Genomic DNA, 113001 nt, shown 5'->3' with positions numbered 1-113001 from the left:
GGGATGATCGGCCTGCTGGAAGTCTCGACCAAATACGACGCCAGCAAAGGCGCGAGTTTCGAGACGTACGCGGGCATCCGCATCCGCGGCGCCATGCTCGATGAAGTGCGCAAGGGTGACTGGGCGCCACGCTCGGTCCACCGCAATACCCGCATGGTCAGCGACGCCATCCGCTCGATTGAAGCGAAAACCGGCCGTGACGCTAAAGATCACGAAGTTGCGGCCGAACTCCAATTGAGTCTCGACGATTATTACGGGATTTTGAACGACACCCTGGGCAGCCGGTTATTCAGTTTCGACGATCTGTTGCAGGACGGCGAACACGAAGGGCTGCACGAGGATGGCGCGAGTGCTCATCTCGAGCCGTCACGCGATCTGGAGGATGAACGCTTCCAGGCAGCGCTGGCGGACGCGATTGCCAATTTGCCGGAGCGCGAGCGACTGGTGTTGGCGCTGTACTACGACGAAGAGTTGAATCTCAAGGAAATCGGTGAGGTCCTGGGGGTCAGCGAATCTCGGGTCAGCCAGTTACATAGCCAGTGCGCGGCCCGTTTAAGGGGGCGTTTGGGAGAGTGGCGAGCGCGCTGAAGGCAGTGTGGGGGCACTGCGACGTGGCTGGTGGGGTGATGAACCGCGCCGGTCTCGCTTCGTTGTACTCCAGACAGTCATCGAGTGCTTTGCCAGATTGATTGAAATGGCGCGTCCAGGTGCTGGGCGCGTTTTAGTCTGCTTGGAGGTCGAATTGGACAAGAACATGAAAATCCTCATCGTTGATGACTTCTCAACGATGCGGCGGATCATAAAAAACCTGTTGCGTGACCTTGGGTTCACCAACACGGTCGAGGCCGACGATGGCACTACCGCCATTCCGGTCCTCAACAGCGGGAGCATCGACTTTCTGGTGACCGACTGGAACATGCCTGGCATGACCGGTATCGATCTGCTGCGTCACGTGCGTGCCGATGAAAAGCTCAAGCACCTGCCGGTGTTGATGGTGACCGCTGAAGCCAAGCGCGAGCAGATCATCGAAGCGGCCCAGGCCGGTGTAAACGGCTATGTGGTCAAACCCTTCACGGCCCAGGCGTTGAAAGAAAAAATCGAGAAGATTTTCGAACGCATCGGTTGAACTGCGCCACGGGGGAGCTATGGGGCATAACGAATCTTCGCAGGGCGATTTTGAATCGACCCTGAAAAAACACGCCGTCGAACTGGTCGCGAGCCTTGAAAAGGGCAGGTTTGGCGATGCTGTGCAATTGATCCATGAGCTCAACCAGACCCGTGACCGCGGCCTGTATCAGGAAGTGGGCAAGCTCACGCGCGAGCTGCATAGCGCGATCGTCAATTTTCAGATTGACCCGCACATGCCGCAAGCCGAAGAGGTGTCACAGATCACCGACGCCACCGAGCGTCTGGGTTATGTGGTCAAGCTGACCGAGGCCGCAGCCAACCGCACCATGGACCTGGTGGAAAACGCCACGCCGCTGGTCAACAGCCTGGCTGACGAAGCCCAGGCCTTGAGCACGGATTGGGGGCGGTTCATGCGTCGCGAAGTCGGGGCTGAAGAGTTCCGCGAACTGGCCCGGCGAGTCGACGGGTTCCTGACGCGCAGCAGCACAGACAACCGTGCCGTGTCGGGAAACCTCAACGATATTCTGCTGGCCCAGGATTATCAGGACCTCACAGGTCAAGTCATCAAGCGTGTGACCCAACTCGTCACCGAAGTCGAGAGCAACCTGCTCAAGCTCGTGCTCATGGCCAGTCAGGTTGACCGTTTTGCGGGCATCGAGCATGACCGTGAAGCAATGCTTGCAGAAAAAGATCCACAAAAACATCTCTCTCAGGGTGAAGGTCCGCAGATTCATGCCGATAAAAGAGAAGACGTTGTGTCCGGTCAGGACGATGTGGACGATTTGTTATCCAGCCTTGGATTCTAGAGTTTCAGGAATTTCAGGTTTTTTGGGTTTTTAGACCTGTAGGAGCACACCATTAATGAGCTTCGGCGCCGATGAAGAGATCCTTCAGGATTTCCTGGTTGAGGCCGGCGAGATTCTAGAGCAACTGTCCGAACAGCTGGTCGAGCTGGAAAGCCGACCGGATGATGCGGATCTGCTCAATGCAATTTTTCGCGGTTTTCACACTGTAAAAGGGGGCGCCGGCTTCCTCCAGCTCAACGAGCTGGTGGAGTGCTGCCACATCGCCGAGAACGTGTTCGACATCCTGCGCAAGGGCGAACGTCGCGTTGACTCGGAATTGATGGACGTGGTTCTCGAAGCACTGGACGCGGTGAACAGCATGTTCAGCGAAGTCCGCGAGCGTGGCCCGATCACGGCTGCCACGCCAGAATTACTCGCGGCACTGGCCCGTCTGGCCGAGCCGCAATCGGCTGACGAGGCAGCGCCAGCACCCGTCGCCGAAGTGGTTGAAGAACCTGCCGCTCAAAGCGAGTCAGGCGACATCACCGACAATGAATTCGAACAACTGCTGGACTCGCTGAACGCCGTCAAGGCCCAGGCCGAGGCGCCGGCGGCTGCTCCAGCGCCCGCCGCCGATACTGCGGCCAGCGACGAAATCACCGACGCCGAGTTCGAGTCGTTGCTCGACCAGTTGCACGGTAAAGGCCAGTTCGCCGTTGATGCGGTGGCACCGGCGGCCCCTGCCGCGCCGCAGGCTCCGAAAGCCGCGGGCGACAGTTCCGACATCACCGACGACGAATTCGAAGCACTGCTCGACCAACTGCACGGCAAGGGCAATTTTGCCGTGGATGCGCTGGAATCGGCCATCGCTTCGGTGCCGACGCCTGCTGCGCCAACCGCTGCGGCGGCCGGCAGTGACTTGATTACCGATCACGAATTCGAATCGCTGCTCGACGAATTGCACGGCAAGGGCAAGTTCACTGAAGTGGGCGCCACGGCTGGCACGGCAACCGGCGCGAGCGCCTCGGTTGCGGCGCCTGTCGCCAAGGCTGCGGCACCGAAGCCGGTGGCCAAGGCTCCTGAACCGAAGGCCGAAGCCGCGAAGCCGGCACCTGCCGCCGCTGCACCGGCTCCGGCCCGTGCCCCGGCCGCACCGCCCGCGGAAAAACCGGCCAGCGAAGCCGAGACCACTGTGCGGGTCGACACCGCGCGTCTCGACGAAATCATGAACATGGTTGGCGAACTGGTGCTGGTGCGTAACCGCCTGGTCCGCCTGGGTGCCAACAGCGCCGACGAAGCCATGTCCAAAGCCGTGTCCAACCTCGACGTGGTCACGGCCGATCTGCAAACCGCGGTCATGAAGACCCGGATGCAACCGATCAAGAAAGTCTTCGGGCGCTTCCCGCGCCTGGTTCGCGACCTGGCGCGCCAGCTCAAGAAAGAGATCAACCTGGAGCTGGTCGGCGAAGAGACCGACCTCGACAAGAACCTCGTCGAGGCCTTGGCCGACCCGTTGGTCCACTTGGTGCGCAACGCGGTCGACCACGGCATCGAGTCGCCGGAAGAACGCGAAGCCTCGGGCAAGGCCCGTGGCGGCAAGGTCATTCTCGCCGCGGAACAGGAAGGCGATCACATCCTGTTGTCGATCTCCGATGATGGCAAGGGCATGGACCCGAACGTGTTGCGTTCGATCGCGGTAAAACGCGGCGTGATGGACAAGGACGCGGCCGATCGACTGAGCGATACCGAGTGCTACAACCTGATTTTCGCCCCGGGTTTCTCGACCAAGACCGAGATATCCGACGTGTCGGGTCGTGGCGTGGGCATGGACGTGGTGAAAACCAAGATTTCCCAGCTCAACGGTTCGATCAATATTTTCTCGGCCAAGGGCCAGGGGTCGAAGATCGTCATCAAGGTGCCGTTGACCCTGGCGATCATGCCGACGCTGATGGTCATGCTCGGCAACCAGGCGTTCGCCTTTCCGCTGGTGAACGTCAACGAGATCTTCCACCTCGACCTGTCGACCACCAACGTGGTGGACGGCCAGGAAGTGGTGATCGTGCGGGACAAGGCGCTGCCGTTGTTCTACCTCAAGCGCTGGCTGGTCAGCTCCGCCGCTCACGAAGAGCAGCGCGAAGGCCATGTGGTGATCCTTTCGGTGGGCACCCAGCGGATCGGCTTCGTCGTCGATCAACTGGTGGGCCAGGAAGAAGTGGTCATCAAGCCATTGGGCAAAATGCTCCAGGGAACCCCGGGCATGTCCGGCGCCACCATCACCGGTGACGGCCGCATTGCGCTGATTCTCGATGTTCCAAGCATGCTCAAGCGTTACGCCACAAAGCGTATTTGAATCCGGGGCAGCGGCGCGATGACGCGCCGCTGCACCTAATGGAGTGTTTATGGCAGTCAAAGTCCTGGTGGTGGACGATTCGGGGTTTTTCCGCCGCCGCGTCTCGGAAATTCTTTCAGCGGATTCGAATATCCAGGTCGTCGGTACCGCGACCAACGGAAAAGAGGCGATCGATCAGGCGCTGGCTCTCAAGCCGGACGTGATCACCATGGACTACGAGATGCCAATGATGGACGGCATCACGGCGGTGCGGCACATCATGCAGCGCTGCCCGACCCCGGTCTTGATGTTTTCCTCGCTGACCCACGAAGGCGCCCGGGTTACCCTCGATGCGCTGGACGCCGGCGCGGTGGATTTCCTGCCGAAGAATTTCGAAGACATCTCGCGCAACCCCGAGAAGGTCAAGCAACTGCTGTGCGAAAAGATTCTGAGCATTTCGCGCAGCAACCGTCGTGTCAGCGCCTACAGTGCACCGGCTCCGGTGGCCGCACCTGCTCCGACGCCTACGCCTTCCACAAGCAGTTACGGCAGCAGCGCACCTGTGCGTCCGGCACCGGCTCCGATTCCGGTGCGTACCCATGCGCCCACGCAGTCATCACCGGCGCCAAAACGCAAAGCCTACAAACTGGTGGCCATCGGTACGTCTACCGGCGGCCCGGTTGCCTTGCAGCGGGTGCTGACCCAATTGCCGGCCAACTTCCCGGCGCCGATCGTGCTGATCCAGCACATGCCCGCTGCGTTCACCAAGGCGTTCGCCGAGCGTCTGGACAAACTCTGCCGCATCAGCGTCAAGGAAGCCGAGGACGGCGATATCCTGCGTCCTGGCCTGGCCCTGCTCGCACCGGGCGGCAAGCAAATGATGATCGACGGCCGTGGGGCGGTGAAAATCCTCCCGGGCGACGAGCGTTTGAATTACAAACCGTGCGTCGATATCACCTTCGGTTCGGCGGCCAAGTCCTACGGTGACAAAGTTCTGGCGGTGGTGTTGACCGGCATGGGCGCCGATGGTCGCGAGGGCGCGCGCCTGCTCAAGCAGGGCGGCAGTTCGATCTGGGCGCAGGATGAAGCCAGCTGCGTGATCTACGGCATGCCGATGGCCATCGTCAAAGCCGAACTCGCTGACGCGGTGTACAGCCTGGACGACATTGGCCGGCACATCGTCGAGGCGTGTATCTGATGGATGTTCTCAGCCTTATCGGCATCATCATGGCGTTCGTCGCCATCATCGGCGGCAACTACCTCGAAGGCGGCCATCTGGGTGCGCTGGCCAACGGCCCCGCAGCCTTGATCGTACTCGGCGGGACCATTGGTGCGGCATTGCTGCAATCGCCAATGAGCGCCTTCAAGCGCGCGATGCAGATTCTCGCGTGGATTCTGTTTCCGCCGCGTGTCGACCTGGCAGGCGGCGTAGATCGTGTCGTCAACTGGAGCCTGACCGCACGCAAGGAAGGCTTGCTCGGTCTGGAAGGGGTGGCCGACGCCGAACCCGACAACTACTCGCGCAAAGGCCTGCAATTGCTGGTGGATGGCGCCGAACCGGAAGCGATCCGCAGCATTCTGGAAGTGGATTTCTACACTCAGGAAAGCCGCGACATCGAAGCGGCCAAAGTCTTCGAAAGCATGGGCGGTTATGCGCCGACCATCGGCATCATCGGTGCAGTAATGGGCCTGATCCATGTGATGGGCAACCTTGCTGACCCGTCGCAATTGGGCAGCGGCATCGCCGTAGCGTTCGTCGCCACCATTTATGGCGTAGCCAGCGCCAACCTGGTGCTGTTGCCGATTGCCGCCAAACTCAAATCCATCGCGTTGCGCCAATCGCGTTATCGCGAAATGTTGTTGGAAGGGATTCTGTCGATCGCCGAAGGTGAAAACCCACGCTCCATTGAGTTGAAGCTGCAAGGCTTCATGGATTAAGGGACTAACCTAATGGCTCGTCGTCGGCATCAGGAAGAACACGTTAACCACGAGCGCTGGCTCGTGTCCTACGCGGATTTCATCACGCTGCTGTTCGCTTTTTTCGTGGTGATGTATTCGATCTCGTCGATCAACGAAGGCAAGTACAAGATCATCTCCGAGGCGCTGATCGGTGTTTTCACCGACAGCGACCGCGCGCTCAAGCCGATTCCGATCGGTGAGGAGCGACCAAAGACCGTGACCCCGGCCAAGCCGTTGGTCAAAGACAGCGAGCAAGTCGACGCCGGCGTCGCCGGTAGCAGCGATCCGCTGAAGAGCATCGCCGACGACATCAGTGCGGCGTTCGGTGATCTGATCCAGTCCAACCAGATGACCGTGCGTGGCAACGAGTTGTGGGTGGAGATCGAGCTCAACTCCAGCCTGTTGTTCGGCAGTGGCGACGCCATGCCCAGTGACATCGCTTTCAACATCATCGATAAGGTCGCGGCGATCCTGAAACCCTTCGACAACCCGATTCATGTCGAAGGCTTCACCGACGATCAGCCTATTCGTACCGCGCAGTACCCGACCAACTGGGAACTGTCGTCGGCCCGCTCAGCCAGCATTGTGCGCATGCTGGCGATGCAGGGTGTGAATCCCGGTCGATTGGCATCGGTGGGCTATGGCGAATTCCAGCCGGTCGCCAACAACGCCACGGCAGAAGGCCGGGCACGTAATCGGCGCGTGGTGCTGGTGGTGTCGCGCAACCTCGATGTACGCCGCAGCCTGACTGGCACTGGAACTGCCAATGCGCAACCGGATGCCGCGTTGAAGCGTGCTGGCACACAAACTGCACCGACCCCGGTCAAGTCGCCGGTACGAGAGAGCGCCGTCAATTCTCCGTCACCCGCATTAACACGTTGAGCTATTTCTCGGTCGATTCATTGGGCCGGGAGGAACAATCCGAATGAGAGTCTGGGCAGTCGCCAATCAAAAGGGTGGTGTCGGTAAAACCACTTCATCCATCGCTTTAGCCGGTTTGCTGGCCGAGGCGGGCAAGCGCGTGGTTGTGGTCGACCTCGACCCCCACGGCTCGATGACCAGCTATTTCGGTTACGACCCCGACAGCCTGGAACATAGCAACTACGACCTGTTCCTGCACAAGGGCAACGTGCCCCAGGGCTTGCCGGGGCAGCTGCTGCTGTCGACCAGCGACCCGCGCATTTCCCTGCTGCCTTCGAGCACCGCGCTGGCGACCCTCGAGCGTCAGTCGCCGGGGCAGAGTGGGCTGGGACTGGTGATCGCCAAGAGCCTGGCGCAGTTGTGGCAAGACTTCGATTACGCGGTGATCGACAGCCCGCCGCTGCTCGGTGTGCTGATGGTCAATGCCTTGGCGGCGAGCCAGCAGCTGGTGATCCCGGTGCAGACCGAACACCTGGCGGTCAAAGGCCTGGAGCGCATGGTCAACACGTTGGCGATGATCAACCGATCCCGCAAACAGGCGTTGCCGTTCACCATCGTGCCGACACTGTTCGACCGCCGCACCCAGGCCTCCCTGGGCACGCTGCGGGTCCTGCGCGATAAATTTCCAGAGGAAATCTGGCAAGGCTACATCCCGGTGGACACCCGCCTGCGCGATGCCAGCCGGGCCGGGCTGACGCCTTCGCAATTCGACGGCAAGAGTCGCGGCGTCCTGGCTTACCGCGCCTTGCTCAAGCATCTGCTGGCGGCACAACTTGTTCCGCAGGTGGCGTGAGATGAGTCTTGACCGGCCATTGAAACTCACGTCGCGTCCGCAATTGGCGCTGCAGTCGTATCTGGACAACCTTCTGCAAGAGGTGACCGAGGAACTGTTGGCTCCGCTTGACCCGCTTCCTGAGGTGGTCGAAGACGAAGCGGCACTCGATGAGTTCCAGGCCGCGGTGCTTGAAGAGCAGGCTCGTGACGCCCGGCAGGCTGGTTTTACTGCCGAGCCGGTCGCCAAAGCGGCCGTGCCGATGGAAGTGCCTGCACGTCCGGCAATTGCTGTGATCGAAGCACCCACGTCGATGCTGCCGTCGGTATCGACCATCGCGCCATTGCTGCAAACACTGGCGGCGCCCGTCGCCGAAGTACAGCAAGTGCCGGAACCGAAGGTTGCCGAGGTGCAGCCAACGCTGGTGGCGCCGGTGGTCGAAGTTCATCTGCCGCCCGCCAACACACCGCCACCGCTGGAAACCGACGATCGTCCTTCCTGGGCTGCCGAGCCGTTCGAATGCCTGTTGTTCGATGTCGCCGGCTTGACCCTGGCGGTGCCGCTGGTGTGCCTGGGTTCGATTTATTCCCTGGCCGGTCATGAACTGACGCCGTTGTTCGGGCAGCCGGAGTGGTTCCTCGGGATCCTGCCGAGCCAGGCTGGCAATCTGAAAGTGCTGGATACCGCTCGCTGGGTCATGCCCGACCGTTATCGCGACGATTTCAAGCAGGGCCTGCAATACGTCATTTCGGTTCAGGGTTACGAATGGGGGCTGGCGGTGCATCAAGTCAGTCGTTCGTTGCGCCTGGACCCGAACGAAATCAAGTGGCGCAGTCACCGTGGCCAGCGGCCATGGCTGGCCGGCACGGTGATTGAACACATGTGTGCGTTGCTCGACGTTTCCGCGCTGGCCGAGTTGATCGCCAGCGGCGGCGCAAAGCATATGGGCGGCAGTAAACCGCCGCATAAAACTACATAACAGAACAACACCGCCAGGGCGGTTTCTTGAGGGGTCAGGGTATGAATGACAAGGCAACGGCGGCAAAAGGTTCCGAAGATCCGATCCTGCAATGGGTCACCTTCAAGCTGGATAACGAGACCTACGGCATCAACGTGATGCGCGTTCAGGAAGTCCTGCGCTACACCGAAATCGCCCCGGTCCCGGGTGCGCCGAGCTACGTGCTGGGCATCATCAACCTGCGCGGTAATGTGGTCACCGTGATCGACACCCGCCAGCGCTTCGGCCTGATGAATGCCGAAATCAGCGACAACACCCGTATCGTCATCATCGAAGCCGACAAGCAGGTTGTCGGGATCATGGTCGACAGCGTGGCCGAAGTGGTTTACCTGCGTCAGTCGGAAATCGAAACCGCGCCAAACGTCGGTAACGAAGAATCCGCCAAGTTCATTCAAGGCGTGTGCAACAAGAACAACGAACTGCTGATCCTGGTCGAACTGGACAAGATGATGAGCGAAGAAGAATGGTCGGAACTGGAGAGTATCTGATTGATTCTTGAGGTTGCGGTCATTGTCCTGTTCCTGTTCTGGGCAGGCACGCTGGCGATGTTCCTGGCGTACATTCGCGCTCAGAAGCAGATCGCCGCACAACAGGCCCAGAGTGATGCGCAGCGGGATCAGCGCATCAAGGACCTGGGCAAGCGCGTTGACGACTATCAGAATGGCAACGTGCGCATGGGTGAAGACCTGCATGAGCTACGTGCGATCGTCGCGCCATTGCCGGACAAACTCGTTCAGCTGGAACAGCGCGACCCCACCAGCCTGTCGTTCGCCCAGGCGGCGCGACTGGTCGGGATGGGCGCGAGCGTCGACGAACTGACCCAGTCCTGCGGCTTGACCCAGGCTGAGGCGGAGTTGATGAGCAAGTTGCATAGGAACTGATCAGGTCGTTAGGGCCTGAAATCGCCATCGCGGGCAAGCCCGCTCCCACAGGGTTTGAGTGGTGGTCACAAACTTTGTGTGCACCATCAATCATTGTGGGAGCGGGCTTGCCCGCGATGGCGTCCTTGAATCCTCAGTAATCATCCCCGCGTTCGGTGATGTCCTTCTCGACCATGACCGCACCCGGATCCTGCCCCGCCGGAAACTTGTCTTTCAAATTCCACGCAAAGGCGATGATCTCGGCAATCTTGCGATACAACTCATCCGGAATGCTATCGCCCAATTCCATTCGCGCCAGCAACCTCACCAGCTCGGCGTTTTTGCAGATCGGCACTTTGTAATCTCGTTGCTGGGCGGTCCTAGGACAAGGACCACGCCGTCCTACGACCCCAGGCTACAAGTTTTACGGAATGCGCCGACTTGTGACAATTGTTTGCCGTCAGTACCGTGCAGCACAGTGCAAACACGGACGATTCCTGTGCGACCAATCATCGTTATCGACGACCCGACTTCTAGCGGAGGGAGGGTGCTTGAAGGATCACCCTCGACTTTTATCAATGGTCTCGCGGTTGCGAGACTCGGCGATCGGGTGTCCTGCCCTCACGGGGAGTGTTCCATCGTCAGTGGTGACGAAACGCTGCTGGTCGATGACAGAGCGGTGGCCCGCGACGGTGATCTGGTTTCCTGTGGTGCGCGGTTGGTTGCTACACAAAAGGACACCGGCGTTCTCTAAGGATTAGGGATGGCAATCCGTACGAGTATCTACGATCGAATCTCCGAGCGGCGTTTGGCCGCGCAGGAGCAGCAACGTCTGGCAGGCATGGTATTTCCCGAGGGCAAATTCGCCTCCGCCAGCGTCGACATTATCCGGGCCTGGGTCTGGCTTCCTTGTGGCTCATATGACGCGCCGTTGCCAGCGAGTGAGCTGGCGGGGCTGCATGCCGACGTCATTCAAGACCCACGCCTGCTTGATACGCGGGGACTTAGTCGGCCTGTCCGCCGTTTAGCCACCCCGGCCACAGGATGGCCGGAAGCCGAGGCGCTCGGTCGCTCCAGCGAAATCCTCAAGGCAGCTCTGAACACATGGGCGCCGGCATTTCGGCATTCAATCGACTGGCGCAACACTCAGGTTGTGTTGTTCGTTCCGGGTGCAGTCCGCGCCATGGACTGGCTTGATCGAGCCCTGAGCCTTTGGCCGACTGAGCTATTGCCGCATCGTGGTTTTGACCTGCAGACACAATCTGCGGCGCAGTGGTTGCCCGAGGTTCTGGCTCACAGTGCGGGAGCGCAATACCTGTTGTGCCTAAGCCTGGACACGTGGGCCTGCGAGGAACAGATAACGTTGTGTCCGCCTGAGGAGATGGCTGGCGAAGCGGTTAGTGCGGTGCTGCTGCGCCGCCAATCGGCGCAGACAGATCCGAGGTCCCACAGCCCCCTGAAGCTGTTTGCGCCGATCGAACTGGATCATCTTGCTCGCACTTCACGGGCTCGCCCCGATACGCAAATTTTCGAAAGGTTGATGACAGCGCTGTGTGAGGTTACGGCCATTAATCTTGCGCGAGTAAGCGTGCTGATCTCAGGTGGCGCGCTCGATCGCCAGCGGCTCATCCAGCTCAACGAGTATGCCCGGGACTTTTTGCCCGGGTTGGATCTTGACCGACAGATCTGCCTCAGCCCCCTTGGCGCTCGATTCGGGCCGGTGACCGAGCAATGGGTACAAATCGGCCTCGCCTGGCTGACCGCCCGCGCTGAACCTGGCTGCGCCGTCTGGATATTGGACTTTACCTCGGCCAACCAGACCCAAGGCTGGCTGATCGGCTGAAGCATCAAGGACTCATGACAAAGGGAGTTTGAACGGTGAATTCAATCAGTGACACCGCGATGTCCTCGTTCGGCCATCCGCTGAGCCAGGCCGAGCGCTTGTTGCAACTGACAACACCCCAAGGGCAAGAGCTGTTCGCGCTGCGAGCCCATGGTCAGGAGCGGATGGGTCGAGTGCCGCGTTACACGGTCGACGTGATCAATCAGGCTGCAGCATTCGACCCGGAGCTACTCATTGGTCAGGCGGTGCAACTGGGCATCAAGCTGGACGACGGTAGCTACAGCCCCAGGCATGGCTGGGTGGAAAGCGTGCGTTACCTGGGAAGCGACGGCGGGCTGGACGACTGGCAACTGGTCTTCGCTCCCTGGTTCAGCCTGTTGGAATACCGTGTGGATTGCCGGATCTGGCAGGAAATGAGCCTTCCCGACATCTTTGCCCAAGTGTTCCAGCACTATAGCCAGGCGAGGGGAGCGTACCGCTTCGAACTGTCACGGGAATATCCACTGCTGTCCTACGTCACCCAGTTCAACGAGACCGATGCCCATTTCGTGCAGCGTTGGTGTGAGCAAGAAGGTTTGTTCTGGTATGTGCAACATGAGGTGGACAGTCACTGCATTGTTTTCACTGACAGTCTCATGTTCCTGCCGACCCTCACCCCGGCGACCCTGCGGTTCCACACGCAACAGGCGGCCGACCTGCAAGACAGCATCACTCAATGGAGCCCCGGTGCCCGATTGCTCAATGGTGCAGTGCAAGCAAGCAGCAATGACTATTTCTGTCATGCCCGATCACAGGTCACGCGAACCGTGGCGCTGCCTGCTGCATCGGCGCCACCGGATCTCGAGCGTTATCAATACCGGGGGCAATATGCCTGGCAGAATCCCGACCGTGGCGATTGGCTCAGCCGTGTGCAGATTGAACAGGACGAATCGGCTGCCAGACGCATACAGGGACAAGGCGGCGTGCGCCAGATGCAACCCGGTCATGGATTCGAACTGGCCCAACATCCGTTGTATGAACTCAAGACGATCAAGGAGCGCCAATTCCTGATCATCGCGGTGGAGTTCTTCGCCCAGAGCAACCTGCCAGTCGGCATGCAGCGAATCAGCCCGCCCGGCAGCCTGAATGCGCTTTTCGAATCCGAGCAGCGCCAGTCGATGTACGCAGTGAAAAGCGAAGGCTTCTACCTGAACCGCTTTGAGACTCAGCGTCTGGACATCGCTTATCGCAGCCCGTTCGCTCATGCCAAACCGGCCAGTCCCGGCCCGCAGACCGCAGTCGTAGTGGCCCCGAGCGGCCGCGAAGTCTTTACCGACAGCCTTAATCGGATCTGCGTACGCTTCCATTGGGACCGCCTGGTAAAGGATGGCGAACTGGGCTCATGTTGGCTGCGCATGATGCAGGCCAGCAGCGGCCAGGAGTGGGGGAGTGTGAATGTGCCCCGCTCTGGTGAGGAAGTTGTGATCACCTTCCTCGACAACGACATCGACCGGCCACTGGTGATGGGGCAAGTCTACGGCGGGCATAAGCCCGCCTGGCACTCAAGCGGTTTGATGAGTGGTTATAAAAGCCGGGAAATCCAGGGGCGCGGCTACAACCAGTGGGTGATGGACGACTCCACCGGCCAGGTTCGTACCCAGATCCACAGCAGTCATGGACACAGCCAGCTGAACCTCGGCTACCTGATAGATCAACAGGGCAATCAGCGCGGCGGCTTGCGCGGCACCGGTTTTGAGTTACGTACGGATGCCTATGGTGCCTTGCGCGCACAGCAAGGGCTGTATCTGAGCACATGGCCGCGCAACAACGCGCAAGGCGGCCAGGTCGATGTTCGAGAAGCCCGGCTGCAACTGACGAATGCTCAAGAGCGCGTAAGGGCATTGTCCGAGGCCGCTCAGCAGCACAATGCCCTGCCGATGCAGGGGGGCGTCGACAGCCTTGAGCAACTGACCGCCGACACTCAGCTTAACTATGGCAGCGATGACAACAGCGTCTCCAGCGCCAAGCGGCAAACGCGCAACGCGGGTGATACCGATGCAGCGATCAGCAGTGGCGGCCGGGGCCAGACCCCCGGTTACCACAAACCGTTGCTGATCGCTTCGGCCCCGGCCGACATCGCCACTGCGACGCCGCAAAATACCCACCTGCACAGCGGCAAGCAGTTGACTCTCTCAACGGGTGAGGACATCAACCTCGCCAGCGGCAAGTCATTGCTGGCCAGCGTTGCTGAAGGTATCAGCCTGTTTGCCCAGGCCGCGGGCGCCAAATTGTTTGCGGCCAAAGGCAAGATCGAAATCCAGGCGCAGAGCGATTGCATCGAACTCACCGCCAGGGACAGCGTGCGCATTACGTCGACCGCACGCACCGTCGAGATCGCCGCGCAGGAGGAAATCCTGCTCACCAGCGGCGGCGCCTACATCCGTATCAAAGACGGCAATATCGAAATCCATGCGCCCGGCACCGTTGATGTAAAGGGTGTGAAGAAAACGTTCAGTGGCCCGGCGCAACTCAATCGCGATAACCCGGCGTGGCCCACAGCCTCGCTCAGGCAAACGCTCACATTGATGGTGGGGCAAAGCAGTGTCGCAGGTTATCAGCCCTGGGCAGGCATGCCTTACAAGGTGTTCGCCGATGGCGCGCCGGCTGGAAACGGTGTCATGGATGCCAGTGGCCAAATCGCCGTTGACCACCATGCCACCACCAGCCGTTACCGCATCGAGCTGGCTAACGGGGTCAAGTACAACGTGCCGGTGGCCGGCGACTACACGGATGATCCGGACAACGCCGAGCGGGCGAATCAGGGTTTTCAACGCCATTCGAGCCAGCCACATCCCGAGATCACGCCCCCGGATGACGCCAGTCAGTTCCGCCAGGCTTACACCCAACTTAACTCGCCGAAGCCGGAGGCTTGAAGATGACCACCCCCACGATCACTGTCCCGGTCGCCACCAGCAAAACCATGTCATGTCAGCTCAACCTGCCGTGGTTCGTGCAGAACACCGAATACCATCCGGTGCCCGCGACATTCGAACCTCTGGTCAACGGCGAGCGTGCGTTCGGTGCGGTGTATGACGCCATCCTGGCGGCCAAAAGCAGCGTGGAAATCATCTGCTGGGGCTTTCAGCCTTCGATGTATTTCAAGCGGGGCGACACCAGTTCGCTGTGCATTGGAGATCTGCTGATCAAGAAAGCCAACGAAGGTGTTCAAGTCCGGATCCTGTGCTGGTACGACACGTTGCGCGTGGCCCAGACTTCGGAGAATTCGACCCCGGGTGACAATGTTTCCAATTGGTTCGGCAAGTTCAGGCAAAACCGAAACGACGCGCAAATCGAGTATGACAAGTTGTGGTATCGGCAGATCCGGCTTGCCTACACCGGCGCTGAAACCGGTCCGATCGAGCTGGGACAACGCTTCTTCCGCATGCTGATGTGGGGCAATGAGCCCTCGTTGAGCATCAAGAACATCGAGTTCGTTACCCGCGACTTCGGCTTGCTTGACCGGGCAGAGATTGCCTGGCGGCTGGCCATGAAATCGATGGATGAGGATCGCAGTACCCGCAACAAAGTCATGAGTTCGGTGGCGATGTTTGCCGAACCGACCCATCACCAGAAAATGGTCCTGGTGGATTATGAAAAACCGCAGGTCGCGGTGGGTTTTGTCATGGGGCATAACACGCTGGATGCCTACTGGGACAACGACCAGCACGGCTACGAGCGACTGCACCCACAGTTCGGACGCAATGGCGAAACGCCCAGGCAGGATATTTCCAGCCGGGTGACCGGCCCGGTGCTTGAGCACCTGAATCACAATTTTTGTGTGGCCTGGAAAAAAGAAACCCGCATCGACCTGCTGGCTTCTCGTCAACACATCGCCCCGCAACTTCATGTACGACCAGGGCATGGCACCGCCGTCATGGCCCAGATCCTCAGGACGCAAAGCCAGGACAACAAGCGAGACATCGAGAAGCTGTATTTGAAAGCCGTCAACAACACGACCCGATTCATCTACATCGAGAACCAATACTTTCGCTGGCCACCCCTGGCGGAAAAAATCAAAAGCGTTGCGCAAGCCCTCATCGACGGCGGGCGCGATCTCGAAACATATGGGCCGCTCTATCTCTTCGTCGTCACCAACTCCACCCAGGAGGCCATGGGGGACGGCTCGGTCAATACGTTCCGCATGTTGAAGCAATTGGGGCGTCCGGAACTGATGCCGGGGGTGGCCAGAGCCGAACGTCGTGACCAATTGTTGGCCGACATTGAGCAAGCCAAACAAGCAGAACGTTTGGCCACGGTGAACAAAGGGGTTTTTGAAAGAATATACGGCACTGACCCTGAGGCGTCGGCGGCGCGCTATTTCGAAACGCTGAAAACCAACCTGGCGCAGGCACGGGCCAAGGTTGAAACGCTTGAAAAAAGACTTCCAGGCCTTGATCGGGAAATTATTTCACCGTCCGAAATTCCCGGGTTGAAAGTGCATATCTGTACGTTGGTGGCGCCAGACTCACCGCCCGGACAGTGGATGGATGTGTATGTGCACAGCAAGTTGATGATTGTCGACGATGTTTTCACCACCCTCGGCTCAGCGAACATCAATACCCGCAGTATGCAGGTAGACAGTGAGTTGAATATTTGCATTGAGGATCCTGCGGTTACGAAGCCGTTGCGGGAGCATTTGTTTGGGGTGCATACGGGGGGTGAAGCGTTTGGATCTGATATGGATGGGATGTTCAAAAGGTGGAATGAGATTCTTGTAGAAAATAACGCCCGAAGAGTGGAGGGACTGCAAAGAAAAATGGCAATGGATTTAAAATCTCCAGTTGCGTCGTTAGTTGAATTTTTGCAAGAGAGTCCTGAAAGAAAGAATTGGGACTGAGCGATGAAGAAAGTAATTATTGTTTTATTTTTTTGTTTTTTTATGTTGGCGTGTTCGAAAAAGGAAGAAAGGATGCTCGAACCTTCGCAAATAGACTTTGCCTACGGTAAATTGGTGTTTAAGTGTGTGTATGAACGCGATTCCTTGCCGGAATTGAACAAGGACGCGGACGTCCTCTATCGGTATGGCCTTTACTTGGAAAAACGTAAAGGACAGAAGGATTACAACGACATCGCCCGCTATTATCGTATCGCGGCTGCACATGATCATTACAAAGCCGCGACTAATCTGCAATATCTGCTGTCAACCGGACAGACCCATTCTCCCGACTCAAGCAAAGAGACCATTGATCTAGCTGAGTACTATGTGGCCAAAGGCATTCCTGGGTCCTATTACGACATGGCGCATTACCTGGAGTTAGGTTATGGCGTCAAACAAGATGTTGCTGCTTCCAGAGCTTACTTTCGGAGGGCTGCCGACTTGGGAAGTCCAGACGCTCAGTATTACATAGGCCGGCTTCTATCTTACGTTCCCAATACGGCTGATATCATGATGGCAATGTACAAGTGTGCGATGGAACAAGGGCATCGATTAGCAGGAAGAAGTTATTCAAGTTATACGAAAGTAATCGGAAAGTATCAAGAAGCTCTGCACGGTTATCATGCGGCAACCCGAAATGGCGACGATCTGAGTGCGTATAGCCTCGCTAATGCATTCAAAGGACCACCTGTGTCTAATGAACTAAGCTATTTGGCATTACATCGAGATGACGAACGCGTCGATCGATACAATAAAATCAGCGACTTCCTGACACGCCACGAACACCTCGGAGCAAAAATCCCCGACCTGGATGACATCGTCCCACTCCCCCCTGCAACCCTTCCCGAGTGGGATGGCACCTTCCAATGGAAACGAGAGCGTGACTCGGCGGTGCCCGTCATTCCTTCCGCAGAGCTGATCGAGAAACTCAGCGCAGAGAAAGGCCTCGACCCTGCCACCGGCCTGCCACTGCCAAAACTCAGCGAGGCCACCTGAGCATTACCGTGTGGATTTGTAAGTGGGCAGTTTGGGAAGTGAATGGATGATAGCGAAGGTACTCAATGAAACGTGATGACATGCGGCGAAACTTGATAAGTAATCGGCTTGGGGTGGGTAGGCTGTTACTGGCGTTTGTCAGCTACTTGCTGATCACGGCCTGCTCAGAAAAAGACGAGCCAATGCCTGAATCTGCGTCGGCGGACTTCGCTTACAGTAGTCTGGAATTCAAGTGCGTTCACGAAAGCGATTCGTTACCGGTATTGGATCAGGACGCGGACATTCTCTATCGGTATGGTATTTACCTGGAAAAACGTAAAGGGCAAAAGGATTACACTGAGATCGCCCGCTATTATCGTCTCGCAGCTGCACACGACCATTACAAAGCTGCGACAAATTTGCAATACCTCCTGTCAACTGGGCAAGCAAGTTCTCCTGGCGCAAGTAAGGAAGTTATCGATCTGGCTGAATATTATGTCGCCAAAGGCATCCCCGGGGCGTACTACGACATGGCGCATTACCTTGAGTTGGGTTATGGCGTTAAACAGGATGTTGCCGCGTCTAGAGCGTATTTTCGGCAGGCAGCCGATTTGGGGAATCCGCACGCCCAATACTACATAGGTAGACTTTTATCTTATGTGCCCAATATGGCAGATGTTATGTTGAAAATGTACAAGTGTGCTATGGAACAAGATAGTGCCCTAGCGGCAAGATACTACGCAGTTTACTCGAACGGCTCGGAGCTATACCAAGAGGCCCTGCGCGCACATCAAACAGCTATCCGAAATGGCAACGTCACTAGCGCACATAGTCTTGAAAATGCTTTTAAAGGACCACCGCCATCTGATGAACTTTACTATATGGCATTAGAACAAGATGACGAACGCGTCGATCGATACGGTAAAATTATGTTTTTTTTGAGTCGCCACGAACACCTCGGAGCAAAAATCCCCGACCTGGATGACATCGTCCCACTCCCCCCTGCAACCCTTCCCGAGTGGGATGGCACCTTCCAATGGAAACGAGAGCGTGACTCGGCGGTTCCCGTCATTCCCTCCGCAGAGCTGATCGAGAAACTGAGCACAGAGAAAGGCCTCGATCCTGCCACCGGCCTGCCACTGCCAAAACCCACCGGGAGCCTTAATTGACCATGGCCCGGCACTGGCTGCCCGCGAATGGGCATTCTGAATAAACGCGGCGCCCTTGCGTCCATCGCGAGCAGGCTCGCTCTTACAGTCGTTCGGTGTCGTTCACAAAATCCGCTGCCGCCACGGATCACTGTGGGAGCCAGCCTGCTGGCGATGGCGTCCTTGAATTCTTAGTAGTCCTCCCCGCGTTCGGTAATGTCCTTCTCGACCATGACCGCATCCGGATCCTGCCCCGCCGGAAACTTGCCTTTGAGATTCCAGGCAAAGGCGATGATCTCGGCAATCGTGCGATACAGCGCTTCCGGAATACTGTCGCCGAGCTCCATCCGCGCCAGCAGTCTCACCAGTTCGGCGTTTTCGTAGATCGGCACTTCATAGTCGCGGGCGATCCGCAGGATTTCTTCCGCCAGTTCTTCGTCACCCTTGGCTGTGAGGGTCGGGGCGTGGCTGCCGTCGTATTTGAGGGCGATGGCCTGGCGTGGGGCGTTGGGAATGTTCATGCGTTTTCGTCGACCCAGCGTTGTTCGAGGCGGGTTTGTGGGCCTTGGGGCGGTTTGCCGTGGTGGCAATCGAGATCGCCGACGTTCAGGCCGCAATCGAGCATGCGCGCGCGCAATGTCGCCAGATTGCTTTCGATGAGGCTGGCGGTGTACGGCCGTTCGGCCCACAGCTGGCTGGACAGGCTGCCCTTGATCAACTGCGCCTGAACCTGAATCGGCCCCAGCGGCTCCATGTCGAAGGCCAGATCGACCCGCCACAATTGTTGTTTCGGCTCGCGTTCGTCGCGGCGTTCCTGAGGTTGATCGCTATCCGGTGCGTCTTCGCGCTGGAACTTGATCTGCAAGGGCACGATGTCCTGCAGATTGCGCATTGGCACTTCCAGCTGCCAGGTGCTCATCAGTCGTCCGTCGTTGGTCACTCCGGTTTGCTCCAGGCTCGATAACTGATGGCTTTGCAGGCGTGAAACCGCTGCCGCGGCGAGGCGCAGCAGGTGTTCGAGATCGTCTTCGCCGTCCGCGCTCTGCAACATCCGTTCGGGCAGTGGAAAACTGGTGGGCGACGGCTTGGCACTGACCTGTCCGAGCATGCCCAACGCGTTGCGTACGAAACTCGGCATCGCCTGGGCCAGGGTGTTGGCGGCGATGATTGCACCGAGATTGGTACTGGCCGGCAGCCCCGGCGTCAGTTGCGCGATCAGCTTGAGCAGGTCGCCTTTCATGTCGGGTGCCAGCGCCGGGTTCTGGCCGGTCAGCAGTTTCGATTCGAGGAACGCACCGCTACCGGCGAGCGCCAGCGCCAAGCCTTTTGGTGTACTCAGTTGGTGAACGTCCGGCAGTCCGGCCAGCAGCTTGTCTACCGCAGCACGCACGTCACTGGAGGTCTGGTTCGAAGGCGGCAGGTTTTGCAGGAGCTTGAGCAAGCCATCTAGAGAACCTTGACGGCTGGTCTGGCTGACCAGTTGCTGGGTCACCGCCAACTGTTCCTGACGGCTGCTCAGCGGTACGAATTTCAGCGTATGCGTGTCCTGCACCTGCGCGCTGAGCAAGGTGCCGATGCGCAAGGGTTGCGGGCTGTCGACACTCAGGGTGCTGCCGCTCAATGCGGTGTTGAGCAGGCTGACCATCGAGCGAAACACCGTCGGTTGGCCGGGCACTTGAGGCAACACCTGGGAGGTCAGCACTTTGCCCTGCAACAGCGTACCGACTGGCAGTTGCGCGGTGTCGATGCGGGTGAGCGTGGCGACGCTGGAAGCAATGGCTTGTTGAACGGTGATCGCCAGATTGCCCGCCGACGGCTGCGTCACGGCGACGCTGGTGCCCTGGGCCAGCGGTTGATTACTGGTGGCCTGGACCGTGGTCTGGCGGCCGCTTTCGAGGGTGACCTTGAGCAATAGCTGGAACGTCTGGTCCGCCTGCTTGAGCGACAGCACTTCAGCCTTGGCGGTCTGGCCCGCCGTGATCAGACCTTCGATGGGCGTCAGCAGCTTGAGCAACTCGCCGCTTACTACCTGTGGGCGCGCAGAAGTCGGGGTGATCTGCGGCAGCGGGAGGATGTTCATTTCGCCTGTCATACGCGGTCACAACCTTGGGAAAATGCACTCTTTAGAGTAGGAGCTGGCATGTATAATGCCGCGCAGTTGTATACAGAGTGCCGGAAACATTGCAATTATTTGATCCAGCTCGTTAGTTCGGGCCGCCATTACCTTTATCCTGCATCTCTTTAACGGCCGCGCCAGAGCCGACTTGAACCGTATAAGGCCCGTGAACCCTTGACCAGTCCTGTCCTGCAAACCGTTGCCCTTGCCTGTGAGCGAGACCTTCGGCTGCTCTTCGAAAATCTCGATTTGCGACTGGCCAGTGGCGAAATGGTACAGATCAGCGGCCCCAACGGCAGCGGCAAGACGAGTCTGTTGCGTCTGTTATCAGGCCTGATGCAGCCGACGGCCGGTGAGGTTCTGCTCAACGGCCAGCCGTTGAACGAGCAACGCACCGAGCTGGCGCGCAATCTGTTGTGGATCGGCCATGCCGCCGGGATCAAGGACTTGCTGACGCCGGAAGAGAACCTGAGTTGGCTCTGTGCCCTGCATCAACCCGCTTCCCATGAAGCGATCCGGGACGCTTTGGCCGCAGGCGGGCTGCGCGGTTTCGAAGATGTGCCTTGTCACACATTGTCCGCCGGCCAGCAACGCCGCGTTGCCTTGGCGCGTTTGTATCTGGAGAGCCCGCCGCTGTGGATTCTCGACGAACCATTCACGGCCCTCGACAAGCAAGGCGTGGCGCAACTCGAAGAGCACCTGGCTGCGCACTGCGAACGCGGTGGGATGGTGGTGTTGACCACTCACCATACGCTGAGCCGCATGCCGGCCGGTTATCGCGACATCGATCTGGGGAAATGGGCCGTATGAGTGTTTTCGGCCTGTTGGTGGCCCGTGAGGCCCGTCTATTGTTCCGCCGTCCTGCTGAACTGGCCAACCCGTTGGTGTTCTTCGCGATTGTGGTTTCGTTGTTCCCGCTGGCGGTCGGTCCCGAGTCTCAATTGTTGCAAACCTTGTCTCCGGGGTTGGTCTGGGTGGCCGCGCTTTTATCGGTCCTGCTCTCGCTGGACGGGCTTTTCCGCAGTGATTTCGAAGACGGATCCCTTGAACAGTGGGTCCTTTCGCCGCACCCCCTGGCTCTTCTGGTTTTGGCCAAGGTGCTGGCACACTGGGCGTTTTCCGGCCTGGCACTGGTTTTGCTCGCACCCTTGCTGGCGTTGATGCTCGGTTTGCCTGCCGCCTGTCTGCCGGTGTTGCTGCTTTCTTTGTTGCTCGGTACACCGGTGCTGAGCCTGCTCGGAGCGGTGGGCGCAGCGCTGACGGTGGGTTTGAAGCGCGGCGGCCTGTTGCTGGCGCTGCTGATTCTGCCGTTGTACATCCCGGTGTTGATCCTTGGCAGTGGCGCCTTGCAGGCCGCCTTGCAAGGCATGCCGGCGACCGGTTATCTGCTGTGGCTGGGTAGCCTGACCGCCCTGGTGATAACCCTGACACCTTTTGCAATAGCTGCTGGCCTGAAGATCAGCGTCGGCGAATAATAACGAGGTCTGGTCATTTTTTGATCACTTCTTTTGAAGAAAGACAGGCCCTGGCTCTTCACAGTAAAGAGCAACCGTGACGGAAACACTATGAACTGGACGTGGTTTCACAAGCTCGGCTCGCCCAAATGGTTTTACGGCATCAGTGGCAAAATGCTGCCATGGCTGAGTGTCGCGGCGTTGCTGCTGATCGGCGTTGGCGTGGTCTGGGGCCTGGCGTTCGCGCCGCCGGACTACCAGCAGGGCAACAGCTTCCGCATCATTTATATCCACGTTCCGGCCGCCATGCTGGCGCAGTCCATCTACGTGATGCTGGCGGTGTGCGGCGTCGTCGGGCTGGTGTGGAAGATGAAACTGGCCGACGTCGCCCTGCAATGCGCAGCGCCCATCGGTGCCTGGATGACTGCCGTGGCGCTGGTCACCGGGGCGATCTGGGGCAAACCGACCTGGGGCTCGTGGTGGGTCTGGGATGCACGACTTACGTCGATGCTTATCCTGCTTTTCCTGTACTTCGGTCTCATTGCGCTGGGCAACGCCATCAGCAATCGTGACAGTGCGGCCAAGGCCTGCGCGGTGCTGGCGATTGTCGGCGTGATCAATATCCCGATCATCAAATACTCGGTGGAGTGGTGGAACACCCTGCACCAGGGCGCGACTTTCACCCTCACCGAAAAACCGGCGATGCCCGCCGAGATGTGGCTGCCATTGCTGCTGACGGCGCTGGGTTTCTACTGCTTCTTCGGCGCGGTATTGCTACTGCGCATGCGCCTTGAAGTGCTCAAGCGCGAAGCACGGGCCAGTTGGGTGAAAGCCGAAGTGCAAAGCAGCCTGGAGGTCGCTCGATGAGTTTTGCGTCATTCGGCGATTTCCTCGCCATGGGCCATCACGGCCTGTATGTCTGGTCGGCCTATGGCATTTGCCTGGCAGTGCTGGCCCTCAACGTGGCGGCGCCGATCCTGGCCCGCAAGCGGTATCTGCAACAAGAGGCGCGTCGTCTGCGCCGGGAGAACGGCAAGTGAATCCCCTGCGTAAAAAGCGTCTGATCATCATTCTGGCGATTCTGGTCGGCGTCGGCGCTGCCGTCGGCCTGGCCCTGAGTGCCCTGCAGCAGAACATCAATCTGTTTTACACACCGACCCAGATCGCCAACGGCGAAGCCCCCCAAGACACGCGCATCCGCGCGGGCGGCATGGTCGAGGCCGGTTCCTTGCAGCGTTCCGGCGACTCGCTGGATGTAAAGTTCGTCGTCACCGACTTCAACAAATCCGTGACCATCGCTTATCGCGGCATCCTCCCGGACCTGTTCCGCGAAGGGCAGGGCATCGTTGCCCTGGGCAAACTCAATGCCGATGGCGTAGTGGTGGCCGATGAAGTGCTGGCCAAGCACGATGAAAAGTACATGCCGCCGGAAGTGACCAAGGCGTTGAAAGACAGCGGTCAATCGGCTCCAACGCCCGCGAAGGAGGGTTGATCCATGACATCCGGCATCTTCATTCCCGAGCTTGGTCATTTGGCCATGATCCTGGCCCTGTGTTTCGCTCTGGTTCAAGCCGTGGTGCCGTTGATCGGTGCCTGGCGCGGTGACCGTTTCTGGATGAGCCTGGCCCAGCCAGCCGCGTGGGGGCAGTTCGCGTTCTTGCTGTTCGCCTTCGGTTGCCTGACCTACGCCTTCATGGTCGACGACTTCTCCGTGGCTTATGTGGCCAATAACTCCAACAGTGCGTTGCCGTGGTATTACAAGTTCAGCGCGGTGTGGGGCGCCCACGAAGGTTCATTGCTGTTGTGGGCCTTGATCCTCGGCGGCTGGACCTTCGCCGTCTCAGTGTTCTCCCGGCAGTTGCCGCAAGTCATGCTGGCCCGCGTCCTGGCGGTGATGGGCATGATCAGTACCGGTTTCCTGCTGTTCCTGATTCTCACGTCGAACCCGTTCAAGCGCATCCTGCCGCAAGTGCCCGGCGATGGCGCCGACCTTAACCCGTTGCTGCAAGACATCGGCCTGATCGTGCACCCGCCGATGCTGTACATGGGCTATGTCGGTTTCTCCGTGGCCTTCGCTTTCGCCATCGCCGCGTTGATGGGCGGGCGACTCGACGCGGCGTGGGCGCGTTGGTCGCGTCCGTGGACCATTGTCGCCTGGGCTTTCCTTGGCATCGGTATCACCCTCGGTTCGTGGTGGGCTTACTACGAACTCGGCTGGGGCGGCTGGTGGTTCTGGGATCCGGTGGAAAACGCCTCGTTCATGCCCTGGCTGGTGGGCACGGCGCTGATTCACTCGCTGGCGGTCACCGAGAAACGCGGCGTGTTCAAGAGCTGGACCGTGCTGCTGGCGATTGCTGCGTTTTCGTTGAGCCTGTTGGGCACTTTCCTCGTGCGTTCCGGTGTGTTGACCTCGGTTCACGCCTTCGCCTCCGACCCGGAACGCGGCGTGTTCATCCTGATCTTCCTGCTGTTTGTGGTCGGCGGTTCGCTGACCCTGTTCGCCTTGCGCGCACCGGTGGTCAAGAGTCAGGTCGGTTTCAACCTGTGGTCCCGGGAAACCTTGCTGCTGGGTAACAACCTGGTGCTGGTGGTGGCGGCGTCGATGATCCTGCTCGGCACGCTGTACCCGTTGATTCTCGATGCCATGACCGGCGCCAAGCTGTCGGTCGGCCCGCCGTACTTCAACGCGCTGTTCATTCCATTGATGGCGTTGCTGATGCTGGTGATGGCGGTCGGCGTGATCGTGCGTTGGAAAGACACCCCGGTGAAATGGCTGGTCAGCATGCTGACCCCGGTGCTGCTCGGCAGTGCCGCGCTGGCGGTGGTGGCCGGCGTTGCCTACGGTGATTTCAATTGGGCAGTGCTGGCGACCTTCATGCTCGCCGCCTGGGTGTTGCTGGCCGGCGTGCGTGACATCTTCGACAAGACGCGCCACAAAGGCCTGATCAAAGGCCTGCCAACCCTGACCCGCAGCTATTGGGGCATGCAGGTGGCGCACCTGGGGATTGCCGTGTGTGCGCTGGGTGTGGTGTTGTCGAGCCAGAACAGTGCCGAACGCGACCTGCGCCTGGCGCCGGGTGAATCCATGGACCTGGGCGGTTACCAGTTCGTGTTCGAAGGCGCCAAGCACTTTGAGGGTCCGAACTTCACGTCCGACAAGGGCACCGTACGGGTGATCCGCGATGGCAAGGAAATCAGCGTGCTGCATCCGGAAAAACGCCTCTACACCGTGCAGAACTCGGTAATGACCGAAGCCGGGATCGACGCCGGTTTCACCCGTGACCTTTACGTCGCACTGGGCGAGCCGCTGGGCGATGGCGCCTGGGCGGTGCGCGTGCACGTCAAACCGTTCGTGCGCTGGATCTGGTTCGGTGGCTTGCTCACGGGCCTGGGCGGGTTGCTGGCGGCGCTGGATCGGCGTTATCGCGTCAAGGTCAAAAGCCGCGTGCGTGAAGCACTGGGCATGTCGGGAGCCACTGCATGAAGCGTTGGTTAATGTTGTTGCCGCTGGCGATTTTTCTGCTGGTGGCGGTGTTCCTCTATCGCGGTTTGTACCTGGACCCGGCCGAGCTGCCTTCGGCCATGATTGGCAAGCCGTTCCCGGAGTTTTCCCTGCCAGCGGTGCAGGGCGATAAAACCCTGACCCGCGCCGACATTCTCGGTAAGCCGGCGCTGGTCAACGTCTGGGGCACCTGGTGCATTTCCTGCCGGGTCGAGCACCCGGTGCTGAACAAACTGGCCGAGAAGGGCGTGGTGATCTACGGCATCAACTACAAGGACGTCAACGCCGATGCCTTGAAGTGGCTGGCGGAATTCCACAACCCGTACCAACTGGACATCCGCGACGACGCCGGCACCCTGGGCCTGAACCTCGGTGTTTACGGCGCTCCGGAAACCTTCTTCATCGACGCCAAGGGCATCATCCGCGACAAGTTCGTCGGCGTGATCGACGAGCAAGTCTGGCGTGAAAAACTGGCGGCCAAGTATCAGGCGCTGGTCGACGAGGCCAAGCCATGAAGCGTTGGATCGCCGCCGTTGTCCTGGGCCTGAGCATGGCCGGTGTGGCCCATGCCGCCATCGACACCTACGAGTTCGCCAAGGAAGGCGACCGCGAGCGTTTTCGCGAACTGACCAAGGAGTTGCGTTGCCCCAAGTGCCAGAACCAGGACATTGCCGATTCCAACGCACCGATCGCCGCTGACTTGCGCAAAGAAATTTTCCGCATGCTTGGCGAGGGCAAGGACAACCAGCAGATCATCGACTTCATGGTCGATCGCTACGGTGATTTCGTCCGTTACAAACCCGCCCTCAACGCCAAGACCGCCTTGCTCTGGTTCGGCCCTGCCGGCCTGCTGCTGGGTGGTTTGGTGATCATCGCGGTGATTGTCCGCCGTCGTCGTGTGCAACGCGCCGATGCCCCGGGCTCGCTTTCTGCCGAGGAGCGCAAGCGCCTCGATCAACTGTTGGATAAAAACCAAGAATGATTGATTTCTGGCTCGCTGCAGGTCTGCTCCTACTGGTGGCCCTGAGTTTTCTGCTGATCCCCATTCTGCGCAGTCGTCGCGCCCAGCTCGAAGAGGATCGTACCGCCCTGAACGTGGCGCTGTATCAGGAGCGCGTGGCTGAGTTGCAGACTCAGCAGGAAGAGGGCGTACTCGACGCCGCGCAAATGGCTGCCGGCCGCGCCGAAGCAGCCCGTGAATTACTCGCCGACACCGAGGGCGTTGCCGCGCCGCGTGTCTCGCGTCTGGGCAAACCGGCACCGCTGTTGGCGGCGATCCTGGTCCCCGTGCTGGGCTTGGCTTTGTACCTGCATTTCGGTGCCAGCGACAAAGTCGAGTTGACCCGGGAATTCTCCCAGGCACCGAAGTCGATGGAAGAAATGACCCAGCGTCTGGAGCGTGCAGTCGCGGCACAGCCAGACTCTGCTGAGGCGCTGTATTTCCTTGGCCGTACGTATATGACTCAGGATCGTCCGGCCGATGCAGCGAAAATTTTCGAGCGCACTGTGAACCTGGCCGGACGTCAGCCCGAATTGTTGGGGCAGTGGGCGCAGGCCTTGTACTTCGCGGATGGCAAGCAGTGGTCGGACAAGATCCAGGCGTTGACTGACGAAGCGTTGAAAGCCGATCCGAAAGAAGTCACCAGTCTCGGATTGTTGGGCATCGCGGCGTTCGAAGGCGAGCGTTACCAGCAAGCGGTCGATTACTGGAATCGCCTGCTGGAGCAATTGCCTGCGGACGATAAATCGCGGATCGCGCTGCAAGGCGGAATTACCCGCGCCACCGAGAAACTGGTCGCCAGCGGTGGTCAGGTGGCCAAGGCGCCAGCGGCCAAGGCATCGGCATTGCTCAAGGTCAGTGTCGATCTGGCTCCGGAGCTCAAGGCCAAGGTGCAGCCCGGTGACAGCGTGTTCATCTTCGCCCGCGCCACTTCCGGCCCACCCGCGCCATTGGCAGCCAAGCGCCTGACCGTGGCCGACCTGCCGGCAACCGTCGAACTGGGCGATGCCGACGCAATGATGCCGCAGTTGAAACTGTCGAACTTCCCTGAAGTCCAACTGGTTGCGCGCATCTCCCGCGCCGGCCAACCAACGGCTGGCGAGTGGATCGGTCGCAGCCAGCCACTGTCCAGCAGCACGACAGCGCCGCAAAAACTGACCATCGACAGCCCGGACAAATAACAGGAATGCAAACATGACCGCCATCGCTCGAATTACCCTGCTCAGCGTTGTTTTAGGGCTGAGCGCTTGTGCGGTTCAACGGCCTCCGATGGAGCAGCCGGCGCCGTCACGGATTCCGCCGTCGCAGCCAAGTACCAAGCCTGCACCGACTACCGTGCCGAGCAAACCGACGACGCCGGCCAAGCCAGCCAAACCGTTGCCTCGCACTTCCGCCAGTTTCGCGCCGCCGCCCGGGGGCAACAGTCACTGGGATCCCAAGCTTGGGGTTTATGTGCTGGATGATCAGCCCAATACCTTTTATCGCCAGCGGACCTATTACCGTTGGGATAATGGCTGGAGCCGTTCGATCAGTCCGAAAGGGCCTTGGGAGGAAACGGATATCCAAGGGGTGCCGGGTGGTTTGGGCCGGCAGTTCGGGCAATGATGCAAAAGGCGACCGTCGAGGTCGCCTTTTTTATGGCCGTTGAAACCGTTGCGCCATCGTCGAACAATGCACGGTCAGGACCGTTTGCCAGTGGCCTTACCAATAAACGACCAATGCCGAGGGTATGTTGATGTCAGGCAGGTTGATCTATCTCATCGGACCTTCCGGTTCGGGCAAGGACAGCCTGTTGGATGCTGCGCGCGCGCGGCTGGCCGAACGTGGCTGCCGCATCGTTCGACGCGTGATCACACGTTCGGCCGAAGCGCTGGGTGAAGCGGCGCTGGGCGTCAGCACGCAGCAGTTCGCCGAGATGGAAGCACAGGGTGCGTTTGCCTTGAGCTGGCATGCCAATGGCCTCTCGTATGGCATCCCGCGGGAAATCGACGATTGGCTGGCCGCTGGCAATGACGTGCTGGTCAACGGCTCGCGCGGGCACTTGCAGAACGCTCGCGCGCGTTATCCGAACATGCACGTGGTGCTGCTGACCGTGGACCAAACCGTGTTGCGTGCACGTTTGTTGGCCCGAGGGCGCGAATCCGTGGCGGAAATCGATGCGCGACTGGCGCGCAATGCCCGTTTCAACAAGCGTGTCCTTGCCGACAACGACCCGACCTTGCGGATACTCGACAATTCCGGAGCCTTGGAAAATACAGTGACGCGCTTGCTTGAATGCATTGATGAGCAATCCGCATGGGCATGATGCTGGCGGCCGGGTCTACCTCGGTTGAATTTCGGTAAAAGCTTCGCCCCGTCATCGATGGGCACTGGCCTGTGTCATCAACAATCCCTGCACATATTCCACAAACGCCCGCGCCTTGGCGCTGGCCATTCTGCCGGTGGGGAACACGGCCCACAGGTCCTGATTGGGCAAGGTCCATTCGTGCATGACTTCACGGACCGCACCGCTGGCCAGCTCCGGCGCGAACATCCACTGCGACGCCATGGTCAGCCCTTGATGGGACAGTACGGCCGCACGCAATCCTTCTGCGGCGCTGATGCGCAGGCGGCCATTGATGATCACCGATTGCTCCTCTCCAGCCCTTTTGAACAGCCAGTTGGCGCTGCCGCCCAGGGTGTAGACGATTGCCTGATGATTGCACAGGTCTGATGGACAAGTGGGTTCAGGGTGTTTTTCGAAGTACGCCGGTGTACCCAGCACGACGCGCCGACATTCGGCGATCTTGCGCGCGGTGAGCCCCGAGTCGCTCAAGGTGCCCATTCGCAGAGCGACATCAACGCCTTCTTCCACCAGATTGACGTTGCGATCATCGAGCATCAGGTCAATGTTCAGTTCCGGGTTCTGCTCAAGAAATGGCCCAAGGTACGGCACGATATGTATTCGGCCGAACGTCACCGCAGTGCAGGCACGCAGATTGCCAGTCAGTCCGCGGGCCGCACCGCGGGCGGCGGCCTCTGCCTCATCGGCTTCTTCGAGGGCGCGTTTGGCCCGCTCGAAGAATGCCAGCCCGGCCTCGGTGGGCGCCAGGCCCCGGGTGGAACGCAACAACAGTCGCACCGCCAGCCGCGATTCGAGTTGCGCGATGATTTTCGACACGGCGGGCTGACCGATATTCAGGCGTCTGGCCGCTGCGGAAAACGACCCGGTTTCCACCACGTAGACAAAGGTTTCCATTGCGCCCAGGCGATCCATCGGTAGTCCTTTTAGAGATTCAATGCACAAGCGAACCTGCTGGCGATAGTCGCCTATCGGTCAGGCCCTGGTCATTGAGTGTAATCGGGGCAGGCTTTGGCGTAACCGGCCACGCCGCTTTCTGCCGGAAAGGAAGAAGCGTCGGATAACACACTTTGTAAAACAGCCGAGCGTCGCGTCTGGCGTTTTTGTGCTTGAGTAAAGATAACTCTAGGGTTACTTTTGATTGGGCCGAAGCAAGGAGGCGGGTGGTGTAGAGCAGGCTATTGATCAAGGAAATGATGGAGGCGGGTTGGACACTGGATCGGGTCACTGGCAGTCATCACATCTTCACTCACCGTTTCAACCCATACACGATTCCCGTTCCCCATCCGAAAAAGGCTTTACCCCTGGGAACGGTCAAGAGCATCAGGAGGCGAGCCGGGCTGTTTTGCCCGCCAGCCAGTTACACAGGAGATCCATAATGCAATATCCAATCTGTATCGAATGGGGCGACGAGAACACTGCCATCGGTATTCAGATCCCCGATATTCCCGGAGCGGTCACGGCCGGGGATACCTTTGAAGATGCTTACAACGCTGCTGTTGAAATTGCCCACATCATGCTGCAGGAAATAGCCGCAGACGGAGAAACGATTCCGATGCCGACTTCGGCGGCGATGCATCGTGCCAATCCGGAATTCGCCGACATGGGCTGGGGCATGCTGGAACTGGACATCTCGCCTTACATGGGCAAAACCGAGAAGGTCAATGTCACCTTGCCCGGCTATGTGATCCAGCGTATCGACCGCTATGTGCGTGAGCACAATGTCAAAAGCCGCTCGTCATTTCTGGCGGATGCGGCGCTGGAGAAGCTGGTTCGGCAATAAGTATTTTCAACTGCACGGCAATCGAGAGCAGGCTCGCTCCCTCAGTGTTCACCCATGACTTGTGGGCGCGAGCCTGCTCTGGATGTTCTGAAACTAAGCCGTCGCCAACGCGACTTTCTGCGAAACACACAGAAACCGCGCCAGCGCCAACAACGCAAACGCACTGCCGACAATCACAATCCACAACCAGCCTCCGTGTTCGTACACCGGGCTGGCCACCGAAGAGCCGAATGCGCCGCCGATGAAGATGCTGGTCATGTACAACGCATTCAGGCGACTGCGGCTTTTTGCATCGAGGGCGTAGACCGCGCGCTGGCCGAGGACCATGTTCATCTGTACGCAGAAATCCAGCAGCACCCCGGTCACGGCGAGGCCGATGACGCTGTAGATCGGGTGGATGAACGCGGGCAAAAAGCTCAGGCTGGCGAACAGCAACGCCAACAGCGAAGCAATGCGAGTATGCCCGGCGTCGGCGAGACGACCAGCGATGGGCGCGGCGATGGCGCCGATGGCTCCAACCAGGGCGAAGATCGCGATCTGGCTTTGCGACAGTCCATGGTTGCGCGCCAGTTCCAGCGGCACGGCAGTCCAGAACAGGCTGAACGTGGCGAACATGCAACCCTGATAAAACGCTCGTTGACGCAACACCGGCTGCCGACGCAACAGCGTCCACAACGAACCCAGCAGTTGGCCGTAGGACGCGCTGTGATTAGGCTGGCGCTTGGGAATGGTCACCGCCAGGACAATGCTGATCGCGGCCATCAAGATCGCCGCGATCACGAACATCGCTCGCCAGCCGAAATGGTCGGCGACGACACTGGAAACCGGTCGGGCCAGCAAAATCCCCAGCAACAAACCACCCATGATCCCGCCGACCACGCGCCCGCGAGACTCTTCCGGCGCCAGATGCGCGGCCAGTGGAATCAGGATCTGTACCGATACCGAACTGAACCCCACCAGCAGCGAAATCAGCAAAAACACGTTCGGCTGATCGGTGAACGCCGCGCCCAGCAGGCTGGCAATCGCTATCAGTGTGGTGATGATCATCAGCCGGCGATTTTCCAGGAGATCGCCCAAGGGCACCAGGAAAAACAGGCCCAACGCATAGCCGATCTGGGTCAGCGAAACGATCAGGCTGGCCATGGTGTTGGTCAGGCCGATGTCTGGAGCAATCAGGCCGATGATCGGTTGGGCATAGTAGATGTTGGCGACAATGGCGCCGCAACAGAAGGCGAACAGCAGCACCATGCCTCGGGTCATTGTCGCGGTGCCGTGAGGCACCTGGGTCGCGGGTTTCATAATGTGTCTCTTAGTACAGAGGGGATGCGCGCAGGGTAAGGGCCTGGCCGAAACGGCGGAAGAGGGATTGCAGTGATAGTAGTCATTCCATTGCGGAATGAGAGACGGGCTTGCGTTCTATAAAAGGCAAAAAGGCGACCTGCCCGGGTCGCCTTTTTTTGGGGCCCGAACTCAAGGTTTACGGAGCATAAATCTGGTCGAAAACACCGCCATCATTGAAGTGGGTTTTCTGCACGGTGCGCCAGTCACCGAAGGTCTTTTCCACCGACAGGAAGTCGACTTTCGGGAAGCGGTCGGTGTATTTGGCCAGCACGGCCGGGTCGCGCGGACGCAGGTAGTTGGCCGCTGCGATTTCCTGGCCTTGCGGCGACCACAGGTATTTCAGGTATTCCTCGGCAGCGGCGCGGGTGCCTTTCTTGTCGACGGTTTTGTCGACCACGGACACCGGTGGCTCGGCTTCAGCGGAGACGCTTGGGTAGATCACTTCGAACTGGTCGCGGCCGAATTCGCGGGCGATCATTTCCGCTTCGTTTTCAAAGGTCACCAGCACGTCGCCGATCTGGTTGGTCATGAACGTCGTCGTAGCGGCGCGGCCACCGGTGTCCAGTACAGGCGCTTGCTTGAACAGCTTGCCGACGAAGTCTTTGGCCTTGTTTTCGTCGCCGCCGTTTTTCAGCACATAGCCCCACGCCGACAGGTAGGTGTAGCGACCGTTACCGGAAGTTTTCGGGTTCGGCACGATGACTTGCACGCCATCCTTGAGCAAGTCCGGCCAGTCTTTCAGGGCTTTCGGGTTGCCCTTGCGCACGATGAACACCGTGGCTGAAGTGAACGGTGCACTGTTGTTCGGCAGGCGGGTGACCCAGTTGTCCGGCACCAGTTTGCCGTTGTCCGCCAGGGCGTTGATGTCGGTGGCCATGTTCATGGTGATCACGTCAGCCGGCAAACCATCGATGACTGAGCGCGCCTGTTTGCTGGAACCGCCGAACGACATTTGCAGAGTGATGTTTTCGTTGTGCTCGGCTTGCCAGTGCTTCTGGAACGCAGTGTTGTAGTCCTTGTAGAAATCGCGCATCACGTCGTAGGAAACGTTGAGCAGGGTCGGTGCAGCCTGAACCACGCTAGACAGGGCCAGGCCAGCCGCCAGGAATGAAGCGCCAAAGAGTTTTTTCACTGCGAATTCCTTGTTCTATTAAAAATGAGAGGCAATTTGCCAGCGACTATAGCCGGGCTCGCATAGGCCTTTAAAGATTAAAAAGCACTTTGCTTATTCCATTTTTTTGAACAGCGCGTTGCCACAACGGGAGCAGAAGGCGGCACCGTGTTCGTGGCTGTTTTTCCGGCACACCGGGCAATCATGTTGCAGCTGTTCGCCGCGCATGGCGTTGGCCAATTCGGCGGTGAAAATCCCGGTGGGCACGGCAATGATCGAGTAACCGGTGATCATCACCAGCGACGAAACCACCTGGCCCAGCGGGGTTTTCGGCACGATGTCACCGAACCCCACGGTGGTCAGGGTCACAATCGCCCAATAGATGCCTTTGGGAATGCTGGTAAAGCCATGTTCCGGACCTTCGATCACGTACATCAGCGTGCCGAACACCGTCACCAGTGTGCAGACACTGACCAGAAACACCACGATCTTCTGCTTGCTGCCACGCAACGCCGACATCAAGTAGTTGGCTTGCTTGAGGTAAGGACTGAGCTTGAGCACGCGGAAGATCCGCAGCATCCGAATGATCCGGATGATCAGCAGGTACTGCGCATCGGCGTAATACAGCGCGAGGATCCCGGGCACGATCGCCAGCAGATCCACCAGCCCGTAAAAACTGAAGGCATAGCGCAAAGGCTTGGGTGAGCAGTACAGGCGCAGGATGTATTCGCCGAGGAAAATGACCGTAAAACCCCACTCGATATAGGCAAGTACATCGGCGTAGTTTTTGTGAATGCTGTCGATGCTGTCGAGCATCACGACCACCAGGCTGGCGAGGATGATCAACAGCAGAATGCCGTCGAAACGCCGGCCGGCCTTGGTGTCGCTCTGGAAAATCATGACGTAAAGGTCTTCACGCCAATTTTTGCTGCTGTTCATGGAAAACGCCTGACTCGATGATCAGCGCAGCCTAGGTTGATTCTCCTCCAGAGTGCAAGGCGTATGGGGGACAGTGGCCTTGGCAAATATTTGCGCAACACTGCCAACCAGCCAGCAGGCAAGGATGAATGGCGCGGTCAGCGTCGGCATGCCGGCGGCGGCAAACATCGGTGTCAGCAGCAGCGCCAGTCCGATGCCGACCAGCGGCAGCCACGGGTGCTGGCGTTGCGAGCTGAGGGCGAGGGCGGCGAGTACGGCGTTGTATCCACCGAGGCCGAGCAACGCATTGTAGAAATCATGATTCAACATGCTCCAGCCCATGCCCGCGACAGAGGCCAGCAATGCCCAACAGAACGCACGGCGATCAGCGATCAGCAATCCGGCTGCAATCATCGCACCTGCCAGCGGATGACCGAGGAACATCACCTGGCCAATGCCTTTGAGCGGTGCGGCCAGCATGTTCAGCGGGCTGACTTCGATCAAGTGCGCTGTTGTCGACGGTGTCGCGAAACACAGCAGCAGCCAGCCCAGCACGACGAAGGGCGTGGTGTAGGCGGGCAGGTACTGGCTGAGTCGCACGCGCTTGATCCACTGTTGCGTGATCATTGCGCTCAGGCCTCCAGCGGCCAGAATCAGCGGCGGCATCAGCGCCGACCAAGGGAAATACAGGCTCAGCAGCAGACCGAGCAGCACGCCGTTGTAGCTGAACAACCCGGCCTGGCGATCAGCCTTGGCATAGTTGCGGCGTTGCGCGGTGAGCAAACCGGCGACGCCGCCAAGCATTGCTCCGCCAAGCAGGGCCGGGGCGGTGAACAGGATGGCTGAAAGAATCAGCAAACCGCACAGCGGATTGCGCTGGAGGAAAATCTGGCTGAAGCCGTTGAGCAAGGCTTCGGCCCAGTCGGGGCAGTGGGTATTGAAGTGATTGGCAGGCATGATGAAGTCTAGGGCAGTGGGAAAAACCAAGGTCTTGCACGAACTTTGTGGCGAGGGAGCTCGCTCCCGCTGGGCTGCGAAGCAGCCCAACTCGCTCAATGCGGTTTCTCTGTGGAACCCGTCATCAAAGCGACGACTGCTGCGCAGCCGAGCGGGAGCGAGCTCCCGCGCCACAGGCGTTGATCTTTAAATCAATGTTTCGATGCGCAAGGAGTTAGTCGACCCCGGCTGCCCAAACGGCACACCCGCAGTGATCAACAACGTGTCGCCGCGCTGCGCCATTCCTTGGGCCTGGGCGATCTCCAGCGCTGTGGAGCAGACTTCATCGACCTGACGCAGGCGATCGTTGACTACCGAGTGCACACCCCAGGCCACGGTCAGGCGACGAGCGGTTTGCAGGTTCGGTGTCAGGTTGAGGATCGGCACGGTCGGCCGTTCACGCGCAGCGCGCAAACTCGAAGTGCCCGACTCGCTGTAATTCACCAATACCGCCACCGGCAATACGTTGCTGATCCGGCGGATCGCGCAACTGATGGCATCGGAAACCGTGGCCTCGGCTTTCGGGCGGCTGACGTCGAGTTGTGCCTGATAGTCAGGGCCGTTTTCCACTTGGCGGATGATCTTGCTCATCATCTGCACGGCTTCGAGCGGGTATTCGCCAGACGCCGTTTCCGCCGACAGCATCACCGCGTCCGCACCTTCGGCTACGGCGTTGGCCACGTCGGTAACCTCGGCGCGGGTCGGGGCCGGTGAGAAGCGCATCGACTCCAGCATTTGCGTGGCCACCACCACCGGTTTACCGAGTTCGCGGCAGGTGCTGATGATGTTTTTCTGGATCTGCGGCACGCTTTCCGCCGGGACTTCCACGCCCAGGTCGCCGCGCGCGACCATGATCGCGTCGCTCAACTCGGCGATTTCCCGCAGTTGTTCAACCGCCGAAGGTTTCTCGATCTTGGCCATCAGGAACGCTTTATCGCCGATCAGTGTACGGGCTTCGCGGATGTCGTCCGGGCGCTGTACGAACGACAGCGCCACCCAGTCCACACCCAACTCCAGGCCGAAACTCAGATCGCGACGATCCTTGGCGGTCAGCGGACTCAGGTCGAGCACTGCTTGCGGCACGTTCACCCCTTTGCGATCCGACAGTTCGCCGCCATTGAGCACCGTGGTGTCGATGGCGTCGGCGTACTTGGTGACCACCCGCAGGCGCAGCTTGCCGTCGTCCAGCAGCAGGTCCATGCCCGGCTCCAGCGCCGCAATGATCTCCGGATGTGGCAGGTTGACCCGGCGCTCATCGCCTGGCGTGGTATCCAGGTCCAGGCGCAGGGCCTGGCCGCGCACCAGTTGCACCTTGCCCTCGGCGAACTTGCCGACCCGCAGTTTCGGGCCTTGCAGGTCCATCAGGATCCCCAGCGGGTAATTCAACTGGCGCTCGACCTCGCGGATCCACTGGTAGCGCTGGGCATGGTCGGCGTGATCGCCGTGGCTGAAGTTCAGGCGGAAGATGTTGACCCCCGCCAGCACCAACTCGCGGATGTCGTCGATACCGTCGATGGCCGGGCCGAGGGTGGCGAGGATTTTGACCTTTTTATCAGGCGTCATGATGTTGGGCTCTCGAGGATCAGGATGGCGCGGAAGTCGTTGACATTGGTACGGGTCGGCTCGGTGACGATCAATGCGTCGAGCGCCTCGAAGTAGCCATAGCCATTGTTGTTGTCCAACTCGTCGCTGGCGCTCAAGCCAAGGGCGGCGGCGCGGGCGTAGCTGTCGGGGGTCATGATGGCGCCGGCGTTGTCTTCGGAACCATCGATGCCATCGGTGTCACCGGCCAGCGCGTAGACGCCGGGCAGGCCTTTGAGGCTGTCGGTCAGGCTGAGCAGGAACTCGGCGTTGCGTCCGCCACGGCCGTTGCCGCGCACGGTGACGGTGGTTTCGCCGCCGGAAAGAATCACGCAGGGCGCCGCCAGCGGTTGGCCGTGCAGGACGATCTGCCGGGCGATGCCGGCGTGGACCTTCGCCACGTCTCGGGATTCACCTTCCAGGTCGCCGAGGATCAGCGGGCTGAAGCCGGCCTGACGGCATTTCACGGCCGCCGCTTCCAGTGACTGCTGCGGGCGGGCGATCAACTGGAAATGGCTGCGGGCCAGGCTCGGATCGCCAGGCTTGACCGTTTCCGACTCCGGACTTTGCAGCCAGGTGCGCACCGAGGCCGGTACTTCGATGTGGTAGCGCTTGAGGATCGCCAGCGCTTCGGCGGACGTACTCGGGTCGGCCACGGTAGGGCCGGAGGCGATGACCGTGGCGAGGTCGCCCGGCACATCGGAAATCGCGTAGGTATAAACAGTGGCCGGCCAGCAGGCTTTGCCCAGCCGTCCACCTTTGATCGCCGAGAGGTGCTTGCGCACGCAGTTCATCTCGCCAATGGTTGCGCCGGATTTGAGCAGGGCTTTGTTGATCGATTGCTTGTCGGCCAGGGTGATGCCCTCGGCCGGCAGTGCCAGAAGGGCTGAGCCGCCACCGGAGAGCAGGAAGATCACCCGGTCGGTTTCCGTCAGGTTGCTGACCAGTTCGAATACGCGCTTGGCCACGGCTTGACCGGCCGCGTCAGGCACGGGGTGTGCGGCTTCGACCACTTCGATTTTTTCGCAGGGGGCGCCGTGACCGTAACGGGTCACCACCAGACCGGAGACTTCACCCTGCCAGCAGCGTTCGACCACCTGGGCCATGGCGGCTGCGGCTTTACCGGCACCGATGACGATCACTCGACCACTGCGGTCGGCAGGCAAATGAGCTTCGAGGACTTGCTGCGGATGCGCCGCGTCGATGGCTGTGGCAAACAGCTCGCGCAGCAGTTGTTGCGGATCGACCGACATGGCGGGCTCCCAATCTTATTGTTCTTGGTTAATGCTGATGATCGTTCCCACGCTCTGCGTGGGAATGCCTCAATGGACGCTCTGCGTCCGCTTTGGGACGCAGAGCGTCCCGGGCTGCATTCCCACGCAGAGCGTGGGAACGAGCGGCGGGGCAGGATTAGTTCTTATCGCGAATCGAGAAATTCGCCATGTGTTCCAGGCCCTTGATCAGCGCCGAGTGGTCCCAGTTGCTGCCACCGATGGCCGCGCAGGTGCTGAACACTTGCTGGGCGTTGGCGGTGTTCGGCAGATTGATGTTCAGTTCCTTGGCACCTTGCAGGGCCAGGTTCAGGTCCTTCTGGTGCAGGCTGATGCGGAAGCCTGGATCAAAGGTGCCCTTGATCATGCGCTCGCCGTGCACTTCGAGGATCTTCGACGAAGCGAAACCGCCCATCAGTGCTTCACGCACCTTGGCTGGGTCGGCACCGTTCTTCGCCGCGAACAGCAGGGCTTCGGCCACTGCCTGGATGTTCAGCGCAACGATGATCTGGTTCGCCACTTTCGCGGTCTGACCGTCGCCGTTACCACCAACCAGGGTGATGTTCTTGCCCATTGCCTGGAACAGCGGCAAGGCGCGTTCGAAGGCATCGGCATCGCCGCCGACCATGATGCTCAGGGTCGCAGCCTTGGCGCCAACTTCACCGCCGGACACCGGGGCGTCGAGGTATTGCGCGCCTTTCTCGTTGATCTTGGCCGCGAAAGCCTTGGTGGCGGTCGGCGAAATCGAGCTCATGTCGATCACGACTTTGCCTTTGCCGATACCCGCGGCAATGCCGTCGGCGCGGAACAGCACGTCATCGACCTGCGGGGTATCCGGCACCATGACGATGATGAATTCAGCTTCCTGGGCGACTTCTTTCGGGTTCGCCAGGGCAACGGCGCCAGCAGCGACCAGATCGGCAGGCGCGGCGTCGTGGTGTGCCGACAGGAACAGGCTGTGACCGGCTTTCTGCAGGTTCGCCGCCATTGGGTGGCCCATGATGCCGGTGCCGATAAATCCGATTTTAGCCATGAAAAAATCCTCTTGTTTTTGTGTAGCCAAATAATGTGCCGAACACACTTTGTGGCGAGGGAGCTTGCTCCCGCTCGGCTGCGAAGCAGTCGTAGATCCTGAGAACCGGTTCTGCCCGAATCACCATAGTGAATGGCTGTTGGGGGCGCTTCGCACCCCAGCGGGAGCAAGCTCCCTCGCCACAGAGGCCCGGTTTAAACTCAGATCGCGTTATGGGTTTTCAACCAGCCGAGGCCGGCTTCAGTGGTGGTCAGCGGCTTGTATTCGCAGCCGACCCAACCCTGGTAACCGATGCGGTCCAGGTGTTCGAACAGGAAGCGGTAGTTGATCTCACCGGTGCCTGGTTCGTTGCGCCCCGGGTTGTCCGCGAGCTGTACATGGTTGATCTCGCCCAGATGCGATTGCAGGGTGCGGGCCAGGTCGCCTTCCATGATTTGCATGTGGTAGATGTCGTATTGCAGGAACAGGTTGGCGCTGCCGACCTGCTCGCGAATCGACAGGGCTTGCGCGGTGTTGTTCAGGTAGAAGCCCGGGATGTCGCGGGTGTTGATCGCTTCCATCACCAGTTTGATGCCCGCCGCTTGCAGCTTGTCGGCGGCGTACTTGAGGTTGGCGACGAAGGTCTTCTCTACAGTGGCATCGTCCACGCCTTGCGGACGAATGCCGGCCAGGCAGTTGACCTGGGAGTTGCCCAGCACTTGCGCGTAAGCGATGGCCAGGTCGACTCCGGCGCGGAATTCTTCAACCCGGTCCGGCAGGCACGCGATGCCGCGTTCGCCCTTGGCCCAGTCACCGGCCGGCAGATTGAACAGCACTTGGGTCAGACCGTTGGCGTCGAGCCTGGCCTTGATTTCGGCCGAGCTGAAGTCGTACGGGAACAGGTATTCGACACCACTGAAACCGGCCTTGGCGGCGGCGTCGAAACGGGCAAGGAAATCCTGTTCGGTGAACAGCATGGACAGGTTGGCTGCGAAACGCGGCATGGTGGTCTCCCGTTTTAGGTTCTCGTTCCCACGCTCTGCGTGGGAATGCCTCAATGGACGCTCTGCGTCCGCTTTGGGACGCAGAGCGTCCCGGGCTGCATTCCCACGCAGAGCGTGGGAACGATCATTCAGAGCGGTCAGCAGTTAATCAAGCAACGAAATCGCCGTTGGCGCATCGTTGCCGACCAGCGCCAGGTCTTCGAATTCGTTGACGGCGTTGATCTCGGTGCCCATGGAAATGTTGGTCACGCGTTCCAGAATAATCTCAACGATGACGGGCACCTTGAACTCTTCGATCAGTTCCTGAGCCTTGCGCAGGGCAGGCTGGATCTGAGCCGGTTCGAACACACGCAGTGCCTTGCAACCGAGGCCTTCGGCAACCGCGACGTGGTCGACACCGTAACCGTTGAGTTCCGGCGCGTTGAGGTTATCGAAGGACAGCTGCACGCAGTAATCCATGTCGAAACCGCGCTGTGCCTGACGAATCAGACCCAGGTACGAGTTGTTTACCACAACATGAATGTACGGCAGCTTGAACTGCGCGCCCACTGCCAATTCTTCGATCATGAACTGGAAGTCATAGTCCCCCGACAGGGCCACGACTTTACGGTTCGGATCAGCCTTGACCACACCCAGCGCTGCCGGAATGGTCCAGCCGAGCGGGCCGGCCTGACCGCAGTTGATCCAGTGACGCGGTTTGTAGACGTGCAGGAACTGCGCGCCGGCAATCTGCGACAGACCGATGGTGCTGACGTAGCAAGTGTCTTTGCCGAACACCTGGTTCATCTCTTCGTAAACGCGCTGCGGCTTGACCGGCACGTTGTCGAAGTGAGTCTTGCGTTGCAGGCTGGCCTTGCGCTGCTGGCAATCCTGCAGCCAGGCACTGCGGTTCTTCAGTTTGCCGGCGGCTTGCCATTCGCGAGCGACTTCGATGAACACGGTCAGCGCGGCGGCAGCGTCGGAAACGATGCCCAGGTCCGGGGTGAACACGCGGCCGATCTGCGTGCCTTCGATGTCGACGTGAATGAACTTGCGGCCTTCGGTATAGACATCGACCGAACCGGTATGACGGTTGGCCCAGCGGTTACCAATGCCCAGGACTACGTCGGATTTCAGCATCGTTGCGTTTCCGTAACGGTGCGAGGTTTGAAGGCCGACCATGCCGACCATCAGTGGGTGATCGTCCGGGATCGTACCCCAGCCCATCAGGGTCGGGATGACCGGGATACCGGTCAGCTCGGCGAATTCCACCAGCAGGTCACTGGCGTCGGCATTGATGATCCCGCCACCGGCTACCAGCAATGGGCGTTCGGCCTGATCCAGCAAGGCCAGAGCCTTCTCGACCTGGACGCGACTGGCGGTCGGCTTGGCCAGCGGCAGTGGCTGGTAAGCGTCGATGTCGAATTCGATTTCAGCCATCTGCACGTCGAACGGCAGGTCGATCAGCACAGGACCAGGGCGGCCGGAGCGCATTTCATAAAAGGCTTTCTGGAACGCGTAGGGCACCTGGCCCGGTTCGAGAACGGTGGTTGCCCATTTGGTCACTGGCTTGACGATGCTGGTGATGTCGACAGCCTGGAAGTCTTCCTTGTGCATACGGGCGCGGGGTGCTTGCCCGGTGATGCAGAGGATTGGAATCGAGTCGGCCGAGGCGCTGTAGAGCCCGGTGACCATGTCGGTGCCGGCAGGGCCGGAAGTACCGATGCACACGCCGATGTTGCCGGCCTTGGTGCGGGTGTAACCCTCGGCCATGTGCGAGGCGCCTTCAACGTGGCGAGCGAGTACGTGATCGATGCCGCCGACCTTTTGCAGGGCGGAGTACAGCGGGTTGATGGCAGCACCCGGGATGCCAAAAGCGGTATCAACCCCTTCACGGCGCATCACCAGAACGGCGGCTTCGATTGCTCTCATTTTGCTCATGGTTTTGTGCCTCTTTACGTTTTGTAATTGTATACAAGTGGCTTTGCGCAGAGTGTATTCACGGCGGACGGCGCAGGTCAATCCATTTTCTCAAGCGCTCGTTTCATTCGTCGGAAGCCCGTTCTACTGTGGCTTTTCGTCGCATGTGGCGCTTTTCGATAATTATTGTATACAAAAAAATAATTCATTGTGTTCTATTTGTGGCATCGGACTGCGGCACAACGGCGCAGTCCCACGGCTTTCCGAAAAACAAAATGAGGACGGCACCATGAGCGCTTTAACCTTGAAAGTCGCAGTCAACCTGGTCAACGAGGCCATCACCGCAGGGCGTGCAATCTGCGCAGCGCCCTTGACCATCGCCGTGCTGGACGCAGGCGGACACCTGATCACCCTGCAACGCGAAGACGGCGCCAGCCTGCTGCGCCCGCAGGTCGCCATCGGCAAAGCCTGGGGCGCTATCGCCCTGGGCAAGGGCTCACGCCTGTTGGCACTGGACGCGCAACAGCGCCCGGCCTTCATCGCCGCGTTGAACAGCCTGGGCCAGGGCAGTGTGGTGCCGGCACCCGGAGGTGTGCTGATTCGGAATCAGGACGGGAACGTGCTTGGGGCGGTAGGCATCAGCGGGGATCTGTCGGATGTGGATGAGCAGTGTGCGATCACTGCGATCGAGGCGTTGGGGTTGAGGGCGGATGCGGGGGTTGTGGCTTGATCTTTGGCGACTGAACCAGCGTCATCGCTGGCAAGCCAGCTCCCACAAGGATTGGGGTGTTCACATATTTTGCGGACACCATCAGACCTGTGGGAGCTGGCTTGCCAGCGATTGCAATCTGCCAGACACCCCCAGCTAAAAGTGTGTGTTACCGCTCAGAGTTTCCCGGTCTAGCCTTTTCATGAGTTCATCATGAGAGAGGCAACGGAATGCCTGATTTCCCCGCATCAAACCGTCTGCGAACAGGCCGCTATGCCGAGCCCAGTCGAATCTATTTGCTGACGACCAACACGCTGGATCGAGAGCCGATTTTTACTGACTTCTTTTTGGGCAGATTGGTGGTTCATCAATTTCGCCGGGCACAGAATCTGGGATTGGCAAAATCACTGGCCTGGGTGGTCATGCCAGACCATTTTCATTGGCTGGTCGAACTGGAAAACTCCTCACTGCGCAGACTAATGCGCGAGACAAAGTCGCTTGTTACTCGAGAGGTGAATTTTTTCAGTAACAGGAACGGGCCGCTTTGGCAGCAGGGCTTTCACGACCGTGCGTTAAGGCGGGAAGATGATCTGGTGAAGATGGCGCGCTATGTAGTGGCCAACCCCTTGCGGGCTGGTCTGGTCGAGAGAATTGGTGATTACCCGCTGTGGGACGCCGTCTGGGTTTGAGTCAATATCGAGTCGCCTTCATCGCTGGCAAGCCAGCTCCCACAGCGAAGTGTGTCGTTCACAAGATTGGGTGCAACACAAAAACCTGTGGGAGCTGGCTTGCCAGCGATGGGCCACCACGGACTATCAATCCGGCTCACACCCCTTCAACACCAACCGAATAATCGTCTGCGCAGCCGCTTCGTAATCCTCTTCGTCGAGCTTGGCCTTGCCGGTGATGGCGGTGATTTGCCAGTCGAAGTCGGCGTAGGTCTGGGTCGCAGCCCAGATACTGAACATCAGGTGGTTGGGGTCGATCGGGGCGATCTGGCCGCGGTCGATCCAGCTCTGGATGCACTCGATGTTGTGCTTGGCCTGGCTGTTGAGCTGTTCCACCAGGTCGGTGCTCAGGTGCGGTGCGCCGTGCATGATTTCGCTGGCAAACACCTTGGAGGCGAAAGGCAGGTCGCGGGAGATGCGGATTTTCGAGCGAATGTAGCCGCTCAGCACTTCGCTGGGCACGCCGTCGGGGTTGAATGGCGTCGAGGCTTGAAGGATCGGTTCGATGATACTTTCCAGGACCTCGCGGTAGAGGTTTTCCTTGGATTTGAAGTAGTAGTAGACGTTGGGCTTGGGCAATCCCGCCTTGGCTGCGATATCGCTGGTTTTGGTCGCTGCGAAGCCCTTGTCGGCAAATTCTTCACTGGCGGCACGCAGGATCAGTTGTTTGTTGCGCTCGCGGATGGTGCTCATAAACCAGGGGGTTCCTTGCCTGTTCTGGCGGTTGCGCATGGTAGCACCGGCGTTCGGCGGCGCTCAAGAATGCACCATGCGGCGCTCGGCCACGCTATGCTGCACCGCATTTACTGAAGAAGGAAACCGATTCATGGCAGGAAGCAGTTTGCTGTTGCTGATCGACGACATTGCTGCGGTGCTGGATGACGTGGCCCTGATGACCAAAATGGCCGCCAAGAAGACGGCCGGCGTGCTGGGTGATGATCTGGCGCTCAATGCCCAGCAGGTCAGCGGTGTGCGTGCCGAACGGGAAATTCCGGTGGTGTGGGCGGTAGCCAAGGGCTCGTTCATCAACAAGCTGATTCTGGTGCCGTCGGCAATTGCCATCAGCGCGTTCATCCCATGGCTGGTCACGCCATTGTTGATGGTCGGTGGCGCTTATCTGTGTTTCGAAGGCTTCGAGAAACTTGCGCACAAGTTCTTGCACAGCAAAGCCGAAGATCAGGCTGAACATGCTGAACTGGTCGAGGCGGTAGCGGACCCGGCGGTGGACCTGGTGGCGTTCGAGAAGGACAAGATCAAAGGCGCCATTCGTACCGATTTCATCCTTTCCGCAGAAATCATTGCCATTACCCTTGGCGTTGTCGCTGACTCGGCGCTGACCCAGCAAATCGTCGTGCTCTCGGGCATCGCCATTGTCATGACTGTCGGCGTATACGGGCTGGTGGCCGGCATCGTCAAGCTCGATGATCTAGGCCTGTGGCTGACACAGAAACCCGGCCAAGTGGCCAAAAACATCGGCGGCGGGATTCTACGCGCGGCGCCGTACATGATGAAAAGCCTGTCGGTGATCGGCACGGCGGCGATGTTCCTGGTGGGTGGCGGCATCCTGACCCACGGCGTGCCGGTGGTGCATCACTGGATCGAAAGTGTCAGCGCAGCGGCGGGCGGTGCCGGGTTTATCGTGCCAACGTTGCTCAATGCGGTCGCGGGAATTGTGGCTGGGGCGGTGGTGTTGCTTGGGGTGATGGCTATCAGCAAAATCTGGAAAGTTGCGAGAGGCTGAAAATAACGCAGCCTGCGATAGATCCTACAGGCTGCGATCTTGGCGATGTATGCCGCGCAAAATGAAAAAGGCCCTTCGACTGGAATCGAATGGCCTTTTTTGTTGCCGCCGAATTACTCGGCTATCTGCAGTTTGCGCGACTCGGTGTACACGTAACGCACCTTCTCGTACTCGAACGGCGAGTTCAGCTGGCCATAGCGGAAGCTGGTCTGATAGCGCTTGTCGACGCCACGCAGGACCCAGACTTCCGGATGGTTGGAGCTGACTTCGGCAACGTTGAGGAAGTTGATTGCGTTCTCGGCGCTGTAATCGACCAACAAGCCGCCAGTGTCACGCAGGTTCGACGGGCCAAGTATCGGCAGTACGAAGTAGGCGCCGCCCGGAACACCATAGAAGCCCAGCGTCTGGCCGAAGTCCTCGCTCTGGCGTGGCAGGCCCATGGCGGTGGCCGGGTCCCACAGGCCGGCGATACCAATGGTGGTGTTGAGCAGCAGCCGACCGGTGATCTCCATGGAGCGCTGGCCCTTGAACTGCAACAGGCTGTTCAACAGGTTTGGCACGTCGCCCAGGTTATTGAAGAAGTTGCTGACGCCGGTACGCAAAAAGCTCGGCGTGATGTAGCGATAGCCATCGACCACCGGCAGGAACACCCATTGGTCGAACCGGTAGTTGAAGTGGTAAACGCGACGGTTCCATTCTTCCAGCGGGTCATAGACGTTCAGTGCGCTGAGCGTCGAACGTTCGAACTCACGCTGATCCAGCCCCGGGTTGAATTTGAGTTTGCTCAACGGCTCCTTGAAACCGTCACTGTCGACAACGACTGGAGCATTGGCTTTGCTGTTGTCGGCATTGGCAACGCCTGCACAGAGTAACGCAGCGATAAGCAGGAGATATTTAGCCACGGAAGAACTCCAGCATGGCGTCGCTGTTGACGCGGTAGTTAAGGTTGCCGCAATGGCCGCCCAGCGGGTAAACGGTCAAGCGATCGCCGAACGTCTGGCGCAGGAACCCGAGGTCACCCGGGCCGAGGATCACGTCGTCAGCGTTGTGCATGACGGCAATTTTCGGGCTGTCGCGCAGGTAATCCTTCAGTGCGTACAAGCTCACCTGGTCGATCAGTTGCAGCAGGCTGCCACCGTCGGTGCGCGCACGCCACATCGGGATCACCTGTTCAGTGATGTAGCAGTCGAAATCACACTGCAATGCACGCTTGAGGTACGGGGTGAGACTGGTGCCTTCTGTAATCGGTGTTTTCGGGGGAGTGATCAGGCCGCGGCGGTTGATCAGGTCCGAGGTAAAGGCGATATCGGCCGCCGAGAAGCGGAACGAGGTACCGATCAGCATGGCCATCTGTTCGTTGGTGAGGTGCTGCTTGGACTGCTGGAAGTCGTAGAGCAGGGCATCGTTGAGGTCGATGTAGCCCTTTTGTTGGAAGTAGCGGGTCAACTTGTTCAGTACCAGCTCATAGAAGGTAGTGGTGTTGTTGATGCCCTTGACCTCGGTCTGTACCAGTTTGTCGAGATTGGTGATCGAGGTGTAGAGGTTGACCGGCGGGTTGAGCAGCAGCACCTTCTTGAAATTGAAGCTGCGGCGGGTTTCGTCCAGATGCGCGACGAAGGCTGCATCCAATGCGCCGAGGCTGTAACCGGTCAGGTAGAAATCGGTTACCGGTACGTTAGGGTTCTGCGCCCGCACGGATTGCATCACCCGGTACATGTCTTCGGCATCTTCCTTGGTGATGCCCGGGGTCGCGAAGCGGGACGCGGCGCTCATGAAGTCGAAACTGGTGGGCGACGACAATTGCACCACGTGGTAACCGGCTTTGTAGTAGAGCTTTTTCAGGTATTCGTTGAGGCTGCTGTCGTAGCGCGCGCCCGTGCCGGCGATCAGGAAAATCAGCGGTGCCGCTTTATCCTGGGTGGCGATGCGATAGGTGAGTTTCTTCACTGCCCAAAAATTGTCCGGCAGTTCGAACGCACGCTCAGGGCGCAAGGTGATGCTGCGATCCGACTGATTGATGTCGTCGTCAAGCGGCAGTTCGGGACGCAAATCCGGTGGCGTCGTGGCAATGGTTGCCTCGAACGGGTTAGTCAGGGGATAGCCATAACTGGCGGCGTCGATGTCGACCGCCAGTGCGGACGCACTCAAGATAAGGCCGCCAAACAGGGCGGCGAAGCGCAAGGAACGGAGCATGACTAGATCCCTTAGAGGAAGGTGCCGAATGAAGTTCGCAGGCTATGACCACTGGATTTGCGCCAAAGTGCCACGCATCGGCACCAAACAGGCTTAATTCGGAGTAATAGTAGCTCGACGATACACTTTGCAGCGATTGAAAGGCCAGTTAACTGTTGTTAGCGCTTGCGAAAGACCGTCGGGAGATTAAGCTGACCGCCGTTTTCGTTGATTGGAGTGTTTCATGTCCCGCCGTCTGCCCGTGATCCTGCTGCTCATTGTGCTGCCTCTATGGCTGGCCGCCAGTTATGGCGCGCGTTATGGCTTTATGGAAGATGCACAGTGGGTCGGCCTCTGCGTGGATGAGGCGAGCCGCTGGGAATGTCAGGTTCGCTCGAACCTGGGCCTGATGATTCACTTCAAGATTCTGGGCTATGGCGCACTGGCCGCTGCCATCATCGGCTTTGTCGTGCCGGGGCGGGCAGGGTGGTGGCTGGCGGTATTGGCGCTGGCATTGGGTTTTCCGGCTCTGGCCTTGTACAACACGACGCTGGCGGTGTTTGCGGTGGTGATTGCGGGGTTGCGGTTGGTCAGAGAAACCCGTAGCGCTTGACTGTCAGCCATCGCGGGCAAGCCCGCTCCCACAGGTTCATCGGCGAACACGCAATTGTGAACGACAACGATCCTTGTGGGAGCGGGCTTGCCCGCGATGAGGGCCGTAAATTTGATTAGGGTTAAACCTTGCGAACGCGCAAGCAGCGCCACAACGCCGCCACCATCAACCCACTCACCAACGCCCAGCCCCAAGCCTGCTGATTCTGCAGACCTTCCCGGAACAACTGCGGCGCAATGCCCGCTCCGATGATGAAGGTCAGCAACGCGATTTCCCGGCGCGGCACGCTCACCGGACGGCACAGATACACCAGTGCCGGCACGATGAACGCGACGCTCGGGAAGCTGCGGTAGCGCGGGTCAAATACCAGCTCCAGCATGCTCACCGCCGCTGCAAAGCCGATCACCGCAACCAGCCAGCCTGAGCGACGCTCAAGTGCGTTGAACGCCTGTGCTCGCCATCCTGTACGAGGACTCAGCGTCAGGGCGGCGTGCACCAGCACCAACAGGTTCAGCGCAGTCAGCAATGCCACCCACAACCACTCGCTGGTGAAACGGGTAGTCACGCGGGCGAGGTCGCCCCACACGCCGATGGAGCACGCAGCCAATGCCGCAAACAACGGCAGGACCAGCGCTGCGCGGGTGCTGCGGACGCGGCCGCCCAGCACAAGCGTCCCGACAAAGATCAGGCCGCCCACAACCAGCCACTGCGACCAGTACGGTACGTTCGACACCGGACCGGCCAGCACGCCTTTGTCCTGCCGATCGGCATCGAACAGCCCCCAGTAGCCACCCACGGCGCCTTCACTGGCGCGTTTCCATGGCTGGTCGAAGGCTTCGATCAGGTTGTAGTGCCAGCCGTGCTGCTCGGCCTTGGTGACAAAACCGCGAATGAATTTCGCTTCATTGACCCGGCTCGGCAGGGCGGTTTCGCGCTGACGGCCTTCGCTGGGCCAGCCGGTTTCGCCAATCATCACGTCCTTGGGTGCGAACTTGTTGCCGAACACCTGACGCACTTCGGCGACGTGTTGCAGTGCGGCATCGATGTTCGAAGGATCGTCTTCCCAGTACGGCAACAAGTGGATGGTCAGGAAATCCACGACCGGCGCGATTTCCGGATGCTTGAGCCAAAACTCCCAGACGTCGGCATAGGTGACGGGTTGCTTGACCTGGCTTTTGACCTTGGTGATCAGCCGGGCCAGTTGTGCCCCGGTGACTTCTTTGCGCAGCAGGGTTTCGTTGCCGACGATCACAGCGGTCACCACGTCGGCGTTGGCGTTGGCCGACGCAATCAGCAGGTCGACTTCTTTTTCGGTATCCACCGGGTTGCTGTTGACCCAGGCGCCGATCATCAGCTTCAAGCCGTGTTTACGTGCGAGGTCGGGAACGGCTTCGAGCCCGGTCATGGAGTAGGTGCGGATGCATTCGAAGCTTTTGGACAGCAGCGCGAGGTCGGCGTCCATGCGCTCCGGGCGCAGGTTGAACGGTACGTCGAACGGCGATTGGTCTTTGTCGAACGGGGTGTAGGAGGCGCATTGCAGTTTGTGCGTGGCGCTGGCGACATCCGGCAGGGTCACCGGTTTACCAATGCCGTACCAGAAACCACAAAGGGCAAAAAGCCCCAGCAGGCAGGCGAACAGATAAGCAAAAAAAGGAAAGCGAGATGTCGCGGGCATGATCAGGCCGTCTGGGAGCAAAGCGGCGCATGTTACCTGCATTTGTACTGTGCTTGGTGGCTCGCATGATTTTGACATGCAAAGTTCGGGCGGATTGTCCGGGGCGTTTGTCGCCCTCAGGATTAATGGCGTTCTGATGTCGTTTCTCGATGCCTTGAGGTCGCTGGCAGAGCAGGTCGCTTATAGCGTCAGGTTGATTATCGGAGGCGTCAGTACCCTCGTTGATAAACGCGCTGATGATTGAACGGGTTTGCGGTGAAGCGTGATGGGGGCGCTGTGCACCAGAACAATACGTTGACGCGACTCGGCACCCGTCGAGCGCAGCACTTTCGGGGAAGTAACGATGAAGATGCGACGACTTTTAGGTGCAGGTGCCGCACTGGTACTTGCGATGGGTTCCACATTCGCCAATGCCGAGAGCAAGACCCTGAGCATCGGTTACGTTGACGGCTGGTCCGACAGCGTCGCGACGACTCACGTAGCTGCTGAAGTCATCAAGCAGAAACTCGGATATGACGTGAAGCTGCAAGCCGTCGCGACCGGGATCATGTGGCAGGGTGTGGCCACCGGCAAACTCGACGCCATGCTCTCGGCCTGGCTGCCGGTGACCCACGGCGATTACTGGGCCAAGAACAAGGATCAGGTGGTCGACTACGGTCCGAACTTCAAGGACGCAAAAATCGGCTTGATCGTGCCGGAATACGTCAAGGCCAAGTCGCTGGAAGACCTGAAGACCGACGACAGCTTCAAAAAACGCATCGTCGGCATCGATGCCGGTTCAGGCGTGATGCTTAAAACCGAGCAGGCCATCAAGGACTACGACCTGACCGGTTACCAGCTCAAGGCCAGTTCCGGCGCTGGCATGATTGCCGAACTGACCCGTGCCGAAAAGAAGAACGAATCCATTGCCGTGACCGGTTGGGTACCGCACTGGATGTTCGCCAAGTGGAAATTGCGTTTCCTCGAAGACCCGAAAGGCGTGTATGGCGCGGCTGAAACCGTGAACAGCATCGGCAGCAAGGAGCTGGCAACAAAAGCACCGGAAGTGGCCAAGTTCCTGAAGAACTTCCAGTGGGCTTCGAAAGACGAGATCGGCGAAGTCATGCTGGCGATCCAGGAAGGCGCCAAGCCGGACGCGGCAGCGAAGGACTGGGTAGCCAAACACCCGGAGCGTGTTGCTGACTGGATCAAATGATGTGAGCTGAAGTTTCTATTGAGCTCCTCTCAAAGCCGCTTGGCGTAACTGCCAAGCGGCTTTTGCTTTTCTGTAGGAGCCAGGCTTGCCGGCGAAGGCACCTGCAAAATCGCCATCGCCGGCAAGCCTGGCTCTTGCGGGGGGGGCGCCGCACCGAAGTTTGGCAATTCTGTCATGTGGTACTAAGACTAAGGTCGTCTGGAACCTGCCCCGCAGCCGCATAGAGTGGATACCGTTCCAACTTAATCTGTGCTGCGAGGATAAAAACAATGAACGACAGCATTTACCTCTCGATTCAAAACAGCCCGCGATTCAAGGAGCTGGTTAGCAAGAGGGAACGATTCGCCTGGATTCTATCGGCGATCATGCTAGGGCTTTACTCCGGATTCATCCTGTTGATTGCTTACGGGCCGCATGTGCTGGGGGCAAAAATCAGCCCTGAGTCATCGATTACCTGGGGCATACCGATCGGTGTTGGTCTGATCATTTCGGCCTTCATCCTGACGGGTATTTACGTACGACGCGCCAACGGCGAGTTCGACGACCTGAACAATGCGATTCTCAAGGAGGCTCAGCAATGATCCGGCGTCTAATGGCTCTTTTGAGCATCGCAGCGTTCGCACCTGGCGCCTGGGCGGCTGACGCCCTGACCGGCGCCGTTCAGAAACAACCGCTCAACGTGTCGGCGATCGTGATGTTCGTCGCCTTCGTCGGTGCCACCCTGTGCATCACCTACTGGGCATCCAAGAAAAACAACTCGGCCTCCGACTACTATGCGGCGGGTGGCAAGATCACCGGTTTTCAGAACGGTCTGGCGATTGCTGGCGACTACATGTCGGCGGCATCCTTCCTGGGTATTTCCGCGCTGGTGTTCACTTCCGGCTACGATGGCCTGATCTACTCGATCGGCTTCCTGGTGGGCTGGCCAATCATTCTGTTCCTGATCGCCGAGCGCCTGCGTAACCTGGGTAAATACACCTTTGCCGACGTGGCGTCCTATCGCCTGGGCCAAACCCAGATCCGCTCGCTGTCCGCTTGCGGATCGTTGGTGGTGGTAGCGTTTTACCTGATCGCGCAAATGGTCGGTGCCGGCAAGCTGATTCAGCTGTTGTTCGGTCTGGACTATCACGTCGCGGTGATTCTGGTCGGTGTGCTGATGTGCATGTACGTGCTGTTCGGCGGCATGCTGGCGACCACCTGGGTGCAGATCATCAAGGCTGTGCTGTTGCTGTCCGGTGCCTCGTTCATGGCGCTGATGGTGATGAAGCACGTAGGCTTTGACTTCAACACATTGTTCTCCGAAGCGATCAAGGTTCACGCCAAGGGCGAAGCGATCATGAGCCCGGGCGGTCTGGTCAAGGACCCGATTTCGGCCTTCTCGCTGGGTCTGGCGCTGATGTTCGGTACCGCTGGCCTGCCACACATTCTGATGCGCTTCTTCACCGTGAGTGACGCAAAAGAAGCTCGCAAGAGCGTGCTGTACGCGACTGGCTTCATTGGCTACTTCTATATCCTGACTTTCATCATCGGCTTCGGCGCGATCCTGCTGGTCAGCACCAACCCGGCCTTCAAAGATGCGGCTGGCGCACTGTTGGGCGGTAACAACATGGCGGCGGTGCACCTGGCCAACGCGGTGGGCGGCAGTATCTTCCTGGGCTTCATCTCGGCGGTAGCGTTCGCGACCATTCTGGCAGTAGTTGCCGGTCTGACCCTGGCCGGTGCTTCGGCGGTGTCCCACGACCTGTATGCCAGCGTGATCAAGAAAGGCAAGGCCAACGAGAAGGATGAAATCCGCGTCTCGAAAATCACCACCATCGCTCTGGCAGTGCTGGCGATTGCTCTGGGTATCCTGTTCGAAAGCCAGAACATCGCGTTCATGGTTGGTCTGGCGTTCTCCATCGCGGCGAGCTGCAACTTCCCGGTCCTGCTGCTTTCCATGTACTGGAAAAAGCTGACCACTCGCGGTGCGATGATCGGTGGCTGGCTGGGTCTGGTCAGTGCTGTTGGCCTGATGGTGCTTGGCCCGACCATCTGGGTGCAGATCCTGCATCACGAGAAGGCGATCTTCCCGTATGAGTACCCAGCGCTGTTCTCGATGATCATTGCCTTCGTCGGCATCTGGTTCTTCTCGATCACCGACAAGTCAGCGGCGGCTGACAACGAGCGGGCGCTGTTCTTCCCGCAATTCGTTCGCTCGCAGACTGGTCTGGGGGCGAGCGGGGCGGTTTCACACTAAGGCTTGATGCTTTTATATAAGTAACGCAGTAATGAAGGATGCCCCGGTCGAGAGACCGGGGCATTTTTTATTGGGCGGTTATCGAACCGAATCTGCGGGATTTGCACGATTTACTGTAGGAGCGAGCCTGCTCGCGAAAAACGTCCAGGCAACACGGAGGCATTCAGGCAACCCGCGTTAGCGTTTACGTCAATCGCGAGCAGGCTCGCTCCTGCAGGGGCATGGTGGTTGGTTGTCAGGACGCCATCGCTGGCAAGCCAGCTCCCACAGGGATTGCGGTTTAGCGGGAGAAATGTGTACGTCTGCAATCGGGGCGGGCACCAGTTCGCCTCGATGTTTGAACGATGAGGCTCACTAACAAAAACGGCCTCTATATAAATAGAGGCCGTTTCCGGTACAACTCAACTCGCTACAGCAAGACAGATCTTACTTGCGGTCTTCCAGCTTGGTGATGTCACGCGACTCGTAGCCGGTGTACAACTGGCGTGGACGGCCGATCTTGTACGGGCTGGAGAGCATTTCCTTCCAGTGGGAGATCCAGCCAACGGTCCGCGCCAGGGCGAAGATCACGGTGAACATGCTGGTTGGAATGCCGATCGCCTTGAGGATGATCCCCGAGTAGAAGTCGACGTTCGGGTACAGCGAGCGTTCGATGAAGTACGGGTCGGTCAGGGCGATCTCTTCCAGGCGCATGGCCAGTTCGAGTTGCGGATCGTTCTGGATGCCCAGTTCTTTCAACACTTCGTCGCAGGTCTTTTTCATCACGGTGGCGCGTGGGTCACGGTTTTTGTAAACGCGGTGACCGAAGCCCATCAGTTTGAACGGATCGTTTTTGTCCTTGGCCTTGGCGATGTATTTGTCGATGTTCGAGACGTCGCCAATCTCATCGAGCATGGTCAGAACGGCTTCGTTGGCACCGCCGTGGGCAGGGCCCCACAGTGCAGCGATACCGGCGGCGATACAGGCGAACGGGTTGGCACCCGAAGAACCTGCCAGGCGCACGGTGGACGTCGAGGCGTTCTGCTCGTGGTCGGCGTGGAGGATGAAGATCCGGTCCATGGCCTTGGCGAGTACCGGGCTGATCGGTTTGATCTCGCACGGGGTGTTGAACATCATGTGCAGGAAGTTTTCCGCGTACGTCAGGTCGTTGCGCGGGTACATCATGGGTTGGCCCATGGAGTACTTGTAAACCATCGCTGCCAGGGTCGGCATCTTGGCAACCAGGCGGATCGCGGAGATTTCGCGATGCTGCGGGTTATTGATGTCCAGGGAGTCGTGGTAGAACGCCGAGAGGGCGCCGACTACGCCGCACATGACGGCCATCGGGTGGGCGTCGCGACGGAAGCCGTTGAAGAAGGTCTTCAGCTGCTCGTGAACCATGGTGTGGTTCTTCACGGTGCTGACGAACTGGGCCTTCTGTTCTGCAGTCGGCAGTTCGCCGTTGAGCAGCAGATAGCAGGTTTCCAGGTAGTCCGACTTTTCAGCCAGCTGTTCGATCGGGTAGCCGCGGTGCAGCAGGATGCCGTTGTCGCCGTCGATATAGGTAATCTTCGACTCGCAAGAGGCGGTCGACATGAAACCTGGGTCAAAGGTGAAGCGGCCCGTGGCCGTCAGGCCCCGAACATCGATAACATCGGGACCAACGGTGCCGGTTAAAATGGGCAGCTCGACGGGGGCTGCGCCCTCGATGATCAACTGCGCTTTTTTGTCAGCCATGTGGCCTCCTATTTATGCTTGAAATCATCAGACAGACCCCCCACGCAGGGCCCGCACCACTATAGTGAGATAAATTCGAATGTCAATTTGCCTAAAGTCTTGCTCCAGAAGGCTTTAACCGTACTTTTTTCTCGAAATTGCCTGCCATTTACGCCTTTTATGCCCGTTGCGCAATCCGCTGTTTGGGTTAGGTCTTTGCGTTGTCATTAGTAGCCTAACTGTCTATACTCGGCCACCGACCGCCAAGGGCTTTTGGGCCTGCTTTATTGGGGGTCGCATCCCTGGGTGGTGGTTACCTGACCAGTGCACTCCCCAACAACTTTGCCCTGATTGTTAGGGGCTCTTCAGTGTGAAAAAAAAGCCGTGAAAAGCCAACGACCTGTAAACCTAGACCTAAGGACCATCAAACTCCCCATCACCGGCGTTACGTCGTTTCTTCACCGTGTTTCCGGCATCATCCTCTTCCTGGGCCTTGGCTTCATGCTTTATGCATTGGGCAAGTCCTTGGGTTCCGAGGAAGGTTTTGCCGACGTGAAGGCATGCTTGACCAGCCCGCTGGCCAAGTTCGTAGCATGGGGCCTCCTGTCCGCTCTTCTGTATCACCTGGTAGCCGGTGTGCGCCACTTGATCATGGATATGGGCATCGGTGAGACGCTGGAAGGCGGCCGCCTGGGCTCGAAAATTATCATCGCCGTTTCCGTGGTGTTGATCGTTCTGGCAGGAGTTTGGATATGGTAACCAGCGTTACGAACCTTTCGCGTTCCGGCCTTTATGACTGGATGGCGCAACGTGTGTCTGCGGTCGTTCTCGCGGCTTATTTCATTTTCCTGATCGGATACCTCGCTGCGAACCCGGGCATTGGCTACGACCAATGGCACGGCCTGTTCGCCCACAACGGGATGCGTATCTTCAGTCTGCTGGCCCTCGTGGCCCTGGGCGCTCACGCCTGGGTCGGCATGTGGACCATCGCGACCGACTACCTGACGCCGATGGCGCTGGGCAAGTCCGCGACTGCAGTACGTTTCCTTTTCCAGGCAGTATGCGGCGTTGCGATGTTCGCTTACTTCGTCTGGGGTGTGCAGATTCTCTGGGGTATCTGATTCATGGCTAACATTCCAACGATTTCTTTCGACGCCATCATTATTGGTGGTGGCGGTGCCGGCATGCGCGCAGCGCTGCAACTGGCACAAGGTGGTCACAAGACTGCCGTGATCACCAAGGTGTTCCCGACCCGTTCGCACACTGTATCCGCCCAGGGCGGCATCACCTGCGCCATCGCGTCGGCCGACCCGAACGATGACTGGCGCTGGCACATGTACGATACCGTCAAGGGTTCCGACTACATCGGTGACCAGGACGCTATCGAATACATGTGTCAGGAAGGCCCGGCTGCCGTTTTCGAGCTGGACCACATGGGTCTGCCGTTCTCGCGTACCGAGCAAGGCCGTATCTACCAGCGTCCATTCGGCGGTCAGTCGAAGGATTACGGTAAAGGCGGGCAGGCTGCCCGTACCTGCGCCGCTTCCGACCGTACCGGTCACGCGCTGCTGCACACCCTTTATCAGGGCAACCTGAAAGCCGGTACCACGTTCCTGAACGAGTACTACGCTGTTGACCTGGTGAAGAACGCTCAAGGCGAGTTCGTCGGTGTTATCGCCATCTGCATCGAAACCGGCGAAACCACCTACATCCGTGCCAAGGCCACCGTGCTGGCCACCGGCGGTGCAGGTCGTATCTACGCTTCGACCACCAATGCCCTGATCAACACCGGTGACGGCGTTGGCATGGCGCTGCGTGCCGGCGTACCGGTACAAGACATTGAAATGTGGCAGTTCCACCCGACCGGCATCGCCGGCGCCGGTGTACTGGTTACAGAAGGTTGCCGTGGTGAAGGTGGTTACCTGATCAACAAGCACGGCGAGCGTTTCATGGAGCGTTATGCTCCGAACGCCAAAGACCTTGCCGGTCGTGACGTAGTTGCCCGTTCGATGGTTAAAGAAATCATCGCCGGCAATGGTTGCGGTCCGAATGGCGACCACGTAATGCTCAAACTCGACCACCTGGGCGAGGAAGTGCTGCACAGCCGTCTGCCAGGCATCTGCGAACTGTCGAAGACTTTCGCACACGTTGACCCGGTGGTTGCTCCGGTTCCGGTTGTTCCAACCTGCCACTATATGATGGGCGGCGTTGCCACCAACATTCATGGCCAGGCGATCACTCAGGACGCTGACGGCGCCGACGCCATCATCCCTGGCTTGTTCGCCGTGGGCGAAGTGGCTTGCGTATCGGTTCACGGTGCCAACCGTCTGGGCGGCAACTCGCTGCTCGACCTGGTGGTATTCGGTCGCGCTGCCGGCCTGCACCTGGAAAAGGCGCTGACCGACGGTATCGAATACGACGACGCCACCGACGCCAACATCGAAGCTGCCCTGGCGCGCCTGTCCGCTCTGAACGAGCGTACCGAGGGCGAAGACGTGGCGACCCTGCGTCGCGAGCTGCAAAACTGCATGCAGAACTACTTCGGTGTATTCCGTACCGGCGAATACATGCAGAAGGGTATTGCCCAGCTGGCCGATCTGCGCAAGCGCATCGCCAACGTCAAGATCAACGATAAGTCGCAAGCGTTCAACACCGCGCGTATCGAAGCTCTGGAACTGCAAAACCTGCTGGAAGTGGCTGAAGCTACCGCCATCGCTGCCGAAGTTCGTAAAGAGTCCCGCGGCGCTCACGCCCGTGAAGACTTCGAAGATCGTGACGACGAAAACTGGCTGTGCCACACCCTGTACTTCCCGGGTGACAAGCGCGTGACCAAGCGTGCTGTGAACTTCTCGCCGAAGACTGTTCCGACTTTTGAACCTAAGATTCGGACTTATTAAGGGTGGCCGCCATGTTGCAAGTCAGCGTTTATCGTTACAACCCTGATCAGGACGCCGCGCCGTTCATGCAGGAATTCCAGGTCGATACCGGTGGTAAAGACCTGATGGTGCTGGACGTGCTGGCCCTGATCAAAGAGCAGGACGAAGGTTTCTCCTATCGTCGCTCTTGCCGTGAAGGCGTATGTGGTTCCGACGGCATGAACATCAACGGCAAGAACGGCCTGGCCTGCGTCACGCCACTGTCTGCTGTTGTAAAAGGTAACAAGTTGATCGTTCGTCCTCTGCCAGGTTTGCCGGTTATCCGTGACCTGGTCGTCGATATGAGCATCTTCTACAAGCAATACGAGAAGGTTAAGCCATTCCTGCAGAACGACACGCCGGCTCCGGCCATCGAGCGTCTGCAGTCCCCGGAAGAGCGTGAAAAGCTCGACGGTCTGTACGAGTGCATTCTGTGCGCTTGCTGCTCGACCTCTTGCCCATCCTTCTGGTGGAACCCGGACAAGTTCCTGGGCCCGGCTGCCCTGCTGCAAGCGTACCGCTTCCTGGCAGACAGCCGCGATACCAAGACTACCGAGCGACTGGCTTCGCTGGATGACCCGTTCAGCGTATTCCGCTGCCGCGGGATCATGAACTGCGTCAACGTATGTCCGAAAGGCCTGAACCCGACTAAGGCCATCGGTCACATCCGTAACATGTTGCTGCAAAGCGGCGTGTGATTCAGCTGCTGCAAATGTAGTACCGCTGTACCCGTAGATGCTGCGGCGCAGGCTTCAACCGGCGCCGTAGTTTTAACCTGAGCAGCAGCTTATAAGGCTGCGGCTCTTATTTTGAAGAAATGAGACAAGCAGGGGCATCCGGGCTGGTACCCGGACTATCAGTGTGATCCTAGTGGCTTGTTTTGGTCGCTGCATTCGGACTTCTGCAAGTTTGCTCGGTGTCGACACCGGTGGTGTTCCCCTAACCGAGGGTGACCAAGCATGCAAGAAAGCGTGATGCAGCGCATGTGGAACAGCGCCTACCTATCCGGTAGTAACGCTGCCTATGTGGAAGAGCTCTACGAGCTCTACCTGCACGACCCTAACGCTGTGCCAGAAGAGTGGCGCACCTACTTCCAGAAGTTGCCAGCTGACGGCAACTCTGCCACCGATGTTTCGCACTCCACAATTCGCGATCATTTCGTCTTGCTGGCAAAGAACCAGCGCCGCGCCCAACCGGTTTCCGCCGGCAGCGTGAGCAGTGAGCACGAGAAGAAGCAAGTTGAAGTGCTGCGATTGATCCAGGCCTACCGTATGCGTGGCCACCAGGCAGCCCAGCTTGACCCGCTGGGGCTGTGGCAGCGTCCTGCACCTGCAGACCTGTCGATCAATCATTACGGCTTGACCAATGCCGATCTTGATACGACCTTCCGTGCCGGCGACCTGTTCATCGGCAAAGAGGAAGCGAGCCTACGCGAAATTCACGAAGCGTTGCAGCAGACATATTGCCGCACCATCGGCGCTGAATTCACGCACATCACCGATTCCGAGCAGCGCCAGTGGTTCCAGCAGCGTCTGGAAAGCGTGCGCGGCCGTCCGACGTACTCCGCCGACATCAAGAGCCATTTGCTTGAGCGCGTGACCGCCGGTGAAGGCCTGGAGAAATACCTGGGCACCAAATACCCGGGTACCAAGCGTTTCGGTCTGGAAGGCGGCGAGAGCCTGATTCCGATGCTCGACGAGTTGATCCAGCGTTCCGGCTCGTACGGCACCAAGGAAATCGTCATTGGCATGGCCCACCGTGGCCGTCTGAACGTGCTGGTCAACACCTTCGGCAAGAACCCGCGCGAGTTGTTCGACGAGTTCGAAGGCAAGAAGAAGGTCGAGCTCGGTTCCGGTGACGTTAAATACCACCAGGGCTTCTCGTCCAACGTGATGACCACCGGCGGTGAAGTGCACCTGGCCATGGCCTTCAACCCGTCCCACCTGGAAATCGTATCGCCAGTGGTCGAAGGTTCGGTTCGTGCCCGTCAGGATCGTCGTAACGACCCTACCGGTGAAAAAGTCCTGCCGATCTCCATCCACGGTGACGCTGCTTTTGCAGGTCAGGGCGTGGTGATGGAAACCTTCCAGATGTCGCAGACCCGCGGTTTCAAGACCGGCGGCACCGTGCACATCGTGATCAACAACCAGGTCGGTTTCACCATCAGCAACCCGCTGGACTCGCGTTCCACCGAGTACGCCACCGACGTCGCGAAAATGATCCAGGCGCCGATCCTCCATGTGAATGGTGATGATCCGGAAGCCGTACTGTTCGTGACCCAGCTGGCCATCGACTACCGCATGCAGTTCAAGCGTGACGTGGTGATCGATCTGGTCTGCTACCGTCGTCGCGGCCACAACGAGGCCGACGAGCCAAGCGGTACCCAGCCTCTGATGTATCAGCAGATCACCAAGCAGCGCACCACCCGTGAGCTGTATGCCGATCGTCTGACCCAGGCCGGTGTACTTGACGCAGAGCGTGTTCAGGCGAAAGTCGACGAATACCGCAACGCGCTGGACAACGGTCTGCACGTAGTGAAAAGCCTGGTCAAAGAGCCGAACAAAGAGTTGTTCGTGGACTGGCGTCCGTATCTGGGCCACGCCTGGACCGCGCGTCACGACACTCGTTTCGATCTGAAGACCCTTCAGGAACTGTCCGCCAAGCTGCTGGAAATTCCGGAAGGCTTCGTGGTTCAGCGCCAGGTCGCGAAGATCTACGAAGACCGTCAGAAGATGCAAGCCGGCGGCCTGCCGATCAACTGGGGTTACGCCGAAACCATGGCGTACGCGACCCTGGCGTTCGAAGGTCACCCGATCCGCATGACCGGCCAGGACATCGGCCGCGGTACGTTCTCGCACCGTCATGCCGTGCTGCACAACCAAAAAGACGCGGGCACCTACATCCCGCTGCAGAACCTGTACGACGGTCAGCCACGCTTCGACCTGTACGACTCGTTCCTGTCCGAAGAAGCGGTGCTGGCGTTCGAATACGGTTATTCGACCACCACGCCGAACGCGCTGGTTATCTGGGAAGCCCAGTTCGGCGACTTCGCCAACGGCGCCCAGGTCGTGATCGACCAGTTCATCACCAGTGGCGAGCACAAGTGGGGCCGTCTGTGCGGCCTGACCATGCTGCTGCCACACGGTTATGAAGGTCAGGGGCCGGAGCACTCCTCGGCTCGTCTGGAGCGTTACCTGCAGTTGTGCGCCGAGCACAACATTCAGGTGTGCATGCCGACGACGCCGGCTCAGATCTACCACTTGCTGCGCCGTCAGGTGATCCGCCCGCTGCGCAAACCGCTGGTAGTCCTGACTCCGAAGTCGCTGTTGCGCCACAAACTGGCCATCTCGACCCTGGAAGATCTGGCCGAAGGTTCGTTCCAGACCGTTATCCCGGAAATCGATGCCCTGGACCCGAAAAAGGTCGAGCGCGTTGTTCTGTGTAGCGGCAAGGTCTACTACGACCTGCTGGAAAAACGCCGTGCCGAAGGCCGTGACGATATCGCCATCGTGCGTATCGAGCAGCTGTACCCATTCCCTGAGGACGACTTGAAAGAAGTCCTGGCTCCTTACACCAACGCCAAGCATGCCGTTTGGTGTCAGGAAGAGCCGATGAACCAGGGTGCGTGGTACTGCAGCCAACACCACATGCGTCGCAGCATCAGCAACCTCAACAAGTCTCTCGTACTTGAGTACGCGGGCCGTGAGGCTTCTGCTGCACCGGCATGCGGTTACGCATCGATGCACGCCGAGCAGCAGGAACAATTGCTGCAAGCGGCCTTTACTGTTTAACGCCTTCGCGCACCTGAAACCGAATTTAAGGACCCACAGATAATGGCTATCGAAATCAAAGCCCCCACTTTCCCGGAATCGGTTGCCGATGGCACCGTTGCCACCTGGCACAAACAACCGGGCGACGCTGTAAAGCGTGACGACCTGATCGTCGACATCGAAACCGACAAGGTTGTGCTGGAAGTGTTGGCGACTGCTGACGGCGTACTGGGCGCTATCGTCAAGAACGAAGGCGACACCGTTCTGTCCGACGAAGTCCTGGGCTCCATCGAGGCGGGCGGCGCTGCTGCTGCCCCGGCTGCCGCTGCTGCTCCGGCCGCCGCACAAGCCGCTGCTCCAGCTGCCGAAGGCGAAGACGATCCAGTCGCTGCTCCTGCTGCTCGCAAGCTGGCTGAAGAAAACGGCATCAACATCGCTTCCGTTGCCGGTACTGGCAAAGGCGGTCGTGTGACCAAGGAAGACGTGGTTGCAGCTGTTGCTGCCAAGAAAGCCGCTCCGGCTGCCGCGCCTGCCAAGGCTGCTGCTCCTTCGGCTGCCGCTCCTGTGTTCGCCGCTGGCGACCGCATCGAGAAGCGCGTGCCGATGACCCGCGTTCGTGCCACCGTGGCCAAGCGTCTGGTTGAAGCTCAGTCGAACATGGCGATGCTGACCACTTTCAACGAAGTCGACATGACCGAAGTCATGGCGTTGCGTTCGAAGTACAAGGATCTCTTTGAGAAGAGCCATAACGGCGTGCGTTTGGGCTTCATGTCGTTCTTCGTGAAAGCGGCCACCGAAGCGCTGAAACGCTTCCCGGCTGTCAACGCTTCGATCGATGGCGGCGACATCGTTTACCACGGCTACGCTGACGTCGGCGTTGCAGTTTCCAGCGATCGCGGCCTGGTTGTACCGGTTCTGCGCAACGCCGAACTGATGAGCCTGGCTGAAATCGAAGGCGGCATCGCCACCTTCGGCAAGAAAGCCCGTGACGGCAAACTGTCGATGGACGAAATGACCGGTGGTACTTTCACCATCACCAACGGTGGTACTTTCGGTTCGATGATGTCGACTCCGATCGTCAACCCGCCACAAGCCGCTATCCTGGGCATGCACAACATCATCCAGCGCCCAATGGCCATCAACGGCCAGGTCGTTATCCGTCCGATGATGTACCTGGCTCTGTCCTACGATCACCGTCTGATCGATGGCAAAGAAGCTGTGACCTTCCTGGTGACCATCAAGAACCTGCTGGAAGATCCGGCTCGTCTGTTGCTGGATATCTGATAGAAGCAGCCATGAGCTGCAAGCTCGAGCTGTCGGAAAACCCGCAGCTTGGCTTGCAGCTTGCGGCTTGAAGCTTTTCGCTAAAGAGGATTTTTTGAATGTCGCAGAAATTTGACGTAGTAGTGATCGGCGCTGGCCCTGGCGGCTATGTGGCTGCCATCAAGGCCGCCCAACTCGGCCTCAGCACTGCCTGCATCGAGAAGTACACCGACAAGGAAGGCAAACTCGCGCTGGGCGGTACCTGCCTGAACGTCGGCTGCATTCCATCCAAGGCCCTGCTGGATAGCTCGTGGAAGTACAAGGAAGCCAAAGAAGGCTTCGCGATCCACGGTATCAATCACGCTGGCGTGACCATGGACGTGCCAGCAATGGTCGGCCGCAAGGCCACCATCGTCAAAGGCCTGACCTCTGGCGTTGCGACCCTGTTCAAAGCCAACGGTGTGACTTCCATTGAAGGTCACGGCAAGCTGCTGGCCGGCAAGAAAGTCGAAGTCACCAAGCCTGATGGCTCGGTAGAAATCATCGAAGCCGAGAACGTGATCCTGGCTCCAGGTTCGCGCCCGATCGACATTCCGCCAGCTCCGGTTGACCAGAATGTGATCGTCGACTCCACCGGCGCCCTGGAATTCCAATCCGTACCTAAGCGTCTGGGTGTGATCGGTGCCGGCGTTATCGGTCTGGAACTGGGTTCGGTCTGGTCGCGTCTGGGTGCAGAAGTGACTGTCCTGGAAGCCCTGGACACTTTCCTGATGGCAGCCGACACCGCTGTTTCCAAGGAAGCGCTGAAAACCCTGACCAAACAGGGCCTGGACATCAAGCTGGGCGCTCGCGTGACCGGTTCGAAAGTCAACGGCGACGAAGTCGTTGTGAACTACACCGATGCCAACGGCGAACAGAACATCACTTTCGACAAGCTGATCGTAGCCGTTGGTCGCCGTCCGGTGACCACTGATCTGCTGGCTGCCGACTGCGGCGTGACCCTGGACGAGCGCGGTTTCGTGCACGTTGATGATCATTGCGCTACCACTGTACCGGGCGTTTACGCCATCGGTGACGTGGTTCGCGGCATGATGCTGGCGCACAAGGCGTCCGAAGAAGGCATCATGGTTGTCGAGCGCATCAAGGGCCACAAAGCCCAGATGAACTATGATTTGATCCCTTCGGTTATTTATACTCACCCGGAAATCGCGTGGGTCGGTAAAACCGAGCAGGCCTTGAAAGCTGAAGGCGTTGAAGTTAACGTCGGCACCTTCCCGTTCGCAGCCTCCGGCCGTGCCATGGCTGCCAACGATACCGGTGGTTTCGTCAAGGTCATCGCCGATGCCAAGACAGACCGCGTACTGGGCGTCCACGTGATTGGCCCTAGCGCTGCCGAACTGGTTCAGCAGGGCGCGATCGGTATGGAGTTCGGCACCAGCGCTGAAGACCTGGGCATGATGGTTTTCTCCCATCCGACCCTGTCTGAAGCCTTGCACGAAGCTGCTCTGGCAGTGAATGGCGGCGCCATCCACATCGCCAACCGCAAGAAGCGTTAAGAGATAATAAGAAACCACGGCGGTTTGGCCCGTCGTGAGCCTTGCATGCAAGACTCACCGCGGAATATCCGCTGGACGCAGTCTTGCATAGCTGCACCGGGTATCCGGAAGGCTATGCAAGCAGCAGTCACAGGTGGTGCGGCACTTGAATGAGTGCAGCACCGAATGCGCAGTACCTAACGAAGACGGTAATAAGCATGAATCTTCACGAGTATCAGGGTAAGCAGCTGTTCGCTGAGTACGGCCTGCCAGTTTCCACCGGTTACGCGGTAGACACCCCGGAAGCAGCAGCAGAAGCTTGCGACAAAATCGGCGGCAGCGAGTGGGTTGTCAAAGCCCAGGTCCACGCCGGTGGTCGCGGTAAAGCGGGCGGCGTAAAGCTGGTTCGCAGCAAAGAAGACGCCAAAGCCTTCGCACAGCAGTGGCTGGGCAAGCGTCTGGTGACTTACCAGACTGACGCCAATGGTCAGCCAGTCACCAAGATCCTGGTTGAATCGTGCACTGATATCGCTAAAGAGCTGTACCTGGGCGCTGTCGTTGACCGTTCGAGCCGTCGTATCGTGTTCATGGCTTCCACCGAAGGTGGCGTGGACATCGAGAAAATCGCTCACGACACTCCAGAAAAAATTCTGAAAGCCACTATCGATCCACTGGTTGGCGCTCAGCCATTCCAGGGTCGCGAGCTGGCATTCCAGCTGGGTCTGGAAGGTAAGCAAGTTGCTCAGTTCGCCAAGATCTTCGTAGGTCTGGCCAAGCTGTTCAAGGATCACGACCTGGCCCTGCTGGAAGTGAACCCGCTGGTGATCAAGGCTGACGGCGATCTGCACTGCCTGGACGCCAAGATCAACATCGACGCCAACGCCATGTACCGTCAGCCTAAGCTGAAGACTTTCCACGATCCGTCGCAAGACGATCCGCGCGAAGCGCACGCTGCCAAGTTCGAACTGAACTACGTAGCGCTGGAAGGCAACATCGGTTGCATGGTCAACGGTGCTGGCCTGGCCATGGGTACCATGGACATCGTCAACCTGCATGGCGGCAAGCCAGCCAACTTCCTCGACGTGGGCGGCGGTGCTACCAAAGAACGCGTTACCGAAGCGTTCAAGATCATCCTGTCCGACACTAACGTCGCTGCAGTACTGGTCAACATCTTCGGCGGCATCGTTCGTTGCGACATGATTGCCGAAGGCATCATCGGTGCAGTGAAAGAAGTCGGCGTGAAAATCCCGGTTGTTGTTCGCCTTGAAGGCAACAACGCTGAGCTGGGCGCTAAAGTACTGGCAGAAAGCGGTTTGAACATCATCGCTGCTACCAGCCTGACCGACGCTGCTCAACAAGTTGTCAAAGCTGCGGAGGGCAAATAATGAGCGTCCTGATCAATAAAGACACCAAAGTTATCTGCCAGGGTATTACCGGTTCGCAAGGTAGTTTCCACACCCAGCAAGCCATCGAGTACGGCACCAAGATGGTTGGTGGTGTAACTCCAGGCAAAGGCGGCACCGAGCACCTGGGTCTGCCAGTGTTCAACACCGTGAAAGACGCTGTAGCTGCCACTGGCGCCACCGCCAGCGTGATCTACGTTCCGGCTCCTTTCTGCAAAGACTCGATCCTGGAAGCTGCCTTCGGCGGCATCAAGCTGATCGTGTGCATCACCGAAGGCATTCCTACCCTGGACATGCTGGACGCTAAAGTTAAGTGCGACGAGCTGGGCGTAGTCCTGATCGGCCCTAACTGCCCAGGCGTGATCACCCCAGGCGAATGCAAGATCGGCATCATGCCAGGTCACATTCACTTGCCAGGCAAGGTCGGTATCGTTTCGCGTTCCGGCACCCTGACCTACGAAGCTGTGAAGCAGACTACTGACGCCGGTTTCGGTCAGTCGACTTGCGTCGGCATCGGTGGTGACCCGATCCCGGGTTCGAACTTCATCGACATCCTGAAGCTGTTCCAGGAAGACCCGAAGACCGAAGCGATCGTGATGATCGGTGAGATCGGCGGTTCGGCTGAAGAAGAAGCGGCTGCCTACATCAAGGCACACGTGACCAAGCCGGTTGTTTCCTACATCGCTGGTGTGACTGCTCCTCCGGGCAAGCGCATGGGCCATGCTGGCGCAATCATCTCTGGCGGCAAAGGCACTGCAGACGAGAAATTCGCTGCGCTGCAAGACGCAGGCGTTAAAACCGTGCGTTCGCTGGCAGACATCGGCAAGGCCCTGGCCGAGCTGACTGGTTGGGCTGTCAAGTAAGCCTCGCGCTTAGCTGACGCTTTACCAAACAAAGGCCACCTTCGGGTGGCCTTTGTCGTTTCCGGGATTAAAGATATTCGCAGGCCTTTTGTGGCGAGGGAGCTTGCTCCCGCTGGGCCGCGAAGCGGCCCCTAAACCTGCAAATATCATTGTTCCAGACCCACCTTATTGCCTGCCTCTTGCGTCTGCTTTGCAGCCGAGCGGGAGCAATCTCCCTCGCCACAGAGATCGGTTGTGAAATTTAGATATGTAAACGCGACATTGAAGTGTCGCGTATCGGAATGTTCGCCCTCTATCAGTGCGTTTTTCAGCCAAATTCGTTAGGCTACGCGCCATTTTTGCGTCCGCGGCCCACAAGGCAGCAACGCGCTAAAAGGGTCGGTCTTATACGGACTGACAGCATTTCCCTCACCCATAGGGAAATCCATCTCTAAATTCCGATTCAGTAGTGTGGTATTTCCTTAATGAAAGTGTTGAAAGGCCAGGACATCCTGGCACTTGGTTTTATGACGTTTGCCCTGTTCGTCGGGGCTGGCAACATCATCTTCCCGCCTATCGTCGGCTTGCAGTCCGGACCTCATGTCTGGATGGCGGCGCTGGGCTTTCTGGTCACGGCGGTCGGCCTGCCGGTGATCACGGTTGTGGCGCTGGCCAAGGTGGGCGGCGCGATGGACGCGCTGAGCAGCCCGATCGGTAAAGTCGCCGGTGGTCTGCTGGCAGCGGCTTGCTACCTCGCGGTCGGTCCGTTGTTCGCGACGCCGCGTACGGCCACCGTATCTTTCGAAGTGGGCCTGGCGCCATTGACCGGTGAGAGTCCGTTGGCGCTGTTCCTCTATAGCTCGGTGTACTTCCTGCTGGTGTTCTTCATCTCGCTGTATCCGGGACGTTTGCTCGACACTGTTGGGCGCTTCCTTGCGCCGCTGAAAATCATCGCCCTGGCCGTGCTGGGCATTGCCGCGTTCGCCTTGCCAGCCGGTGACATCGGTCACGCAACCCCTGAATACGTTGCAGCACCGTTCTCCCAAGGCTTCATCAATGGTTACCTGACCATGGATACCTTGGGTGCCCTGGTATTCGGTATCGTCATCGTCAACGCGATCCGCTCCCGCGGTGTCGAATCGCCAGCGCTGATCACTCGTTACGCGATCATCGCCGGGCTGATTGCCGGTGTAGGTCTGGCACTGGTTTACGTCAGCCTGTTCCGCCTCGGTTCGGGTAGCCACGAAGTAGCCGCCGGCGCGACCAATGGCGCGGCGGTATTGCACGCCTACGTGCAGCACACGTTCGGTTCGTTGGGCAGTGGCTTCCTTGCAGTGTTGATCTCCCTGGCGTGCCTGGTGACGGCGGTCGGTCTGACCTGTGCCTGCGCCGAGTACTTCAGTCGTGTGGTGCCGCTGTCCTACAAGACGCTGGTGATCATTCTTGCCGCCTTCTCGCTGCTGGTGTCCAACCTGGGCCTGACCAAGCTGATTGCGTTCTCGATCCCGGTACTCACCGCGATCTACCCGCCGTGCATCGTTCTGGTGGCGTTGAGCTTCTGCAAGGATTTCTGGCATGAGCAGGGTCGCATCCTCGGCCCGGTCATGCTGGTGTCGTTCATCTTCGGCATGATTGACGCCCTCAAGGGTGCTGGTCTGGCGGACTGGATGCCGAGTCAAATGGCGCATCTGCCACTGAGCGAGCAGGGACTGGCCTGGCTGGTGCCGTCGGTGATGACCCTGGTGGTCGCCGTGGTTTGCGACCGTCTGTTGGGCAAGCGCGAAGAAGCGCTGGCGTAAGCATTGCCGACCCGTCACAAGCGGGCTGACAGGCAGAAACAGAAATGCCCCGTATCAATCGATACGGGGCATTTTTTATGGGTTTGAGGCAGTGTCTTTTTCCCTGAGCTAACGTCGAAGCACTACCTGTGCAGGAGCGAGGCTTGCCTGCGAATGCGGTATGTCAGTCGATGTATCGGTTGATTGTTCTATCGCTTTCGCGGGCAAGCCTCGCTCTTACAGGTTTCACCGTCGCCACCGTCTCACAGGGAATTGCATGTCCTTCATTCACGCCAACCTGATCCACATTCTTGCCGCCATTTGGTTTGTCATCTGCTGGGGCGGTTACACACGTTATGCCACCTGGAAGGGCCGTGACACGGCGTGCCTGGCCAGCGTTCTGCACCTCTATCGCGAAGACTGGATGCGCCGCATGCTGCTGCGCGACAACCGCATCGCCGACGCCAGCGTGATCGGCAATCTGGAGCGCAACGCCTCGTTCTTCGCCTCCAGCACGTTGATTATCCTGGCGGGTATTCTCACCGTGCTCGGCGCATCGGAGCGAGCGGTCTCGCTGTTGGCAGATATCCCGATGGTGCAACAGGCCTCCCAGGGCATGTCGGAGATCAAGTTGCTGTGTCTGGCGCTGGTGTTTGTCTATGCATTCTTTACCTTTAGCTGGTGCATGCGTCAGTACAACTTCGCAGCCATTCTGGTCGGCTCGGCCCCCATGGTCGGTGAGCGCCATGTGTCCGAACAGGAGCGCAAGGCCTTTGCCGCTCGCGCGGCGCGCGTCATCTCAATGGCCGCCAACCAGTTCAACTTCGGTCTGCGCTCCTACTACTTCGGCATGACCATGCTCGCCTGGTTCGTCAGCCCGTGGTTGTTCATGCTGATGAGTGCCGGTGTGGTGTTCGTGTTGTATCGCCGCGAGTTCCACTCCGACGTTCTCGACGTGATGGTCTATACCCCTACAGAGGCACCAATGCCCGAGGTGAATAAAGAGGCTGCTTGATGAGTATTCCATTCTGGTGTGTGTTTATCAGTGCCGTACTGATTTATGTGGCGCGGATGCCCGTGACCACGGCCATGAAAGAGCAGGGCGGCTATGACAACCACTTGCCGCGCCAACAGCAAGCGCAACTCACGGGGTTGGGGGCTCGTGCGGTAGCGGCACATCAGAACAGTTTTGAGGCGTTCATATTGTTCGCGGTTGGTGTGCTGATGGCGCATACCACGCAGACAGCGGGCTGGCTCATCGACTTGTTGGCGATCATTTTCGTGATCTCGCGAGTTCTCTATTTGGTGTGTTACTGGAAGGATCTGGCGTGGCAGCGCAGTCTGGTTTGGCTAGTGGGATTAATCTGCTCGTTGTTGTTGATGATTAGTCCGACTTTTCGCACGATTTTGCTTTAGCGCTGACATTGCAAAAAAATCAGGCAAAAGAAAACCCGCACTTGGCGGGTTTTCTTTTTCGACGCTAAAAACCGGTTTAGTTTTTAGGCGCTGCTTCTTTAGCAGCTTCTGCGTTCGATTCAGCCTGATCTTTGGCGGCTTCGGCGTTTTCTTTCGCCGCGTCGTTCACTTTATCCTGAGCTTTGTTCATGTCTTGCTGAGCTTGCTCAGCATGTTTGGCTGCATCTTGAGCTTTGTCCTCGGATTTTTTATCGCAGGCAGCGAGACCGAGGGAAGCGGTCAACATCAAGGCAATAGCTAAAGTCTTACGCATGGGGTGTTTCTCCTTATGGAAAATATCTATCTGGCCTTAAGAGCCCAGCCGTCAGGGTTAAGTTCCTCACTTTGTTCAGATATATAAGTTTGTTCTAAAACGGAACTTTTACCCGGACTGTTACTGCACTGTCCGAATGTTAAACAAGAGTATTTATCAAATGGCCGAAAACCCCGTTTTTGAGCGTGCGACGCGATTTCTGTCGGCGCTTCGACATTGTCAGGTACTCGGTTTGCGGGTTCACAGCGCGAGTACCGAGGGGCTTACGGTGGTACTGCCTTACAGTCCGCAAATCGTTGGAAACCCACAGACAGGCGTCATTCACGGCGGCGCACTGACATCGCTGATGGACACCGCATGCGGTATGTCCACACTCTGTGTGCTGCCCGAGTTCGAAGTCTGTCCGACCCTCGATCTGCGCATCGATTACATGCATGCCGCCGAGCCGCATAAAGATGTCTACGGCTTCGCCCAGTGTTACCGGGTCACCACCGACGTGATTTTCGCCCGCGGCTTTGCCTATCAGGACGATCCTGAACAACCAATTGCCCATGTCGTGGGCACGTTCATGCGCATGGGCAAGAACATCAAGGGCACCAAGGGTTTTGGTGGCGCCATCGCCGGAGTCAGGAAATGAGCGATTTTCAAGAACGACTGCAGGCGGCCCATGAGAAGGGCGAGTACAGCTCGCTGCTGCAATTGATTCCCTATGCCGGGCTGATCGGTGTCGAATGTTCGCGGGTGGGCGATGACTTGCTGTTCCGCCTGCCGGCCAACAAGGACAACATTGGTAACCCTTTATTGCCTGCGATCCATGGCGGCGTGATCGCCGGTTTCATGGAACTGTCCGCGGCGCTGCATCTACTGATTGCCACCGGATCGCCGGGGGTGCCGAAGATTATCGATTTTTCCCTCGATTACCTGCGCGCCGGGCAATTCCGTGATACCTGGGCCAGGTGCCAGGTCTGCCGTCAGGGGCGGCGGGTGGCCAATGTGGCGATTACCGCCTGGCAAACCACCGAAGGCGAGCCCATCGCCACAGCCCGGGCGCATTTCAAACTCGAGGAGCCCTTGAAATCCTGAACTGAGCCCCCAACTCTGATGACAACCCGCCGCCGACCGCTCAAGGTCGCGGCCAATGCCATCTGATTGGAGTTTGATGACCATGAGTGTGGAAACTCAAAAGGAAACCCTGGGCTTCCAGACCGAGGTGAAGCAACTGCTGCACCTCATGATCCATTCGCTGTATTCCAACAAGGAAATCTTCCTTCGCGAACTGATCTCGAACGCCTCTGACGCTGTAGACAAATTACGTTTCGAAGCGCTGTCCAAGCCAGACCTGCTGGAAGGCGGCGCCGAACTGAAAATCCGTGTGAGCTTCGACAAGGACGCTAAAACCGTCACCCTCGAAGACAACGGTATCGGCATGAGCCGCGAAGATGCGATCACCCATCTGGGCACCATCGCCAAATCCGGCACTGCCGACTTCATGAAGCACCTGACCGGCGACCAGAAGAAAGATTCGCACCTGATCGGCCAATTCGGTGTCGGTTTCTACTCCGCATTCATCGTCGCTGACAAAGTCGACGTGTACAGCCGTCGTGCCGGCACCGCCGCCAGCGAAGGCGTGCACTGGTCATCCAAGGGCGAAGGCGATTTCGAAGTTGCAACCATCGACAAAGCCGAGCGCGGCACCCGCATCGTTCTGCACCTGAAATCGGGCGAAGACGAATTCGCCGATGGCTGGCGTCTGCGTAACATCATCAAGAAGTACTCCGACCACATCGCCTTGCCAATCGAGCTGCCCAAAGAAGTGGCGGCCGCTGAAGGCGAAGAGAAGCCAGCCGTTGAATGGGAAACCGTCAACCGCGCCAGCGCGCTCTGGACTCGTCCGCGTACCGAAATCAAGGACGAGGAATACCAGGAGTTCTACAAGCACATCGCTCACGACTTCGAAAACCCGCTGAGCTGGAGCCACAACAAAGTCGAAGGCAAGCTGGAATACAGTTCGTTGCTGTACGTGCCAGCCCGTGCTCCGTTCGATCTGTACCAGCGTGAAGCGCCGAAAGGCCTGAAGTTGTACGTACAGCGTGTGTTCGTCATGGACCAGGCCGAATCGTTCCTGCCGCTGTACCTGCGCTTCATCAAAGGTGTGGTCGACTCCAACGACCTGTCGTTGAACGTGTCGCGGGAAATCCTGCAGAAAGACCCGATCATCGACTCCATGAAGTCGGCGCTGACCAAGCGCGTGCTCGACATGCTGGAAAAACTGGCGAAAAACGAGCCTGAGCAATACAAGGGCTTCTGGAAGAACTTCGGCCAGGTCATGAAAGAAGGCCCGGCAGAAGATTTCGCCAACAAGGAAAAGATCGCCGGCCTGTTGCGTTTCGCATCGACCCATGGCGACGATGGCGAGCAGGTTGTTGGCCTGGCCGATTACCTGGCGCGTGCCAAGGAAGGTCAGGACAAGATTTACTACCTGACTGGCGAAACCTACGCACAAGTCAAAAACAGCCCGCACCTTGAAGTCTTCCGCAAGAAGGGCATCGAAGTGCTGCTGCTGACCGACCGCATCGACGAGTGGCTGATGAGCTACCTCAACGATTTCGACGGCAAGAGCTTTGTCGACGTGGCACGCGGTGACCTGGACCTCGGCAACCTGGACTCGGAAGAGGACAAGAAGGCCGCTGAAGAAGTCGCCAAGTCCAAAGAAGGTCTGGTTGAGCGTCTGAAGACGGCGCTGGGCGAGTCCGTAGCCGAAGTTCGGGTTTCCCATCGTCTGACCGATTCCCCGGCGATCCTGGCCATTGGCGAGCAGGATCTCGGCCTGCAAATGCGCCAGATCCTCGAAGCCAGCGGGCAGAAGGTTCCGGATTCGAAGCCGATCTTCGAATTCAACCCGGCTCACCCGCTGATCGAGAAGCTCGACAATGAGCAGAGCGACGAGCGCTTCGGCGACCTGTCGCACATCCTCTTCGATCAGGCGGCCCTGGCGGCCGGCGACAGCTTGAAAGATCCGGCGGCCTACGTACGTCGACTGAACAAGCTATTGGTTGAGCTGTCGGCTTAATCAGGTTGTAGAAAAACCCGCTTCGGCGGGTTTTTTCATTCTGGTGTTTATGAGTCAGGAGTCAGAAATGAGCCAAATCACTGTACGTTCCGTTGCCTATCAGATTGACGGCCAGGCCTACGAAAGCCGTCTGGCCTTTGATGCCGGCCACCAAGGCCCGCGTCCGGGTTTGTTGATGGCGCCGAACTGGATGGGTGTTGGTGCCGGCGCCGAGGAGATCGCCAAGTCGGTTGCGGCCAAGGGTTATGTGGTGCTGATCGCGGATCTATACGGGCAATCGGTGCGTCCGCAGAACAACGATGAGGCGGGCGCGGCAATGACGCCGTTGAAGAATGACCGCCCCTTGCTGCGCAAACGCATGCAAGTGGCGTTCGAGCAGTTGCAAAGCCAGGGTGAGGCCGCTGTCGATACCTCGAAGCTGGCCACGTTCGGTTTCTGCTTTGGCGGTTGCTGTGCGCTGGAATTCGCTCGCACCGGTGCTCCGGTGAAGGCGGCGGTGTCGTTCCACGGTACGCTCGATACCCCGGACGTCAACGATGCAAAAAACATCAAGGGCTCGGTATTGGTGCTGCACGGCGCGTCCGATCCATTGGTACCGAAAGAGCAACTGCCGGCGTTCGAAGATGAAATGAATGCGGCGGGCGTGGATTGGCAGCTGCTGAGCTACGGCGGCGCATTCCATTCGTTCACCGATCCGCATGCGAATGTGCCGGGCATGATGATGTACGACGCCAAGGTCGCCGCCAGGGCGTTCACCTCGATGCACAACCTGCTGGATGAAGTGTTCAAGGGCTGACAGTAATTCGATCGGTCCCACGCGCAGCAAAGGAATGCCTCAACGGACGCTCCGCGTTCGGCTCTGGATGGGACGCGGAGCGTCCCGGGCTGCATTCCCACGCAGAGCGTGGGAGCGATCATCACAGCGGAGTGGGTTCGCTTCGTCCTTTTGGCAGTTCGATTCGCTCAACTTCCCCCGGCACTGTCGGCCAATCTCCGGCCGCCCAGCGCCGGCGCGCTTCGTCGATGGCCGCCGGATCGCTCGCCACGAAATTCCAGTTGATCCGTCGCGGTCCATCCAGCGGCGCACCACCGAACAGCACTGCATGACAATCGCTCTCGGCGAACAGTGTCATCTCTTCCCCGGCCGGCAAGACCACTAGCGAATGCGGTTCTACCGGCTCGCCATCCAGGTGCACATCGCCGCTCAACACATACAGCGCTCGTTCTTCATGCTCGGTTGGAATCAGCAAAGTCGTCGCCGTTTGCAGGTTCAATTCCGCGTAGAGCGTAGGAGAAAGAACAGGTACCGGTGACTCAAGGCAGAAGCCTGACCCGGCGATCATGCGGATCTTTACCCCCAGGTTATCGCTGACCGGGAGTGTCGCTGCCGGGTGATGGCTGTAATGCCCTGGACCTTGTTCATGATCCTTGGGCGAGGCCAGCCAGATTTGCAAGCCGTGCAGCTTGAAACTCCGATCCCACAGCGGCTCAGGCGTGCGTTCAACGTGAGCGATGGCGCTGCCGGCCGTCATCCAGCTGACATCGCCGGCGTTGACCACTTGATCCGAACCGAGGCTGTCCTTGTGCTGAAGCTGCCCCTCGAACAAGTAGGTAAGGGTCGACAGGCCGATATGCGGATGCTGTCGGATGTTCATGCCTTTGCCTGCCGGATACTCGGTTTCGAGCATGTGGTCGAAAAAAACGAAAGGTCCGACGCTGCGGCATTTGGCTGACGGCAACGGGCGAAGAATCGGCTGGCCTTCGACATCTTCAGCGCGAGGGCGGATCACGAGCGGAGTGTTCATGGTGCGTTCCAGACTGAGCGGGTAATGCCGTCGAGCATAACCCGCTTGCGCAGCCGTTGCCGCTATTGGCTGAATGCACCTTCCGAGAGGTGGGTTTCGATGCTGACTTCGGACGTGGTCATCAGCTTGTGGATCGGGCAGCGGTCAGCCACGCGATGCAGCTCGTCACGCTGTGCATCGGTCAGTACGCCCTTGAGCGTCAGCTTCACGTGCAGCGCGTATTTGCCTTTCTGTTCTTCGCTGTTATCGCGCTTGACCTCGACACCGACGCCAGTCAGCGGTATGTCCTTTTTCTTCGCGTACATCTTCAGGGTCAGGGCCTTGCATGCGCCCAATGCCGCGTCGAAGTAATCGTGTGGTTCCGGTGCGGAGCCTTCGCCGCCCGCGGAAACCGGGGCATCGGCAAACAATTGGTGGTCATCGATCTGTACGGTATGGCGAAGACCTTCAGCGGAAACGGTGTTGACGGTGACAGTCATGGAAAACCTCGCTAGCGACAGGAATAGTCATTCGATCAAAAAAGACCTTGAAGGTATAGAGCATGCCTGCGGTGACACGTTCCGGTTTTTTGTCCGGGCATGAAAAAGCCCCGCGATTGCGGGGCTCCTTCGTATCGTTGCGGATCAGCTGCCCTTGACAGCCTTGCCGTTGACGGTGCCGTCCAGGAGCATGATGTTGTACTCCTTGCCGTCGGTTTCGACCTGTTGCAGACGGACCAGCAGATAGTCCCAATCCTTGGCGAACCACAGCACGGTGATGCGCTTGCTTTGGGTCGGGTCGCGAACGCGCTCGACCTTGATCGCCTCGATCTGGCCAGCCTTGGTGTCGACTTTTTCCGAGCCCAGCACGCGGAAGTCATAGGTATCGACTTCGCCATCATCGACAACCTGATAGCTCATGCTTTTTTTGCCGGCAGCCACGTCATGTTGCAGTGCCAGTTGATAGGTGGATTTGTCGAAGATGCCGCGGTTCAGCGGGATATTGACTGCGTCACCACGATCGGTGCCGGTGACCTTTTTGGCGGCCCAGTCGAAATCCAGGTCAGCCTTTTTGGCTTTGCCCAGGCCACCACGTTCGAAGTGGTAGGACTGGGGCAGCAAGGTGTCCTTGTCGACCGTCAGGGTGCTTTCTTCGGACAGGCTGGCGATCATCATTGACGCCTTGAAGCTGAGTTTCCAGACGCCGTTGGCTTCCTTGGTCAGGCTGCGTTCGGCGGTGCCGCTCATGGGCAACTGCTTCCAGTCGGCGGTGTAGCTGGCGGAGAAGGGTTGAAGGTCTGCGGCCTGCGCGAATGGCAGGGCGAGCAGAGCGCAAGCGAAGAGCAGGGCGCGACGCATAAAATCTCCTAGGTTCGAATCAAGTGGCCGCTGGCGGCGAGTAACTGTCCATCCAGTAAAGCACCTTGCTCACCGAGTGATAACCGGCCTTCGGCAAACCAGCGTACGGCCATCGGGTAGATCAGGTGTTCCTGAGCGTGGACTCGCTGCGCCAGACTTTGCGGCGAGTCGTGCAACTCTACCGGTATTACTGCCTGTACGACCAGTGGTCCGCCATCGAGTTCCTCGGTGACAAAGTGCACGGAGCAGCCGTGCTCGGTGTCACCGGCCTCCAGCGCGCGCTGATGAGTGTGTAACCCTTTGTATTTGGGTAGCAGCGAGGGATGGATATTGAGCAGGCGACCCTGGTAATGACGGACAAAGCCAGCGCTGAGGATGCGCATGAAGCCGGCCAGTACCACGAGTTTGGGATTGAAGGCGTCGATCAGTTCGATCAGCGCGGCGTCGAAGGCCTCGCGACCTTCGAAAGCCTTGTGATCCAGTGAGCGGGTGGCGATACCCGCATCACGGGCGCGTTGCAGGCCGTAGGCGTCGGCGCGGTTGGAAATCACCGCAGCGATGCGGACCGGGCTGTCGCCGGTCCGCGTGCTGTCGATCAAGGCCTGCAAGTTACTGCCGGTGCCGGAGAGCAGCACCACGACATCACAGGTGGCGGACATCAGTGCGCCTTAAGGTTCTTCAGTTCAACCTGAGCCGCGCCTTCGGCAGCGGTGGAGATCTGACCGATGACCCAAGGCTGCTCACCGGCTTCACGCAGAACGTTCAGGGCGGTTTCCACGTGCTCTTGAGCCACGCAGATGACCATGCCCACGCCGCAGTTCAGCACGCGGTGCATTTCGTTCTCGTCGACGTTGCCTTTCTCTTGCAGCCAGTCGAACACCGCCGGGCGGGTCCAGCTCGCTACGTCAACGACTGCTTGGGCGCCTTTTGGCAGCACACGCGGGATGTTGTCCAGCAGGCCGCCACCGGTGATGTGGGCCATGGCTTTGACAGCGCCGGTTTCCTTGATCAGCTTGAGCAGCGGCTTCACGTAGATGCGGGTCGGGGCCATCAACAGATCGGTCAGCGGTTTGCCGTCGAGCTGGGTGTTTTCGATGTCGGCACCGGAGACTTCGATGATCTTGCGGATCAGTGAGTAACCGTTGGAGTGCGGGCCAGAGGACGGCAGGGCGAGCAGGGCATCGCCGGCAGCGACCTTGGAACCGTCGATGATTTCGGACTTTTCCACGACGCCGACGCAGAAACCGGCCAGGTCGTAGTCTTCGCCTTCGTACATGCCTGGCATTTCAGCGGTTTCGCCGCCGACCAGCGAGCAACCCGACAGTTCGCAGCCAGCGCCGATGCCGGTCACGACCTGAGCGGCGGTGTCGACGTTCAGTTTGCCGGTGGCGTAGTAGTCGAGGAAGAACAGCGGCTCGGCGCCGCAAACCACCAGGTCGTTGACGCACATGGCAACGAGGTCGATGCCGATGCTGTCGTGTTTGTTCAGGTTCAATGCCAGGCGCAGCTTGGTGCCGACGCCGTCAGTACCGGAAACCAGCACAGGCTGCTTGTAGCCGGCCGGGATTTCGCAGAGGGCGCCGAAACCGCCCAGGCCGCCCATGACTTCCGGGCGCGCAGTGCGCTTGGCGACGCTCTTGATGCGTTCGACCAATGCTTCACCGGCGTCGATGTCTACACCGGCGTCCTTGTAGCTCAGGGAGGGTTGCTTGCTCATGATCCAGGCCTTTAGGGGGGATTCAGGGGTAACGACCGAGTCCAGCGGGGCCGCCGAAATCGACGAAGGCGATTGCCTCACGCGAATTTCGAAAGTGCCCGGCTGTTGCCGGTCTGCGAAGGCGCGCGATTTTATCAGGCTTGAAGGGCAGCGGCCATCCTCAGGCCGACGGCAGGGACATATCCGCCTAAAAAAACCTTAATTATTCCGGGTTGATGGCATCCTGCTGACCTGTGCAAGGTATCGTCATTAACCGTCTATCGTTATGACAGTGCGAAAACTTACCCAGAGCGTGTGAATGTTTTGCGCCGGGCGATGGTCACAGCCTTGCTCGATGTCTTCATGCGGTCTGTTCCAGCCGCTCTTGTCGTCAGGAATCTTCCATGCGTTTTTGTAAATTCTTGTTTGTAGGCTGTTTGTCATTGTTCAGTCTGGTCAGTCATGCCGAAACCGTCAAAGGCCTTTATCAAGTGCGCGAGCCGGTCAGTGGCCAGGCGCCGGAGGAGCGTGATCAGGCGACCCAACGCGCGCTGGATACGCTGGTGTTGCGCCTGACCGGCGATCCCAAGGCAGTGCAAAGTCCGGGTCTGGCGGCGATTCGCAAGGATCCGCAGCAAATCATCAGTCAGTTCGGCTTCGACGCCGGGCCACCGGAAGTGCTGAAAGTCGATTTCGATCCGGCATCTACCGAGCAGGCGCTGCGGCGCGCCGGGCTGGCAATGTGGGGCGCCAATCGACCCTCGATACTCAGTTGGTGGTTGAACGATTCCGCAGAGGGCTCGAGCCTGGTAGGCGACGGTCAGGCCAGCGCCGCACCTTTACGCAGGGCGGCGCAACATCGCGGTTTGCCGCTGCGGTTACCGCTTGCCGATCTGAACGAGCAGATCGTCGCCACGGCGCCGAATCTGGAAAGCGCTGATCCGGCACCGCTACGTGGGGCGTCGGAACGTTACAATGCCGATGCGTTGCTCGCGGTGCATGCCCGGGAAGAGGGGGGGCAGTGGCAAGCCAAGTGGCGTTTGTGGCTGGGCGATCAAAAGGAGGCGGGCAATGTTCAGGGGGCTGATCAGGCGGCCTTGGCGGATGCAGTGATGTTGGCGGTCAATGAGCGCCTGGCGCCGCGGTTTGTTGCCAAGCCGGGAGCGTCGTCGCAGCAGTTGCTGGAAGTGCAAGGCATGAACCTTGAGCGCTATGCAGTGCTTGGGCGTTTGCTGGAGCCTTTTGCCGGGCGCCCGCAAAGTGTCGACGGTGACCGGATCCTGTATCGGGTCAACGGCAGTACCGATCAATTGCGTGCGCAATTGTCCCTGGCGAAGTTACAGGAGGTGACGGATGCACCGGTAGCTGCCGTTCCCGTGACGCCGGCTCAGCCTGCGGCGGGCGGTTCTGCTCCTGCCGTAGCGCCAGCCCCGGCCCCGACCCCGCAATTACGTTATCGCTGGTAGATTTTCTTTCTTTATATAGAAGCAATGGAGTGGTTCATGGCCGATACGCGGCGTTGGTTCTGGTTGGGTGCAGTAGTCCTGCTCTGCGCGTTTATCTGGCTGTTGCATCCGATTCTCACGCCGTTTCTGGTGGCGTTGTTGTTGGCATATCTGTTCGATCCAGTGGTGGATCGGCTGGAAAGGGCCGGACTGTCGCGGACCTGGGGCGTGATCACGGTATTCGCGTTGTTCACCCTGATTGTCACCGCGCTGATGCTGGTGTTGGTGCCTATGCTCGCCAAGCAGCTCTTGCGCTTATATGAATTGGCGCCACAGATGCTCGATTGGTTGCAGCACACTGCGTTGCCATGGGCGCAGTCAAAGTTTGGCTTGTCGGAGGGTTTCTGGAAGTTTGACAAGCTCAAGGCGGCCATCAGTGAGCACATGGGGCAGACCACCGATATTGTCGGGGTGGTGTTGAGTCAGGCGACGGCCTCGGGGCTGGCCCTGATTGGCTGGCTGGCGAACCTGGTATTGATCCCGGTGGTGAGTTTCTACTTGCTGCGCGATTGGGATCTGATGATGGCCAAGATCCGCAGCCTGCTGCCGCGTGATCGCGAAGAGCGCGCAGTGTCCCTGGCCGGCGAATGCCATGAAGTGCTGGGCGCGTTCGTGCGTGGGCAGCTGCTGGTGATGGTGGCGCTGGGCGCAATCTACGCCGCGGGCCTGATGCTGGTTGGTCTGGAGTTGGGGTTGCTGATCGGTTTGATTGCCGGACTGGCCGCGATTGTGCCGTACATGGGGTTTGTGATCGGGATTGGCGCGGCGCTGATCGCCGGGTTGTTCCAGTTCGGTGGCGATCTGTATCCCATGATCGGCATCGTCGCGGTGTTCATGGTCGGTCAGGCGCTGGAAGGCATGGTCCTGACGCCGTTGCTGGTGGGGGATCGAATCGGCTTGCACCCGGTGGCAGTGATCTTCGCGATTCTGGCCGGTGGTGAGTTGTTCGGGTTTACCGGCGTTCTGCTGGCACTGCCGGTGGCAGCGGTGATCATGGTGCTGGTGCGCCATGTACATGATTTATATAAAGATTCAGAAATCTACAGTGGCGTTGACGAGCCTGAGCTATAAAGGAAGGCGCGGGCAGCCCGGGTCGCTCCCGGGTTGCCCTGCACCTTCCATTGGATTGTTGCCCGCAGCGCCAAAGAAACTGTCATAAAACCAGAGCGCTAACGCAAACCTTTGATTTTGCTTGTGGTCTGTCGCATTGTGCGGTCGGCTTCACGGGTATAAACTTCGCAAACTTTACACAGAGGCCACTAACGGTTCCTTTGGAACTGTTCAGTCAGCATGAAACCGATTCAGCTGCCCCTAGGTGTGCGTCTGCGTGACGACGCCACCTTTATCAACTACTACCCAGGCGCCAATGCCGCTGCACTCGGCTATGTCGAGCGGCTGTGCGAAGCCGATGCTGGCTGGACCGAGAGCCTGATCTATCTCTGGGGCAAGCATGGAGTGGGGCGCACGCATCTGTTGCAGGCCGCATGCCTGCGATTCGAGCAGATGGGTGAACCGGCGGTTTATCTGCCGCTGGCCGAATTGATGGACCGCGGCATCGAAATTCTCGACAACCTTGAACAGTATGAGCTGGTCTGCCTGGATGACTTGCATGCAGTAGCCGGCAAGGCGGATTGGGAAGAAGCACTGTTCCATCTGTTCAATCGCCTGCGTGACAGCGGTCGGCGCTTGCTGATTGCGGCATCGACGTCTCCGCGCGAGTTGCCGGTGAAGCTGGCGGACCTCAAATCCCGCCTGACTCTGGCGCTGATCTTTCAAATGCGCCCGCTCTCCGACGAAGACAAATTGCGAGCCCTGCAACTGCGAGCATCCCGTCGCGGCCTGCACCTGACCGACGAGGTCGGGCATTTTATTCTGACCCGAGGTACCCGCAGCATGAGTGCACTTTTCGACCTGCTTGAGCAGCTCGATCAGGCCTCGCTTCAAGCCCAGCGCAAGCTGACAATTCCCTTCCTTAAAGAGACGCTGGGTTGGTAGTTGAACCCGCTAAATTAAAGGCTTCAAGCGCTTTCTGGCATATTTCAGGCGCCAGAAAATCCGCTTTCCCGCATGGCTGCAGGCTGCGTCAGCATTCAAAATAGGCTTAAGCGCTTAGATGTTAACGAGAAACCGATAAGTCACAAAAAGTTCGATTGAATTTGCAAATGAGGTTGATAGCGGGCATAGTCTCGGCTTCTTTACAACTATCAGCCACGGTCGTGCCCATGCTAAATCGCTTTGCACCCCTCGTGCCCCTCGCACTCGTTACCCTGTTGTTCGGTTGCGCTGCCCATACTCCGGTGTCCCAGCAGCAACAACAGCAGGTTCAAAACTCTGTTACTGCCCAAGCTTCCGCTCGTTATCAGGAAGCTCTTTATCAAGAAGAAGTCGCCACCGAAAAAGAACTGGCCAACTTCGCCGATGGCAAGTCCTACCAGCTGCCGGTTCTGGCAGACAGCATTCTCGAACGCGGCATGTCGCTGATCGGTACCCGTTACCGTTTTGGTGGTACCTCTGAAGCCGGTTTCGATTGCAGCGGTTTCATCGGTTACCTGTTCCGTGAAGAGGCCGGCATGAACTTGCCGCGCTCGACTCGTGAAATGATCAACGTTGACGCGCCACTGGTTTCGCGCAGCAAGCTCGAACCGGGCGATCTGCTGTTCTTCGCAACCAATGGCCGCCGTGGTCGTGTCAGCCATGCCGGGATCTATCTGGGTGACAACCAGTTCATCCACTCCAGCAGCCGCCGCAGCGGTGGGGTGCGGATCGATAGCCTGGGCGACAGCTACTGGAGCAAGACCTTCATCGAAGCCAAGCGTGCACTTGCCATGGCCCCCGGTGCCGCTCCGATCGTCACCGCACGCAAGTAAACGGACTTTTTGTAAGGCGAACTTAAAGTCTTACTTGAAGTTTGCCTGATAAGCGCTAGAATTCTGATCAATCAATGATGGCAAACCGCCTGCGTACTGCGCAGGCGGTTTTCTTTTCTGCGTCCCGGCAGAAAACGCCGCAGCCAGATCAGGATGCTCTGCTTATGACGATGTCGGCCCGCCTCGCAATCATCTTTATCGCAGCACTGCTCAGCGCTTGCGCCAGCCGCACACCGCCACCAGCGCCGGTGGTTCGTGCTCCAATCGTATTCGGTCCCTCCCAGGCTTTTTCGCCAGAAGCGCAAGATGTGCTGTTTCGCGCGTTGGGCCTGGTAGGCACGCCCTATCGCTGGGGCGGCAACACGCCGGATTCCGGCTTTGATTGCAGTGGCTTGATCGGCTATGTGTACCGTGATGTCACCGGAATTTCCTTGCCGCGCACCACGCGCGAGATGATCTCCATGCAGGCGGCCAATGTCGGCAAGGAAGGTTTGCAGACCGGTGACCTGATCTTCTTTGCCACCAATGGCGGTTCCCAGGTCAGCCATGCCGGGATTTACGTGGGCGAAGGCCGTTTCGTCCATGCGCCCGCCACGGGTGGCACGGTCAAGCTCGATAGCCTGTCCAAAGCGTATTGGCAGAAAGCCTACCTGAGTGCCAAGCGCGTTCTGCAGCCAGAACATCTGGCGCGCAATCCCTGATGGCTTGAGGTTGTCGATATGACTGCTCGCACGCTTAATCTCGACGATGCGCTGTATCAATATCTGCTCGATGTGTCCCTGCGCGAGACGCCGCTGCTCAAGCGTTTGCGCGACGAAACTCAGGCATTGCCGATGGCGCGCTGGCAGGTAGCGCCCGAGCAGGGACAGTTCCTCGCGTTACTGGTGAAACTCACTGGAGCACGACGAGTGCTGGAAATCGGCACCTTCACCGGATACAGCGCCCTGTGCATGGCTGCAGCCTTGCCTGAAGACGGGGCACTGATCTGCTGTGACATTCCTGGGGATTACAACGCCATCGCGCGTCGCTATTGGCAGGAAGCCGGACTGGCCAAGCGCATCGATCTGCGCCTGGCGCCTGCGCTGGAGACGCTCGGCAAACTCGATCAGCCTGGCGAATTCGATTTGATTTTCATCGATGCCGACAAGGCGAACTACCCAGCCTATCTGGAGCACGCATTGCGCTTGCTGCGTACTGGCGGGCTGGCGGTATTCGACAATACCCTGTGGAGCGGCCGGGTACTTGAGGACAACCCCGAAAGCGCAGACACCCGCGCCATTCAAATGCTCAATCGAGCGTTGAAGGATGACGCGCGGGTTGATCTGTCATTGTTGCCGCTGGGAGATGGGCTCACGCTCTGCCGTAAACGCTAGAGATCACAGGCTTGGGGACGTTTACTGGGTCGCAGACACCCGCCAAACCTTGTTCCCCACATCATCGGCCACCAGCAGGCCTCCTTGCTGATCAATCACCACACCCACTGGCCGGCCCATGGCTTTCTCATCTTCGTTGAGGAAACCGGTGAGCACATCAATCGGTTGTCCCGTTGGCTTGCCAGCGTTGAATGGCACAAAAATCACTTTGTAACCGCTGTGCGGCTTGCGGTTCCAGGAGCCGTGCTGACCGATAAAGGCACCTTCCTTGAATTGCGCCGGCAACGTGTTGCCTTCGGCGAACGTCAGGCCGAGCGAGGCGGTGTGCGGGCCGACGGCGTAATCCGGCGCAATGGCCTTGGCGACCAGATCGGGTTTTTGCGGTTCGACGCGTACGTCTACGTGCTGACCGTAATAGCTGAACGGCCAGCCATAAAAGCCGCCGTCCTTCACGGAAGTGATGTAATCGGGCACCAGATCGCTACCGATTTCATCTCGCTCGTTGACTGCCGTCCACAGCGCCCCGCTTTGCGGCTCCCAAGCCATGCCATTGGGATTGCGCAGGCCAGAAGCAAAGATCCGGTGATTGCCGGTGGCGCGGTCCACTTCCCAGATGGCCGCGCGTCCTTGCTCCTGATCCATGCCGTTTTCGCCGACATTACTGTTGGAACCGACCGTCACGTACAACTTGCTGCCGTCCCGGCTGGCAATGACATTTTTGGTCCAGTGGTGATTCAGCGTACCGCCGGGCAGGTCGACCACTTTGATCGGCTGCGACTTGATCGTCGTGTCGCCGTTTTCATAATGGAAGCGCAGCAGGCGATCAGTGTCGGCCACGTAAAGGTCGTTACCCACCAGCGTCATGCCGAAGGGCGAATTGAGGTTTTCCAGGAAGACCGTGCGGGTTTCGGCGACGCCATCGTGGTCCTTGTCTCTGAGCAGTGTGATGCGATTCGCACTTGGTACACCCGCCCCGGCGCGGGCCATGACTTTCTTGGTGATCCAGCCCTTCACGCCTTTGTTGTCATCGGGCTTGGGCGGGGCATTGGTTTCAGCGACCAGTACGTCACCATTGGGCAATACATACAGCCAGCGTGGATGGTCGAGATTATCGGCAAAGGCGGCGACTTGTGTGCCGCTGGCCGCTACGGGTTTTACGCCCTCCGGCCAGCCAATGGCCGGGGCGATGTTCATCGTCGGGAACAGTGTTTTGTTGGGTTCGGGCAACTTGGGTGACGGGCCGGTGCCGTCGGAGACTTGCAGGCTGGAGGTTTCACCACAAGCGGCGAGCCCTCCGGCGAGCGCGATAACGAGAACGTACTGAGGTTTGCGCATTGCTGATCTTCCCTATGAATGCCTTGATTTAATCATAGAGAAGCCGGGATGCCGGATGGTTCAACGCTTCAGCCGCGAGCCTCCTTGAACAGCACGGCGATGCCGGGATGATACTGGCCCGCTTCGTTGTGCAGCTTGCGATAGGCGTATGGGAAATACCAGGCCACCGCGCAGGTGTGTTCCTTTTGCAGGTCGTCGACCATGTCCTGGAGCTCTTCGGGTGTGGCGCCATGTTGGGTTTTATGCGGCGCCACGAACAGGCAGCCAAGCTTCAGGTCGCTGGCGTAGCTGATGCGTTTGGCCTCGCTGGTGATGTCTTGCAGCGCCTGGGCGAGGTTCAGATTGTTGACCCGTGGCCAGCGCTGAGTGGCCTGGAGCCAGGCGCGGGCTTCGGTGGTGGCGATGAACAGGTCGGCCCGGCCGTTGCGCTCGCCTTCTTCTATCTGTTTGCGGGTGGGCGATTGCTGGAGGGTAATCATCTCGGCCATCCAGGCCGCGGAGGAGAGCAGGCCTAGGTTGGCTTTTTCGTCCAGCCAATAGGGCGTTTCATTGTCGCCGCGTACAGCGTTGTAGCGATCGATGCAGTCAAACCAGCGCTCCAGCACCGGTCGCAGGAATTCCAGCTTCGGATTGCTGATGATCAAGCCTTGCATGGTGCTCACCCTTATTATTGTGTGGTGTTATGGCTCTTTGATATCACTGCTGAGAGTGTGGCACAAGATCGCCATCAGATTATTGATCGCAAGTGTTATTCACTTGTGCGCCCTGTCTTCAATTGACGCTCCACCCCCAACCCTCTAACCTTCGCGGCTTGTTTCAGGTGCTCTGTGGCTCGGGTCGACAGAGTGAAACAGGGAAGTCGGTGAGCGAGCGCATCAAGGGTGATGAGCCGCAATCCCGACGCTGCCCCCGCAACGGTAAATGAGTGAAAGACTGCGCCTTTGGCCACTGTGTCGACTGACATGGGAAGGCGCGCAGTCAGGCGCAAGCCGCTCATGAGTCCGGAGACCGGCCTGATTCATCCAAGCGGCATCACGGTGGGCGATGCCAGGCTTCTTGCCGTCTATTCTTGTGCCTGCCCGCCGTTATTCATGCCTCAACGGAGAGCTCCCCCATGACTGATACCCCTGATCGTGACGAACGTCATCTGGCGCGCATGCTGCGCAAAAAAGCCGTGATCGACGAACGTATCGCCAATTCCCCGAATGAATGCGGGCTGTTGCTGGTGCTGACCGGTAACGGCAAAGGCAAGAGCAGCTCGGCGTTCGGCATGCTTGCGCGATCCATGGGCCATGGCATGCAGTGTGGCGTGGTGCAGTTCATCAAAGGGCGTAACAGCACCGGCGAAGAATTGTTCTTCCGACGTTTTCCCGAGCAGGTGCGATTTCATGTGATGGGCGAGGGCTTCACCTGGGAAACCCAGGATCGCCAGCGTGATATCGCCGCGGCCGAAGCGGCCTGGGCTGTTTCGCAGGAACTGCTGCGTGATCCGTCCATCGGCCTGGTGGTGCTGGACGAACTGAACATCGCCCTCAAGCACGGGTATCTCGATCTGGACCAGGTGCTCAGTGATTTGCAGGCGCGCCCGGCGATGCAGCACGTGGTGGTGACCGGTCGCGGCGCCAAGCCTGAGATGATCGAGCTGGCCGACACCGTCACCGAGATGGGCATGATCAAGCACGCCTTCCAGGCTGGTATCAAAGCGCAAAAAGGCGTCGAGCTGTGAGTCGCACTGTATGAATAGCGCTCGTCAATGCCCGGCGGTACTGATTGCCGCGCCGGCCTCCGGTCAGGGCAAGACCACGGTCACCGCCGCGTTGGCCCGTTTGCATCGCAATCAGGGGCGCAAGGTGCGCGTGTTCAAATGCGGCCCGGACTTTCTCGACCCGATGATTCTCGAGCGCGCCAGCGGTGCGCCGGTGTATCAACTGGATATGTGGATGGTCGGCGAGCAGGAAAGTCGTCGGCTGTTGTGGGAAGCCGCGGCTGAAGCCGATCTGATCCTGATCGAAGGCGTGATGGGATTGTTCGATGGTACGCCGTCGAGTGCCGATCTGGCGCGGCACTTCGGTGTGCCGGTACTCGCTGTGATCGACGGCACCGCCATGGCCCAGACTTTTGGAGCACTGGCCCTCGGGCTGGCGCGTTATCAGGCGGACTTGCCGTTTGCCGGGGTTCTGGCCAATCGTGTCGGCACCCTGCGTCACGCGCAATTGCTCGAAGGCAGCCTGACCGAAGGCTTGCGCTGGTACGGTGCCTTGTCCCGGGAAACCGGGATCGAATTGCCGAGTCGGCACCTGGGGCTGGTACAGGCCAGTGAGTTGAATGATCTCGATGTGCGTCTGGATGCTGCCGCCGATGCCCTGGCCAGCAGTTGCGAAGTGGCGTTACCGCCGGCCGTGGAATTCGCGGCGCCCGACGTGATCGCGGCCGAACCGTTGTTGGCCGGTGTGCGGATTGCCGTGGCCCGGGACGAAGCCTTTGCCTTTACCTATGGTGCCAGCCTCGATCTGTTGCGGGCGATGGGTGCCGAGTTGCGGTTTTTCTCGCCGATTCGCGATGCCGATTTGCCGCAGGCCGACAGCCTGTATCTGCCCGGTGGTTATCCGGAATTGCACCATGTGGCATTGGCGCAAAATACTTCGATGCTGAACGCCATTCGCGCGCACCATGCCGCGGGCAAGCCGCTGCTGGCCGAATGTGGCGGCATGCTTTATCTGCTCGATTCGTTGACCGACGTCGAAGGCACGCGCGCCGAGCTGGTCGGTTTGCTCAGCGGTGACGCGGTGATGCAAAAGCGCCTCGCCGCGCTGGCCTTGCAAGCGGTCGAGTTGCCGGAGGGTTCGCTGCGTGGACATACGTATCACCACTCGCTGACGACCACCGATTTGACGCCGATTGCCCGTGGCCTGAGCCCTAACGGCGGGCGCGGGGCGGAGGCGGTTTTCCGCGAGGGGCGGATGACAGCGTCGTATGTGCATTTTTATTTTCCGTCCAACCCATCGGCAGTCGCCGCATTGTTTGCGCCTGACCTTGAAACCGCTATCGCTGCGATGCGGCGACCGGACAAATCAGCCCCCACAGTGAGCGGTGTGATACCTGAAGAAATGCAATTCCCTGTGGGAGCTGGCTTGCCAGCGAAGAGGCCATGACCGACAACGCCTTTTCCGACGTCGAACGCGAAGCGGTTTATCGCGCCATCGCCGAACGCCGCGACATGCGCCACTTCAGCGGCGGTACTGTCGAACCCGAATTGCTTCGGCGTCTGCTCGAAGCCGCGCATCAGGCGCCCAGTGTCGGCCTGATGCAGCCCTGGCGTTTCATCCGCATCAGCGATCGAGATTTGCGCGGCAAGATCCAGCGACTGGTGGAAGACGAACGTGTGCGTACCGCCGAGGCTCTCGGTGAGCGCACCGACGAGTTCATGCAGCTCAAGGTCGAAGGCATCAACGAGTGTGCCGAAGTGCTGGTGGCCGCACTGATGGATGGCCGCGAGCGGCACATCTTCGGTCGCCGCACCTTGCCGGAAATGGACCTGGCGTCGTTGTCCTGCGCGATCCAGAACCTGTGGCTGGCGTCCCGTGCCGAAGGATTGGGCATGGGCTGGGTTTCATTGTTCGAACCGCAGGCGCTCGCCGACCTGCTGGGCTTGCCCGCCGGTGCCAAGCCGTTGGCGATCCTGTGCCTGGGGCCGGTCAAAGAGTTCTATCCGGCGCCGATGTTGGTGCTCGAAGGCTGGGCGCAGGAACGTCCGCTAAGCGAAATGTTGTACGAAAATTATTGGGGAGTGAGTCAATGAGTGTGGCGTTATTGAGTGTCGCCGCAGTGGCGCTGGATGCGCTGCTGGGCGAACCCAAACGCTGGCATCCGCTGGTGGCGTTCGGCCGTTTTGCCGAGCGCATCGAGCAACGTTTCAATGGCGGTGGCCGTGGCTGGCGCAGCCATGGCGTGACGGCGTGGGTGATCGCCGTGTTGCCGCCGACATTGTTGGCCACGGCCTTTTCCTGGGCGCCTTATGTCGGCTGGATCGTCGAGATTCTCGCGCTGTATTGCGCCCTCGGCATGCGCAGCCTCGGTGAGCACGTCGAACCTGTAGCAAAAGCCCTGCGCAGCGATGATCTTGAAGAGGCACGCAAACGCGTGAGTTATCTGGTGAGCCGCAAAACCAGTGAGCTGGACAAAACCGAAGTCGCCCGTGCCGCCACCGAATCGGTACTGGAGAACGGCAGCGACGCGGTGTTCGCCGCCTTGTTCTGGTTCGCCGTGGCCGGTGCGCCGGGCGTAGTGCTCTACCGTTTGAGCAATACGCTGGATGCGATGTGGGGTTATCGCAACGAACGCTTCGAGCGTTTCGGATGGGCCGCGGCAAAGATCGATGACATCCTCAATTACATTCCTGCGCGTCTGGTGGCGATGACCTACGCGCTGCTCGGCAAAACCCGACTGGCGTGGAAATGCTGGCGTACTCAGGGACCAACCTGGGACAGCCCGAATGCGGGTCCAGTGATGGCGGCGGGGGCCGGCGCGCTGGGCGTCGAATTGGGCGGGCCGGCGATTTATCACGGCGAACGGCATGAGCGTCCGCAACTGGGCGAAGGTGCGCCGGCGGACGCGGACTCCATCGACCGTGGCTGGCAATTGGTCCAGCGCGGCGTATGGTTATGGCTGCTGATTCTCTGCGTGGGGGCTGAATTTTATGCTTGAACACGGTGGACGGTTGCGCAAGGCGGCGCTCGAATACGGCATCGAGGAAGCCGATTGGCTTGATTTGTCCAGCGGTCTCGCGCCCTGGCCGTTTCCAGTCCCCGATATCCCGCTGCGCGCCTGGGCGCGGTTGCCAGAGGCCGACGATGGCCTGGAGCAGGCCGCCTGCGATTACTACGGCACCTTGCAGGCATTGCCAGTGGCCGGTTCGCAAATGGCTATCCAGCTGCTGCCGCGTTTGCGGCGGGTCGGCAAGGTTGGCGTACTGTCGCCGTGTTACGCCGAACATGCCGAAGCCTGGCGTCGCAACGGCTACATCGTGCGAGAAGTGCTGGAACAGGAAGTCGATTTCTTCCTCGACAGCCTCGACGTGCTGGTGGTGGTCAACCCGAACAATCCCACCGGGCTGAGCCTGACGCCCGCCCGATTGCTGGACTGGCACACGCGCCTGGCGCAGCGCGGAGGCTGGTTGGTGGTGGACGAAGCGTTCATCGACAACACGCCGCACTTGAGCCTGGCACCGTTTGCCCATCAGGTCGGCCTGATCGTACTGCGCTCGTTCGGCAAGTTTTTTGGCCTGGCCGGCGTGCGTCTGGGATTTGTGCTGGCCGAGCGCAAGTTGCTCAAGTTGCTCGCTGAACAGGTAGGGCCGTGGGCCGTCAGCGGTCCGACCCGTGTGTTGGGCCAATCGTGCCTGCGTGATACCGAAGGACAAACGCAGCAACGGATACGGGCCGAAGAGGCCAGCGAGCGGTTGGCGTCGTTGCTCGAGCGTCACGGTTTCAAACCGCAGGGTGGTTGCGCGCTGTTCCAGTGGCTGATCACCGATCGCGCCGAAGAGCTCCACGAGTTCATGGCCCGTCGCGGCATTCTGCTGCGCTTGTTCACCCACAACAGCAGCCTGCGTTTTGGCTTGCCGGGAGATGAAGCCGATTGGGCGCGTCTCGACGCCGCATTCACTGCTTTATCCAAGGAACACCCATGACCACGCTGATGGTGCAGGGCACCACCTCCGATGCCGGCAAAAGCACCCTGGTGACGGCGTTGTGCCGCTGGGTCAAACGTCAGGGTGTGAGTGTGGTGCCGTTCAAGCCGCAGAACATGGCCCTCAACAGCGCAGTGACGGCCGACGGTGGCGAGATCGGCCGCGCGCAAGCCGTGCAGGCTCAGGCGGCGTTCCTCGAACCTCACACCGACATGAACCCGGTACTGCTCAAGCCCAACAGCGATACCGGCGCGCAGGTGATCATCCATGGCCGCGCGGTCACGACGATGAATGCCGTGGCCTATCACGACTACAAAGCTATCGCGATGCAAGCGGTGCTGGCCTCGCACGCACGATTGAGCGCGGCGTATCCGGTGGTGATGGTCGAAGGCGCGGGCTCGCCGGCCGAAATCAACCTGCGTGCCGGCGACATCGCCAACATGGGGTTCGCCGAAGCGGTGGATTGCCCGGTGCTGCTCATCGCTGACATCAATCGCGGCGGGGTTTTCGCGCATCTGGTGGGCACGCTGGAGCTGTTGTCGGCGAGCGAACAGGCACGGGTCAAAGGCTTCATCATCAATCGTTTTCGCGGTGACATTGCCCTGCTGCAACCCGGTCTCGACTGGCTGGAACAGCGCACCGGCAAACCAGTGATCGGTGTGCTGCCTTATGTGATGGACCTGCACCTGGAAGCCGAAGACGGCATCGATCAGCGCCAGACCGACAAGGCCGAGCAAGTCCTGAAAGTGCTGGTGCCGGTGTTGCCGCGCATCAGTAACCACACCGATTTCGATCCACTGCGCCTGCATCCGCAAGTCGACCTGCAATTCATCGGCCCCGGTCAGGCGATTGCGCCGGCCGACCTGATCATTCTGCCCGGCTCGAAAAGTGTGCGCAGTGACCTCGCCTATCTGCGGGCTAACGGCTGGGAAACGGCGATCTCTCGGCACTTACGCTATGGCGGAAAAGTGTTGGGAATTTGCGGTGGCCTGCAGATGCTTGGCGAGCAAGTGCATGACCCGTTGGGCCTGGAGGGTGCACCCGGTTCCAGCGCCGGTCTGGGCTTGCTGGCATTTGAAACGCAATTGGAACAGGACAAACAACTGCGCAATGTGCGTGGGCACCTGGCGTTGGAGAATGCTGAAGTCGTCGGCTATGAAATTCATGCGGGCGTGACCACCGGGCCGGCGCTGGAAAATGCGGCGGTGCAACTCGACGACGGTCGTTGCGACGGTGCCCGGAGCGTCGACGGGCAAATTCTCGGTACTTATCTGCATGGCCTGTTCGAATCACCGGCCGCTTGCAGTGCGCTGCTGCGCTGGGCGGGTTTGCAGAACGTGCAGGACGTCGATTACCACGGTTTGCGCGAGCGCGATATCGAGCGGCTGGCGGATTTGGTGGAGAAGCATTTGGATACCGCGCTGTTACGGGAACTCTGTGGGATCTGAGGTGATTGTGCTGGCCTCATCGCGGGCAAGCCTTGCTCCGACAATTTCGCAGCGAGCCGCAATTGTGTGGTTGACACAAAACTGTAGGAGCAAGGCTTGCCCGCGATGACGTCAGTCGATTCACCAATATTTATAGGAAGTAACCATGCTGCAACTGATCCTCGGCGGCGCCCGCTCCGGCAAAAGTCGCCTGGCCGAAAAACTGGCGGCTGACAGCCAATTGCCGGTGACCTACATCGCTACCAGCCAGCCGCTTGATGGTGAAATGAATGAGCGGGTCGCCCATCACCGCGCCCGTCGCCCAGCCGAGTGGAACCTCATTGAAGAACCGCTGCAACTGGCCCGCGTCCTGCGGGAAAACGCGCGCGCCGATCATTGCCTGTTGGTGGATTGCCTGACGCTGTGGCTGACCAACCTGCTGATGCTCGACGACGCTGAGCGCTTGTGCGCCGAACGTGATGCCTTGCTGGAGTGCCTGGTGTCGCTGCCGGGTGAAATCATTTTTGTCAGCAACGAGACCGGAATGGGTGTCGTGCCGCTGGGCGAATTGACTCGCCGCTTTGTCGATGAAGCCGGTTGGCTGCATCAAGCTCTGGCCGAACGCTGTCAGCGAGTCGTCCTGACCGTTGCCGGCTTGCCCCTGACTCTGAAAGGAACTGCGTTATGACCTCATCCTGGTGGCTGGCCCCGTGCAAACCGCTCGACACCCAAGTGCTCGAACTGGCGCAAGCGCGGCAACAGCAACTGACCAAACCGGCCGGTTCCCTCGGTCAGCTCGAGTCGCTGGCTGTTCAGCTGGCCGGCCTGCAAGGGCAGGTGAAACCCGGCCTGGATCAAGTGTGGATTGCGATTTTCGCCGGTGATCATGGCGTGGTCGCCGAGGGTGTGTCGGCGTACCCCCAGGAAGTCACCGGGCAAATGCTGCACAACTTCGTCAACGGTGGTGCGGCGATCAGCGTGTTGGCGCGACAGTTGGGTGCATCCCTGGAAGTGGTCGATCTCGGCACCGTAACGCCGTCGTTGAATCTGCCGAACGTACGTCATCTGAACATCGGCCCTGGCACGGCGAATTTCGTACAAGGGCCGGCGATGACTCAGGCGCAAGGCGAACTTGCATTGCAGGCCGGTCGCGACAGCGTGTTGCGTGCCATCACGACGGGCGCGCAACTGTTTATCGGTGGCGAGATGGGCATCGGCAACACCACCGCCGCCAGCGCCTTGGCCTGTGCCTTGCTCGATTGTCCGGTGATGCACCTGACCGGGCCGGGCACCGGGTTGAATGCACAAGGTGTCAGCCATAAGGCTCAAGTGATCGAGCGGGCGTTGACGTTGCACGCCGCTCAACGTGGCGATGCCTTGCTCACCCTGTTCAACCTCGGCGGTTTTGAAGTTGCAGCGTTGGTCGGGGCTTACCTGGCCTGTGCCCAGGAAGGCGTTGCGGTGCTGGTGGACGGGTTCATTTGCAGCGTTGCGGCATTGGTCGCGGTGCGTTTGAACCCGCAATGCCGTCCGTGGCTTTTGTTCGCTCATTGTGGCGCCGAGCCGGGTCATCGGCATGTTTTGGAAACGCTGAATGCCGAACCGTTGCTCGATCTCGGACTGCGACTGGGCGAGGGCAGTGGTGCCGCGTTGGCGGTGCCGTTGCTGCGCCTGGCGTGTGATCTGCACGGGCAGATGGCGACCTTCGCCGAGGCTGCCGTGGCGGATCGTCCGGCATGATTTTGCACCTGGATCTGTTGCGTCACGGTGAGACCGAACTCGGCGGCGGCCTGCGCGGCAGCCTCGACGATGCGCTGACCGAGGCGGGATGGGCGCAAATGCGCGCGGCGGTGCTCAGTCAGGGACCGTGGGATCGCCTGGTCAGCTCGCCATTGCAGCGGTGTGCGCGGTTCGCCCATGAGCTCGGTGAGCGATTGGCTTTGCCGGTCACGCTGGAAAAAGATCTGCAGGAACTGCATTTCGGCGCTTGGGAAGGGCAGAGCGCCGCCGAATTGATGAAAACCGATGCGCAGGCCCTGGGGCTATTTTGGGCTGATCCCTATGCGTTCACCCCTCCGGACGGTGAGCCGGTTGCGGATTTTTCTGCCAGGGTGCTTGCCGCCGTGGCGAGGTTGCAGGCCGCCTACGCCGGTGAACGGGTGTTGCTGATCAGCCATGGCGGCGTCATGCGTCTGCTGCTGGCCCAGGCACGGGGATTGCCGCGCGAGCAATTGCTGGGTGTCGAAGTCGGTCATGGTGCGTTGTTCTCGCTGTCGGTCGATGCCGATGGCGTGTTAAGGGAAGTGATCTGAGCATGTTGCCATTCTGGATCGCCCTGCAATTCCTCAGCAGTTTGCCGATCCGTCTGCCGGGAATGCCGACGCCTGAGCAGCTGGGACGCTCGCTGCTGTTCTATCCGCTGGTGGGGTTGTTGTTCGGCGTCATTCTGTGGACGTTGAACTGGCTGATGCTGGGGACGCCTTTGCTGCTGCATGCGGCCCTGTTGTTGACGGCTTGGGTCCTGCTCAGCGGAGCGTTGCACCTGGATGGCCTGGCCGACAGTGCCGATGCCTGGCTGGGCGGTTTTGGGGATCGCGAACGGACGTTGACGATCATGAAAGATCCGCGCAGCGGTCCGATCGCGGTGGTGGCGCTGGTGTTGGTGTTGCTGCTGAAATTCTGCGCGTTGCTGGCGCTGATCGAGCAGTCGCATGCGCTGGCCCTGATCATCGTGCCCCTGATCGGCCGAACTGCGTTGCTGGGGTTGTTCCTGACCACCCCTTATGTGCGCGCAGGCGGTTTGGGCCAGGCGCTCGCCGATCATCTTCCGCGCTCGGCGGGCAAGCAGATAATGGTCGCAAGCGCCGTGGTCTGTGTGCTGATTGCGGGGTTTGGCGGTGTTCTGGCGCTGGCCCTGGCGGCGGCAATGTTTGTCTGGCTGCGGCAGATGATGCTACGGCGATTGGGTGGAACCACGGGCGATACCGCCGGGGCGCTGCTGGAGCTGCTGGAAGTTGCAGTGCTGGTGGGCTTGGCGTTTTTCTGAACTTCACCCATCATGCGACTTGATTTAACACAACCGCGGGTATATACACGCACCATGCTCGAATCCCAATGTTTATGTATCAACCTGCGTCGCGCCGCCCGTGGCGTCAGCAGGCATTACGACGGCGCACTCGACGGCTTCGGGATCAATGTCGCGCAGTATTCTTTGCTGTGTAATTTGCAACGGCTGGATCAACCGAGCATTTCCACCCTCGCCGAAGCGATGGGGCTGGACCGCAGCACGCTGGGGCGCAATCTGCGTGTGCTGGAGGGCGAAGGGTTGGTGATGCTGGTCGAGGGCGAGGACATGCGCAATCGCATCGTCAGGCTGACCGAAGCCGGAGCAGAGCGTTTAAAAGCAGCCCTGCCGGCGTGGGAGGCGGCGCAACAGCGCTTGATCGATCGTCTGGGCGCTGAAAAGCGCGAAACATTACTGAAGTTGCTGGATGAACTGGCTTGATGCCAGTTTGTTCGATCTTAAGCGGGTATATACCCGCGACCGGAGAACAATAATGACATCAATGTGGCGTACATGTGGTTGGGTTCTGTTGGGGAGTGCGCTGATTCTTGCGTTGTCTCTGGGGGTGCGGCATGGCTTCGGGCTGTTCCTGGCGCCGATGAGTGCCGAATTCGGCTGGGGACGCGAGGTGTTTGCCTTTGCCATCGCCCTGCAGAATCTGATCTGGGGACTCGCACAGCCCTTTACTGGCGCGTTGGCCGATCGCTTCGGCGCGGCGAAAGTCGTGCTCATCGGCGGTGTGCTGTACGCCCTGGGTCTGGTGTTCATGGGCCTGTCGGATTCGCCGGCGACCCTGTCCCTGAGCGCCGGTCTGCTGATCGGGATTGGTCTGTCGGGTACCTCATTTTCAGTGATTCTCGGGGTGGTCGGGCGCGCAGTGCCGCCGGAAAAACGCAGCATGGGCATGGGCATTGCCAGCGCCGCCGGTTCGTTCGGTCAGTTCGCCATGCTGCCCGGCACGCTCGGATTGATTGGCTGGCTCGGTTGGTCAGCGGCGCTGCTGGCCTTGGGGCTGTTGGTGGCGCTGATCGTGCCGCTGGTGAGCATGCTCAAGGACAAGCCATTGCCAGTGCTTGGCCATGAGCAAACCCTCTCGGAGGCACTGCGTGAGGCCTGTTCTCACTCCGGGTTCTGGCTGCTGGCATTCGGTTTCTTTGTCTGTGGTTTTCAAGTGGTCTTTATCGGCGTGCACTTGCCAGCGTATCTGGTCGATCAGCATCTGCCTGCCACCGTCGGTACGACTGTTCTGGCGTTGATTGGCTTATTCAATATCTTCGGCACCTACACCGCCGGCTGGCTCGGCGGGCGCATGTCCAAGCCGCGTTTGCTTACCGGTTTGTACCTGTTGCGGGCCGTGGTGATCGCGCTGTTCCTGTGGGCGCCGGTGACAACGACTTCGGCGTACCTGTTCGGAATGGCCATGGGCTTCCTGTGGTTGTCGACGGTGCCGCTGACCAACGGCACCGTCGCAACCTTGTTCGGCGTACGAAACCTGTCCATGCTCGGAGGTATCGTTTTTCTCTTTCATCAACTGGGTTCGTTCCTTGGCGGCTGGTTGGGCGGGGTGGTGTACGACCGGACCGGGAGCTATGACTTGATCTGGCAGGTCGCGATTCTTCTGAGCTTGATGGCCGCCGCGCTGAACTGGCCGGTGCGTGAGCGACCGGTTGCGCGCCTGCAAACACAAATGAGCACGACATGAACAGTCTCTGGCCACGTATCACCATTCTTGCCGTCTGCGCCGGGTTGCTCGCTGTGGCCTGGTGGGGTTGGCATCAGGGCGGCCTGGCGTTGATGCAATTGGGCATGGGGGCGTGTTAGGACGCTTGCTAGCGGGAGGGCAGGACGAGTAACTTCGATGTCACCCGAATCACTCAAGGAAGCACCGATATGCTGATGCGCTGGTTGGCAGTTCCCGCGTTACTGGTAGCGTTTACCGGATTGGCTCAAGCGGCAGAGTGCCCGGCGCTGCTACAGGGCTCGTTGCCCAAGCTGCGTTCCAATGAGTCCATCGACCTGTGCCAGCGCTTCGCCGGCAAGCCGCTGGTGGTGGTCAATACGGCGAGCTTCTGTGGCTTCGCCCCGCAGTTCAAAGGTCTTGAGGCGCTCAATCAGCGCTATAAGGAACAAGGCTTGGAAGTGATCGGTGTGCCGTCCAATGACTTCAAACAGGAGTCCAAGGACGGTGCCGAGACTGCCAAGGTCTGCTACGTCAACTACGGCGTGACGTTCACCATGACCGAGCCACAGAAAGTCCGGGGCGACGATGCCACGAACTTGTTCAAGGTACTCGGCAAACAGTCGAAAAATCCGCCGAAATGGAATTTCTACAAATACGTGGTCGACCGACAAGGCAAGGTGGTCGCCAGCTTCTCCAGCTTGACCAAGCCTGACGATCCCGACTTCATCGCCGCAGTGGAGAAGGCTCTGGCCTCGCCACCCCTGGCCTCCGCTCCCTGATCGACAGCCACAAAAAAGCCCCGCCTCTGTACCAGAGCGCGGGGCTTTTTTTGATTGCGCGGGCGAGGGGTCAGGCTCGCCGCGAATTATCAGAAACGGTAGGTCGCACCGACACCGAAACCGTTCGCCGAGTTTTCATACTTGGCGCTGTAGGCCTGACGGCCATTGCTGTTGTTGACGTTGACCGATTCTTCCCACAGGTAGGAGTACGCCACGTCGATGGTCAGGTCGTCGGTCGGGCTCCAGCCGGCGCCCAGGCTGAAAATCTTGCGATCGCCCGTCGGGATGCGTGGGGAGCGGTTTTCGTTGTTGGTTGGTGCCTGGTCAACCGAAAAACCGGTGCGCAGTACCCACTGCTTGTTCAGCTGATACGAAGCACCGATGGCGTGAGCCCAGGTGTCGTGCCAGTTCTGTTCTTCGGTGATGGTGCCAAGACCACGTGCGGCCAGGGCAGCAGGAACGCCTTCGTTTTCCACGGTGATTTCTTTCAGGCGGCTCCAGCGAGTCCAGGTGCTGCCTGCATAGAGAGTCCACTGGTCGTCGAGCTGGTGGGTAACCGAGAAGTCAACCGACTCGGGCGTGGTCAGGTCCAGGGAAGCATCGAACTTCTGGTTCGGATTCTGGCCCAGGGCGCCGAGCAGGCCGTAGTTGACCTTGGTGTCACCGTCGAGCTTGTACTTCACTTTCGAGTGGTAGGTCAGGCCGACGCGAGTGCTGTCGGTGGCTTGCACCAGGATACCGATGTTGTAGCCCAGAGCCGTGTCGTCACCCTTGATCTTGACTTCACCATCCGGTGCGCGCGGGTCCAGCGACAGGTTGGATTCCAGCTTGCCGTCGATACGGTTGATGGTCGGGCCGAAACCGATCGACACCTTGTCGTTGAAGGCGTAGCTGACGGTTGGCTGCAGGGTGATGATTTTGACTTCGCTCTTGCTGCCGAAGTAGCGGCCGGCAAAGCCGTTTTCATAATCGGTTACCAGGCCGAACGGTGCATAGACACCGAAACCGACTGCCCATTGGTCATCGAGAGGCTTGACGTAATAGCCCATCGGCACGCCCATGAAAGGGACCATGTCACCTTTGTTGGTGCCGCCATTTGGACGGGAGCTGGCATCGCTGATGTCGGTGTGTGCGTCGATGAATGCAACACCACCGGTTACTTGTTCACGCTTGAGGCGGGACATGCCCGCAGGGTTGCCCACAAGTGTGGATGCGTCGTCGGCAACGGAAGATCGCCCGGCAAAACCAGTACCCATCCCGCTGATGCTTTGTTCGTTGAGGGCAAAGCCACTTGCGAAGATCTGGGTGGATGCCATGGCAACGGCGAGACTAATGGTGGTTTTGAGCATTACTTTTTTCATTATTAGAACTCCTGGTGATCACCGGGGCGAAAATTACCAACATTTTCGTCCCAGCGCTATAGGCTGTATGGCTTGATTTAGAGCGGTTTTGTAGGACAATCCGACCAGATTCGCAGCGTATTGTGCGATCTTTGGATCCAGAGTGTGTCAGCAGGCAACCTGATTCAGTGGTGATACACAGGTTTGCCAAGCGAAGGTGAAGTCTCTCAGGCGACCTTGGGGCTGGAAGGTCTGGCGCCAGATTCGGGCCATTCCCAGCAGGTCGTCTGCTTCGGGGAGCGGGGTGTTCTGTTCTTCGACCATCAGCCAGGCGATGGCGGTGGCGTAACGCAGGTTGACGGTCAATTCGACGTGCGGGCCACTGAGAAAGGCATGTTGGCTGGCGAGGCCACGGACCAGGCTTGCGCGTTCGGGATCGAGCGCCAGGTAGTGGTCCCAGAGAGCCTGATGGCGAGGTTCGGCGATACGGTAGAGGCCGTGGCCACGGCGGTCGTGAAGGGCGGAACCAAGGGCTGACTGACTGGCGGCAATGCCCAGCAGCAGGGATTCGGCAGTTGCGCTATGGCGTCCAAGGTAGATCAGCGTCGGACGAATCACATAACGGCACAGTTCGCTGGCAGCGATACCCATAAAACCCTCGAAACCATGAATTGGACGGCGATACCTGATGGGGCCTTGGCAGCGGTGAATCGACTCAGGCTCGCCGGAAGCGGATCAAGCCGCTTGAGTTGAAGTGTAGTGTCATATTCGCTGCGTAAAGGACTGTTTTTAAAATATTTCCAGCTTCCAGTTATAACCGTTATACCGGTTGGTGCTTAGCCGCTTTGCGGGCAAACTGAAATTTCAGGCAACAAAAAGCCCCGCTTTTGAGAGCGGGGCTTTTGGTATTTCAGCCTTGCTGGCGTCTCAGGCAACCAGTGCCTGACGAGTACGTTCGATCACGGCCTGCAGCGGTTCAGCGCTGGAGTATTGATCGGGGTACAGGCGTTCGCTGTGTCGGGCGATGCCGTGTTCGTTGACCAGGGTAAAACTGAAGCAGCCTTTGCGAGCGGCCATGATCAGGCAGTTCATTGGTGCAAAAGCGTTGGTTAGGGTGCGGATGGCATCCTGTGCATGGATTTGAGTAGTCATAGTCATGGTGTTCCTACAAGCGACACGGATAAGAGCCGTGCAAAATTAAAACGTTCCAGTGACGACGACCACCGTTGGTCGAGCGAAGAACCTGACTGGAACAAAGCAGCCAGTTTGAAGCGCTGATAAATTGGCGCGCTTGGGCTGGCAGGTAGGTACTTAGGAGGGCAGGCAACACATCAAGGGCTAAGGTTCTGGGCCCGGGGTGAGGATCCTGATCAATTTGCAGGTTGGTTCGGTCAGAGTAAGCGAGCCTGGCAACACCCTTTGCTTTCGATTCAAAGGCTGTGTTGACGCAAGATTTACCTGGAAACCATCGAGGTGGTCGATCCCGCTTTTATCGGTTGGGCTTCCATCGGGAAGGCAGTCCGGGGGGATTTGTTCGACCAGAATTGACTTTCAGCTTGGTACTAACGCCGGGGATACTAACGGATTGAATCGGCAAAGGGAAGTGTGATAGCCACAGGAATATCCAGGGGGTCCTGGAACAGCCGTAAAAAAACCGACATGAGCCCTGATAGCGAGCTTGGATGATCCGGATTCCGACCGATGGTCATGACCATCCGACGGATGACAAACGGCCTGGAATGCGGGTTTGCCGCGATTTATCCCCAGGACCGATGCCAAATCGCGCCGAAAAAACGCCTCGATATAACCATCGGCGAGCTACTTGTACACATTAGTTGCACAGACTGTAACGCCACTGTCATCCCGCTCCAGAGAGGAGTGGGTGCCTGTAACCAAAATTTAAGTCAATGAAAAACATCGCTTTTTTTTACTGGTGAAAAAATCGTCAGTTTGACTGCAGGCCCCATTCCACAGGGCTTTGCGGCTCTTCAAGGGCGGTTGTCCACTGAGTTATCCACAGCTTCTGTGGATTGTCCCGAGCGCTTGCTCTAGGACGGGCGTGCCGGGATTTTTTCAGCTTTACCTGTAAGAAAAAAAGAGTAGAGTGGCGCGCCTTCCGATCTGCCCACAGTGCTTTATGAAGTTTCGTACACCATCCGATTCCTCTTCCTCCAAAACATCCACTGTTGCCCCTCCCAAGCGTTTTTCGATGCGGGTTGCAGAGTGGTTGCTGGACAGTCCGCGACTGGGCGAAAACCCGAATGTCAAACACATCGCCGGGCGTTTGCTCAAACAACCTGCCCGTGAGGGCGTGGTGGCCGCGCAAAGCCGCCTGGGCCAACTGATGTGCCGCGAATGCGGGAATGCCCGGGACCGCCGGATCGGCCAGGACCTGTTGCGGCAGGCCGCACGGGCGGGTGATCAGCGCGCACAACAGGAACTGGGGCTGATCGAAGACTGAGCTGTCCAAGACCTGACGCCTTGGTTAACCTTCAAACTTTAATTCGAAGGCAGGAATGGCTATGGCTATGGACTTGACCAGCGCCTTGCTCGGTCTGGCAGGCGCTGCGTTGCCTTTGCTGGTATTGGCCTGGCAGCTTCAGCGCCGGGCGAGCAACTCGCAAGCGGACGTCGCGTTACTGGAAGAGCGTCTGGCCATGGCCCAACTGGCGCAGGATGGCTTGAGTTCACAACTTGAAACCTGTCGCGATGAAATCGCTGATCTGGGGCAGGCCAATGCCGCCAGGCAGGCAGATTTGGCCGCTGTGCGCCGTGAAGTCGAGTTGTTGCAGATCGAACGCGATGACGCCCGGGATGCTGCCCATGCCTGGAACATCGAGCGCGCCGGCAAGGAAACCGAGTTGCGGCGCCTGGATGCCCAGGCCGCCTCGCTCAAGGCTGAACTGCGCGAACAACAGGAAAGCCATCAACAACGCCTCAACGACCTGCAGGGCTCCCGAGACGAGTTGCGCGCTCAGTTCGCCGAGTTGGCGGGGAAAATCTTCGATGAGCGTGAACAGCGTTTTGCCGAAACCAGCCAGCAGCGTCTGGGACAATTGCTTGACCCACTGAAAGAACGCATTCAATCGTTCGAAAAACGTGTCGAGGAAAGTTATCAGGCCGAGGCGCGCGAGCGCTTCTCCCTGGCCAAGGAACTGGAACGCCTGCAACAGCTGAATCTGCGCCTGAGCGACGAAGCCACCAACCTGACCCGTGCCTTGAAAGGGCAGAAGACCCAGGGCAACTGGGGCGAGTTGATCCTGGAGCGGGTACTCGAACATGCCGGCCTGGAAAAAGGCCGTGAGTACCAGACTCAAGTCAATCTCAAGGGGCCGGACGGCGAGCGTTTCCAGCCCGACGTGATCATCTATTTGCCCGGCGACAAGCAGGTGGTGGTCGACTCCAAAGTCAGCCTCACGGCTTATCAGCAATACGTGGCGGCCGAGGACGAAGGCATCAGCCAGATCGCCATCAAGCAGCACGTGCTGTCTCTGCGTAATCACGTCAAAGGCCTGGCCGGCAAGGATTACAAGCGGCTCGACGGTTTGCACAGCCTGGATTTCGTGTTGCTGTTCGTGCCGATCGAAGCAGCGTTTTCCGCGGCATTGCAGGCCGAGCCGACGCTTTTTCAGGAGGCGTTCGACCGCAACATCGTGATCGTCAGCCCAACCACGTTGCTCGCGACACTGCGGGTTATCGACAGCCTGTGGAAGCAGGAACGACAAAGCCAGAACGCCCGGGAAATCGCCGAGCGGGCCGGGTGGCTGTACGACAAGTTTGTGTTGTTTATCCAGGACCTGGACGAGGTGGGCAATCGCCTGCAGCAACTGGACAAGGCCTACAGCTCGGCGCGTAACAAGTTGACCGAAGGGCGCGGCAATCTGGTCAGTCGCAGCGAGCAACTGAAGTTGCTCGGGGCCAGGGCAAGCAAGAGTTTGCCCGCAGATTTGCTGGAGCGGGCGATGACCGATGTCGATGGCTTGGTCGAGTTGCCGGAATAAGGGTTTTCGCTGACGCTACAACGGCAAATGCCGGCTCAACAACGCCCGCAACGCCGCGGGTTTGACCGGCTTGGTCAGGTAATCCAGTCCGGCCGCATGTACCTGAGCGATGGTCTCTGGCCGCCCGTCGGCGCTGATCACCACGCCCGGCACAGGCTCACCGAGTCGAGTTCGCAACCACGCCATCAATTCGGTTCCGGTCTCGCCGTCATCCAGGTGGTAATCGACCAACGCCAATTGTGGTCGCATCCCCTCAGCGAGCAGGGTCATGCACTCTTCGCGGTTGCGTGCGGTCCAGACCTGGCAACCCCAGCGCGTGAGCAAGCTGTTCATGCCGATCAGAATGCTGTCCTCATTGTCGATGCACAGCACCTGGCCGCCATTGAGCAACTTGCCATTGAGTTCGACAGCCTTGGCGGGCAGCGCCGTTTGAGCTCGGGCCAGCGGTACTCGGACGCTGAATACGCTGCCGCGTCCTGGCCAAGAGCGTACAAGCAAGGTGTGACCCAGCACGCGGCACAGACCATCGGCAATCGCCAGGCCCAACCCCAGGCCTTTTTCCGCCCGTGTCTGATGGCTGTCGAGACGTTTGAATTCTTCGAAAATCACCTGCTGCTTGTCTGCCGGAATACCCGGTCCGCGGTCCCAGACTTCCAGGCATAGCTCGCCTTTGCGTCGCCGAACCCCAAGCAACACGGGGCCTTTGGCGTAGCGGAAGGCGTTGGTGAGGAAATTCTGCAGGATTCGGCGCAGCAGTTTGATGTCGCTGTCGATGCGCAACTTGCTGCCCCGGACACGGAATTGCAGGCCTTGCTCACGAGCCAACGCCTTGAATTCGGCGCCAAGGGTGTCGAACAATTCATTGAGGGCAAATGGCTTGGGATCAGGATTGATCTTGCCGTTTTCCAGGCGGGAAATGTCCAGCAGATCGCTGATCAAGTCTTCGGCAGAACGCAGCGAGCTATCCAGGTGCTGGATCAGTTTTTGCGCCTCACCGGGCAAACCGTCGTGCTGATGAGTCAAGGCCGCGGAAAACAGCCGCGCAGCGTTCAGTGGCTGCATCAAATCATGGCTGACCGCTGCCAGGAACCTGGTCTTCGATTGGTTGGCCGCCTCGGCGGTGCCCTTGGCTTCGGTCAGCGCGACGTTGAGTTGTGAGAGCTCACGGGTACGCTCAGCTACCCGCTGTTCCAGGCTCTCGTTGGCTTCGGTCAGCGCCTGCTCGGCCTCGCGGAATGGGGTGATGTCGGTGAAACTCATGACAAAACCACCACCCGGCATCGGGTTGCCGATCAGTTCGATCACCCGCCCGTTGGGGAACAATCGCTCCGACGTATGCGCACGCCCCTGGCGCATCCAGTGCAGGCGCCGGGCGACGTGTACTTCGGCTTCGCCGGGGCCGCACAGTCCCCGTTCGGCGTTGTAGCGGATGATGTCGGCGATGGGGCGACCCACGCTGATCAAACCGTCCGGGTAGTTGAACAGCTCCAGATAGCGCCGGTTCCAGGCCACCAGTTTCAGTGACTGGTCGACCACGCTGATGCCTTGGGTAATGTTCTCGATGGCGCCTTGCAGCAGCGCACGGTTGAATTGCAGGACTTCCGAGGCTTCGTCGGCGATCCGCACGACGTCCTCCAGTTGCATCTCCCGACCTTCGATGGCCGCCTTTACCACCGCCCGCGTCGACGAGGCGCCCAGTACGCCGGCGAGCAGGCGTTCGGTATGGGCGATCCATTCACCGTCGGCATTCTGGTTCGGGTTGAAGCCTTTGCCCTGGCGATAGGCAAAGCGGATGAAGCTCTGGCGGGCGCGTTCTTCGCCGACGAAGCGGGCGGCCAATTGCAGCAAGTCGTCGATCTGTACCGCGAGCATCGAGCGCGCGCTGGGGCGGGCGCTGATTTCCTGGCCGATGAAACGGCCAGCCTGCCAGTGTTCCGACACGCGGGTGCGCGACAGCACCGAGACCCAGGCAAACAGGGTGAAGTTACCCGCCAGAGACAGCACCACGCCTTGGGTCAGCGGGGTGATCGGCAGGTTCAGCGGATTGCCGTGCAGCCAGGCCAGGCCCGGGAAACTGTTCAGGGACATGCCGAGGCTATGGGCGGCGATCGGCAGGATCAGCGTGTAAAACCACAGGAAGGTGCCGGCGGCGAGACCGGCAAACACACCACGGCGGTTGGCCTGTTTCCAGTACAACGCGCCGAGCATCGCCGGTGCCAGTTGCGTGACCGCGGCGAAAGCGATCTGGCCGATGGTTGCCAGGCTGGCGGTCGAGCCCAGCAGCCGATAGCTCACGTAGGCCAGCAGCAGAATGACCACGATACTCACGCGGCGCACCGAGAGCATCCACTGGCGGAACACTTCGAATGGACGCTCGGCGTTGTTGCGGCGCAGCAGCCATGGCAACAGCATGTCGTTGGAAACCATGGTCGACAGCGCCACGCTTGCCACGATCACCATGCCGGTGGCCGCCGACGCACCGCCGATGAACGCCAGCAACGCGAGGGCAGGGTGAGCCTGGGCCAGCGGCAGGCTGATCACGAAAGAGTCCGGCAACACCGAGCTCGGCAACATCATCTGGCCGGCCAGGGCGATGGGTACGACAAACAATGCTGCCAAAGCGAGATAGGCCGGAAACACCCACTTCGCCAGACGCAGGTCTTGCGGGTCGATGTTTTCGACGACGGTCACATGGAATTGTCGCGGCAGGCAGATGATCGCCATCATCGCCACGCCGGTTTGCACCACCATCGACGGCCAGTTGATGGTTTCTTTCCAGTATTGCTCCAGGCGTGGGGCGAGCATGGCTTGATTGAACAGGTCATCGAAACCGTCGTACAAACCGAAGGTCACGAACGCGCCGACCGCCAGAAAGGCGAACAGCTTAACCAGTGACTCGAACGCAATCGCCAGCACCATGCCACGGTGGTGTTCAGTGGCATCGAGGTTGCGCGTACCGAAAACAATGGTGAACAGCGCCAGTACCAGCGACACCACCAGCGCGGTGTCCTGTGCGCGAACGCCCATGGCGTCGGCGCCCGCACCGATCAGCAGATTCACGCCGAGCACGATGCCCTTGAGCTGCAAGGCAATGTAGGGCAGCACGCCGACCAGGCAGATCAGCGCCACCACCACCGCCAGCGACTGGGATTTGCCATAGCGTGCGGCAATGAAGTCGGCAATCGAAGTGATGTTCTCCTGCTTGCTGATCATCACCATTTTTTGCAGGACCCACGGCGCCCCGATCAACAGCAGGATCGGTCCAAGGTAGATCGGCAGGAACGACCACAGCTGTTCGGCGGCCTGGCCAACGGCACCGAAGAACGTCCAGCTGGTGCAGTAGACGGCCAGTGACAGGCTGTACACCCAGGCACGCACCCGCGGCGGCAATGGCGCGCTGCGACGGTCACCGTAAAAGGCGATGGCGAACATGATGGCCATATAGGCCAGGGCGACGGCGGCGATCAGCCCGCTGGACAGCGACATGGGAACTCCCGGCAACCAAAGACACCCGGGCCTCCCGCCCGGACAGACAGTCTCGCACGATGGCAGGGGTTAGTCAGTGTCGACCAAGGTCGTGGCGTGGCGGGCTGTCGCAGGGGGCTGCTCTCGATAGGGTCGTCACTGAGTCAGTGCAATCTCGATCAATCGATGCAACTCCTCTACCTCCAGCGGCGCTTCGGAAAACAGGATGCGGAACACGATGGGCGCCGCGATCATGTTGATCAGCCGGTCGACACCGGGCTGTGGTTCATCCGTGTAGCGATCCAGAATGACCTGCAATTGCCCGCCAATGATCGTTGCGCAGTAGCTCGGCTTGAGGCTCGACTGCACGTCGCGCAGCATGTTGCGGCCGGGGGCTGAGCTCATCTCGTCCAGATACTGTTCCGCCCAGGCGCGCACATCACCCGCCAGGCTGCCGGTGTTGGCCGACTCGGTTTCCGGTTGCATGCGCGCAAGGGCGACGTCCGCGAGCAGCACCGACAATTCTCCCCACCGCCGGTAGATGGTCGACGGCGTGACCCCTGCGCGAGCAGCAATTTGCGGCACGGTGAGGGTGGCGCGGTCCTGTTCTTCAAGAAGCTCGCGCACGGCGTTATGAATCGATTCCTGTACCCGGGCGCTGCGGCCACCGGGACGTAAAGCGGGCGTGCTCATGATGTGTTTCCTGTTTCGCGGCGGAGTCTTTTCAAGGCAGCGCCGTTTCTAAAAAGCCATGCATCGGACCTTAACACAAAGAATTTGCTTTAAGCGCTATCCGGTAGCACACTCCGCAAAAGCAAAAAATTAGCTTTTGCGGAGTGTGCGCATGTCCAGTACTCGTTCGAACCGGTCCAGCCTGTGGTTCCTGGCAATCACCTTGCTCAGTTTTCTGGCGGCATCCACCGCGCCGACACCGTTGTACTACTTGTATCAGGAGCAAATGCAGTTCTCGGCTGCGGTGCTGACCCTGATTTTCGGCGTGTATGCCCTCAGTTTGCTGGCGGCGCTGCTGACGGTCGGTTCGCTCTCGGATTACCTGGGCCGTAAACCAGTGATCTTCACCGCGGTGCTACTCAACATCCTGGCGATGTTGATGTTTATTCATGCCGACAGTGTTACCTGGCTGATCAGTGCCCGCGTCCTGCAAGGCTTTGCCACCGGTATGGCGACCGCGGTGTTGAGCGCGACGCTACTCGATACGGACCGCCAGCATGGGCCGCTGATCAACAGCGTGGCACCCTTGATCGGCATGGCCATGGGCGGGTTGGGCTGCGGTTTGCTGGCGCAGTTTGCGCCGGCACCACTGCACTTGACCTATTGGCTGCTGCTGGTCTTGTTTGCGATGCAGGCGGTGTACGTCTGGCGCTTGCCGGAAAGCGTTTCGCGACAGCCCGGCGCCTGGGCTTCATTACGACCCACGCTGCACGTGCCCGTCCAGGCGCGTCCGACAATGTGGCGGGTGTTGCCGCTCAACACTGCGACCTGGGCGCTCGGTGGTTTCTACGCCTCACTGGCACCCTCGCTGGTACGCACGGCCACCGGCTCGACATCAAACTTGATCGGCGGCGCGACCGTCGCCGCTCTGACATTGACGGGCGCGCTGATGATCTACGCCTTGCGCAATCGCCCGGCCGCCAGGTCGCTGCAATTGGGAGCCAGCCTGCTGCCGATGGGGATCGTGTTGATTCTGCTGGGTGTACACGGTTCCAGCCTGACGTTGTTTTTCGTGGGCACGCTCATCGCCGGGTGTGGCTTTGGTTCCGGGTTTCTGGGGGCCGTGCGCAGTCTGGTGCCGCTGGCCTTGCCCCATGAGCGGGCGGGGTTGATGTCGGCGTACTACGTGCTCAGCTATCTGGCGTTCTGCCTGCCATCGTTGCTGGCCGGCAATTACGCACGGTTTTGGTCTGGTCAGAACCACTGATGGCTATGGTGTTGCATTGATCGTCCTGTCGCTGAGCGCTTTGTTTTCATTGATGCGCCAACGTAACGCCAGCATCAGCAATGCTTCAGGTCGTGCGTAATCTCCTGTAGGAGGTGTACATCTGCAAAATAGATAACAGTTAGAGATATTACCCGTTATATCGATATTCCATCTGGCTCTATGATGAACTCCACCTCACCAGAGGACAGGAGTTCATCATGACCTGCACCCACATCGCCAAACCCGGTATCAAGCCGTTTCGTCATCTGCAACATCCAATGGAAGTCATTCGCCAGTTCACCCCCAACTGGTTTGCCGCCACCATGGGCACCGGTGTATTGGCTTTGGCGCTGGCACAATTGCCGGGCGCCAATCCCGCGCTGCACGCAATCGCCGAAGGTCTTTGGCTGTTCAATATTCTGTTGTTTGTATTGTTCACGGGCCTTTATGCCGCGCGCTGGGTTCTGTTTTTCGACGAGGCTCGCCGGATTTTCGGACATTCCACGGTTTCGATGTTTTTCGGCACGATTCCCATGGGGCTGGCGACCATCATCAACGGCTTTCTGCTGTTCGGTTTGCCACGTTGGGGCGAAGGCGTGATCGCACTGGCCGAGGTGTTGTGGTGGCTGGATGTCGCGATGTCGCTGGCGTGTGGGGTGCTGATTCCCTACATGATGTTCACCCGCCAGGAACACCGCATCGACCAAATGACCGCTGTCTGGTTGCTGCCGGTGGTGGCGGCGGAAGTGGCCGCCGTCAGCGGTGGTTTGCTGGCGCCACACCTGGCCGACGCTCATTCGCAACTGGTGGTGCTGGTGACCAGTTACGTGCTCTGGGCGTTTTCCTTGCCGGTGGCGTTCAGCATTCTGACGATTCTTCTGCTGCGCATGGCCCTGCACAAGTTACCCCACGAGAACATGGCCGCCTCCAGTTGGCTGGCATTGGGGCCGATCGGCACCGGCGCGCTGGGCATGTTGCTGCTGGGCGCGGATGCGCCAGCGATTTTCGCCACCAACGGTATGGCGGGTAGCGGCGAGATTGCCGCCGGCCTGGGCCTGGTCGCAGGCATCACGTTGTGGGGCTTCGGCTTGTGGTGGATGCTGATAGCGATCCTGATCACCCTGCGTTATCTGCGTGCCGGCATTCCTTTCAATCTCGGCTGGTGGGGCTTCACCTTTCCGTTGGGGGTCTACTCTTTGGCAACGCTGAAGTTGGCCAGCACCCTGCACCTGATGTTTTTCAGTGTGTCTGGTTGTGCTCTGGTGGCGTTGTTGGCGGTGATGTGGCTGATCGTAGGCACGCGCACTGTCCAGGGTGCCTGGAGAGGGGAGCTGTTCGTCTCGCCATGCATTGCAGGATTAAAGAAATAACCTGCGAAGTTTAGGTAATGTGTGGCCTGGATCGAGGTTCGGCAATCCAATCAGAAAACCCGGCCACTTTTACCCAACCTCAGGGAAACATGGAAGATGAGTCATCCCTCACAGTTCACCTTGCTGCGCACACGTCGATTCCTGCCGTTCTTCGTGACCCAGTCCCTGGGGGCGTTCAACGACAACATCTTCAAGCAGTCGCTGATCCTCGCCATCCTGTACAAACTCACTATCGACGGTGATCGTTCGATCTGGGTCAATCTGTGTGCGCTGTTGTTCATCCTGCCGTTTTTCCTGTTCTCGGCGCTGGCCGGGCAGTTCGGGGAAAAATTCGCCAAGGACGCGTTGATCCGTCTGATCAAGCTCGGGGAAATCGCCATCATGGCGGTGGGTGCGATCGGTTTCATGTTCGATCACCTGTGGCTGATGCTCGTGGCGCTGTTCGCCATGGGCACGCACTCGGCGCTGTTCGGGCCGGTGAAGTATTCGATCCTGCCGCAAGCCCTTCGCGAAGATGAACTGGTCGGTGGCAACGGCCTGGTGGAAATGGGTACGTTCCTGGCGATCCTTGCCGGGACCATCGGCGCCGGGATCATGATGTCTTCCAGTCATTACGCCCCGGTCGTTTCGACGGCGATCATCGGCATTGCCGTGCTCGGTTACCTGGCCAGCCGCGGTATCCCGCGGGCTGCAGCGGCGACCCCGGAAATGCGCCTGAACTGGAACATCTTCAGCCAGTCCTGGGCCACGTTGAAACTGGGCCTGGGGCAAACCCCGGCGGTGTCGCGTTCGATTGTCGGCAACTCGTGGTTCTGGTTCGTCGGGGCGATTTACCTGACGCAAATCCCCGCCTATGCCAAGGAGTGGATGCACGGTGACGAGACCGTTGTAACGCTGATATTGACGGTGTTCTCGGTAGGTATCGCCGTCGGTTCGATGCTCTGCGAAAAGCTCTCCGGGCGTAAAGTCGAAATCGGCCTGGTGCCGTTCGGTTCGTTTGGCCTGACCGTGTTCGGCTTGCTGCTGTGGTGGCATTCCGGGGGGATTCCCGACAGTGTTGCCGGCCATGGCTGGATTGAAATTCTCGGCTTCGGCCACACCTGGCTGGTGTTGCTCGACATCCTCGGCCTTGGTGTCTTCGGTGGTTTCTACATCGTGCCGCTGTACGCGCTGATTCAGTCACGCACCGCCGAGAACGAACGTGCGCGGGTGATTGCCGCCAACAACATTCTCAACGCGTTGTTCATGGTGGTATCGGCGATCGTTTCGATCATCCTGCTGAGCCTGGCCAAGCTGTCGATTCCGCAATTGTTCCTGGTGGTGTCGCTGCTCAACATCGGCGTCAATGCCTACATCTTCAAGATTGTTCCCGAATTCACCATGCGCTTCATGATCTGGCTGCTCAGCCATTCCATGTACCGGGTGGAGCACCGCAATCTCGAACGGATTCCCGATGAAGGTGCTGCGCTGTTGGTGTGCAACCACGTGTCGTTCGTCGATGCCTTGTTGATCGGCGGTGCAGTGCGTCGGCCGATTCGCTTTGTCATGTACTACAAAATCTACAACCTGCCGGTGCTGAACTTTATCTTCCGTACGGCGGGGACGATTCCGATTGCCGGACGTCAGGAAGATATCCAGATCTACGAACAGGCCTTCACGCGCATTGCCCGGTATCTGAAGGAAGGTGAGCTGGTGTGCATCTTCCCCGAAGGCAAGCTGACGGCGGACGGCGAGATCAATGAGTTCAAGGGTGGACTGACGCGGATTCTCGAGGAGACGCCAGTGCCAGTGATTCCGTTGGCTTTGCAGGGGTTGTGGGGAAGTTTCTTCAGCCGCGATCCGGGCAAGGGATTGTTTCGTCGGCTGTGGTCGCGGGTGACACTGGTGGCGGGGCCGGCGGTGGCGGTTGAGGTGGCCGAGCCGGCCAAACTACAGGCTTTGGTTGGGGACTTGCGCGGGACCGTCAGGTAGTTGGTGACTGTACTGGCCCCATCGCGGGCAAGCCCACTCCCACAGGGATTGATGGTGTGCTCCAAATAGGTGGCACAACGTAAATCCTGTGAGAGCGGGCTTGCCCGCGATGGCGGTAGTGGCCTAAGCGCTGACCTTGAGCCCAACCAACCCGGCAATAATCAACGCCACACTGGCCAGCCGGAACAACGCCATCGACTCACCGAACAGGATGATCCCGGCAATCACCGTACCGACGGCGCCTACGCCAGTCCAGACTGCATAGGCCGTACCCAGCGGCAATTCCTTCATGGCAAGGCCCAGCAAACCAAGGCTGATCGCCATGGCCGCGAGGGTGAGGGCAGTGGGGAGTGGTCGGCTGAAACCGTCCGTGTACTTCAGGCCCACAGCCCAGCCGACTTCAAACAGGCCGGCGAAAAACAGAATGATCCAGGACATGTAAGACCTCATCGATTGACGGGGTCGTCCCCAGATTGATGACTCGATCGAGCCGCGAGGTCGTCCTCCCGGTGCGCAATATAGTGCCCAGCATTAATCCGGGGATCAAGTTGCCGGATCAGTCGGTGGCTTGCTGACCCGCGACTTTCCGGTCTTGCTTCTCGCTCATGCGGCGGAAATACGTCGAAAGCAGCGCGCCGGAAATGTTGTGCCACACACTGAACAACGCACTCGGCACTGCCGCCAGCGGCGAGAAGTGTGCACTGGCCAGCGCGGCACCCAACCCGGAATTTTGCATGCCGACTTCCAGTGCCAGGGATTTACGCTGGGCCAATGGCAGCTTGAATACGCGTCCGGTGAAGTAACCCAGCAGGTAACCGAAGCTATTGTGCAGCATGACCACCGCCATGATCAGCAGGCCGGATTCGGCGATTTTCGCCTGGCTGGCGGCGACGACGGCAGTGACGATAATCACGATGCTCACCACCGAGACCAGCGGCAACACGTCCACGGCGTGACGAACCTTGTCCCCGAGCAAGCGCTGGGCAACCACGCCTAATACGATCGGCAGCAGCACCACTTGCAGAATCGACCAGAACAACTCCATGAACGAAACCGGTAGCCAGGCCGAAGCCAGCAACCAGATCAGCGCTGGCGTCAGCAGCGGGGCGAGCAGGGTGGTAACCGCAGCGATGGCCACCGACAGTGCGAGATCGCCACGGGCCAGCCAGGTCATGACGTTTGAAGAGGTGCCGCTAGGGCAGCAGCCGACCAGGATAACGCCGACGGCGATTTCCGGCGGCAGATGGAATGCCTGGCAGAGCAACCACGCCACACCGGGCATGATCACGAAATGCGCAACCACGCC

109 protein-coding genes, 2 pseudogenes and 1 riboswitch (1 of these 112 only partly in view) are annotated in these 113001 nt (G+C 59.3%); of the genes and pseudogenes, 78 read left to right on the top strand and 33 right to left on the bottom strand.

The genetic code is table 11. The features are described from left to right. The 11 genes from fliA to D8U69_RS26320 form a co-directional block, all read left to right on the top strand. Positions 1–588, top strand: the 3' portion of a protein-coding gene (gene fliA / locus D8U69_RS26370; RefSeq protein WP_007894214.1) for an RNA polymerase sigma factor FliA. 153 nt of this gene lie to the left of the window's left edge; only the last 588 of its 741 coding nucleotides appear in the window; its start codon lies off the left edge, out of view; the stop codon is at positions 586–588. Positions 589–754: 166 nt separating this feature from the next. Further along, positions 755–1126 carry a chemotaxis response regulator CheY gene (locus D8U69_RS26365; RefSeq protein WP_003183998.1) on the top strand — a complete coding sequence of 124 codons (372 nt, stop codon included), beginning with the start codon at positions 755–757 and terminating at the stop codon, positions 1124–1126. Between the two features lie 19 nt (positions 1127–1145). Then, complete coding sequence (locus D8U69_RS26360; protein WP_130903481.1) at positions 1146–1934, top strand: protein phosphatase CheZ; 789 nt, start codon at positions 1146–1148, stop codon at positions 1932–1934. A gap of 55 nt (positions 1935–1989) precedes the next feature. Beyond that, positions 1990–4263: a chemotaxis protein CheA gene (locus D8U69_RS26355; RefSeq protein ID WP_130908473.1), complete on the top strand. Its 2274-nt coding sequence runs from the start codon at positions 1990–1992 to the stop codon at positions 4261–4263. Between the two features lie 49 nt (positions 4264–4312). Continuing rightward, positions 4313–5440 (top strand): chemotaxis response regulator protein-glutamate methylesterase, encoded by a 1128-nt coding sequence (locus tag D8U69_RS26350; protein ID WP_130908472.1) that lies wholly within the window; start codon positions 4313–4315, stop codon positions 5438–5440. Beyond that, complete coding sequence (locus D8U69_RS26345; protein ID WP_056853004.1) at positions 5440–6180, top strand: flagellar motor protein; 741 nt, start codon at positions 5440–5442, stop codon at positions 6178–6180. Before D8U69_RS26350 ends, D8U69_RS26345 begins: the two co-directional genes overlap by 1 nt. Before the next feature lie 12 nt (positions 6181–6192). Next, entirely contained in the window at positions 6193–7083 is an 891-nt protein-coding gene (gene motD, locus D8U69_RS26340) for a flagellar motor protein MotD (protein ID WP_056853003.1), read from the top strand. Between the two features lie 43 nt (positions 7084–7126). Beyond that, positions 7127–7915, top strand: coding sequence for a ParA family protein (locus tag D8U69_RS26335; protein WP_056853002.1), 789 nt, complete (start codon positions 7127–7129; stop codon positions 7913–7915). A gap of 1 nt (position 7916) precedes the next feature. After that, complete coding sequence (locus D8U69_RS26330) at positions 7917–8873, top strand: CheW domain-containing protein (protein WP_056853001.1); 957 nt, start codon at positions 7917–7919, stop codon at positions 8871–8873. A 41-nt stretch (positions 8874–8914) separates the two neighbouring features. After that, positions 8915–9400: a chemotaxis protein CheW gene (locus tag D8U69_RS26325; RefSeq protein WP_007980742.1), complete on the top strand. Its 486-nt coding sequence runs from the start codon at positions 8915–8917 to the stop codon at positions 9398–9400. Continuing rightward, positions 9401–9793, top strand: coding sequence for a DUF2802 domain-containing protein (locus D8U69_RS26320; RefSeq protein ID WP_056853000.1), 393 nt, complete (start codon positions 9401–9403; stop codon positions 9791–9793). Between the two features lie 133 nt (positions 9794–9926). On the opposite strand, the pseudogene D8U69_RS26315 reads toward D8U69_RS26320, so the two are convergent. After that, positions 9927–10139, bottom strand: a pseudogene (locus D8U69_RS26315) (EscU/YscU/HrcU family type III secretion system export apparatus switch protein); the annotation flags it as partial. A gap of 111 nt (positions 10140–10250) precedes the next feature. Here D8U69_RS26315 and D8U69_RS26310 point away from each other — a divergent pair. The 6 genes from D8U69_RS26310 (at position 10251) to D8U69_RS26285 (ending at position 18674) form a co-directional block, all read left to right on the top strand. Then, on the top strand, positions 10251–10526 hold the full coding sequence (locus D8U69_RS26310; protein ID WP_330219570.1) for a PAAR domain-containing protein: 276 nt from the start codon (positions 10251–10253) through the stop codon (positions 10524–10526). A gap of 9 nt (positions 10527–10535) precedes the next feature. Beyond that, entirely contained in the window at positions 10536–11615 is a 1080-nt protein-coding gene (locus tag D8U69_RS26305) for a hypothetical protein (protein WP_130903487.1), read from the top strand. A gap of 35 nt (positions 11616–11650) precedes the next feature. After that, a complete protein-coding gene (locus D8U69_RS26300; RefSeq protein WP_130908470.1) occupies positions 11651–14527 on the top strand; it encodes a type VI secretion system Vgr family protein in 2877 nt (958 codons plus the stop codon). 2 nt (positions 14528–14529) lie between these two features. Then, positions 14530–16491 carry a phospholipase D-like domain-containing protein gene (locus D8U69_RS26295; RefSeq protein WP_130908469.1) on the top strand — a complete coding sequence of 654 codons (1962 nt, stop codon included), beginning with the start codon at positions 14530–14532 and terminating at the stop codon, positions 16489–16491. Positions 16492–16494: 3 nt separating this feature from the next. Continuing rightward, positions 16495–17526, top strand: coding sequence for a DUF6396 domain-containing protein (locus tag D8U69_RS26290; RefSeq protein WP_241668698.1), 1032 nt, complete (start codon positions 16495–16497; stop codon positions 17524–17526). 65 nt (positions 17527–17591) lie between these two features. Then, positions 17592–18674: a sel1 repeat family protein gene (locus tag D8U69_RS26285; protein WP_241668697.1), complete on the top strand. Its 1083-nt coding sequence runs from the start codon at positions 17592–17594 to the stop codon at positions 18672–18674. Between the two features lie 170 nt (positions 18675–18844). On the opposite strand, the gene D8U69_RS26280 is transcribed toward D8U69_RS26285, so the two are convergent. Together D8U69_RS26280 and D8U69_RS26275 are read right to left on the bottom strand one after the other, a co-directional pair. Beyond that, positions 18845–19174, bottom strand: a complete 330-nt coding sequence (locus D8U69_RS26280; protein ID WP_130908468.1) for an EscU/YscU/HrcU family type III secretion system export apparatus switch protein — start codon at positions 19172–19174, stop codon at positions 18845–18847. Then, complete coding sequence (locus D8U69_RS26275; RefSeq protein ID WP_130908467.1) at positions 19171–20745, bottom strand: flagellar hook-length control protein FliK; 1575 nt, start codon at positions 20743–20745, stop codon at positions 19171–19173. Before D8U69_RS26275 ends, D8U69_RS26280 begins: the two co-directional genes overlap by 4 nt. A gap of 198 nt (positions 20746–20943) precedes the next feature. Here D8U69_RS26275 and ccmA point away from each other — a divergent pair, with 198 nt between their 5' ends. From ccmA to phnN, 11 genes are all read left to right on the top strand, one after another. Further along, on the top strand, positions 20944–21579 hold the full coding sequence (ccmA, locus tag D8U69_RS26270) for a cytochrome c biogenesis heme-transporting ATPase CcmA (protein WP_130905233.1): 636 nt from the start codon (positions 20944–20946) through the stop codon (positions 21577–21579). After that, a complete protein-coding gene (ccmB, locus tag D8U69_RS26265) occupies positions 21576–22244 on the top strand; it encodes a heme exporter protein CcmB (protein WP_130908466.1) in 669 nt (222 codons plus the stop codon). The genes ccmA and ccmB overlap by 4 nt, the downstream gene beginning before the upstream one ends. A gap of 90 nt (positions 22245–22334) precedes the next feature. After that, complete coding sequence (locus D8U69_RS26260; protein WP_056852993.1) at positions 22335–23090, top strand: heme ABC transporter permease; 756 nt, start codon at positions 22335–22337, stop codon at positions 23088–23090. After that, entirely contained in the window at positions 23087–23263 is a 177-nt protein-coding gene (gene ccmD, locus D8U69_RS26255) for a heme exporter protein CcmD (RefSeq protein WP_008055370.1), read from the top strand. The genes D8U69_RS26260 and ccmD overlap by 4 nt, the downstream gene beginning before the upstream one ends. After that, entirely contained in the window at positions 23260–23715 is a 456-nt protein-coding gene (ccmE, locus tag D8U69_RS26250; RefSeq protein WP_056852992.1) for a cytochrome c maturation protein CcmE, read from the top strand. The genes ccmD and ccmE overlap by 4 nt, the downstream gene beginning before the upstream one ends. Before the next feature lie 3 nt (positions 23716–23718). Then, complete coding sequence (locus tag D8U69_RS26245; RefSeq protein WP_130905234.1) at positions 23719–25707, top strand: heme lyase CcmF/NrfE family subunit; 1989 nt, start codon at positions 23719–23721, stop codon at positions 25705–25707. Then, positions 25704–26240 carry a DsbE family thiol:disulfide interchange protein gene (locus D8U69_RS26240; protein WP_056852990.1) on the top strand — a complete coding sequence of 179 codons (537 nt, stop codon included), beginning with the start codon at positions 25704–25706 and terminating at the stop codon, positions 26238–26240. The genes D8U69_RS26245 and D8U69_RS26240 overlap by 4 nt, the downstream gene beginning before the upstream one ends. After that, on the top strand, positions 26237–26707 hold the full coding sequence (locus D8U69_RS26235) for a cytochrome c-type biogenesis protein (protein WP_130908465.1): 471 nt from the start codon (positions 26237–26239) through the stop codon (positions 26705–26707). The genes D8U69_RS26240 and D8U69_RS26235 overlap by 4 nt, the downstream gene beginning before the upstream one ends. Next, positions 26704–27906: a c-type cytochrome biogenesis protein CcmI gene (ccmI, locus tag D8U69_RS26230; RefSeq protein ID WP_056852988.1), complete on the top strand. Its 1203-nt coding sequence runs from the start codon at positions 26704–26706 to the stop codon at positions 27904–27906. Before D8U69_RS26235 ends, ccmI begins: the two co-directional genes overlap by 4 nt. A gap of 13 nt (positions 27907–27919) precedes the next feature. Continuing rightward, on the top strand, positions 27920–28330 hold the full coding sequence (locus D8U69_RS26225; protein WP_130905235.1) for a hypothetical protein: 411 nt from the start codon (positions 27920–27922) through the stop codon (positions 28328–28330). Positions 28331–28460: 130 nt separating this feature from the next. Further along, the gene (gene phnN / locus D8U69_RS26220) at positions 28461–29030 is read left to right on the top strand and encodes a phosphonate metabolism protein/1,5-bisphosphokinase (PRPP-forming) PhnN (RefSeq protein WP_130905236.1); all 570 of its coding nucleotides are present in this window, start codon (positions 28461–28463) and stop codon (positions 29028–29030) included. 51 nt (positions 29031–29081) lie between these two features. Here the strand turns inward: phnN and D8U69_RS26215 are convergent, their stop codons facing one another. Continuing rightward, complete coding sequence (locus tag D8U69_RS26215; protein ID WP_130905237.1) at positions 29082–29981, bottom strand: LysR family transcriptional regulator; 900 nt, start codon at positions 29979–29981, stop codon at positions 29082–29084. 278 nt (positions 29982–30259) lie between these two features. On the opposite strand from D8U69_RS26215, the gene D8U69_RS26210 reads away from it, so the two are divergent. After that, complete coding sequence (locus D8U69_RS26210) at positions 30260–30445, top strand: type II toxin-antitoxin system HicA family toxin (protein WP_130905274.1); 186 nt, start codon at positions 30260–30262, stop codon at positions 30443–30445. Then, positions 30445–30849, top strand: coding sequence for a type II toxin-antitoxin system HicB family antitoxin (locus D8U69_RS26205; protein WP_056852984.1), 405 nt, complete (start codon positions 30445–30447; stop codon positions 30847–30849). Before D8U69_RS26210 ends, D8U69_RS26205 begins: the two co-directional genes overlap by 1 nt. A 93-nt stretch (positions 30850–30942) precedes the next feature. Here D8U69_RS26205 and D8U69_RS26200 read toward each other — a convergent pair whose 3' ends face one another. The 9 genes from D8U69_RS26200 to gcl form a co-directional block, all read right to left on the bottom strand. Then, the gene (locus tag D8U69_RS26200; RefSeq protein WP_130908464.1) at positions 30943–32148 is read right to left on the bottom strand and encodes an MFS transporter; all 1206 of its coding nucleotides are present in this window, start codon (positions 32146–32148) and stop codon (positions 30943–30945) included. Between the two features lie 178 nt (positions 32149–32326). Beyond that, positions 32327–33322, bottom strand: coding sequence for a sulfate ABC transporter substrate-binding protein (locus tag D8U69_RS26195; protein WP_130908463.1), 996 nt, complete (start codon positions 33320–33322; stop codon positions 32327–32329). A 93-nt stretch (positions 33323–33415) separates the two neighbouring features. Continuing rightward, positions 33416–34240, bottom strand: a complete 825-nt coding sequence (locus D8U69_RS26190) for an ion transporter (protein WP_056852981.1) — start codon at positions 34238–34240, stop codon at positions 33416–33418. 21 nt (positions 34241–34261) lie between these two features. Beyond that, complete coding sequence (locus D8U69_RS26185) at positions 34262–35176, bottom strand: urea transporter (protein ID WP_130908462.1); 915 nt, start codon at positions 35174–35176, stop codon at positions 34262–34264. Positions 35177–35362: 186 nt separating this feature from the next. After that, positions 35363–36778, bottom strand: coding sequence for a pyruvate kinase (gene pyk / locus D8U69_RS26180; RefSeq protein ID WP_056852979.1), 1416 nt, complete (start codon positions 36776–36778; stop codon positions 35363–35365). Then, complete coding sequence (locus tag D8U69_RS26175; protein ID WP_056852978.1) at positions 36775–38049, bottom strand: glycerate kinase; 1275 nt, start codon at positions 38047–38049, stop codon at positions 36775–36777. Before D8U69_RS26175 ends, pyk begins: the two co-directional genes overlap by 4 nt. A gap of 157 nt (positions 38050–38206) precedes the next feature. Next, positions 38207–39100: a 2-hydroxy-3-oxopropionate reductase gene (locus D8U69_RS26170; protein ID WP_130905241.1), complete on the bottom strand. Its 894-nt coding sequence runs from the start codon at positions 39098–39100 to the stop codon at positions 38207–38209. A 200-nt stretch (positions 39101–39300) separates the two neighbouring features. Further along, the gene (hyi, locus tag D8U69_RS26165) at positions 39301–40083 is read right to left on the bottom strand and encodes a hydroxypyruvate isomerase (protein WP_130905242.1); all 783 of its coding nucleotides are present in this window, start codon (positions 40081–40083) and stop codon (positions 39301–39303) included. Positions 40084–40227: 144 nt separating this feature from the next. After that, entirely contained in the window at positions 40228–42003 is a 1776-nt protein-coding gene (gene gcl / locus D8U69_RS26160; RefSeq protein ID WP_015096202.1) for a glyoxylate carboligase, read from the bottom strand. 268 nt (positions 42004–42271) lie between these two features. Between gcl and D8U69_RS26155 the strand changes: the two genes are divergently transcribed. After that, complete coding sequence (locus D8U69_RS26155; RefSeq protein WP_056852976.1) at positions 42272–42712, top strand: heme-binding protein; 441 nt, start codon at positions 42272–42274, stop codon at positions 42710–42712. Positions 42713–42921: 209 nt separating this feature from the next. Further along, the gene (locus D8U69_RS26150; protein ID WP_130908461.1) at positions 42922–43380 is read left to right on the top strand and encodes a transposase; all 459 of its coding nucleotides are present in this window, start codon (positions 42922–42924) and stop codon (positions 43378–43380) included. 126 nt (positions 43381–43506) lie between these two features. Here the strand turns inward: D8U69_RS26150 and D8U69_RS26145 are convergent, their stop codons facing one another. Continuing rightward, on the bottom strand, positions 43507–44112 hold the full coding sequence (locus tag D8U69_RS26145; RefSeq protein ID WP_056852974.1) for a TetR/AcrR family transcriptional regulator: 606 nt from the start codon (positions 44110–44112) through the stop codon (positions 43507–43509). Between the two features lie 133 nt (positions 44113–44245). Between D8U69_RS26145 and D8U69_RS26140 the strand changes: the two genes are divergently transcribed. Then, positions 44246–45160: a DUF808 domain-containing protein gene (locus D8U69_RS26140; protein WP_056852973.1), complete on the top strand. Its 915-nt coding sequence runs from the start codon at positions 44246–44248 to the stop codon at positions 45158–45160. Between the two features lie 113 nt (positions 45161–45273). Here the strand turns inward: D8U69_RS26140 and D8U69_RS26135 are convergent, their stop codons facing one another. Together D8U69_RS26135 and D8U69_RS26130 are read right to left on the bottom strand one after the other, a co-directional pair. Then, positions 45274–46062, bottom strand: a complete 789-nt coding sequence (locus tag D8U69_RS26135) for a VacJ family lipoprotein (RefSeq protein ID WP_056852972.1) — start codon at positions 46060–46062, stop codon at positions 45274–45276. Beyond that, complete coding sequence (locus tag D8U69_RS26130; protein ID WP_056852971.1) at positions 46055–47353, bottom strand: serine/threonine protein kinase; 1299 nt, start codon at positions 47351–47353, stop codon at positions 46055–46057. Before D8U69_RS26130 ends, D8U69_RS26135 begins: the two co-directional genes overlap by 8 nt. A gap of 223 nt (positions 47354–47576) precedes the next feature. Between D8U69_RS26130 and D8U69_RS26125 the strand changes: the two genes are divergently transcribed. Next, a complete protein-coding gene (locus D8U69_RS26125) occupies positions 47577–47945 on the top strand; it encodes a hypothetical protein (RefSeq protein WP_056852970.1) in 369 nt (122 codons plus the stop codon). Positions 47946–48066: 121 nt separating this feature from the next. On the opposite strand, the gene D8U69_RS26120 is transcribed toward D8U69_RS26125, so the two are convergent. Beyond that, the gene (locus tag D8U69_RS26120; protein ID WP_130908460.1) at positions 48067–49662 is read right to left on the bottom strand and encodes a beta (1-6) glucans synthase; all 1596 of its coding nucleotides are present in this window, start codon (positions 49660–49662) and stop codon (positions 48067–48069) included. A gap of 301 nt (positions 49663–49963) precedes the next feature. Here D8U69_RS26120 and D8U69_RS26110 point away from each other — a divergent pair, with 301 nt between their 5' ends. From D8U69_RS26110 to D8U69_RS26100, 3 genes are all read left to right on the top strand, one after another. Further along, the gene (locus D8U69_RS26110; protein ID WP_130905247.1) at positions 49964–50815 is read left to right on the top strand and encodes a glycine betaine ABC transporter substrate-binding protein; all 852 of its coding nucleotides are present in this window, start codon (positions 49964–49966) and stop codon (positions 50813–50815) included. Positions 50816–51084: 269 nt separating this feature from the next. Next, positions 51085–51396 (top strand): DUF485 domain-containing protein, encoded by a 312-nt coding sequence (locus tag D8U69_RS26105; protein ID WP_056852967.1) that lies wholly within the window; start codon positions 51085–51087, stop codon positions 51394–51396. Then, on the top strand, positions 51393–53051 hold the full coding sequence (locus D8U69_RS26100; protein WP_056852966.1) for a cation acetate symporter: 1659 nt from the start codon (positions 51393–51395) through the stop codon (positions 53049–53051). The genes D8U69_RS26105 and D8U69_RS26100 overlap by 4 nt, the downstream gene beginning before the upstream one ends. A gap of 426 nt (positions 53052–53477) precedes the next feature. On the opposite strand, the gene gltA is transcribed toward D8U69_RS26100, so the two are convergent. Continuing rightward, a complete protein-coding gene (gltA, locus tag D8U69_RS26095; RefSeq protein WP_056852965.1) occupies positions 53478–54767 on the bottom strand; it encodes a citrate synthase in 1290 nt (429 codons plus the stop codon). A 363-nt stretch (positions 54768–55130) separates the two neighbouring features. On the opposite strand from gltA, the gene sdhC reads away from it, so the two are divergent. The 12 genes from sdhC (at position 55131) to D8U69_RS26030 (ending at position 69668) form a co-directional block, all read left to right on the top strand. Beyond that, a complete protein-coding gene (gene sdhC / locus D8U69_RS26090) occupies positions 55131–55505 on the top strand; it encodes a succinate dehydrogenase, cytochrome b556 subunit (protein WP_056852964.1) in 375 nt (124 codons plus the stop codon). Next, positions 55499–55867, top strand: coding sequence for a succinate dehydrogenase, hydrophobic membrane anchor protein (gene sdhD / locus D8U69_RS26085; protein WP_007977503.1), 369 nt, complete (start codon positions 55499–55501; stop codon positions 55865–55867). Before sdhC ends, sdhD begins: the two co-directional genes overlap by 7 nt. A gap of 3 nt (positions 55868–55870) precedes the next feature. After that, on the top strand, positions 55871–57643 hold the full coding sequence (gene sdhA, locus D8U69_RS26080; protein WP_056852963.1) for a succinate dehydrogenase flavoprotein subunit: 1773 nt from the start codon (positions 55871–55873) through the stop codon (positions 57641–57643). An 11-nt stretch (positions 57644–57654) separates the two neighbouring features. Beyond that, positions 57655–58359: a succinate dehydrogenase iron-sulfur subunit gene (locus D8U69_RS26075; RefSeq protein WP_056852962.1), complete on the top strand. Its 705-nt coding sequence runs from the start codon at positions 57655–57657 to the stop codon at positions 58357–58359. 261 nt (positions 58360–58620) lie between these two features. Beyond that, positions 58621–61452 (top strand): 2-oxoglutarate dehydrogenase E1 component, encoded by a 2832-nt coding sequence (locus D8U69_RS26070; protein ID WP_056852961.1) that lies wholly within the window; start codon positions 58621–58623, stop codon positions 61450–61452. A 42-nt stretch (positions 61453–61494) separates the two neighbouring features. After that, positions 61495–62715 carry a 2-oxoglutarate dehydrogenase complex dihydrolipoyllysine-residue succinyltransferase gene (odhB, locus tag D8U69_RS26065; RefSeq protein WP_056852960.1) on the top strand — a complete coding sequence of 407 codons (1221 nt, stop codon included), beginning with the start codon at positions 61495–61497 and terminating at the stop codon, positions 62713–62715. 98 nt (positions 62716–62813) lie between these two features. Further along, positions 62814–64250 carry a dihydrolipoyl dehydrogenase gene (lpdA, locus tag D8U69_RS26060; RefSeq protein ID WP_130905248.1) on the top strand — a complete coding sequence of 479 codons (1437 nt, stop codon included), beginning with the start codon at positions 62814–62816 and terminating at the stop codon, positions 64248–64250. 197 nt (positions 64251–64447) lie between these two features. Next, positions 64448–65614 (top strand): ADP-forming succinate--CoA ligase subunit beta, encoded by a 1167-nt coding sequence (sucC, locus tag D8U69_RS26055; RefSeq protein WP_007919879.1) that lies wholly within the window; start codon positions 64448–64450, stop codon positions 65612–65614. Further along, complete coding sequence (gene sucD, locus D8U69_RS26050) at positions 65614–66495, top strand: succinate--CoA ligase subunit alpha (protein ID WP_007919877.1); 882 nt, start codon at positions 65614–65616, stop codon at positions 66493–66495. Before sucC ends, sucD begins: the two co-directional genes overlap by 1 nt. Before the next feature lie 464 nt (positions 66496–66959). Next, positions 66960–68273, top strand: coding sequence for a branched-chain amino acid transport system II carrier protein (brnQ, locus tag D8U69_RS26040; RefSeq protein ID WP_056852958.1), 1314 nt, complete (start codon positions 66960–66962; stop codon positions 68271–68273). Positions 68274–68529: 256 nt separating this feature from the next. Continuing rightward, positions 68530–69267: a DUF599 family protein gene (locus D8U69_RS26035; RefSeq protein ID WP_056852957.1), complete on the top strand. Its 738-nt coding sequence runs from the start codon at positions 68530–68532 to the stop codon at positions 69265–69267. Further along, positions 69267–69668, top strand: a complete 402-nt coding sequence (locus D8U69_RS26030; RefSeq protein ID WP_056852956.1) for an MAPEG family protein — start codon at positions 69267–69269, stop codon at positions 69666–69668. The genes D8U69_RS26035 and D8U69_RS26030 overlap by 1 nt, the downstream gene beginning before the upstream one ends. Positions 69669–69744: 76 nt before the next feature. On the opposite strand, the gene D8U69_RS26025 is transcribed toward D8U69_RS26030, so the two are convergent. Then, complete coding sequence (locus tag D8U69_RS26025; RefSeq protein ID WP_056852955.1) at positions 69745–69981, bottom strand: hypothetical protein; 237 nt, start codon at positions 69979–69981, stop codon at positions 69745–69747. A 160-nt stretch (positions 69982–70141) separates the two neighbouring features. Here D8U69_RS26025 and D8U69_RS26020 point away from each other — a divergent pair, with 160 nt between their 5' ends. The 4 genes from D8U69_RS26020 to D8U69_RS26005 all read left to right on the top strand — a co-directional run bounded on the left by D8U69_RS26020 (position 70142) and on the right by D8U69_RS26005 (position 73847). Further along, on the top strand, positions 70142–70618 hold the full coding sequence (locus tag D8U69_RS26020; RefSeq protein WP_056852954.1) for a PaaI family thioesterase: 477 nt from the start codon (positions 70142–70144) through the stop codon (positions 70616–70618). Then, a complete protein-coding gene (locus D8U69_RS26015) occupies positions 70615–71064 on the top strand; it encodes a PaaI family thioesterase (RefSeq protein WP_056852953.1) in 450 nt (149 codons plus the stop codon). Before D8U69_RS26020 ends, D8U69_RS26015 begins: the two co-directional genes overlap by 4 nt. 82 nt (positions 71065–71146) lie before the next feature. Beyond that, complete coding sequence (gene htpG / locus D8U69_RS26010; protein WP_056853163.1) at positions 71147–73051, top strand: molecular chaperone HtpG; 1905 nt, start codon at positions 71147–71149, stop codon at positions 73049–73051. Between the two features lie 67 nt (positions 73052–73118). Next, positions 73119–73847: a dienelactone hydrolase family protein gene (locus D8U69_RS26005; RefSeq protein ID WP_130905250.1), complete on the top strand. Its 729-nt coding sequence runs from the start codon at positions 73119–73121 to the stop codon at positions 73845–73847. Between the two features lie 121 nt (positions 73848–73968). On the opposite strand, the gene D8U69_RS26000 is transcribed toward D8U69_RS26005, so the two are convergent. The 5 genes from D8U69_RS26000 to purM form a co-directional block, all read right to left on the bottom strand. Continuing rightward, positions 73969–74856: a pirin family protein gene (locus D8U69_RS26000; RefSeq protein ID WP_056852951.1), complete on the bottom strand. Its 888-nt coding sequence runs from the start codon at positions 74854–74856 to the stop codon at positions 73969–73971. Between the two features lie 62 nt (positions 74857–74918). Continuing rightward, a complete protein-coding gene (locus D8U69_RS25995) occupies positions 74919–75335 on the bottom strand; it encodes an OsmC family protein (RefSeq protein WP_056852950.1) in 417 nt (138 codons plus the stop codon). A 144-nt stretch (positions 75336–75479) separates the two neighbouring features. Beyond that, the gene (locus tag D8U69_RS25990) at positions 75480–76193 is read right to left on the bottom strand and encodes a DUF3108 domain-containing protein (protein ID WP_056852949.1); all 714 of its coding nucleotides are present in this window, start codon (positions 76191–76193) and stop codon (positions 75480–75482) included. A gap of 8 nt (positions 76194–76201) precedes the next feature. Further along, the gene (gene purN / locus D8U69_RS25985; RefSeq protein WP_056852948.1) at positions 76202–76852 is read right to left on the bottom strand and encodes a phosphoribosylglycinamide formyltransferase; all 651 of its coding nucleotides are present in this window, start codon (positions 76850–76852) and stop codon (positions 76202–76204) included. Continuing rightward, positions 76852–77910: a phosphoribosylformylglycinamidine cyclo-ligase gene (purM, locus tag D8U69_RS25980; protein ID WP_034146362.1), complete on the bottom strand. Its 1059-nt coding sequence runs from the start codon at positions 77908–77910 to the stop codon at positions 76852–76854. The genes purN and purM overlap by 1 nt, the downstream gene beginning before the upstream one ends. Positions 77911–78293: 383 nt before the next feature. Here purM and D8U69_RS25975 point away from each other — a divergent pair, with 383 nt between their 5' ends. The 6 genes from D8U69_RS25975 to D8U69_RS25950 all read left to right on the top strand — a co-directional run bounded on the left by D8U69_RS25975 (position 78294) and on the right by D8U69_RS25950 (position 83634). After that, positions 78294–79355 carry a DUF2066 domain-containing protein gene (locus tag D8U69_RS25975; RefSeq protein ID WP_056852947.1) on the top strand — a complete coding sequence of 354 codons (1062 nt, stop codon included), beginning with the start codon at positions 78294–78296 and terminating at the stop codon, positions 79353–79355. A gap of 36 nt (positions 79356–79391) precedes the next feature. Next, positions 79392–80465 (top strand): AI-2E family transporter, encoded by a 1074-nt coding sequence (locus D8U69_RS25970; RefSeq protein ID WP_056852946.1) that lies wholly within the window; start codon positions 79392–79394, stop codon positions 80463–80465. A 219-nt stretch (positions 80466–80684) separates the two neighbouring features. Beyond that, positions 80685–81389, top strand: a complete 705-nt coding sequence (hda, locus tag D8U69_RS25965; RefSeq protein ID WP_056852945.1) for a DnaA regulatory inactivator Hda — start codon at positions 80685–80687, stop codon at positions 81387–81389. Between the two features lie 227 nt (positions 81390–81616). After that, a complete protein-coding gene (locus D8U69_RS25960; RefSeq protein ID WP_056852944.1) occupies positions 81617–82261 on the top strand; it encodes an NlpC/P60 family protein in 645 nt (214 codons plus the stop codon). A 164-nt stretch (positions 82262–82425) separates the two neighbouring features. Further along, a complete protein-coding gene (locus tag D8U69_RS25955; protein ID WP_056852943.1) occupies positions 82426–82962 on the top strand; it encodes a C40 family peptidase in 537 nt (178 codons plus the stop codon). 18 nt (positions 82963–82980) lie between these two features. Then, positions 82981–83634: a class I SAM-dependent methyltransferase gene (locus D8U69_RS25950; RefSeq protein WP_130908458.1), complete on the top strand. Its 654-nt coding sequence runs from the start codon at positions 82981–82983 to the stop codon at positions 83632–83634. 21 nt (positions 83635–83655) lie between these two features. Here the strand turns inward: D8U69_RS25950 and D8U69_RS25945 are convergent, their stop codons facing one another. Together D8U69_RS25945 and D8U69_RS25940 are read right to left on the bottom strand one after the other, a co-directional pair. Continuing rightward, positions 83656–84969: a sorbosone dehydrogenase family protein gene (locus D8U69_RS25945; protein ID WP_130908457.1), complete on the bottom strand. Its 1314-nt coding sequence runs from the start codon at positions 84967–84969 to the stop codon at positions 83656–83658. 68 nt (positions 84970–85037) lie between these two features. After that, a complete protein-coding gene (locus D8U69_RS25940) occupies positions 85038–85622 on the bottom strand; it encodes a hypothetical protein (RefSeq protein ID WP_130905255.1) in 585 nt (194 codons plus the stop codon). A 148-nt stretch (positions 85623–85770) separates the two neighbouring features. Then, positions 85771–86001, top strand: a riboswitch (cobalamin riboswitch). A gap of 82 nt (positions 86002–86083) precedes the next feature. Here D8U69_RS25940 and cobO point away from each other — a divergent pair. From cobO to D8U69_RS25875, 14 genes are all read left to right on the top strand, one after another. Further along, positions 86084–86695: a cob(I)yrinic acid a,c-diamide adenosyltransferase gene (gene cobO / locus D8U69_RS25935; protein ID WP_056852939.1), complete on the top strand. Its 612-nt coding sequence runs from the start codon at positions 86084–86086 to the stop codon at positions 86693–86695. 10 nt (positions 86696–86705) lie between these two features. Then, entirely contained in the window at positions 86706–88121 is a 1416-nt protein-coding gene (locus D8U69_RS25930) for a cobyrinate a,c-diamide synthase (RefSeq protein ID WP_130905256.1), read from the top strand. Further along, entirely contained in the window at positions 88118–88768 is a 651-nt protein-coding gene (gene bluB, locus D8U69_RS25925) for a 5,6-dimethylbenzimidazole synthase (protein ID WP_130908456.1), read from the top strand. The genes D8U69_RS25930 and bluB overlap by 4 nt, the downstream gene beginning before the upstream one ends. Further along, the gene (cbiB, locus tag D8U69_RS25920; protein WP_130908455.1) at positions 88765–89673 is read left to right on the top strand and encodes an adenosylcobinamide-phosphate synthase CbiB; all 909 of its coding nucleotides are present in this window, start codon (positions 88765–88767) and stop codon (positions 89671–89673) included. The genes bluB and cbiB overlap by 4 nt, the downstream gene beginning before the upstream one ends. Further along, positions 89666–90658: a threonine-phosphate decarboxylase CobD gene (gene cobD / locus D8U69_RS25915; RefSeq protein WP_056852935.1), complete on the top strand. Its 993-nt coding sequence runs from the start codon at positions 89666–89668 to the stop codon at positions 90656–90658. Before cbiB ends, cobD begins: the two co-directional genes overlap by 8 nt. Next, positions 90655–92106 carry a cobyric acid synthase gene (locus D8U69_RS25910; RefSeq protein WP_130905259.1) on the top strand — a complete coding sequence of 484 codons (1452 nt, stop codon included), beginning with the start codon at positions 90655–90657 and terminating at the stop codon, positions 92104–92106. The genes cobD and D8U69_RS25910 overlap by 4 nt, the downstream gene beginning before the upstream one ends. 145 nt (positions 92107–92251) lie before the next feature. Further along, positions 92252–92773, top strand: a complete 522-nt coding sequence (gene cobU / locus D8U69_RS25905) for a bifunctional adenosylcobinamide kinase/adenosylcobinamide-phosphate guanylyltransferase (protein WP_130905260.1) — start codon at positions 92252–92254, stop codon at positions 92771–92773. Further along, positions 92770–93825, top strand: a complete 1056-nt coding sequence (gene cobT, locus D8U69_RS25900; RefSeq protein ID WP_130908454.1) for a nicotinate-nucleotide--dimethylbenzimidazole phosphoribosyltransferase — start codon at positions 92770–92772, stop codon at positions 93823–93825. The genes cobU and cobT overlap by 4 nt, the downstream gene beginning before the upstream one ends. Then, positions 93822–94397, top strand: a complete 576-nt coding sequence (cobC, locus tag D8U69_RS25895; RefSeq protein ID WP_130908453.1) for an alpha-ribazole phosphatase family protein — start codon at positions 93822–93824, stop codon at positions 94395–94397. Before cobT ends, cobC begins: the two co-directional genes overlap by 4 nt. A gap of 2 nt (positions 94398–94399) precedes the next feature. Next, positions 94400–95131 (top strand): adenosylcobinamide-GDP ribazoletransferase, encoded by a 732-nt coding sequence (locus D8U69_RS25890; protein ID WP_130908452.1) that lies wholly within the window; start codon positions 94400–94402, stop codon positions 95129–95131. Between the two features lie 54 nt (positions 95132–95185). Further along, a complete protein-coding gene (locus tag D8U69_RS25885) occupies positions 95186–95590 on the top strand; it encodes a MarR family transcriptional regulator (protein ID WP_056852929.1) in 405 nt (134 codons plus the stop codon). 52 nt (positions 95591–95642) lie between these two features. Continuing rightward, the gene (locus tag D8U69_RS25880) at positions 95643–96851 is read left to right on the top strand and encodes an MFS transporter (RefSeq protein WP_130908451.1); all 1209 of its coding nucleotides are present in this window, start codon (positions 95643–95645) and stop codon (positions 96849–96851) included. Continuing rightward, complete coding sequence (locus tag D8U69_RS29980; RefSeq protein WP_269083286.1) at positions 96848–96970, top strand: hypothetical protein; 123 nt, start codon at positions 96848–96850, stop codon at positions 96968–96970. Before D8U69_RS25880 ends, D8U69_RS29980 begins: the two co-directional genes overlap by 4 nt. Positions 96971–97039: 69 nt before the next feature. Further along, entirely contained in the window at positions 97040–97609 is a 570-nt protein-coding gene (locus D8U69_RS25875; RefSeq protein WP_130908450.1) for a redoxin domain-containing protein, read from the top strand. 89 nt (positions 97610–97698) lie between these two features. Here the strand turns inward: D8U69_RS25875 and D8U69_RS25870 are convergent, their stop codons facing one another. The 3 genes from D8U69_RS25870 to D8U69_RS25860 form a co-directional block, all read right to left on the bottom strand. Continuing rightward, positions 97699–98970, bottom strand: a complete 1272-nt coding sequence (locus tag D8U69_RS25870) for an outer membrane protein transport protein (protein WP_056852926.1) — start codon at positions 98968–98970, stop codon at positions 97699–97701. A 147-nt stretch (positions 98971–99117) separates the two neighbouring features. After that, the gene (locus D8U69_RS25865; protein ID WP_056852925.1) at positions 99118–99600 is read right to left on the bottom strand and encodes a hypothetical protein; all 483 of its coding nucleotides are present in this window, start codon (positions 99598–99600) and stop codon (positions 99118–99120) included. A 276-nt stretch (positions 99601–99876) separates the two neighbouring features. Further along, positions 99877–100101 (bottom strand): hypothetical protein, encoded by a 225-nt coding sequence (locus D8U69_RS25860; RefSeq protein WP_130908481.1) that lies wholly within the window; start codon positions 100099–100101, stop codon positions 99877–99879. A gap of 985 nt (positions 100102–101086) precedes the next feature. On the opposite strand from D8U69_RS25860, the gene D8U69_RS25850 reads away from it, so the two are divergent. Both D8U69_RS25850 and rmuC read left to right on the top strand, forming a co-directional pair. Further along, positions 101087–101410, top strand: a complete 324-nt coding sequence (locus tag D8U69_RS25850) for a hypothetical protein (RefSeq protein WP_082557531.1) — start codon at positions 101087–101089, stop codon at positions 101408–101410. Between the two features lie 196 nt (positions 101411–101606). Further along, on the top strand, positions 101607–102950 hold the full coding sequence (gene rmuC / locus D8U69_RS25845; RefSeq protein WP_177434598.1) for a DNA recombination protein RmuC: 1344 nt from the start codon (positions 101607–101609) through the stop codon (positions 102948–102950). Positions 102951–102965: 15 nt separating this feature from the next. Here the strand turns inward: rmuC and D8U69_RS25840 are convergent, their stop codons facing one another. Both D8U69_RS25840 and D8U69_RS25835 read right to left on the bottom strand, forming a co-directional pair. After that, the gene (locus D8U69_RS25840) at positions 102966–106436 is read right to left on the bottom strand and encodes a PAS domain-containing hybrid sensor histidine kinase/response regulator (protein ID WP_130908448.1); all 3471 of its coding nucleotides are present in this window, start codon (positions 106434–106436) and stop codon (positions 102966–102968) included. 135 nt (positions 106437–106571) lie between these two features. Beyond that, positions 106572–107108, bottom strand: coding sequence for a TetR/AcrR family transcriptional regulator (locus D8U69_RS25835; protein WP_130908447.1), 537 nt, complete (start codon positions 107106–107108; stop codon positions 106572–106574). A 151-nt stretch (positions 107109–107259) separates the two neighbouring features. Between D8U69_RS25835 and D8U69_RS25830 the strand changes: the two are divergent. The 3 genes and pseudogenes from D8U69_RS25830 (at position 107260) to D8U69_RS25820 (ending at position 111695) form a co-directional block, all read left to right on the top strand. Beyond that, a pseudogene (locus tag D8U69_RS25830) lies at positions 107260–108454 on the top strand (MFS transporter). A gap of 118 nt (positions 108455–108572) precedes the next feature. Continuing rightward, positions 108573–109724, top strand: a complete 1152-nt coding sequence (locus D8U69_RS25825; RefSeq protein ID WP_130908446.1) for a TDT family transporter — start codon at positions 108573–108575, stop codon at positions 109722–109724. Between the two features lie 96 nt (positions 109725–109820). After that, positions 109821–111695 carry an MFS transporter gene (locus tag D8U69_RS25820; protein ID WP_130908445.1) on the top strand — a complete coding sequence of 625 codons (1875 nt, stop codon included), beginning with the start codon at positions 109821–109823 and terminating at the stop codon, positions 111693–111695. Positions 111696–111818: 123 nt separating this feature from the next. Here the strand turns inward: D8U69_RS25820 and sugE are convergent, their stop codons facing one another. Both sugE and D8U69_RS25810 read right to left on the bottom strand, forming a co-directional pair. Next, on the bottom strand, positions 111819–112133 hold the full coding sequence (sugE, locus tag D8U69_RS25815) for a quaternary ammonium compound efflux SMR transporter SugE (protein WP_056852917.1): 315 nt from the start codon (positions 112131–112133) through the stop codon (positions 111819–111821). Between the two features lie 118 nt (positions 112134–112251). Beyond that, positions 112252–113001 (bottom strand): bile acid:sodium symporter family protein (locus D8U69_RS25810; RefSeq protein WP_130908444.1); only part of this gene is annotated, 750 nt, incomplete at its 5' end.

Source organism: Pseudomonas sp. Sample_16, assembly GCF_004307665.1.
Classification (GTDB): domain Bacteria; phylum Pseudomonadota; class Gammaproteobacteria; order Pseudomonadales; family Pseudomonadaceae; genus Aquipseudomonas.
This window is presented reverse-complemented; position numbering and strand designations above follow the sequence as displayed.

Excerpts from the sequence above, each read along its gene's own strand:
- D8U69_RS26110 (WP_130905247.1), top strand. The coding sequence starts at position 49,964 with ATGAAGATGCGACGACTTTTAGGTGCAGGTGCCGCACTGGTACTTGCG.
- ccmD (WP_008055370.1), top strand. The coding sequence starts at position 23,087 with ATGAGTTTTGCGTCATTCGGCGATTTCCTCGCCATGGGCCATCACGGC.
- D8U69_RS26025 (WP_056852955.1), bottom strand. The coding sequence starts at position 69,981 with ATGCGTAAGACTTTAGCTATTGCCTTGATGTTGACCGCTTCCCTCGGT.
- D8U69_RS26295 (WP_130908469.1), top strand. The coding sequence starts at position 14,530 with ATGACCACCCCCACGATCACTGTCCCGGTCGCCACCAGCAAAACCATG.
- pyk (WP_056852979.1), bottom strand. The coding sequence starts at position 36,778 with ATGACGCCTGATAAAAAGGTCAAAATCCTCGCCACCCTCGGCCCGGCC.
- D8U69_RS26235 (WP_130908465.1), top strand. The coding sequence starts at position 26,237 with ATGAAGCGTTGGATCGCCGCCGTTGTCCTGGGCCTGAGCATGGCCGGT.
- odhB (WP_056852960.1), top strand. The coding sequence starts at position 61,495 with ATGGCTATCGAAATCAAAGCCCCCACTTTCCCGGAATCGGTTGCCGAT.
- D8U69_RS26155 (WP_056852976.1), top strand. The coding sequence starts at position 42,272 with ATGAGCGCTTTAACCTTGAAAGTCGCAGTCAACCTGGTCAACGAGGCC.
- htpG (WP_056853163.1), top strand. The coding sequence starts at position 71,147 with ATGAGTGTGGAAACTCAAAAGGAAACCCTGGGCTTCCAGACCGAGGTG.
- D8U69_RS26035 (WP_056852957.1), top strand. The coding sequence starts at position 68,530 with ATGTCCTTCATTCACGCCAACCTGATCCACATTCTTGCCGCCATTTGG.
- hyi (WP_130905242.1), bottom strand. The coding sequence starts at position 40,083 with ATGCCGCGTTTCGCAGCCAACCTGTCCATGCTGTTCACCGAACAGGAT.
- D8U69_RS26355 (WP_130908473.1), top strand. The coding sequence starts at position 1,990 with ATGAGCTTCGGCGCCGATGAAGAGATCCTTCAGGATTTCCTGGTTGAG.
- D8U69_RS26330 (WP_056853001.1), top strand. The coding sequence starts at position 7,917 with ATGAGTCTTGACCGGCCATTGAAACTCACGTCGCGTCCGCAATTGGCG.
- D8U69_RS26215 (WP_130905237.1), bottom strand. The coding sequence starts at position 29,981 with ATGGATCGCCTGGGCGCAATGGAAACCTTTGTCTACGTGGTGGAAACC.
- D8U69_RS26005 (WP_130905250.1), top strand. The coding sequence starts at position 73,119 with ATGAGCCAAATCACTGTACGTTCCGTTGCCTATCAGATTGACGGCCAG.
- D8U69_RS29980 (WP_269083286.1), top strand. The coding sequence starts at position 96,848 with ATGAACAGTCTCTGGCCACGTATCACCATTCTTGCCGTCTGCGCCGGG.
- D8U69_RS25975 (WP_056852947.1), top strand. The coding sequence starts at position 78,294 with ATGCGTTTTTGTAAATTCTTGTTTGTAGGCTGTTTGTCATTGTTCAGT.
- D8U69_RS25910 (WP_130905259.1), top strand. The coding sequence starts at position 90,655 with ATGACCACGCTGATGGTGCAGGGCACCACCTCCGATGCCGGCAAAAGC.
- D8U69_RS26365 (WP_003183998.1), top strand. The coding sequence starts at position 755 with ATGAAAATCCTCATCGTTGATGACTTCTCAACGATGCGGCGGATCATA.
- D8U69_RS26345 (WP_056853004.1), top strand. The coding sequence starts at position 5,440 with ATGGATGTTCTCAGCCTTATCGGCATCATCATGGCGTTCGTCGCCATC.
- D8U69_RS26200 (WP_130908464.1), bottom strand. The coding sequence starts at position 32,148 with ATGAAACCCGCGACCCAGGTGCCTCACGGCACCGCGACAATGACCCGA.
- D8U69_RS25945 (WP_130908457.1), bottom strand. The coding sequence starts at position 84,969 with ATGCGCAAACCTCAGTACGTTCTCGTTATCGCGCTCGCCGGAGGGCTC.
- D8U69_RS25885 (WP_056852929.1), top strand. The coding sequence starts at position 95,186 with ATGCTCGAATCCCAATGTTTATGTATCAACCTGCGTCGCGCCGCCCGT.
- D8U69_RS26185 (WP_130908462.1), bottom strand. The coding sequence starts at position 35,176 with ATGCCTGCCAATCACTTCAATACCCACTGCCCCGACTGGGCCGAAGCC.
- D8U69_RS26225 (WP_130905235.1), top strand. The coding sequence starts at position 27,920 with ATGACCGCCATCGCTCGAATTACCCTGCTCAGCGTTGTTTTAGGGCTG.
- gcl (WP_015096202.1), bottom strand. The coding sequence starts at position 42,003 with ATGAGCAAAATGAGAGCAATCGAAGCCGCCGTTCTGGTGATGCGCCGT.
- D8U69_RS26170 (WP_130905241.1), bottom strand. The coding sequence starts at position 39,100 with ATGGCTAAAATCGGATTTATCGGCACCGGCATCATGGGCCACCCAATG.
- D8U69_RS25890 (WP_130908452.1), top strand. The coding sequence starts at position 94,400 with ATGTTGCCATTCTGGATCGCCCTGCAATTCCTCAGCAGTTTGCCGATC.
- D8U69_RS25970 (WP_056852946.1), top strand. The coding sequence starts at position 79,392 with ATGGCCGATACGCGGCGTTGGTTCTGGTTGGGTGCAGTAGTCCTGCTC.
- D8U69_RS26140 (WP_056852973.1), top strand. The coding sequence starts at position 44,246 with ATGGCAGGAAGCAGTTTGCTGTTGCTGATCGACGACATTGCTGCGGTG.
- D8U69_RS25990 (WP_056852949.1), bottom strand. The coding sequence starts at position 76,193 with ATGCGTCGCGCCCTGCTCTTCGCTTGCGCTCTGCTCGCCCTGCCATTC.
- cobD (WP_056852935.1), top strand. The coding sequence starts at position 89,666 with ATGCTTGAACACGGTGGACGGTTGCGCAAGGCGGCGCTCGAATACGGC.
- D8U69_RS25930 (WP_130905256.1), top strand. The coding sequence starts at position 86,706 with ATGAATAGCGCTCGTCAATGCCCGGCGGTACTGATTGCCGCGCCGGCC.
- D8U69_RS26290 (WP_241668698.1), top strand. The coding sequence starts at position 16,495 with ATGAAGAAAGTAATTATTGTTTTATTTTTTTGTTTTTTTATGTTGGCG.
- D8U69_RS25960 (WP_056852944.1), top strand. The coding sequence starts at position 81,617 with ATGCTAAATCGCTTTGCACCCCTCGTGCCCCTCGCACTCGTTACCCTG.
- D8U69_RS26125 (WP_056852970.1), top strand. The coding sequence starts at position 47,577 with ATGTCCCGCCGTCTGCCCGTGATCCTGCTGCTCATTGTGCTGCCTCTA.
- D8U69_RS25835 (WP_130908447.1), bottom strand. The coding sequence starts at position 107,108 with ATGAGCACGCCCGCTTTACGTCCCGGTGGCCGCAGCGCCCGGGTACAG.
- D8U69_RS25880 (WP_130908451.1), top strand. The coding sequence starts at position 95,643 with ATGACATCAATGTGGCGTACATGTGGTTGGGTTCTGTTGGGGAGTGCG.
- lpdA (WP_130905248.1), top strand. The coding sequence starts at position 62,814 with ATGTCGCAGAAATTTGACGTAGTAGTGATCGGCGCTGGCCCTGGCGGC.
- cobC (WP_130908453.1), top strand. The coding sequence starts at position 93,822 with ATGATTTTGCACCTGGATCTGTTGCGTCACGGTGAGACCGAACTCGGC.
- D8U69_RS25865 (WP_056852925.1), bottom strand. The coding sequence starts at position 99,600 with ATGGGTATCGCTGCCAGCGAACTGTGCCGTTATGTGATTCGTCCGACG.
- D8U69_RS26305 (WP_130903487.1), top strand. The coding sequence starts at position 10,536 with ATGGCAATCCGTACGAGTATCTACGATCGAATCTCCGAGCGGCGTTTG.
- D8U69_RS26245 (WP_130905234.1), top strand. The coding sequence starts at position 23,719 with ATGACATCCGGCATCTTCATTCCCGAGCTTGGTCATTTGGCCATGATC.
- D8U69_RS26075 (WP_056852962.1), top strand. The coding sequence starts at position 57,655 with ATGTTGCAAGTCAGCGTTTATCGTTACAACCCTGATCAGGACGCCGCG.
- D8U69_RS26210 (WP_130905274.1), top strand. The coding sequence starts at position 30,260 with ATGATGGAGGCGGGTTGGACACTGGATCGGGTCACTGGCAGTCATCAC.
- D8U69_RS26350 (WP_130908472.1), top strand. The coding sequence starts at position 4,313 with ATGGCAGTCAAAGTCCTGGTGGTGGACGATTCGGGGTTTTTCCGCCGC.
- D8U69_RS26000 (WP_056852951.1), bottom strand. The coding sequence starts at position 74,856 with ATGAACACTCCGCTCGTGATCCGCCCTCGCGCTGAAGATGTCGAAGGC.
- sucD (WP_007919877.1), top strand. The coding sequence starts at position 65,614 with ATGAGCGTCCTGATCAATAAAGACACCAAAGTTATCTGCCAGGGTATT.
- D8U69_RS26335 (WP_056853002.1), top strand. The coding sequence starts at position 7,127 with ATGAGAGTCTGGGCAGTCGCCAATCAAAAGGGTGGTGTCGGTAAAACC.
- D8U69_RS25955 (WP_056852943.1), top strand. The coding sequence starts at position 82,426 with ATGACGATGTCGGCCCGCCTCGCAATCATCTTTATCGCAGCACTGCTC.
- ccmB (WP_130908466.1), top strand. The coding sequence starts at position 21,576 with ATGAGTGTTTTCGGCCTGTTGGTGGCCCGTGAGGCCCGTCTATTGTTC.
- cobT (WP_130908454.1), top strand. The coding sequence starts at position 92,770 with ATGACCTCATCCTGGTGGCTGGCCCCGTGCAAACCGCTCGACACCCAA.
- D8U69_RS26145 (WP_056852974.1), bottom strand. The coding sequence starts at position 44,112 with ATGAGCACCATCCGCGAGCGCAACAAACAACTGATCCTGCGTGCCGCC.
- D8U69_RS25995 (WP_056852950.1), bottom strand. The coding sequence starts at position 75,335 with ATGACTGTCACCGTCAACACCGTTTCCGCTGAAGGTCTTCGCCATACC.
- sdhA (WP_056852963.1), top strand. The coding sequence starts at position 55,871 with ATGGCTAACATTCCAACGATTTCTTTCGACGCCATCATTATTGGTGGT.
- D8U69_RS25870 (WP_056852926.1), bottom strand. The coding sequence starts at position 98,970 with ATGAAAAAAGTAATGCTCAAAACCACCATTAGTCTCGCCGTTGCCATG.
- D8U69_RS26285 (WP_241668697.1), top strand. The coding sequence starts at position 17,592 with ATGAAACGTGATGACATGCGGCGAAACTTGATAAGTAATCGGCTTGGG.
- D8U69_RS26280 (WP_130908468.1), bottom strand. The coding sequence starts at position 19,174 with ATGAACATTCCCAACGCCCCACGCCAGGCCATCGCCCTCAAATACGAC.
- D8U69_RS26070 (WP_056852961.1), top strand. The coding sequence starts at position 58,621 with ATGCAAGAAAGCGTGATGCAGCGCATGTGGAACAGCGCCTACCTATCC.
- cobO (WP_056852939.1), top strand. The coding sequence starts at position 86,084 with ATGACTGATACCCCTGATCGTGACGAACGTCATCTGGCGCGCATGCTG.
- purM (WP_034146362.1), bottom strand. The coding sequence starts at position 77,910 with ATGAGCAAGCAACCCTCCCTGAGCTACAAGGACGCCGGTGTAGACATC.
- D8U69_RS26150 (WP_130908461.1), top strand. The coding sequence starts at position 42,922 with ATGCCTGATTTCCCCGCATCAAACCGTCTGCGAACAGGCCGCTATGCC.
- D8U69_RS26360 (WP_130903481.1), top strand. The coding sequence starts at position 1,146 with ATGGGGCATAACGAATCTTCGCAGGGCGATTTTGAATCGACCCTGAAA.
- phnN (WP_130905236.1), top strand. The coding sequence starts at position 28,461 with ATGTCAGGCAGGTTGATCTATCTCATCGGACCTTCCGGTTCGGGCAAG.
- rmuC (WP_177434598.1), top strand. The coding sequence starts at position 101,607 with ATGGCCCAACTGGCGCAGGATGGCTTGAGTTCACAACTTGAAACCTGT.
- D8U69_RS26240 (WP_056852990.1), top strand. The coding sequence starts at position 25,704 with ATGAAGCGTTGGTTAATGTTGTTGCCGCTGGCGATTTTTCTGCTGGTG.
- D8U69_RS25820 (WP_130908445.1), top strand. The coding sequence starts at position 109,821 with ATGAGTCATCCCTCACAGTTCACCTTGCTGCGCACACGTCGATTCCTG.
- D8U69_RS26030 (WP_056852956.1), top strand. The coding sequence starts at position 69,267 with ATGAGTATTCCATTCTGGTGTGTGTTTATCAGTGCCGTACTGATTTAT.
- D8U69_RS26130 (WP_056852971.1), bottom strand. The coding sequence starts at position 47,353 with ATGCTCCGTTCCTTGCGCTTCGCCGCCCTGTTTGGCGGCCTTATCTTG.
- ccmI (WP_056852988.1), top strand. The coding sequence starts at position 26,704 with ATGATTGATTTCTGGCTCGCTGCAGGTCTGCTCCTACTGGTGGCCCTG.
- D8U69_RS25840 (WP_130908448.1), bottom strand. The coding sequence starts at position 106,436 with ATGTCGCTGTCCAGCGGGCTGATCGCCGCCGTCGCCCTGGCCTATATG.
- D8U69_RS25950 (WP_130908458.1), top strand. The coding sequence starts at position 82,981 with ATGACTGCTCGCACGCTTAATCTCGACGATGCGCTGTATCAATATCTG.
- D8U69_RS25825 (WP_130908446.1), top strand. The coding sequence starts at position 108,573 with ATGACCTGCACCCACATCGCCAAACCCGGTATCAAGCCGTTTCGTCAT.
- D8U69_RS26205 (WP_056852984.1), top strand. The coding sequence starts at position 30,445 with ATGCAATATCCAATCTGTATCGAATGGGGCGACGAGAACACTGCCATC.
- D8U69_RS26190 (WP_056852981.1), bottom strand. The coding sequence starts at position 34,240 with ATGAACAGCAGCAAAAATTGGCGTGAAGACCTTTACGTCATGATTTTC.
- D8U69_RS26105 (WP_056852967.1), top strand. The coding sequence starts at position 51,085 with ATGAACGACAGCATTTACCTCTCGATTCAAAACAGCCCGCGATTCAAG.
- D8U69_RS26175 (WP_056852978.1), bottom strand. The coding sequence starts at position 38,049 with ATGTCGGTCGATCCGCAACAACTGCTGCGCGAGCTGTTTGCCACAGCC.
- purN (WP_056852948.1), bottom strand. The coding sequence starts at position 76,852 with ATGTCCGCCACCTGTGATGTCGTGGTGCTGCTCTCCGGCACCGGCAGT.
- sucC (WP_007919879.1), top strand. The coding sequence starts at position 64,448 with ATGAATCTTCACGAGTATCAGGGTAAGCAGCTGTTCGCTGAGTACGGC.
- D8U69_RS26015 (WP_056852953.1), top strand. The coding sequence starts at position 70,615 with ATGAGCGATTTTCAAGAACGACTGCAGGCGGCCCATGAGAAGGGCGAG.
- brnQ (WP_056852958.1), top strand. The coding sequence starts at position 66,960 with ATGAAAGTGTTGAAAGGCCAGGACATCCTGGCACTTGGTTTTATGACG.
- D8U69_RS26325 (WP_007980742.1), top strand. The coding sequence starts at position 8,915 with ATGAATGACAAGGCAACGGCGGCAAAAGGTTCCGAAGATCCGATCCTG.
- D8U69_RS25860 (WP_130908481.1), bottom strand. The coding sequence starts at position 100,101 with ATGACTACTCAAATCCATGCACAGGATGCCATCCGCACCCTAACCAAC.
- cobU (WP_130905260.1), top strand. The coding sequence starts at position 92,252 with ATGCTGCAACTGATCCTCGGCGGCGCCCGCTCCGGCAAAAGTCGCCTG.
- D8U69_RS26100 (WP_056852966.1), top strand. The coding sequence starts at position 51,393 with ATGATCCGGCGTCTAATGGCTCTTTTGAGCATCGCAGCGTTCGCACCT.
- D8U69_RS26120 (WP_130908460.1), bottom strand. The coding sequence starts at position 49,662 with ATGCAGGTAACATGCGCCGCTTTGCTCCCAGACGGCCTGATCATGCCC.
- D8U69_RS26275 (WP_130908467.1), bottom strand. The coding sequence starts at position 20,745 with ATGACAGGCGAAATGAACATCCTCCCGCTGCCGCAGATCACCCCGACT.
- bluB (WP_130908456.1), top strand. The coding sequence starts at position 88,118 with ATGACCGACAACGCCTTTTCCGACGTCGAACGCGAAGCGGTTTATCGC.
- gltA (WP_056852965.1), bottom strand. The coding sequence starts at position 54,767 with ATGGCTGACAAAAAAGCGCAGTTGATCATCGAGGGCGCAGCCCCCGTC.
- cbiB (WP_130908455.1), top strand. The coding sequence starts at position 88,765 with ATGAGTGTGGCGTTATTGAGTGTCGCCGCAGTGGCGCTGGATGCGCTG.
- D8U69_RS25850 (WP_082557531.1), top strand. The coding sequence starts at position 101,087 with ATGAAGTTTCGTACACCATCCGATTCCTCTTCCTCCAAAACATCCACT.
- D8U69_RS26260 (WP_056852993.1), top strand. The coding sequence starts at position 22,335 with ATGAACTGGACGTGGTTTCACAAGCTCGGCTCGCCCAAATGGTTTTAC.
- sdhD (WP_007977503.1), top strand. The coding sequence starts at position 55,499 with ATGGTAACCAGCGTTACGAACCTTTCGCGTTCCGGCCTTTATGACTGG.
- D8U69_RS25940 (WP_130905255.1), bottom strand. The coding sequence starts at position 85,622 with ATGCAAGGCTTGATCATCAGCAATCCGAAGCTGGAATTCCTGCGACCG.
- D8U69_RS25875 (WP_130908450.1), top strand. The coding sequence starts at position 97,040 with ATGCTGATGCGCTGGTTGGCAGTTCCCGCGTTACTGGTAGCGTTTACC.
- hda (WP_056852945.1), top strand. The coding sequence starts at position 80,685 with ATGAAACCGATTCAGCTGCCCCTAGGTGTGCGTCTGCGTGACGACGCC.
- sugE (WP_056852917.1), bottom strand. The coding sequence starts at position 112,133 with ATGTCCTGGATCATTCTGTTTTTCGCCGGCCTGTTTGAAGTCGGCTGG.
- motD (WP_056853003.1), top strand. The coding sequence starts at position 6,193 with ATGGCTCGTCGTCGGCATCAGGAAGAACACGTTAACCACGAGCGCTGG.
- D8U69_RS26020 (WP_056852954.1), top strand. The coding sequence starts at position 70,142 with ATGGCCGAAAACCCCGTTTTTGAGCGTGCGACGCGATTTCTGTCGGCG.